This window comes from Streptomyces ficellus (assembly GCF_030406405.1).
GTDB classification, from domain to species: Bacteria; Actinomycetota; Actinomycetes; order Streptomycetales; family Streptomycetaceae; genus Streptomyces; species Streptomyces ficellus_B.
This window is the reverse complement of the sequence record NZ_JAUEPL010000007.1, coordinates 57,672-169,377: the sequence shown is the minus strand read 5'-3', so window position 1 is coordinate 169,377 and position 111,706 is coordinate 57,672. Positions and strand designations below refer to the sequence as shown.

The 111,706-nt window shown below is 72.4% G+C and carries 113 protein-coding genes (1 of these 113 running past the window's edge); 65 read left to right on the top strand and 48 right to left on the bottom strand.

What is annotated here, in order from left to right; all coding sequences use genetic code 11:
• Positions 1-77: 77 nt before the first annotated feature.
• Complete coding sequence (locus QWM81_RS08005) at positions 78-4,664, top strand: cation-translocating P-type ATPase (protein WP_290110972.1); 4,587 nt, start codon at positions 78-80, stop codon at positions 4,662-4,664.
• 243 nt (positions 4,665-4,907) lie between these two features.
• Here the strand turns inward: QWM81_RS08005 and QWM81_RS08000 are convergent, their stop codons facing one another.
• Positions 4,908-5,363, bottom strand: a complete 456-nt coding sequence (locus QWM81_RS08000) for a bacteriocin immunity protein (RefSeq protein ID WP_290110971.1) — start codon at positions 5,361-5,363, stop codon at positions 4,908-4,910.
• Between the two features lie 91 nt (positions 5,364-5,454).
• Between QWM81_RS08000 and pcaDC the strand changes: the two genes are divergently transcribed.
• The 8 genes from pcaDC (at position 5,455) to QWM81_RS07960 (ending at position 12,130) form a co-directional block, all read left to right on the top strand.
• Positions 5,455-6,837 (top strand): bifunctional 3-oxoadipate enol-lactonase/4-carboxymuconolactone decarboxylase PcaDC, encoded by a 1,383-nt coding sequence (gene pcaDC, locus QWM81_RS07995; protein WP_290110970.1) that lies wholly within the window; start codon positions 5,455-5,457, stop codon positions 6,835-6,837.
• A 53-nt stretch (positions 6,838-6,890) separates the two neighbouring features.
• Positions 6,891-7,523 (top strand): MBL fold metallo-hydrolase, encoded by a 633-nt coding sequence (locus tag QWM81_RS07990; protein ID WP_290110969.1) that lies wholly within the window; start codon positions 6,891-6,893, stop codon positions 7,521-7,523.
• 30 nt (positions 7,524-7,553) lie between these two features.
• Positions 7,554-8,333, top strand: coding sequence for an exodeoxyribonuclease III (locus QWM81_RS07985; protein WP_290110968.1), 780 nt, complete (start codon positions 7,554-7,556; stop codon positions 8,331-8,333).
• A gap of 58 nt (positions 8,334-8,391) precedes the next feature.
• Positions 8,392-8,832, top strand: coding sequence for a DUF6278 family protein (locus tag QWM81_RS07980; protein ID WP_290110967.1), 441 nt, complete (start codon positions 8,392-8,394; stop codon positions 8,830-8,832).
• 112 nt (positions 8,833-8,944) lie between these two features.
• On the top strand, positions 8,945-9,688 hold the full coding sequence (locus tag QWM81_RS07975) for an amino acid ABC transporter ATP-binding protein (RefSeq protein WP_290110965.1): 744 nt from the start codon (positions 8,945-8,947) through the stop codon (positions 9,686-9,688).
• 17 nt (positions 9,689-9,705) lie between these two features.
• Positions 9,706-10,611 carry a glutamate ABC transporter substrate-binding protein gene (locus QWM81_RS07970; RefSeq protein WP_290110964.1) on the top strand — a complete coding sequence of 302 codons (906 nt, stop codon included), beginning with the start codon at positions 9,706-9,708 and terminating at the stop codon, positions 10,609-10,611.
• Between the two features lie 8 nt (positions 10,612-10,619).
• Positions 10,620-11,264, top strand: a complete 645-nt coding sequence (locus tag QWM81_RS07965) for an amino acid ABC transporter permease (RefSeq protein ID WP_290110963.1) — start codon at positions 10,620-10,622, stop codon at positions 11,262-11,264.
• On the top strand, positions 11,261-12,130 hold the full coding sequence (locus QWM81_RS07960) for an amino acid ABC transporter permease (RefSeq protein WP_290110962.1): 870 nt from the start codon (positions 11,261-11,263) through the stop codon (positions 12,128-12,130). Before QWM81_RS07965 ends, QWM81_RS07960 begins: the two co-directional genes overlap by 4 nt.
• Before the next feature lie 36 nt (positions 12,131-12,166).
• Here the strand turns inward: QWM81_RS07960 and QWM81_RS07955 are convergent, their stop codons facing one another.
• The 3 genes from QWM81_RS07955 to QWM81_RS07945 all read right to left on the bottom strand — a co-directional run bounded on the left by QWM81_RS07955 (position 12,167) and on the right by QWM81_RS07945 (position 15,905).
• Positions 12,167-13,744: a CocE/NonD family hydrolase gene (locus QWM81_RS07955; protein ID WP_290110961.1), complete on the bottom strand. Its 1,578-nt coding sequence runs from the start codon at positions 13,742-13,744 to the stop codon at positions 12,167-12,169.
• Positions 13,745-13,875: 131 nt separating this feature from the next.
• On the bottom strand, positions 13,876-15,060 hold the full coding sequence (locus QWM81_RS07950; RefSeq protein ID WP_290110960.1) for a L,D-transpeptidase: 1,185 nt from the start codon (positions 15,058-15,060) through the stop codon (positions 13,876-13,878).
• A gap of 65 nt (positions 15,061-15,125) precedes the next feature.
• The gene (locus QWM81_RS07945; RefSeq protein ID WP_290110958.1) at positions 15,126-15,905 is read right to left on the bottom strand and encodes a hypothetical protein; all 780 of its coding nucleotides are present in this window, start codon (positions 15,903-15,905) and stop codon (positions 15,126-15,128) included.
• 104 nt (positions 15,906-16,009) lie between these two features.
• Between QWM81_RS07945 and ggt the strand changes: the two genes are divergently transcribed.
• The gene (gene ggt / locus QWM81_RS07940) at positions 16,010-17,815 is read left to right on the top strand and encodes a gamma-glutamyltransferase (protein ID WP_290110956.1); all 1,806 of its coding nucleotides are present in this window, start codon (positions 16,010-16,012) and stop codon (positions 17,813-17,815) included.
• Between the two features lie 426 nt (positions 17,816-18,241).
• Positions 18,242-19,282, top strand: a complete 1,041-nt coding sequence (locus tag QWM81_RS07935) for a LacI family DNA-binding transcriptional regulator (protein ID WP_290110954.1) — start codon at positions 18,242-18,244, stop codon at positions 19,280-19,282.
• Here QWM81_RS07935 and QWM81_RS07930 read toward each other — a convergent pair.
• From QWM81_RS07930 to QWM81_RS07920, 3 genes are read right to left on the bottom strand one after another with little or no spacing between them, the layout of a single operon-like run.
• A complete protein-coding gene (locus tag QWM81_RS07930; protein ID WP_290110951.1) occupies positions 19,266-19,976 on the bottom strand; it encodes a sulfite exporter TauE/SafE family protein in 711 nt (236 codons plus the stop codon). The two genes, QWM81_RS07935 and QWM81_RS07930, sit on opposite strands and share 17 nt — an antisense overlap.
• Complete coding sequence (locus QWM81_RS07925; protein WP_290110950.1) at positions 19,973-21,361, bottom strand: amidohydrolase family protein; 1,389 nt, start codon at positions 21,359-21,361, stop codon at positions 19,973-19,975. The genes QWM81_RS07930 and QWM81_RS07925 overlap by 4 nt, the downstream gene beginning before the upstream one ends.
• Positions 21,358-22,833 carry a uracil-xanthine permease family protein gene (locus tag QWM81_RS07920; RefSeq protein WP_290110949.1) on the bottom strand — a complete coding sequence of 492 codons (1,476 nt, stop codon included), beginning with the start codon at positions 22,831-22,833 and terminating at the stop codon, positions 21,358-21,360. The genes QWM81_RS07925 and QWM81_RS07920 overlap by 4 nt, the downstream gene beginning before the upstream one ends.
• Positions 22,834-23,066: 233 nt before the next feature.
• On the opposite strand from QWM81_RS07920, the gene QWM81_RS07915 reads away from it, so the two are divergent.
• The 7 genes from QWM81_RS07915 (at position 23,067) to QWM81_RS07885 (ending at position 30,537) form a co-directional block, all read left to right on the top strand.
• Positions 23,067-23,930, top strand: a complete 864-nt coding sequence (locus tag QWM81_RS07915) for a GNAT family N-acetyltransferase (RefSeq protein WP_290110948.1) — start codon at positions 23,067-23,069, stop codon at positions 23,928-23,930.
• A gap of 126 nt (positions 23,931-24,056) precedes the next feature.
• Complete coding sequence (locus QWM81_RS07910) at positions 24,057-24,191, top strand: hypothetical protein (protein ID WP_290110947.1); 135 nt, start codon at positions 24,057-24,059, stop codon at positions 24,189-24,191.
• Between the two features lie 73 nt (positions 24,192-24,264).
• The gene (locus tag QWM81_RS07905; protein WP_290110946.1) at positions 24,265-25,800 is read left to right on the top strand and encodes a hypothetical protein; all 1,536 of its coding nucleotides are present in this window, start codon (positions 24,265-24,267) and stop codon (positions 25,798-25,800) included.
• Between the two features lie 174 nt (positions 25,801-25,974).
• Complete coding sequence (locus tag QWM81_RS07900; RefSeq protein WP_290110945.1) at positions 25,975-26,817, top strand: nitrilase-related carbon-nitrogen hydrolase; 843 nt, start codon at positions 25,975-25,977, stop codon at positions 26,815-26,817.
• Positions 26,817-28,097, top strand: a complete 1,281-nt coding sequence (locus tag QWM81_RS07895) for an aspartate aminotransferase family protein (RefSeq protein ID WP_290110944.1) — start codon at positions 26,817-26,819, stop codon at positions 28,095-28,097. Before QWM81_RS07900 ends, QWM81_RS07895 begins: the two co-directional genes overlap by 1 nt.
• 22 nt (positions 28,098-28,119) lie before the next feature.
• Positions 28,120-29,523, top strand: a complete 1,404-nt coding sequence (hydA, locus tag QWM81_RS07890; protein WP_290110943.1) for a dihydropyrimidinase — start codon at positions 28,120-28,122, stop codon at positions 29,521-29,523.
• 12 nt (positions 29,524-29,535) lie between these two features.
• Positions 29,536-30,537, top strand: a complete 1,002-nt coding sequence (locus QWM81_RS07885; RefSeq protein ID WP_290110942.1) for a TIGR03842 family LLM class F420-dependent oxidoreductase — start codon at positions 29,536-29,538, stop codon at positions 30,535-30,537.
• A gap of 202 nt (positions 30,538-30,739) precedes the next feature.
• Here QWM81_RS07885 and QWM81_RS07880 read toward each other — a convergent pair whose 3' ends face one another.
• A complete protein-coding gene (locus QWM81_RS07880; protein ID WP_290110941.1) occupies positions 30,740-31,309 on the bottom strand; it encodes a DUF6328 family protein in 570 nt (189 codons plus the stop codon).
• A 258-nt stretch (positions 31,310-31,567) separates the two neighbouring features.
• Here QWM81_RS07880 and QWM81_RS07875 point away from each other — a divergent pair, with 258 nt between their 5' ends.
• Together QWM81_RS07875 and QWM81_RS07870 are read left to right on the top strand one after the other, a co-directional pair.
• Positions 31,568-31,759 (top strand): hypothetical protein, encoded by a 192-nt coding sequence (locus tag QWM81_RS07875; protein WP_290110940.1) that lies wholly within the window; start codon positions 31,568-31,570, stop codon positions 31,757-31,759.
• A gap of 28 nt (positions 31,760-31,787) precedes the next feature.
• Positions 31,788-31,958: a hypothetical protein gene (locus QWM81_RS07870; RefSeq protein WP_290110939.1), complete on the top strand. Its 171-nt coding sequence runs from the start codon at positions 31,788-31,790 to the stop codon at positions 31,956-31,958.
• Positions 31,959-32,187: 229 nt separating this feature from the next.
• Here QWM81_RS07870 and QWM81_RS07865 read toward each other — a convergent pair whose 3' ends face one another.
• A complete protein-coding gene (locus QWM81_RS07865; protein WP_290110938.1) occupies positions 32,188-32,799 on the bottom strand; it encodes an alpha/beta hydrolase in 612 nt (203 codons plus the stop codon).
• A 344-nt stretch (positions 32,800-33,143) separates the two neighbouring features.
• Between QWM81_RS07865 and QWM81_RS07860 the strand changes: the two genes are divergently transcribed.
• Entirely contained in the window at positions 33,144-33,557 is a 414-nt protein-coding gene (locus QWM81_RS07860; protein ID WP_290110937.1) for a hypothetical protein, read from the top strand.
• Between the two features lie 339 nt (positions 33,558-33,896).
• Here QWM81_RS07860 and QWM81_RS07855 read toward each other — a convergent pair whose 3' ends face one another.
• Positions 33,897-34,082, bottom strand: a complete 186-nt coding sequence (locus tag QWM81_RS07855; protein ID WP_290110936.1) for a hypothetical protein — start codon at positions 34,080-34,082, stop codon at positions 33,897-33,899.
• A gap of 149 nt (positions 34,083-34,231) precedes the next feature.
• Positions 34,232-34,480, bottom strand: coding sequence for a hypothetical protein (locus tag QWM81_RS07850; protein WP_290110935.1), 249 nt, complete (start codon positions 34,478-34,480; stop codon positions 34,232-34,234).
• 126 nt (positions 34,481-34,606) lie between these two features.
• On the opposite strand from QWM81_RS07850, the gene QWM81_RS07845 reads away from it, so the two are divergent.
• The 4 genes from QWM81_RS07845 to QWM81_RS07830 all read left to right on the top strand — a co-directional run bounded on the left by QWM81_RS07845 (position 34,607) and on the right by QWM81_RS07830 (position 39,179).
• A complete protein-coding gene (locus tag QWM81_RS07845) occupies positions 34,607-35,431 on the top strand; it encodes an inositol monophosphatase family protein (protein WP_290110934.1) in 825 nt (274 codons plus the stop codon).
• A gap of 116 nt (positions 35,432-35,547) precedes the next feature.
• The gene (locus QWM81_RS07840; RefSeq protein WP_290110933.1) at positions 35,548-36,963 is read left to right on the top strand and encodes a phytoene desaturase family protein; all 1,416 of its coding nucleotides are present in this window, start codon (positions 35,548-35,550) and stop codon (positions 36,961-36,963) included.
• Positions 36,964-37,198: 235 nt separating this feature from the next.
• Positions 37,199-38,671, top strand: coding sequence for an AlkA N-terminal domain-containing protein (locus QWM81_RS07835; RefSeq protein ID WP_290110932.1), 1,473 nt, complete (start codon positions 37,199-37,201; stop codon positions 38,669-38,671).
• A gap of 10 nt (positions 38,672-38,681) precedes the next feature.
• The gene (locus QWM81_RS07830; protein ID WP_290110931.1) at positions 38,682-39,179 is read left to right on the top strand and encodes a methylated-DNA--[protein]-cysteine S-methyltransferase; all 498 of its coding nucleotides are present in this window, start codon (positions 38,682-38,684) and stop codon (positions 39,177-39,179) included.
• On the opposite strand, the gene QWM81_RS07825 is transcribed toward QWM81_RS07830, so the two are convergent.
• From QWM81_RS07825 to QWM81_RS07810, 4 genes are all read right to left on the bottom strand, one after another.
• Positions 39,176-39,892: an SIR2 family NAD-dependent protein deacylase gene (locus tag QWM81_RS07825; RefSeq protein ID WP_290110930.1), complete on the bottom strand. Its 717-nt coding sequence runs from the start codon at positions 39,890-39,892 to the stop codon at positions 39,176-39,178. The two genes, QWM81_RS07830 and QWM81_RS07825, sit on opposite strands and share 4 nt — an antisense overlap.
• 193 nt (positions 39,893-40,085) lie before the next feature.
• Positions 40,086-40,589 (bottom strand): NUDIX domain-containing protein, encoded by a 504-nt coding sequence (locus tag QWM81_RS07820; protein WP_290110929.1) that lies wholly within the window; start codon positions 40,587-40,589, stop codon positions 40,086-40,088.
• A gap of 63 nt (positions 40,590-40,652) precedes the next feature.
• Positions 40,653-41,747, bottom strand: coding sequence for an ADP-ribosylglycohydrolase family protein (locus tag QWM81_RS07815; protein WP_290110928.1), 1,095 nt, complete (start codon positions 41,745-41,747; stop codon positions 40,653-40,655).
• A complete protein-coding gene (locus QWM81_RS07810; protein WP_290110927.1) occupies positions 41,744-42,031 on the bottom strand; it encodes a hypothetical protein in 288 nt (95 codons plus the stop codon). The genes QWM81_RS07815 and QWM81_RS07810 overlap by 4 nt, the downstream gene beginning before the upstream one ends.
• Positions 42,032-42,209: 178 nt before the next feature.
• Here QWM81_RS07810 and QWM81_RS07805 point away from each other — a divergent pair, with 178 nt between their 5' ends.
• On the top strand, positions 42,210-43,364 hold the full coding sequence (locus QWM81_RS07805; protein ID WP_290110926.1) for a glycerate kinase: 1,155 nt from the start codon (positions 42,210-42,212) through the stop codon (positions 43,362-43,364).
• A gap of 139 nt (positions 43,365-43,503) precedes the next feature.
• On the opposite strand, the gene QWM81_RS07800 is transcribed toward QWM81_RS07805, so the two are convergent.
• From QWM81_RS07800 to QWM81_RS07755, 10 genes are all read right to left on the bottom strand, one after another.
• Entirely contained in the window at positions 43,504-43,773 is a 270-nt protein-coding gene (locus QWM81_RS07800) for a hypothetical protein (protein WP_290110925.1), read from the bottom strand.
• Positions 43,774-43,958: 185 nt separating this feature from the next.
• Positions 43,959-44,822, bottom strand: a complete 864-nt coding sequence (pssA, locus tag QWM81_RS07795) for a CDP-diacylglycerol--serine O-phosphatidyltransferase (RefSeq protein ID WP_290111036.1) — start codon at positions 44,820-44,822, stop codon at positions 43,959-43,961.
• Positions 44,815-45,471: a phosphatidylserine decarboxylase gene (locus QWM81_RS07790; RefSeq protein ID WP_126884277.1), complete on the bottom strand. Its 657-nt coding sequence runs from the start codon at positions 45,469-45,471 to the stop codon at positions 44,815-44,817. The genes pssA and QWM81_RS07790 overlap by 8 nt, the downstream gene beginning before the upstream one ends.
• A gap of 168 nt (positions 45,472-45,639) precedes the next feature.
• Positions 45,640-46,845 carry an acyl-CoA dehydrogenase family protein gene (locus tag QWM81_RS07785; protein WP_290110924.1) on the bottom strand — a complete coding sequence of 402 codons (1,206 nt, stop codon included), beginning with the start codon at positions 46,843-46,845 and terminating at the stop codon, positions 45,640-45,642.
• Between the two features lie 2 nt (positions 46,846-46,847).
• Positions 46,848-47,360 (bottom strand): MaoC family dehydratase, encoded by a 513-nt coding sequence (locus QWM81_RS07780; RefSeq protein WP_290110923.1) that lies wholly within the window; start codon positions 47,358-47,360, stop codon positions 46,848-46,850.
• A 5-nt stretch (positions 47,361-47,365) separates the two neighbouring features.
• On the bottom strand, positions 47,366-48,331 hold the full coding sequence (locus tag QWM81_RS07775; protein WP_290110922.1) for an HpcH/HpaI aldolase/citrate lyase family protein: 966 nt from the start codon (positions 48,329-48,331) through the stop codon (positions 47,366-47,368).
• Positions 48,328-50,340, bottom strand: a complete 2,013-nt coding sequence (locus QWM81_RS07770) for a protein meaA (protein ID WP_290111035.1) — start codon at positions 50,338-50,340, stop codon at positions 48,328-48,330. The genes QWM81_RS07775 and QWM81_RS07770 overlap by 4 nt, the downstream gene beginning before the upstream one ends.
• Before the next feature lie 14 nt (positions 50,341-50,354).
• Positions 50,355-51,692, bottom strand: a complete 1,338-nt coding sequence (gene ccrA, locus QWM81_RS07765; protein ID WP_290110921.1) for a crotonyl-CoA carboxylase/reductase — start codon at positions 51,690-51,692, stop codon at positions 50,355-50,357.
• A gap of 415 nt (positions 51,693-52,107) precedes the next feature.
• Positions 52,108-52,929 carry a TetR family transcriptional regulator gene (locus QWM81_RS07760; RefSeq protein ID WP_290110920.1) on the bottom strand — a complete coding sequence of 274 codons (822 nt, stop codon included), beginning with the start codon at positions 52,927-52,929 and terminating at the stop codon, positions 52,108-52,110.
• A 91-nt stretch (positions 52,930-53,020) separates the two neighbouring features.
• On the bottom strand, positions 53,021-54,802 hold the full coding sequence (locus QWM81_RS07755; RefSeq protein WP_290110919.1) for a 3-hydroxyacyl-CoA dehydrogenase family protein: 1,782 nt from the start codon (positions 54,800-54,802) through the stop codon (positions 53,021-53,023).
• A 347-nt stretch (positions 54,803-55,149) separates the two neighbouring features.
• Here QWM81_RS07755 and QWM81_RS07750 point away from each other — a divergent pair, with 347 nt between their 5' ends.
• Positions 55,150-55,746, top strand: a complete 597-nt coding sequence (locus QWM81_RS07750; RefSeq protein WP_290110918.1) for an adenylosuccinate lyase — start codon at positions 55,150-55,152, stop codon at positions 55,744-55,746.
• A 33-nt stretch (positions 55,747-55,779) separates the two neighbouring features.
• Here QWM81_RS07750 and QWM81_RS07745 read toward each other — a convergent pair whose 3' ends face one another.
• From QWM81_RS07745 to QWM81_RS07735, 3 genes are all read right to left on the bottom strand, one after another.
• Positions 55,780-55,938, bottom strand: a complete 159-nt coding sequence (locus QWM81_RS07745; protein ID WP_290110917.1) for a hypothetical protein — start codon at positions 55,936-55,938, stop codon at positions 55,780-55,782.
• A 38-nt stretch (positions 55,939-55,976) separates the two neighbouring features.
• Positions 55,977-57,557 (bottom strand): alpha/beta hydrolase, encoded by a 1,581-nt coding sequence (locus QWM81_RS07740; protein WP_290110916.1) that lies wholly within the window; start codon positions 57,555-57,557, stop codon positions 55,977-55,979.
• A 108-nt stretch (positions 57,558-57,665) separates the two neighbouring features.
• On the bottom strand, positions 57,666-58,718 hold the full coding sequence (locus QWM81_RS07735; RefSeq protein WP_290110915.1) for an Rv2578c family radical SAM protein: 1,053 nt from the start codon (positions 58,716-58,718) through the stop codon (positions 57,666-57,668).
• Positions 58,719-58,862: 144 nt separating this feature from the next.
• Between QWM81_RS07735 and QWM81_RS07730 the strand changes: the two genes are divergently transcribed.
• Positions 58,863-59,306: an SRPBCC family protein gene (locus tag QWM81_RS07730; protein WP_290110914.1), complete on the top strand. Its 444-nt coding sequence runs from the start codon at positions 58,863-58,865 to the stop codon at positions 59,304-59,306.
• Between the two features lie 380 nt (positions 59,307-59,686).
• On the opposite strand, the gene QWM81_RS07725 is transcribed toward QWM81_RS07730, so the two are convergent.
• Complete coding sequence (locus tag QWM81_RS07725; protein WP_290110913.1) at positions 59,687-60,250, bottom strand: hemerythrin domain-containing protein; 564 nt, start codon at positions 60,248-60,250, stop codon at positions 59,687-59,689.
• A gap of 233 nt (positions 60,251-60,483) precedes the next feature.
• On the opposite strand from QWM81_RS07725, the gene QWM81_RS07720 reads away from it, so the two are divergent.
• The 6 genes from QWM81_RS07720 to QWM81_RS07695 all read left to right on the top strand — a co-directional run bounded on the left by QWM81_RS07720 (position 60,484) and on the right by QWM81_RS07695 (position 68,318).
• Positions 60,484-61,032, top strand: coding sequence for a hypothetical protein (locus QWM81_RS07720; RefSeq protein WP_290110912.1), 549 nt, complete (start codon positions 60,484-60,486; stop codon positions 61,030-61,032).
• Between the two features lie 198 nt (positions 61,033-61,230).
• Positions 61,231-62,064 (top strand): M55 family metallopeptidase, encoded by an 834-nt coding sequence (locus QWM81_RS07715; RefSeq protein WP_290110911.1) that lies wholly within the window; start codon positions 61,231-61,233, stop codon positions 62,062-62,064.
• Positions 62,057-63,394: a M20/M25/M40 family metallo-hydrolase gene (locus QWM81_RS07710; protein WP_290110910.1), complete on the top strand. Its 1,338-nt coding sequence runs from the start codon at positions 62,057-62,059 to the stop codon at positions 63,392-63,394. Before QWM81_RS07715 ends, QWM81_RS07710 begins: the two co-directional genes overlap by 8 nt.
• A gap of 13 nt (positions 63,395-63,407) precedes the next feature.
• Positions 63,408-65,393, top strand: a complete 1,986-nt coding sequence (locus QWM81_RS07705; RefSeq protein WP_290110909.1) for a S9 family peptidase — start codon at positions 63,408-63,410, stop codon at positions 65,391-65,393.
• Positions 65,390-66,322 carry a S66 peptidase family protein gene (locus QWM81_RS07700; RefSeq protein ID WP_290110908.1) on the top strand — a complete coding sequence of 311 codons (933 nt, stop codon included), beginning with the start codon at positions 65,390-65,392 and terminating at the stop codon, positions 66,320-66,322. The genes QWM81_RS07705 and QWM81_RS07700 overlap by 4 nt, the downstream gene beginning before the upstream one ends.
• Positions 66,323-66,503: 181 nt before the next feature.
• A complete protein-coding gene (locus QWM81_RS07695; RefSeq protein ID WP_290110907.1) occupies positions 66,504-68,318 on the top strand; it encodes an alpha/beta fold hydrolase in 1,815 nt (604 codons plus the stop codon).
• Here QWM81_RS07695 and QWM81_RS07690 read toward each other — a convergent pair.
• Together QWM81_RS07690 and QWM81_RS07685 are read right to left on the bottom strand one after the other, a co-directional pair.
• Positions 68,299-69,408 carry an adenosine deaminase gene (locus tag QWM81_RS07690; protein ID WP_290110905.1) on the bottom strand — a complete coding sequence of 370 codons (1,110 nt, stop codon included), beginning with the start codon at positions 69,406-69,408 and terminating at the stop codon, positions 68,299-68,301. The two genes, QWM81_RS07695 and QWM81_RS07690, sit on opposite strands and share 20 nt — an antisense overlap.
• A gap of 287 nt (positions 69,409-69,695) precedes the next feature.
• On the bottom strand, positions 69,696-70,445 hold the full coding sequence (locus QWM81_RS07685; RefSeq protein WP_290110903.1) for a GntR family transcriptional regulator: 750 nt from the start codon (positions 70,443-70,445) through the stop codon (positions 69,696-69,698).
• 292 nt (positions 70,446-70,737) lie between these two features.
• Here QWM81_RS07685 and QWM81_RS07680 point away from each other — a divergent pair, with 292 nt between their 5' ends.
• Together QWM81_RS07680 and QWM81_RS07675 are read left to right on the top strand one after the other, a co-directional pair.
• Positions 70,738-72,207: an MFS transporter gene (locus tag QWM81_RS07680; protein ID WP_290110902.1), complete on the top strand. Its 1,470-nt coding sequence runs from the start codon at positions 70,738-70,740 to the stop codon at positions 72,205-72,207.
• 207 nt (positions 72,208-72,414) lie between these two features.
• A complete protein-coding gene (locus QWM81_RS07675; RefSeq protein WP_290110901.1) occupies positions 72,415-73,008 on the top strand; it encodes a GNAT family N-acetyltransferase in 594 nt (197 codons plus the stop codon).
• 7 nt (positions 73,009-73,015) lie between these two features.
• Here QWM81_RS07675 and QWM81_RS07670 read toward each other — a convergent pair whose 3' ends face one another.
• The 3 genes from QWM81_RS07670 to QWM81_RS07660 all read right to left on the bottom strand — a co-directional run bounded on the left by QWM81_RS07670 (position 73,016) and on the right by QWM81_RS07660 (position 74,878).
• Positions 73,016-73,372, bottom strand: coding sequence for a VOC family protein (locus tag QWM81_RS07670; RefSeq protein ID WP_290110900.1), 357 nt, complete (start codon positions 73,370-73,372; stop codon positions 73,016-73,018).
• Between the two features lie 49 nt (positions 73,373-73,421).
• Positions 73,422-74,228, bottom strand: coding sequence for a methyltransferase domain-containing protein (locus tag QWM81_RS07665; protein ID WP_290110898.1), 807 nt, complete (start codon positions 74,226-74,228; stop codon positions 73,422-73,424).
• Positions 74,229-74,326: 98 nt separating this feature from the next.
• Positions 74,327-74,878 carry a hemerythrin domain-containing protein gene (locus QWM81_RS07660; protein WP_290110897.1) on the bottom strand — a complete coding sequence of 184 codons (552 nt, stop codon included), beginning with the start codon at positions 74,876-74,878 and terminating at the stop codon, positions 74,327-74,329.
• 325 nt (positions 74,879-75,203) lie between these two features.
• On the opposite strand from QWM81_RS07660, the gene QWM81_RS07655 reads away from it, so the two are divergent.
• From QWM81_RS07655 to QWM81_RS07600, 12 genes are all read left to right on the top strand, one after another.
• A complete protein-coding gene (locus QWM81_RS07655; protein WP_290110896.1) occupies positions 75,204-76,580 on the top strand; it encodes an NAD(P)/FAD-dependent oxidoreductase in 1,377 nt (458 codons plus the stop codon).
• A gap of 1 nt (position 76,581) precedes the next feature.
• Positions 76,582-78,429 carry a transketolase gene (locus tag QWM81_RS07650; RefSeq protein ID WP_290110895.1) on the top strand — a complete coding sequence of 616 codons (1,848 nt, stop codon included), beginning with the start codon at positions 76,582-76,584 and terminating at the stop codon, positions 78,427-78,429.
• Between the two features lie 156 nt (positions 78,430-78,585).
• A complete protein-coding gene (gene ligD / locus QWM81_RS07645) occupies positions 78,586-79,521 on the top strand; it encodes a non-homologous end-joining DNA ligase (protein WP_290110894.1) in 936 nt (311 codons plus the stop codon).
• Between the two features lie 80 nt (positions 79,522-79,601).
• Positions 79,602-79,985, top strand: a complete 384-nt coding sequence (locus QWM81_RS07640; protein WP_290110893.1) for a gas vesicle protein GvpO — start codon at positions 79,602-79,604, stop codon at positions 79,983-79,985.
• Between the two features lie 18 nt (positions 79,986-80,003).
• Positions 80,004-80,381, top strand: coding sequence for a gas vesicle structural protein GvpA (locus QWM81_RS07635; RefSeq protein ID WP_290110892.1), 378 nt, complete (start codon positions 80,004-80,006; stop codon positions 80,379-80,381).
• Positions 80,378-81,103: a GvpL/GvpF family gas vesicle protein gene (locus QWM81_RS07630; protein ID WP_290110890.1), complete on the top strand. Its 726-nt coding sequence runs from the start codon at positions 80,378-80,380 to the stop codon at positions 81,101-81,103. The genes QWM81_RS07635 and QWM81_RS07630 overlap by 4 nt, the downstream gene beginning before the upstream one ends.
• A gap of 12 nt (positions 81,104-81,115) precedes the next feature.
• Positions 81,116-81,352: a gas vesicle protein GvpG gene (locus QWM81_RS07625; protein ID WP_290110888.1), complete on the top strand. Its 237-nt coding sequence runs from the start codon at positions 81,116-81,118 to the stop codon at positions 81,350-81,352.
• Positions 81,349-81,669 (top strand): gas vesicle protein, encoded by a 321-nt coding sequence (locus QWM81_RS07620; RefSeq protein ID WP_290110886.1) that lies wholly within the window; start codon positions 81,349-81,351, stop codon positions 81,667-81,669. The genes QWM81_RS07625 and QWM81_RS07620 overlap by 4 nt, the downstream gene beginning before the upstream one ends.
• The gene (locus QWM81_RS07615) at positions 81,666-82,490 is read left to right on the top strand and encodes a GvpL/GvpF family gas vesicle protein (protein ID WP_290110885.1); all 825 of its coding nucleotides are present in this window, start codon (positions 81,666-81,668) and stop codon (positions 82,488-82,490) included. The genes QWM81_RS07620 and QWM81_RS07615 overlap by 4 nt, the downstream gene beginning before the upstream one ends.
• Positions 82,487-82,702, top strand: a complete 216-nt coding sequence (locus QWM81_RS07610) for a gas vesicle protein (protein ID WP_290110883.1) — start codon at positions 82,487-82,489, stop codon at positions 82,700-82,702. Before QWM81_RS07615 ends, QWM81_RS07610 begins: the two co-directional genes overlap by 4 nt.
• Positions 82,699-82,974 carry a gas vesicle protein K gene (locus tag QWM81_RS07605; RefSeq protein WP_290110882.1) on the top strand — a complete coding sequence of 92 codons (276 nt, stop codon included), beginning with the start codon at positions 82,699-82,701 and terminating at the stop codon, positions 82,972-82,974. Before QWM81_RS07610 ends, QWM81_RS07605 begins: the two co-directional genes overlap by 4 nt.
• Before the next feature lie 168 nt (positions 82,975-83,142).
• On the top strand, positions 83,143-83,919 hold the full coding sequence (locus QWM81_RS07600; protein ID WP_290110881.1) for a L,D-transpeptidase family protein: 777 nt from the start codon (positions 83,143-83,145) through the stop codon (positions 83,917-83,919).
• A gap of 82 nt (positions 83,920-84,001) precedes the next feature.
• Here QWM81_RS07600 and QWM81_RS07595 read toward each other — a convergent pair whose 3' ends face one another.
• Together QWM81_RS07595 and QWM81_RS07590 are read right to left on the bottom strand one after the other, a co-directional pair.
• Complete coding sequence (locus QWM81_RS07595) at positions 84,002-85,507, bottom strand: bifunctional phosphatase PAP2/diacylglycerol kinase family protein (protein WP_290110879.1); 1,506 nt, start codon at positions 85,505-85,507, stop codon at positions 84,002-84,004.
• Positions 85,508-85,574: 67 nt separating this feature from the next.
• Complete coding sequence (locus tag QWM81_RS07590; RefSeq protein WP_290110878.1) at positions 85,575-86,732, bottom strand: baeRF2 domain-containing protein; 1,158 nt, start codon at positions 86,730-86,732, stop codon at positions 85,575-85,577.
• Between the two features lie 145 nt (positions 86,733-86,877).
• Here QWM81_RS07590 and QWM81_RS07585 point away from each other — a divergent pair, with 145 nt between their 5' ends.
• Positions 86,878-87,465 (top strand): TIGR03086 family metal-binding protein, encoded by a 588-nt coding sequence (locus QWM81_RS07585; RefSeq protein ID WP_290110877.1) that lies wholly within the window; start codon positions 86,878-86,880, stop codon positions 87,463-87,465.
• 173 nt (positions 87,466-87,638) lie between these two features.
• Here QWM81_RS07585 and QWM81_RS07580 read toward each other — a convergent pair whose 3' ends face one another.
• From QWM81_RS07580 to QWM81_RS07570, 3 genes are all read right to left on the bottom strand, one after another.
• Positions 87,639-88,184 carry a type 1 glutamine amidotransferase domain-containing protein gene (locus tag QWM81_RS07580; protein WP_290110876.1) on the bottom strand — a complete coding sequence of 182 codons (546 nt, stop codon included), beginning with the start codon at positions 88,182-88,184 and terminating at the stop codon, positions 87,639-87,641.
• A gap of 19 nt (positions 88,185-88,203) precedes the next feature.
• Positions 88,204-88,632, bottom strand: coding sequence for a CBS domain-containing protein (locus QWM81_RS07575; RefSeq protein WP_290110874.1), 429 nt, complete (start codon positions 88,630-88,632; stop codon positions 88,204-88,206).
• Between the two features lie 118 nt (positions 88,633-88,750).
• On the bottom strand, positions 88,751-89,122 hold the full coding sequence (locus QWM81_RS07570; RefSeq protein WP_290110872.1) for a DUF2795 domain-containing protein: 372 nt from the start codon (positions 89,120-89,122) through the stop codon (positions 88,751-88,753).
• 206 nt (positions 89,123-89,328) lie between these two features.
• On the opposite strand from QWM81_RS07570, the gene QWM81_RS07565 reads away from it, so the two are divergent.
• Together QWM81_RS07565 and QWM81_RS07560 are read left to right on the top strand one after the other, a co-directional pair.
• Complete coding sequence (locus tag QWM81_RS07565) at positions 89,329-89,652, top strand: hypothetical protein (protein WP_290110871.1); 324 nt, start codon at positions 89,329-89,331, stop codon at positions 89,650-89,652.
• Between the two features lie 324 nt (positions 89,653-89,976).
• Positions 89,977-90,771: an RNA polymerase sigma factor SigF gene (locus QWM81_RS07560; protein ID WP_290110870.1), complete on the top strand. Its 795-nt coding sequence runs from the start codon at positions 89,977-89,979 to the stop codon at positions 90,769-90,771.
• Here QWM81_RS07560 and QWM81_RS07555 read toward each other — a convergent pair.
• Positions 90,749-91,897 carry a PAS domain-containing protein gene (locus QWM81_RS07555; RefSeq protein ID WP_290110869.1) on the bottom strand — a complete coding sequence of 383 codons (1,149 nt, stop codon included), beginning with the start codon at positions 91,895-91,897 and terminating at the stop codon, positions 90,749-90,751. The two genes, QWM81_RS07560 and QWM81_RS07555, sit on opposite strands and share 23 nt — an antisense overlap.
• A gap of 91 nt (positions 91,898-91,988) precedes the next feature.
• Here QWM81_RS07555 and QWM81_RS07550 point away from each other — a divergent pair, with 91 nt between their 5' ends.
• From QWM81_RS07550 to QWM81_RS07540, 3 genes are all read left to right on the top strand, one after another.
• Positions 91,989-92,696 (top strand): ANTAR domain-containing response regulator, encoded by a 708-nt coding sequence (locus QWM81_RS07550; protein WP_290110868.1) that lies wholly within the window; start codon positions 91,989-91,991, stop codon positions 92,694-92,696.
• 131 nt (positions 92,697-92,827) lie between these two features.
• Complete coding sequence (locus QWM81_RS07545) at positions 92,828-94,054, top strand: aminotransferase class I/II-fold pyridoxal phosphate-dependent enzyme (protein ID WP_290110867.1); 1,227 nt, start codon at positions 92,828-92,830, stop codon at positions 94,052-94,054.
• 12 nt (positions 94,055-94,066) lie between these two features.
• Positions 94,067-95,095 carry an MBL fold metallo-hydrolase gene (locus QWM81_RS07540; RefSeq protein ID WP_290110866.1) on the top strand — a complete coding sequence of 343 codons (1,029 nt, stop codon included), beginning with the start codon at positions 94,067-94,069 and terminating at the stop codon, positions 95,093-95,095.
• A gap of 103 nt (positions 95,096-95,198) precedes the next feature.
• On the opposite strand, the gene QWM81_RS07535 is transcribed toward QWM81_RS07540, so the two are convergent.
• Positions 95,199-95,816, bottom strand: coding sequence for a DedA family protein (locus tag QWM81_RS07535; RefSeq protein WP_290110864.1), 618 nt, complete (start codon positions 95,814-95,816; stop codon positions 95,199-95,201).
• The gene (locus QWM81_RS07530; protein WP_290110862.1) at positions 95,813-96,586 is read right to left on the bottom strand and encodes an MBL fold metallo-hydrolase; all 774 of its coding nucleotides are present in this window, start codon (positions 96,584-96,586) and stop codon (positions 95,813-95,815) included. The genes QWM81_RS07535 and QWM81_RS07530 overlap by 4 nt, the downstream gene beginning before the upstream one ends.
• 101 nt (positions 96,587-96,687) lie before the next feature.
• Here QWM81_RS07530 and QWM81_RS07525 point away from each other — a divergent pair, with 101 nt between their 5' ends.
• The 3 genes from QWM81_RS07525 to QWM81_RS07515 all read left to right on the top strand — a co-directional run bounded on the left by QWM81_RS07525 (position 96,688) and on the right by QWM81_RS07515 (position 100,777).
• A complete protein-coding gene (locus QWM81_RS07525; RefSeq protein ID WP_290110861.1) occupies positions 96,688-97,092 on the top strand; it encodes a recombinase family protein in 405 nt (134 codons plus the stop codon).
• Positions 97,093-97,262: 170 nt separating this feature from the next.
• The gene (locus tag QWM81_RS07520) at positions 97,263-99,362 is read left to right on the top strand and encodes a phage holin family protein (RefSeq protein ID WP_290111034.1); all 2,100 of its coding nucleotides are present in this window, start codon (positions 97,263-97,265) and stop codon (positions 99,360-99,362) included.
• 65 nt (positions 99,363-99,427) lie between these two features.
• A complete protein-coding gene (locus QWM81_RS07515; protein WP_290110860.1) occupies positions 99,428-100,777 on the top strand; it encodes an amino acid permease in 1,350 nt (449 codons plus the stop codon).
• A 13-nt stretch (positions 100,778-100,790) separates the two neighbouring features.
• Here the strand turns inward: QWM81_RS07515 and QWM81_RS07510 are convergent, their stop codons facing one another.
• Genes QWM81_RS07510 through tdh form a run of 3 tightly spaced genes read right to left on the bottom strand, consistent with a single transcriptional unit; the run spans position 100,791 to position 103,954 of the window.
• Positions 100,791-101,705: a LysR family transcriptional regulator gene (locus QWM81_RS07510; protein ID WP_290110859.1), complete on the bottom strand. Its 915-nt coding sequence runs from the start codon at positions 101,703-101,705 to the stop codon at positions 100,791-100,793.
• Positions 101,706-101,715: 10 nt separating this feature from the next.
• Positions 101,716-102,897: a glycine C-acetyltransferase gene (locus QWM81_RS07505; RefSeq protein WP_290110858.1), complete on the bottom strand. Its 1,182-nt coding sequence runs from the start codon at positions 102,895-102,897 to the stop codon at positions 101,716-101,718.
• Positions 102,898-102,925: 28 nt separating this feature from the next.
• Positions 102,926-103,954, bottom strand: a complete 1,029-nt coding sequence (gene tdh, locus QWM81_RS07500; protein ID WP_290110856.1) for an L-threonine 3-dehydrogenase — start codon at positions 103,952-103,954, stop codon at positions 102,926-102,928.
• Positions 103,955-104,093: 139 nt separating this feature from the next.
• Here tdh and QWM81_RS07495 point away from each other — a divergent pair, with 139 nt between their 5' ends.
• The 3 genes from QWM81_RS07495 (at position 104,094) to QWM81_RS07485 (ending at position 106,310) form a co-directional block, all read left to right on the top strand.
• Positions 104,094-104,729: a histone deacetylase gene (locus tag QWM81_RS07495; protein WP_290110855.1), complete on the top strand. Its 636-nt coding sequence runs from the start codon at positions 104,094-104,096 to the stop codon at positions 104,727-104,729.
• Between the two features lie 79 nt (positions 104,730-104,808).
• Positions 104,809-105,747: a hypothetical protein gene (locus tag QWM81_RS07490; protein WP_290110853.1), complete on the top strand. Its 939-nt coding sequence runs from the start codon at positions 104,809-104,811 to the stop codon at positions 105,745-105,747.
• A 146-nt stretch (positions 105,748-105,893) separates the two neighbouring features.
• Complete coding sequence (locus QWM81_RS07485; RefSeq protein WP_290110852.1) at positions 105,894-106,310, top strand: hypothetical protein; 417 nt, start codon at positions 105,894-105,896, stop codon at positions 106,308-106,310.
• A gap of 12 nt (positions 106,311-106,322) precedes the next feature.
• Here the strand turns inward: QWM81_RS07485 and QWM81_RS07480 are convergent, their stop codons facing one another.
• Positions 106,323-107,120, bottom strand: coding sequence for a helix-turn-helix domain-containing protein (locus tag QWM81_RS07480; protein WP_290110851.1), 798 nt, complete (start codon positions 107,118-107,120; stop codon positions 106,323-106,325).
• Between the two features lie 103 nt (positions 107,121-107,223).
• On the opposite strand from QWM81_RS07480, the gene QWM81_RS07475 reads away from it, so the two are divergent.
• On the top strand, positions 107,224-107,529 hold the full coding sequence (locus QWM81_RS07475) for a 4a-hydroxytetrahydrobiopterin dehydratase (protein ID WP_290110850.1): 306 nt from the start codon (positions 107,224-107,226) through the stop codon (positions 107,527-107,529).
• 262 nt (positions 107,530-107,791) lie between these two features.
• Positions 107,792-108,658 (top strand): class I SAM-dependent methyltransferase, encoded by an 867-nt coding sequence (locus tag QWM81_RS07470; protein ID WP_290110848.1) that lies wholly within the window; start codon positions 107,792-107,794, stop codon positions 108,656-108,658.
• Between the two features lie 3 nt (positions 108,659-108,661).
• On the opposite strand, the gene QWM81_RS07465 is transcribed toward QWM81_RS07470, so the two are convergent.
• Positions 108,662-109,453 (bottom strand): TIGR03943 family putative permease subunit, encoded by a 792-nt coding sequence (locus QWM81_RS07465; RefSeq protein WP_290110846.1) that lies wholly within the window; start codon positions 109,451-109,453, stop codon positions 108,662-108,664.
• Positions 109,450-110,436, bottom strand: coding sequence for a permease (locus QWM81_RS07460; RefSeq protein WP_290110844.1), 987 nt, complete (start codon positions 110,434-110,436; stop codon positions 109,450-109,452). Before QWM81_RS07460 ends, QWM81_RS07465 begins: the two co-directional genes overlap by 4 nt.
• 119 nt (positions 110,437-110,555) lie before the next feature.
• Between QWM81_RS07460 and QWM81_RS07455 the strand changes: the two genes are divergently transcribed.
• From QWM81_RS07455 to QWM81_RS07445, 3 genes are all read left to right on the top strand, one after another.
• On the top strand, positions 110,556-110,855 hold the full coding sequence (locus QWM81_RS07455) for a DUF5133 domain-containing protein (RefSeq protein ID WP_290111032.1): 300 nt from the start codon (positions 110,556-110,558) through the stop codon (positions 110,853-110,855).
• 262 nt (positions 110,856-111,117) lie between these two features.
• Complete coding sequence (locus QWM81_RS07450) at positions 111,118-111,675, top strand: hypothetical protein (protein WP_290110843.1); 558 nt, start codon at positions 111,118-111,120, stop codon at positions 111,673-111,675.
• 30 nt (positions 111,676-111,705) lie between these two features.
• On the top strand, position 111,706 holds a 1-nt sliver of the coding sequence (locus QWM81_RS07445) for a hypothetical protein (RefSeq protein WP_290110842.1). The gene runs 497 nt beyond the window's last position; just 1 of its 498 coding nucleotides falls inside the window; the start codon is cut by the window's right edge — 1 of its three bases falls inside, at position 111,706; its stop codon lies beyond the right edge, outside the window.

Genomic DNA, 111,706 nt, shown 5'->3' with positions numbered 1-111,706 from the left:
GAAGCAGCCAGAGCACGGCCGTGTCCGGCGTATCCGGGTGCCCGTGCGCGTCGTACGTCTTTTGGTGAGGGTAGGACATGGTTCTGGGGTTGTTGACCCGCTTGCCTGCGGCCGGCTTGGGAGTGGCTCTGACCGCGCCTGGCCATGTCGTCCGTGGTGCGGGGGTGTGCGCCGCGATGGCCGAAGACGCGGTTGGTCTCGGCTTGCGGGCCGCCGCGGACGGCGCGGCGGCGGTGGCGGACACCGCCGTCCGTGTGGCCCGGGTGGCGCGTAACGCGCTGCCGGGTGGGGTGGAGGAATGGCGGGCCGGTTCCCGGGTGCACCTGGCGTTGCAGCCCTCCTCGCCCGCCCGCGTGCGGCGGGCGGGCGGAGTGGAGGCGGTGGCCAAGAAGGTGGCCGCCGCTCTCGTGGATCACCCGGACGTACTGCTCGCCTATTGGGACGGCGGGCTGGCGCGGCTGGTGGTCACCGCCTCGCGTGAGGCGGCCACCGACCATGTGGTGGAGAAGGCCACTGAGCTGGCCGAGCGGTATGGACTGGCCCAGACGGACGCGCCGTTGAACGACGTCGCGCACCCCGCGGGCATCGCGGCGGTACGGGCCGCCGCCGCCGCGCTGGCGCTCGACGCGGCCGGCGTGGCCGCGGCGGTGACCGGGCGTGTGGTGGGGGCTCCGCGCACCTCCAGGGTGGTGACGGCGGCCGTGACGCTGGTACGGGAGAACCCGCGCGTCCGAGCCCTGCTGAGCAACCGGCTCGGTGCGGCCGGAGCGGATCTGGTGCTCGCCGCGGCGAACGCGGCGGTCCACGGCGCCGGGCAGTCACCCACATCGTTGATCCTGGACGGCATGCTGCGCACCGGACAGCTGGTGGAGAGCGTGGCACGGGCGGCCGCGTTCGACGCCACCCACGACCGGGTGTGCGCCCCGGAACGCTTGAGCGTGACGACGCAGCAGGTCACCCGGCCGCCGCTGCGCCCCACTCCGGCCCAGGAGTACGCGACCAAGGCCGCCACCGGCAGCATGGTGGGTGCCGCCGCGACGCTGCTGTTCAGGCGGAACCTCGACGAGGCGGCGGAGGCGGTGCTCGCCGGTTCCCCGAAGGCCGCCCGCTACGGCCCGGCGGCCTTCGCCACGATGCTGGGCAGCGCCCTGGCCCGCTCAGGGGTGCTGGTCCGTGATCCCGAGCGGCTGAAGCAGCTCCAACTGGTCGACACGGTCGTGCTGCACCCCAGCGCCCTGCGCGGCGGTACACGCACCATCTGCGAGGTGCACCCCAGCGCCGAGGGCTGGGACCGCGACCGGCTGTGGCGGGCCGCCGCTGCCGCCCTGGGGCAACCGGGACACAGCGACCGGGCGCCCGGCAGCGGGCCCGGTGTGGAGCTGCGGCCGGTGCCGGGGGAGCCCGCGGCGGACACGGGCATGATGATCGCGTCGGCCGACGGGCAGGACGTCGGCACGGTGACGGTCGGCTGGGAACTCGACCCGCTGGCCGAGGCCGTACTGGACGCGGCCCGGCAAGCGGACCAGTACACCATCGTGGTGGACGACCCGGCGCTGGACGACTTCGCTGCCATGGCGGACGAAGTCGTCTCGTCCGAGAGCCGGTTGGCGGACCACGTACGGCGCCGTCAGGCCGATGGCCATGTGGTCCTGACCGTCGCACACGTCCCGGCCCCGCCCGCCGCGACCGGCTCGCAGACGCGCGCGGGAGAGGACGAGCTGCTGACCGGGCTGCTGAGCAGTGACGTGGCGGTCGCCCTCACCGACGACGACAGCGCCGTCGTCTGGGACGCGGACGTCCTGGCCTTCGGCGGCCTGGAGGACGTCTGGCGGCTGTTGGTGGCCGTTCCCGCGGCGCGGTCCGTGGGCCGCCAGTCGCAGGTACTGGCCCGGGCGGGCGCGGCGTTGTCCGGCCTGCTGGTGGCCACCGGCTCCCAGCGGCGGGGGCCGGCGGCCTTCCTCGCCGGCTCCCAGCACGGCCCGGTCAACGCCGCGGCCATGGGAGCGCTCGTGGCGGGCTGGCGGGCGGCCCTCGGCGTGGCCGCGGCCACGCCCCCGCGGCCCCGGCCCCGCGTGCCGTGGCACGCCCTGGAACCCGACGAGGCCGTGACCCGGCTGCGGAGCGGCCGCCGTGCCGAACCCACACCGCTGGCCGCCGCGGTGACGGCCACCCGGTCCGCGGTCCGCCAGGCGGCCGGCCTCCCCGTCTTCGCACCGGCCCGGTGGACGGTACGGCTGGCGAAGGCCGTACGAGCCGAGCTGGACGACCCCCTCACCCCCGTTCTCGCGGTCGGCGCGGCGGCCTCCGCCATCCTGGGGTCGGTCGTCGACGCGGCCCTGGTGGTCGGGGCGATGGGCATGAACGCGCTCGTAGGCGGTGTGCAGCGCCAGCGCGCCGAACAGGCCCTGACCTCTCTGGCCAGGGGACAGAAGCAGAAGGCACGCCGCGTCGACGGCCGCGAGAACGGCGCGACCACCACGGTGGACGCGGCCCGGCTGGCGCCCGGGGACCTGATCCAGCTGGATGTGGGTGACGTCGTACCGGCCGACGCGCGCCTGGTGGAGCTGACCGGCCTGGAGGTCGATGAGTCGTCGCTGACCGGCGAGTCCCTTCCCGTCACCAAGCAGATCGCCGCCACCCCGGGAGCCGCGATCGCCGATCGCCTGTGCATGGTCTTCGAGGGCAGCACCGTGGTCGCCGGCCAGGCCACCGCCGTGGTGGTGGACACCGGCGAGCACACCGAGGCCGGCCGGGCGGTCACGCTCGCCTCCCGCACCCCACCGGCCGCCGGCGTCCAGGCACGCCTGCAAGAACTCACGCGCAAGGCACTGCCGCTCACCTTCGCCGGCGGGGCCGCGGTGACCGGGCTCTCCCTGCTTCGGGGCCGCCCTGTCCGCGAGGCTGTCGGCGGAGGGGTGGCCGTCGCGGTCGCCGCCGTCCCCGAAGGACTTCCGCTGGTGGCCACCGTGGGCCAGATGGCAGCCGCCCGCCGCCTGACCCGCCGCGGCATCCTGGTACGTACTCCGCGCGCCCTGGAGGCCCTGGGGCGAGTGGACACGGTGTGCTTCGACAAGACCGGCACGCTGACCGAGAACCGCCTGCGCGTCGTCCGTCTCACCACTGCGGACGGGACCGTGTGCGAGCCGGGGGAGGAGAAGGCCGCCGACATCCTGCGGCTGGCCGGGCGCGCCTGCCCACAGGAGGCCGAGGACACCGCCGGCCGACAGGCACACGCGACCGACGAAGCCGTCCTGGCCGCCGCCCCGGCCGACCCGGAGTGGGCTCCCACGGCCGGGCTGCCCTTCGAGGCCAGCCGCGGCTACTCCGCCGCCACCGGTCGAACCGGAACGGGGAGCGGCCTGCTCGTGGTCAAGGGAGCACCCGAAACCGTCCTGGACGCCTGCCAGAACCTCCCTGCGTCGGCGGCCGAGTGGGGCCAGTCCCTCGCCGGTGAGGGACTGCGCGTCCTGGCCGTGGCCACCCGCTCCCTCACCGGTGACCACGACGCCGACACCCTCGTCAACGAGCCACTGGAGGCACTGGAGTTCGCGGGTTTCGTCGCACTCGCCGACACACCGCGCCCGGGCTCGGCCCCCATGGTCGAAAAACTGCGGGAGGCCGGGGTGAGGCCGGTCATGCTGACCGGTGACCACCCCCATACCGCTCGCGCGATCGCCCTCGCGCTGGGCTGGCCGCAGGACACCGGCGTCGTCACCGGTGACGAGCTCGCCGCCCTGGACCGGGCGGGCCGTGCCCGTCTCCTGCGCGACGCGGGGGTCGTCGCCCGCGTCGCCCCCGAGCAGAAGCTCCAGGTGGTCGAGGCGCTGCGGGCCGCTGGCAGGGTGGTCGCGATGGTCGGGGACGGAGCCAACGACGCCGCGGCCATCCGAGCCGCCCATGTCGGTGTGGGCATCGCCGCCCGAGGCTCGGCCGCCGCCCGCAACGCCGCCGACCTCGTCCTGACCGACCCGGACCTGTCCGTGCTCGTCGACGCCGTCACCGAAGGACGCGCCCTGTGGCGCAGCGTCGCGGACGCCATCAGCATCCTGATCGGAGGCAATGCCGGCGAGGTCGGCTTCACCGTGCTCGGCACGCTCCTCGCCGGAACGTCGCCGCTGTCCACCCGTCAGCTGCTGCTCGTCAACCTGTTGACCGACATGTTCCCGGCGATGGCCGTCGCCGTCACGCCCCCGGACGACCGGAGCGCCGAGGAAACCGCGACGGCGGGCAGCGCGCCGGTCGGTATCAGCGCGCTGGGGGCCCCGCTGCTGCGCCAGATCCGGCAGCGAGGCATCGTCACCGCGCTGGGCGCGGCCACGGCATGGCTGATCGGCCGCTTCACCCCCGGCACCGCACGACGCACCAGCACCATGGCACTGTGCGGCGTCGTCGGCGCGCAGCTCACCCAGACCCTCACCGGCCGTCATCGCAGCCCCCTGCTGTGGGCGACCGCCCTGGGCTCCGCCGCCGCCCTGATCGCCATCGTCCAGACGCCCGGCCTGAGCCACTTCTTCGGCTGCACCCCCCTGGGACCGCTGGCCTGGGCCGGCGTGGCCGCCGCCATCGCGACCGCCGCCGCCGGGCCCCGTCTCCTGCCGCCCGTCGAAGAGCTGCTGACCCGCGTCCAGAGCCGCCTGCCTACGAAAACCCCGGCAACGGCGTAGCGCCGGCACCGCCCGCACACGGAGGGCTCCTGCCGTACACGGTGCCGATGAGGGTCGGCGGCGCGAAGAGGATGGCCGCCCAACTGGAGGTCTTCTTGCTCTCGTTAGCACCTGCATGTCCGCCCAGGGACCAGGGTTGTGCAATGCACGACGAGAGGACCCGAAGCGGCACCGACTTCTACCACCTCGCCTCACCCGGGCCCGCGCCGGACAACAGGCGGCCGGCTGACTCATCCTCGTGGCTCAGAGTGCGATCGGCCGGTACTTCAGGGCCTCGTCGAGGATCTCCTCCGCAGATGCACCTTGGAGGTCGTGCGAGGGATGGAAGACCAGGTCACTGACTCGGGGATGCGACACATTCGCTTCGAGGAGCTGGACGTAGTAGTCGCTCTCCGGGTCAGCCTCGAGGATTCTGCGGACGATTTCGACGAGTTCGTCCCTCGTGATATCCGCAACCCGGGGGCGAGCCGGCCGGGCCGCCTCCCTGGCGAACTCCTCCAGACTCCTGCTTCCGTAGTACGCGGCGAAGTCGAGGGCCACGTAACCGTGGCCGGTGACCGCGTTGAAGGCTCGGATCGCCTCATCGGCGTTCTCGGAACGGTCGGCCACCAGGGCAGCGATCCGATCGATCTCGCAGCTCAACTCATCCAGCCGTTGTCGGCTCACGGGCGGGGGCAACAGCTCAGGTCTCAGCTCCACGGCCCGAATGATGTCCACCGACGCCGACACGCTGGCCGCTGGGTTCGCCCCGGTGATGTGAGGTTTCGTGATACATGAGAGGGTCTGGCGGGTGAGCGAGACATCACCGAACACCCTGCAGTACCGGTCCGACGGACCCGAAGACGCCCCGGTCCTCATCCTGGGCCCGTCACTGGGCACGACGTGGCACATGTGGGACCGGCAGATACCCGAGCTCATCCGGCAGTGGCGGGTCATCCGCTTCGACCTGCCCGGCCACGGCGGCGCACCCGCCCACCCCGCGACCGCCGTCGCCGAGCTCACCGACCGGCTCCTGGCCACCCTCGACGACCTCGGCGTCCACCGCTTCGGCTACGTCGGCTGCTCCATCGGCGGCGCCATCGGCACCGACCTCGCGCTGCGGGCGCCCCACCGCCTCGCCTCGCTGGCCCTGATCGCCTCCTCGCCCCGCTTCGGCACCGCCGACGAGTTCCGCCAGCGCGGCGTGATCGTCCGCACCAACGGCCTCGACCCGATGGCCCGCACCGCGCCGGAGCGCTGGTTCACCCCCGGCTTCGCCGCCGCCCAGCCGGCCATCGTCGAGTGGGCCGTGCAGATGGTCCGCACGACCGACGCCGCCTGCTACGCCGCCGCGTGCGAGGCGCTCGCCGCCTTCGACGTACGCGCCGACCTCGCCCGCGTCGGTGTCCCCACCCTCGTCCTGGTCGGCTCCGATGACCGCGTCACCGGCCCCGCGGAGGCGCGCCACCTGGTCGCCGGGATCCCCGACGCCCGCCTCGCCGTGGTGCCCGGCGCGTCCCACCTCGTGCCCGTCGAGCAGCCCGCGGCCGTCACCGACCTGCTCGTACGGCACTTCTCCACCTCCTGGCAGGCCGTGGCCGACTCCTCGACGGGCATGACCGCGCTCGCGGCGCCGCCCGTCGTCCCGGCCATCGCCGCCCCGGCCGCACCGCACGCCGCCCCGCACGCCGCACCGCCCATCGTGGTGCCGCCCGCGCCGCCCGCCCAGGCCGCCGTCACCCCGCTCGCCGGGCTCACCCCGCCCGTCCCGCCCACCGCACCCGCCGCGCCCGAGCCCGCCGGGGCCGGGCGGCGCGACCCGTACGACGCGGGAATGAAGGTACGGCGCGAAGTCCTCGGCGACGCGCACGTCGACCGGGCCATGGCCGCCGCCGACGACTTCACCGGCGACTTCCAGGAGCTGATCACCCGCTACGCCTGGGGCGAGGTGTGGACCCGAGACGGCCTCGACCGCCGCACCCGCAGCGTCGTCACCCTCACCGCGCTCGTCGCCGGCGGCCACCTGGACGAACTGGCCTTCCACACCCGCGCCGCCCTGCGCAACGGCCTGTCGCCCGCCGAGATCAAGGAGGTGCTCCTGCAGACCGCCATCTACTGCGGCGTCCCGGCCGCCAACTCGGCGTTCAAGGTCGCCCAGCAGGTGATCCGCGAGGAGACCACCCCCGAGGCGTAGCCACGTGTCCGCACCGACGCGCCGGGTAGGAGGATGCCGCTATGAAAGCTCCCATGAGGCTGACCAAGAAGTCCCACGCCTGCGTCCGGCTGGAGAAGGACGGGCGGACCCTCGTCATCGACCCGGGCGGGTTCAGCGAGAGCGACGCGGCGCTGGGCGCGGACGCCGTCCTCGTCACGCACGAGCACCCCGACCACTTCGACGAGGACCGGCTGCGGGCCGGCCTGGAGGCCAACCCGGCCGCCCAGATCTGGACGCTGCGCAGCGTCGCCGAGCAGCTCTCCGCGGCCTTCCCGGGCCGGGTCCACACGGTGGGCCACGGCGACACGTTCACCGCGGCCGGGTTCGACGTCCAGGTGCACGGCGAACTGCACGCGGTGATCCACCCGGACATTCCCCGCATCACCAACATCGGCTTCCTGGTCGACGGCGCCGTCTTCCACCCCGGCGACGCGCTCACCGTCCCCGATCACCCGGTCGACACGCTGATGCTCCCCGTCATGGCGCCCTGGAACAAGATCTCCGAGGTCATCGACTACGTACGCGAGGTCGGGCCCAGGCGCGCCATCGACATCCACGACGCGCTGCTCACCGACCTCGCCCGGCCGATCTACGACCGCCAGATCGGCGCCCTCGGCGGTACCGACCACGGCCGGCTGGCGCCCGGGGACACCAGGGACCTATGACTGTCACACCCCCCGGTTAGGCTTGCCGTCATGCGCATCGCCACCTGGAACGTCAATTCGATCACCGCCCGGCTGCCCCGGCTGCTGACCTGGCTGGAGAGCAGCGGCACGGACGTGCTGTGCGTCCAGGAGACCAAGTGCACCGCGGAGCAGTTCCCCACCGACGAGCTGCGCGAGCTGGGGTACGAGTCGTCGGTGCACGCCAACGGCCGGTGGAACGGCGTGGCCCTGGTCTCCCGGGTCGGCCTGGAGGACGTGGTCCACGGCCTGCCGGGCGGGCCGGAGTACGAGGGCGTGGCCGAGCCGCGCGCCATCTCCGCGACCTGCGGTCCGGCCCGGCTCTGGTCGGTGTACGTCCCCAACGGCCGTGAGGTCGCCCACGACCACTACGCCTACAAGCTGCGCTGGCTGGAGGCGCTGAGGGCGGCGGTCGCCGAGGACGCGGCGGGCCCCCGCCCCTTCGCGGTGCTCGGTGACTTCAACATCGCGCCGACCGACGACGACGTCTTCGACCGGGCGTACTTCGAGGGTTCCACCCACGTCACCGAGCCCGAGCGGGCCGCGCTCGCCGGGCTGCGCGAGACCGGGCTCACCGATGTGGTGCCCCGCCCGCTGAAGTACGAGCACCCGTTCACGTACTGGGACTACCGCCAGCTCTGCTTCCCCAAGAACCGGGGCATGCGCATCGACCTGGTGTACGGCAACAAGCCGTTCGCCGACGCGGTCAAGGACAGCTACGTCGACCGCGAGGAGCGCAAGGGCAAGGGCGCCTCCGACCACGCCCCGGTGGTCGTCGACCTCGACGTGTAGGAGCCCCCCGGGTGTGCCCTGTGGTGCGCCCGGCCCCACCAGTGCGACGCTGGGCGGTATGAACATCCCTTTCCTGGACGCCTGGCGCAAGCGGCACGACGACGAGCGGCCGGCGCAGCCGCCCTCCGCCGACGAGAGCGCCCCGGAGGGCGTGGCCGACATGCTCGCCGAATGCGACCTCCTGCGCTCCCGGGTGCAGGAGTACGGGGTGCAACTCGATGACACCCCGCGGTCCTTGGCGGCCATCGACCAGCTCCCGCCCCGCTGGCGCGACGACCCCGAGGAACTGCCCTGGCTGGGCAACGACGCGGGCCTGTACCTCGGTACGGTCATCGTACGGACGGTGCCGGGCGCGCACTGGTACCTGACCCCGGGCGGCCACCCCGTGGTCCGCCTCGTCTCGGGCCGGGAGATCCATGTCGTCCAGGCCGGTCTGGACTGGGCGATGAACGGTTCGCCGGAACTCTCCCAGGTGTACGCGGAGGCCGCCGAAGGTTAGGTGGTAAATACGGCTTATGCCCCCTTTATGCGTGTCGGGAGGATGAAGTCCCTTTTCGGGCTGGATAGTTTGCGCTGACCTCGACACAGCTGAGAATGGGGCAGGGCAGCGTATGGCCGTCGATCCGTTGATCGAGCTGCGTGACGTCAATAAGTATTACGGCACCTTGCACGTCCTCCAGAACATCACCCTCACCGTCGGCCGCGGGGAGGTGGTGGTGGTCATCGGGCCCTCCGGGTCCGGGAAGTCAACGCTCTGCCGGGCCATCAACAGGCTGGAGATCATCGAGTCCGGCCGGATCATCATCGACGGACAGGAACTCCCCGACGAGGGCAAGGCCCTGGCCGGGCTCCGGGCCGATGTCGGCATGGTCTTCCAGTCGTTCAACCTCTTCGCCCACAAGACCGTGCTGGAGAACGTCTCCCTCGCTCCCGTCAAGGTCCGCAAACGCGTGAAGGGCGACGCCGACCGGCGCTCCCGCGAGCTGCTGGACCGCGTCGGCCTCGCCGACCAGGCGGAGAAGTACCCCGCCCAGCTCTCCGGCGGCCAGCAGCAGCGCGTGGCCATCGCCCGGGCCCTCGCCATGGACCCCAAGGCACTCCTCTTCGACGAGCCGACCTCCGCCCTCGACCCCGACATGATCAACGAGGTCCTGGAGGTCATGCGGCAGCTCGCCCGGGAGGGCATGACCATGGTCGTGGTCACCCATGAGATGGGCTTCGCCCGCTCCGCCGCCAACCGCGTCGTCTTCATGTCCGACGGCCGCATCGTCGAGGACCGCACCCCCGATGACTTCTTCACCGCCCCGCGCAGCGAGCGCGCCAAGGACTTCCTCTCCAAGATCCTCACGCACTGACAGGGGGTGCCGGACCGATGAAGCGTACGAAACGAGCTCTGGCGGCCCTGGTGACGGCCCTCCTCGCCGCTGCCTGCGGCAAGGAGGGCAGCCCGCCCGTCAAGGGCCCGCAGCCGGACCAACTGCCCCGCTACCGGGTGGTCACCGACTTCCGGCTGCCGGACTCCCCGACCTGGAACCGCGCCAAACGGCGCGGCCACCTGCTCGTCGGCGCCAAGGAGGACCAGCCGTACCTGGGGGAGAAGGACCCGGCCACCGGCCGCTACTCCGGCTTCGACATCGAGATCGCCAAGATGACCGCGGCCTCCCTCGGCTTCGACCCGGCCGGTGTCGAGTTCCGGACGATCGCCTCCGCCAACCGTGAGACCGCCCTGCAGAACGGCCAGATCGACTACTACGTCGGCACCTACACCATCAACGACAACCGCAAGAAGCTCGTCGGCTTCGCCGGCCCCTACTACCTGGCCGGCCAGTCCCTCCTGGTCCGCACCGACGAGGACGGCGTGAGCGGCCCGCACGACCTGACCGGCAAGCGCGTCTGCTCGGCCGCCGGCTCCACCCCGTACCAGCGGATCGAGGCCGACTACCCTCAGGCCGACCTCGTCGCGTACGACACGTACTCGATCTGCGTCGACAACCTGCTGACCTACCAGGTGGAAGCCGTCACCACCGACGACACGATCCTGATGGGCTTCGCGGCCAAGGCCCCCGGCGAACTGAAGGTCGTCGGCAGGCCCTTCTCGAAGGAGCCGTACGGCATCGGCGTCCCCCGCCCCGACAACGCCCTGCGCTCGGCCGTCAACGACGCCATCGAGGCCCATGAGAAGAACGGCGACTGGAAGAAGGCGTATGACGCGACGCTGGGCCTGTCCGGCGTACCCGCCCCCGAGCCTCCCGCCATCGACCGCTACCCGGCGAGCTGAGGGAAGCCATGGACGTACTGACAGACAACTGGTCCCTCTACGGCGACGGCTTCCTCGGCACCGTCGAACTCACCGTCTACTCCTCGCTCCTCGCACTGGTCCTCGGCTTCCTCATGGCCTCGTTCCGGGTCGCCCCCGTCGGCTCGCTGCGCGCCTTCGGCACCGCCTGGGTGGCGGTCCTGCGCAACACCCCGCTCACCCTGCTCTTCTTCGCCGTCCTGCTGGGCCTGCCGCGCTTCGGACTCGTCCTGCCCTTCACGGTCTTCGCGGTGATCGCCCTCGGCTGCTACACCTCCGCCTTCATCTGCGAGGCCCTGCGCTCCGGCATCAACACCGTGCCCCGGGGACAGGGCGAGGCGGCCCGCAGCCTCGGCATGACCTTCAGCCAGACCCTGGCCGCCATCGTGCTGCCCCAGGCCTTCCGTACCGTCCTCCCGCCCGTGGGGTCCACGCTCATCGCGCTCGCGAAGAACTCCGCCATCGCCGGGGCCTTCAGCGTCACCGAACTGCTCGGCACCTACCGGACCCTCAACGAGCTGGGCCACAGCATCATCTGGACGTTCGTCTGGATCGCCCTGGGATACCTGATCATCACCCTCACCATCAGCGCGGCCGTCAACGTGCTGGAGAAGCGCTGGGGAGTGCCCCGATGACCACCGCGACCGCGACCGCGACGGCTCTGTACGACATCCCGGGCCCACGCACCCGGCGGCGGCACGTCGCGTACGGCGTGCTGTCGACCCTTCTGATCGTGGCGCTGCTCGGCCGGCTCGTCCACCTCCTCCTCGACACCGGGCAGTTCACCTACGCCAAGTGGAACCCCTTCACCTACGAGGGGATCCAGGAACTGCTGCTGCGGGGCCTGGCCAACACCCTCAAGGCGTTCGCGTACGCCGCGGTGCTCTCGCTCGCGCTCGGCGCCGTCCTCGCCGCAGGGCGGCTGTCGGAGCACCGGGTCCTGCGGTGGGCGGCGACGCTGGTGGTCGAGTTCTTCCGCGCCATGCCCGTGCTGGTGATGGTCTTCTTCATCTTCGTGGCGCTGAGGGTCCACCCGCTGCCCGCCCTGGTGGCGGGGCTGACCCTCTACAACGGCTCGGTGCTCGCCGAGGTTTTCCGCACGGGCGTCAACTCCGTGGAGCGCGGGCAGCGGGAGGCGGCGTACTCCCTGGGCATGCGCAAGACGCAGGTGATGACCCACGTCCTGGTGCCGCAGGGTGTGCGGGCCATGCTGCCCGCCATCATCAGCCAGCTGGTGGTCGCCCTGAAGGACACGTCACTGGGCTTCCTCATCACCTACGAGGAGTTCCTCCACGCGGGCAAGCTGATCGCGTCCAACCTCGACTACGATCTGCCGTTCATCCCCGTGGTGATGGTGATCTCGCCGATCTACATCGGGATGTGCATGCTCCTGTCCTGGCTGGCCACCTGGGTGGCCAGGAGGGAGCGCCGCAGTCCCAAGACACAGGCCGTGGAGGTCCCGCCGGCCGAACCAGGGACGCTGCTGCCTGGGAAGCAGTAGCACGCAGGGCCATGCCCGCCCGGCAGCGGCCGGAGATCACTTCTCGCGCAGCGGGACCGACAGGTACGACGGGTCGGACGGCGGCGAGGAGAAGGTCAGCCGCGCGCCGGACGGGTTGTGCTCGATGTACAGCGGGTCGACGGTGTCGACGACCAGGGCGAGGCGGTGGCCGGCCGGGACGTCGTAGGCGGTGGAGAACAGCTCCAGGTCTACGGGGAACGGCCGGTCGGCCTCCTTGCCGTGGAAGGTGTACGGCGCGCTGCTGACCAGCTTGCCGAGGCCGAGCGGCCCCACGTCGTAGAGGTACGCGACGAGGGTGCCGCTCTCCTTGGTACTGGTGACCGTGGTGTGCAGTTTCGCCGTCCCCCGGACGTGCTGGACCGTGTCGTACCGCTCGGACTGCCAGACGGCGGCGAAGGAGCGCGGGAGGAGGGGGATGGAGGCGGTGGGCGGCAGCTTCAGGAACTGGTCGAGGGCGTTGGACAGCATCACGATCCCGCCGTTGGCGCCCGAGTCGACGTTCGCGTACACCTTCTGGGATTCGGCGAGCGCGATCTTGCGGTCGGTGGCGGCGACCGACTTCCAGTCCGGGTAGCCCTCGTAGCCGCCGGTGGACCGGGACTTCAGCTGGACCGGCTGTTCGCGGTCGATGCCGTTGTCGGCGCCCTTGAGGTGGTGGTCGAACCAGCGGTGGGCGTTGGTCCAGGTGTCGTTGGGCAGGCCGAGCAGGCCGGCGGCTTCGGCGGTGGCGTGGTCGCCGGGACGCAGCTCCAGGCGCTTGGGGCCGGTGAGCTTCTCGTAGAACGAGGCGTACTGGTTGGGCGGGAAGATGGTGTCGCCCCAGGCGTTGCCGAGCATGATGGCCGCGCCGTTGGCGTTGATCCGGTCGAGCTGGAAGGCGGGGGAGCGCTTGGCGCCCCACGCGATCATCTCCTGCTCCTTGTCCAGGTTGGAGGCGAGGAAGTCACCAAGGATCTGCTGGAGTTCGGGGCTCGGGCGGCCGGTGAGGTAGCCGGTACCGCCGAGCATCGCGGCGGCCTGGAGGTGCTGCGTACGGCCGCTGTAGATGGAGTCGATGAGGTCGGCCCAGCCGCTCATCGCGACGACCGCCTTGACGCGCTTGTCGTGGGCGGCGGCCAGCAGGCTGATGCCGGCGCCGTAGCTGACGCCCGCCATGCCGACTCTGCCGGGGTCGGCCGGGGTGTTGGCCAGTGCCCAGTCGATGACCTTGGAGGCGTCGGCGACGTCCGGCGGGCCGGCGACTTCGATGTGGCCGCCGGACTGCCAGAAGCCGCGCGAGTTGTAGCTGACGACCACATAGCCGGCGTCGGCGAGCTTCTTCGCCTGGGCCAGGTACTCGATCTGGGGCATCGACCAGCTGGTCGGCAGCACGATCACCGGGTAACGGCGGCCGTCCTCGGCGCCCGCGGGCGTGACCACGTTGGCCTTCAGTACGGTGCCGCCGTCGCCGGTGATGTCGACGAACCGGATACCGGGCGGACCGGTGGGCGTGGCCGCCGCCGTGGGGGAGAGCCCCAGGGCGGTCCCGGCCACCAGGGCGGCCGAGACGGCACCGGTCGTCGTCGTACGCAGGGCATTACGCGGCTGTCCCACGGTCCACTCCTCAGGCACTTGAAAGGTGAACCGTAGGTAACCACGGGAGTCTTACCGAAGGTAACCGGTCGGTAAGTTACGCCCCGGTAACGATTATGGGGCGTGGGTCATATGCCTGCTCAGTGGCGGTGTCAGCGCAGCGCGCTCTTGGCCTGCCACTCGGCCCAGGACAGGTTCCACTCGCCGTACCCGTTGTTCAGCGCCTGCGTGCCCTTGGCGTCGTCACCCGTCACCTCGAACGGGTCGCCCACCTGCACCTGGTCGTACACCCACCGGGCGTCCGGGGTGTCCATGCCGATGCAGCCGGAGCTCTTGTTGGCGTTGCCCATGTAGGCGGCGTTCCATGGCGCGGCGTGCGCGTACATCCCCGACCAGGTCAGCCGCATCGAGTAGTCGACCATCTTGTCGTACGCGTCACCCAGGCCGACCGTCTCGGAACGCATGTTGATCGTGCCCTCCTTCGACATCAGCACGGTCTTCCCGCGCCAGGACGCCTTGTCGCCGCCCGGCGTGCCGCCCGACATGGGGACGTCCTTGACCTCCGCGCCGTCCCGCAGCAGCTTCAGCCGGTGGTTGTCGAGGTCGACCTTGACCAACTGGTTCTTCCCGATGGTCACCGTGGTCGTGTAGTCGCGCACGAACCAGCCGCCGGCCGCGCCGGAGTCGACACCGTTCAAATCGGCGTTCAGCGTCACCTTGGTGCCCGGCTTCCAGTACGCCTTGGGCCGCCAGTCCACCCGGTCCTTGCCCGACCAGTCCCGCATCCAGCCCCACGAGCCCACGGTGTTGTTGGAGGTGGTCACCTTCAGGTGCTTCTCCACCTCCGCCTTGTTCTTCACCGGGTGGTCGAAGACGACCGACAGCGGGTGGGCTATGCCGACCGTGGTGTTCTTGCCGGGCGCCAGCGTCAGCTTGTTCACCTTGTCCGGCGCGGCCGTCGCGAAGTCCGCCGTGGCGGTGCCGCCGTCCGTGTCGCGCGCCTCGACCGTGTACGCGGTGCCGGGAGCGGCCTTGCGGGCGGAGGTCCAGCTCCTGCCGTCGGCGGCGACGGTGCCGGTGAGGGTGGCGCCCTTGGAGTCGGTGACGGTGACCTGCTGGAGCCTGCCCTCGGCGAGCGTCACCCGGACCGGCTCGCCCGCCTCGGCCTGCTTGCCGGACAGGTTCACCGAGATCCGGGTGTCCGGCTTGGCACCCTTCTCGTCGGCCTTGGCGGCCCCCGAACCGCCCGAGCACGCGGTCAGGGCGGCCGCGGCGAGGACCGCGGTGCCGGCCAGGGCGGCGGTGCGGAAGGGGCTGCGCGGGCAAGTGCGGCTCAACGGGAAAACCTCCGATGGGATGCTGACGTCCCTCGGTGAGAGGGCGAGCGGAGGCCCGGGGTTGCCTATGGGGTGCCGGAAATTTCCGTCCCTGCCGGATTGGCGCGCTGGGTGGCCTCCGGCGCCGGTGACCGTGCGGTACGGGTCACATCCGCGACCAGCTCGACGACATCGGGCCCGTACGCCTGCGAGTTCACGACCTTCAGCAGCAGCACGAAGGAACCATCGGTCCCGTACTTCCGGGCCAGCTTCTCGTGGTGCCGCACCAGGTAGCGGGTGGCCGCCTGGTTGGTGATCGCGCGCTGCCCGCAGAACAGGAACACGGGCCGGGCGCCCTCACCGGCGGTGAGCCGGGCGAGGAGGGCGTACTCGGACATCCCCGCGTCCATCGGATAGCGCTCGGAGCCGATCCGGAATGTGACCCGGTACGCGCCGCGGTCGGGGTCCGGCTCCGTATCCGAGGTGACCTCCACGCCGGGGAGAAGGGACTGTATATGCGCGGCCATGCGGCGATTCGAGTACGGCCCGCCGAGGCAGAACTCGGCGCGCTCGCCGAAGCCCTGCTGCGCCGCGTCGTGCCGCACGATCCGGGCGTGGGCGCCGCAGTCCTTGATGAGCGCGGACAACTCCAGCAGCGCGAACACGTCGAAGCGGTGCACGGCACCCTCACTGCCGGCCTCGCGGTTCACGACGAGCAGGCACTCCGCGTTCCCCGGCAGCCCGAAGAAGACCTGCTTGCGGCGGAGCTTGCGGCGCCACAGCGCGGCGCGGGCGATCCAGCCGAGCGACGCGCTGACCCCGGTCGCGATGACACCGAGCGCGATGTTGAGCAGATCGTCATACATGGGCGCGCATCGTAGCGGGGGAGCGCAACGCTGTTCGAGGTGGTCCTGGCGGGCGGCCGACCGCGAAGTTAGGCTGCGCGGACGGTCGTTGACTGGAGGTACGGATGCGTCGGTCCCACGTACGTAACGTCTCGCTCGCCGCGGTCGCCGCCACGGTTCTCTCGGTCGGGGCCGCGGCGCCGCCGCCCACACCACGTACGACCCCCGTCAAGGAACCGGTGGCGGTCGGCTACGGCGGTGCCGTCGCGAGCGTGGACCCCGACGCCTCGGCCGCCGGGATCGAGGTGCTGCGGCGCGGCGGCAACGCCGTGGACGCGGCGGTGGCGACCGCAGCGGCGCTCGGCGTCACCGAGCCGTACTCGGCGGGCATCGGCGGTGGCGGCTACTTCGTCCACTACAACGCCAAGTCCCGCACCGTGCACACCATCGACGGCCGTGAGACGGCTCCTCGCTCCGCCGACGCGTCGTTGTTCCTGGACCCGAGCGGCAAGCCGCTGCCCTTCGACGAGGCCATGACCAGCGGGCTCAGCGTCGGCACGCCCGGCACCCCGGCGACCTGGGACACCGCCCTCGACGCCTGGGGCACCAAGTCCCTGCGGGACCTGCTCAAGCCCGCCGAGCGACTGGCCCGCGAGGGGTTCACCGTCGACGCCACGTTCCGCGAGCAGACCCGGGCCAACGAGGCGCGGTTCCGCGACTTCCCCGCCTCGGCGGAGCTCTTCCTGCCGGGCGGCCGACTGCCCGTCGTCGGCTCGGTGATGAAGAACCCGGACCTCGCGCGGACGTACGAGAAACTGGGCCGGCACGGCGCGGGAGCGCTGTACCGGGGAGACCTGGCGCGCGACATCGTCCGTACGGTCCAGGACCCGCCGGTACGGGAGGGCGCCACGCGCAACGTCCGCGCCGGTGACCTGACGCAGCGTGACCTCGCGGCGTACGAGACGGTGTGGCGCAAGCCGACGAAGGTCTCCTACCGCGGCCTCGATGTGTACGGCATGGCGCCGTCGTCGTCGGGGGGCACCACCGTGGGCGAAGCGCTGAACATCCTGGAGCGCACCGACCTCTCCGCCGCCTCGCAGGCGCGGTATCTGCACCGGTTCATCGAGGCGAGCCGAATCGCGTTCGCGGACCGGGGGCGGTGGGTCGGCGACCCGGCGTTCGAGGACGTGCCCGTGAAGGGGCTGCTGTCGCAGCGGTTCGCCGACTCGCGCGCCTGCCTGATCCGCGACGACGCCGCCCTCACGAGCCCCCTCGCACCGGGCGACCCGCGCGATCCGCAGCCGTGCGCGGCGGGCGGGACGGCGGCCCCGACGACGTACGAGGGCGAGAACACCACGCACCTGACGACGTCCGACAAGTGGGGCAACGTCGTCGCCTACACGCTGACCATCGAGTCGACGGGCGGCAGCGGCATCACCGTGCCGGGGCGGGGCTTCCTGCTCAACAACGAGCTGACCGACTTCTCCTTCGCCCCGGCCAACCCGGCCGTCCACGACCCGAACCTGCCCGGTCCCGGCAAGCGCCCCCGCTCCTCCATGTCGCCGACGATCGTGCTCGACGACCACGCCCGGCCGGTCCTGGCCGTGGGCTCCCCCGGCGGCGCGACCATCATCACCACCGTCCTCCAGACCCTGACGGGCGTCCTCGACCGTGACCTCCCCCTGGTGGACGCGATCGCCGCGCCCCGCGCGAGCCAGCGCAACCAGGCCACGACGGAACTCGAACCGGCGCTGTACGGGAACAAGCGGCTGCGGGCCGAGCTGGAGGCCCTGGGCCACGGCTTCCGCCAGAACCCCGAGATCGGCGCCGCGACCGGCATCCAGCGCCTCCCGGACGGCCGCTGGCTCGCCGCCGCCGAGAAGACCCGCCGCGGCGGCGGCTCGGCCATGGTGGTCCACCCGGCGCGGTAACGTCCCCGGCGGCGCGGACTCTTGCGGCCCCGGGGTGCCCGGCGGCGAGGGTCCACGGTGGCGCGGGTCCCGGGTGGCGCGCGGGTCCCCGGTGGCGCGGGTCTTCGGCGGTGAGCCTGGCCGGCTGGCTGCCGCCGCCTGTCGGACGCCGCGCTGGCTGCCGCCGGCTGGCTGCCGCCGCCGTCATACGTCGGTGCGTGTGGCGGCGGCGGGGCGCGTCCGGCGGGGGACGGTGACTCCTTGAGCGCGTTTAGGGGGCCTGCATCGGGGCCGGACCGGAATGGCGCCCGCACCGGAATGGGCCCCGCACCACCGGACGTGGCTTCCGGCCGCCGGGACCGGTCGGCGAAGATGAGGCTGTCAGCAGCGCGGCCGGCGCTACCAGCGCGCGGCAGCACGAGCAGTGAGCGAGGAGCGTCCACCCAGATGCCCACTTCCGGTTCCGGAGCCCGGCCGCCGACGATCGCCGACGTCGCCCGGGCCGCCTCGGTGTCGCGGACCACCGTCTCGCACGCCCTGAACGGGATCGGCAAGGTCGACCCCAAAACCCGTGAGCGCATCAAGAAGGTCGCCGCGGAGCTCGGCTACCGGCCCAACCTGCGGGCCCAGCGGCTGCGGCGCGGCGAGGCCAAGGCCATCGCGCTGGCCTCCTCGATGCCCTTCGCCGTGGCCGGCGGCCCTTCCCGGCTCGGGTTCTACATGGAGGTCGCCGCCGCGGCCGCCGAGCGCGCCCTGGTGCACGACTACGCGCTGGTCCTGGTACCGCCGGTGCAGTCCGGGTCGGCGCTGTACTCGGTGGACATCGACGGCGCCATCGTCGTGGAGCCCGACGCGAACGACGTGGCCACCGGGCAACTGCGCGAGCGCGGCCTGCCCTATGTGGCGCTCGGGCGGCCCGGGTCGCCCGAGGACGACGCCCCCTACGTCGACCTGCGCGGCGGCCTCGTCGCCGAACTGCTGCTGGCCCACCTGCGCGAGCAGGGCGCCAGGCGGCCCGCGCTGCTCATCGGCGGCGGCTCGCGCCACTCCGCCGTCGACGCCCGCGCCGCGTACGAGCGCGCGGCCGCCGAGCACGGCTGGGCGCCACTCGTCGCGACCGCCCCGGAGGAGGGCGGCGAACAGGCCGGGTACGACGCGTGCGCCGCCCTGCTGGCCGCCCACCCGGCGACCGACGCCGTGTGCGCGCTCGTGGACGCCTTCGCCGTGGGAGCCGTACGGGCCATCCGCGACAGCGGCCGCCGTATCCCGGACGACGTCATGGTCGTCACCCGCTACGACGGGCTGCGGGCCCGGACCTGCGAGCCCCCGCTGACCGCCGTCGACCTGCACCTGGACCGGGCCGCGTCCGACGCGGTGGAACTCCTCCTGGGCCGGCTGCGCGGCGAGGACACCGCGACGGTGACCGAGGTGCCCGAACCCCGCGTCATCCCCCGGGCCTCCTCGCTGCGCGTCACAGCCCCAGCATGAGCACCGCCCCCGACACGAGCGCGAAGAGCAGCACGAACAGCCGCATCCGGCGCGCGTCGAGCCGGTGGTGCACCAGGCGGCTCAGCCACGCCCCGCCGGCCAGCGCCGGCAGCAGTGCCGCGGCCCACCCCAACTGGGCCGTGCTGCCCTGACCGGTCGCGAACAGCAAGGCCAGCGACGCCACTTCACCGACGAGGAAGCACACGGCGACCGTGGCCCGCAGCTCCGCCGGCGGCCGGTGCTGATACACCAGCGCGAGCGGCGGGCCGCCCACCCCGGTCGCGGTCTCCGTCAGACCGGTCACCACCCCGGCGCCCACATACGCCCCACGGCCCGGCGTGAACGCGGGCGCGGCCAGGCTCACCACCGCCGCCAGTACGGTCGCCACGCCCACGAACAGGCCGAGGCGGCCTTCGGGGATGAGCCAGAGCAGCATCAGCCCGCCCGGCGTGGCCGCCAGCCGCGCCGCCGTGATCCAGCCCGCCCCGCGCAGGTCCAGCGAGCGGCGCTCGCGCCACGCCACGTACAGATTGAGCGGGATCATCGACGCCAGCACGAACACGGGCACCAGGCCCGGTTCGAGCAGTCCGGCCACCGGCGCCACGATCAGGGCGAAGCCCAGACCGCTGGCGCCCTGGACGAACGCCGCGACGGCCACCGTCACCGCGAGGACCGCCACCGTCTCCGTACTCACCGGCGCGTCCGCGCTTCCATGGACGTGGGATGCACACGGGTCACCGGCGCCCGGCGCATCACCTCCTCGGCCAGCCCGACCGCCCGCCGCACCAGCGCCGGACCGTCCCAGTCCACCGGCCACCCGCGCCACAGCCGCAGCCGGCCCGCCACGAACACGGCCGCGATCTGGTCGCGGTTCCCACGCCGTACCAACTCCCAGGGCAGGTCCCACGACAGCGCCGTCTCGGGCCCGGAGACGTCGACGAGCAGGAAGTCGGCGGCCGCACCGGCGGCGATCCTGCCGGTACGGGCCGCGAGCCCCACCGCGTCGGCACCGCCGCCGCTCCCGTGCTCCAGCCAGGTCCATCCGGCGCCGCAGGACGAGTCCCCGGTGGCCAGCCCGTAGGCGAGGCGCTGCGCGAACTCGGCCGCCTCCGCGAGCCGGAACCCGTCGCCCCGGGTGCCGTCCGTCCCCAGACCGAACCGGATGCCGCGCTCCGCCATGGCCGTCGCGGGCGCCACCGCGTTGCCCTTCCAGGCGCTCGCCACCGGGTTGTAGCTGACGGCCGCCCCGCTGTCGGCGAGCAGGGTGAGCTCCCGGGGCGTGAGGAGGGTGGCGTGGGCGGCCAGCAACTGCGGCCCCAGGGCGCCGACTTCGTACAGGTACTCCAGCGGCCGCAGACCGTGCTGGACGAGGGAGCGTTCCACGCCCGCGAGATGCTCGTTGACGTGGATCTGCACGACCGCGCGGGCTTCGGCGGCCAGGCGGGCGGTGCGGCGCAGGGTGCGCTCGCTCGCCGCCTCCGGGACGGAGACGGCGAGCGAGGGGTGGATCAGCTCCTCGGTCCCGTAGCGGGCCAGGTGCTTCTCCGCGCCCGCGAGGGTGCTGTCGGTGTCCCCGTCCACGTCGTTGCAGACCAGGCCGAGTACGCAGCGGATGCCGGCGTCGCGCGTGGCGGCGGCGGTCAGCTCCACGTCCACGGGCGCGCGGCTGCCCGCCTCCGCCACGGTGGTGAACCCGCCGCGCAGCGATTCGAGGGCGGCCAGCTTGGCCGCGACGTACACCGCCTCCTCGTCCAGGGCCCCTTCGAGCGGCACCCACACCCGGCGGAAGATCTCCGACGGCTCCCCGAAGGCGAGCGCGGCGCCGAAGCTCTGGGTGAGGTGGTGGTGGGCGTCGACGAACCCCGGCATCAGGACGTGCCCGGGCAGCCGCACGGCGCTCAGGTGCGGATACTCCCGCTCCAGCCGCTCGGCGGGTCCGACCGCGCGGAAGGTGTCACCGGCGACGACGGCCGCGTAATGGTCCATCAGACCCTCGGGCGTCAGGACCGCGTCGGGCGCCAGGAGGAGTCCGTTGCCGGCGTCGTCGGTACGGAGGCGGTCGGGGGTCAGGTCTCTCATCGGTCGCTTTCGGTACGGGGACGGGGACGGGGACGGGGGCGAGGGCTGGGGCGGGGGAGGCGGACGTGGTGGAAGAGGATGTTGAGGACGGCGGCGACGAAGGCCCCGACCGCGACACCGCTCTCCAGGAGGATCCGGGCGTTCGGCGGGAACCCGCCGTACACACCGGGGATGAGGATGGGCAGCAGCCCGAGCGCGAGGGCGACGGCACAGATGAAGGTGTTGGTGTGGCGGTCCAGCTCCCCGGCCCGTCCGAGCATCTGCACGCCGAGCACCGTGATCACGGCGAAGACCACCATGGCGGTGCCGCCGACGACGGCCGACGGGATGACACTGATCGCGCGCGTGACGGGCGCCAGGAAGCCGATGACGATGAGGACGACGCCGGCGGCGGCGGTCACGAACCGGCTGCGTACGCCCGTGACGCGGACGATGCCGATGTTCTCGCCGCTGGTCACCATCAGCGGCAGGCCGAAGAACCCGCCGAACAGGGAGGTGACCGCGTCGCCCCGGATGGTCTTGGGCACGTCCGCGCGCTTGTCGATGTCCTTGCCCACCGCCTCCGCGTTGATCACGGTCTGGCCGGTGGCCTCCGCCATGGACGCGAGGCTGTACAGCATCAGCGGCAGCGCGGCGAGCAGGTTGAACTCGGGTGAGCCGAACGGCAGCGCCTGCGGGAGGTTCACGAGTCCGCCCTCGGTGACCCGGCCGAAGTCCACGCCACCGAGGAGGAAGGCGAGGACCGTACCGGCGATCAGACCGAGCATGACGGCGAGTTGGCGCAGTACGCCGGTGAACAGGACGTAGAAGGCGACGGTGAAGCCGATCGTCGCCATACCCAGGAGGAGGTTCGCCGGGTCGGCGAAACCGGGTTGCCCCGGGCGGCCGGTGACCAGCACGGCGCCGACCTTCACCAGGTTCACGCCGACGATGACGATCATCGTGCCGATGACGAGGGCGGGGAAGAACGCCAGCAGCCGGGAGAAGACGGGCAGGACGACGAAGTAGAACGCGGCGGTGATGATCACCGCGCCGGTGGCGGTGGGCAGCCCATGCTGTTCGGCGATGGCCAGGAAGAGGATGAGCGGCGCGCCACCGGGCAGCATGACGAACGGCAGCCTCGGCCCGAACTTCCACGGCCCGAGCGACTGGATCAGGGACCCGATCCCGGAGAGCACGAAGGCGGCCGAGAGCAGATCGACGGTCAGGCCGGGACCGAGCCCGAGCGTCGCGCTCATCAGGAAGATCGCGGAGATGGGCGTCGCCGCCATGACGAGCACGTGCTGAATCCCGAACAGCAGGATCTTCCCGAGCGGACGGGACTCGTCCACGGGGTGGGTGGGGGTGGTGGACTGGGCGTCGGCACCGGCGTCGGTGTCGGTGTCGGTGTCGGCGTGGGGGTGTGGCGTCGGCGTGGGGTGGGGCGGCTCGGTCTCTGCGGGGCGGGGGGACGTCGGGCGTGGAGTGGACACGTTCGAGCTCCGTTCGGCTCGCTCCGGGATATGGCCGCGCTCCACCCGAGACGGGGGCGGACCCGGTGGCCAAATCGATTTGGCCGCCAGTATGTGAGCGCGCGGGGGGCGCGTCAAGAGATCTGTACGGCAGCCCCTGCGGCACCATGCCGCGGCCCGATTGCCGCTCGCATGGCGGGCGCGTTCGATGGAAAGGGAGCTTTCGGTGGCGGCCCCGCTGCCGGGAAGGAGACATGATCGTGGCTCTCGTACTGCGCAGGGGAAGGGCCGAGGACGCCCGGGAATGCGGCAGGATCTGCTTCGAGGCCTTCGCCGGGATCGCCCGCGAGCACGGGTTCCCGGCCGACATGCCGGGCCCCGAAGCGCCGACGGGCATGTTCGAGATGATGCTGGACCACCCGGGCTTCTACACCGTGGTCGCCGAACTCGACAGCAGGATCGTGGGCAGCAACGTCCTCGACGAGCGGTCACCCGTGGTCGGCGTCGGTCCGGTCACCGTGGACCAAGGCGTCCAGAACGGCGGGGTCGGGCGCCGGCTCATGCTCGACGTCATGCGGCGGGCGGCCGAGCGGCAGGCGCCCGGCATCCGGCTGCTGCAGAGCGGCTACCACTGCCGGTCGTTCGCCCTCTACGCCGGGCTCGGGTTCGAGTTCCGGGAGACGGTGGCCTGCCTGCAGGGACCGCCGATCGGAGGGAGTGTGCCCGGCTATGAGGTCCGGCCGGCCACCGACGCGGACCTCGCGGCCTGCAACGAAGTGTGCCGCAAAGTCCACGGCGTGGACCGCGGCGGAGAGGTCGCGGACGCGCTCAAGGCGGGCACGGCCCGCGTGACCGAGCATGACGGGCGCATCACCGGGTACGCCACGGACCTGTCCTTCTTCGCACACGCGGTCGGTGAGACGAGCGAGGACATCAGAGCGCTCATCGCCTCGGCCCCCGCCTTCGGTGGACCGGGCATCCTCGTCCCCGCCCGCGACAGCGCCCTCCTGCAGTGGTGCCTGCGCGGCGGGCTCAAGGTGCAGCAGCTCATGAGCCTGATGACCATCGGGCTCTACAACGAGCCGACGGGGGCATACCTGCCGTCCGTCCTCTACTGAACGCCTCTACTGAACGCCTCTACTGCACGTCGATGGACGACCTCGGCTCCCGAGCGCTGCACCTGCCGGGCGGTCTCGCCCGGAGTGAGGTGGGGTGGGCGCCGCTCGGCCGCGTACGGGGCGTGCGTGATCTGCTCCGGGGTTCCCAGCCCTGGCACCTGGCAGTTCTGGCTGGTCCACCTGCCCGCGACGCCGGTACGGCGCGGCAAGCGGCCCCATGTGGGGATCGCCGTCAAGTTCCCGCCCGAAAAGCCCCTGTAGCCCTGCCGTAACACGGCTGCGGTCCAATGCGTGCGGACCGGAAGGTTCCGAACCGCAGTGGGCAGGGGCGTACATGGCGCAGCGACAACTCCCGGAGAGCACAGGCGCGTTCGCGCGCTGGCTGACAGACCTGACGCGACTGCTCGACCAGGGCGGCGGCTGGTACGGCGTCTTCTGGCAGCGCGACGCCGAGGGACTGCGGGCCTGCCTCGCCGGCGCGGAGGTCCCGCCCTGGGACGTGGTGGAGGCGCTGCTCCACGACCTGGCCGCCGTGCGGGGCGCCGCGGCGGCGGAGGCCGAGACGGTACGGGGGCGGCAGCTGCACGCCGCCGCGACCGCCGCCCATGACCGGCGCCCGGGCGGCCGCGAGGCGCTGCGGGAGCGGCTTGAGCTGATGGTGCGGGAGCAGGCGAGCGCGGCGGGGCGCGGCGAGGAACTGGTGGCCATGCTGGGGAGGGTCCCGGAGGGCTCCCCGGCCGCGGAACGGCTGATCCACGACCTGGCCTGGGTGCGCGACGACCATGCCAGGGCCACGGCCCGCATCGAGGAGCTGGGCGCCCGCCTGGCGGCCCTGGACCACGCGGCGCGCGAGGCGCCGGCCCCGCGCCAGTCGCCCGCCCGGGACGCGGTGCCCGGAACGCCCGCCCCGCATGAGACGCCCGCCCGGGACGCCCCGCCCGAAACGCCCGCCCGGGACGCGGTGCCCGGAACGCCCGCCCCGCATGAGACGCCCGCCCGGGACGCCCCGCCCGAAACGCCCGCCCCGCATGAGACGCCCGCCCGGGACGCCCCGCCCGAAACGCCCGCCCCGCCCGCCGCCCCCGACCCCGGCGGCGTCCGGAAGCGGAGCCGTACCGACTCCGCCGGCGGCCGCAGACGCCCCCGAGGCGCGCGATACGCCTGGGTCGAGGACGACGACGCCCTCCTGGACGACGCCCCCGCCCCCGTACCCGACCTGCCCGTCGCCGCCGTCCCGCGTGGCGCCCGGTTCGGTGGGGGCGGCCAGCAGCCGCCGCCACAGCAGCACCCGAAGCCCCAGCTCCAGGAGCAGGCACGCCCCCAGCCGTACGAGGACGAGGACGACACCGCCCGCGAGACCGTCGCCGCGCTGCTGCGCCTTCGCGCCGAGGGCCGGAGCGGTGAGGCGCACGCCCTGCTCTGCGAGGCAGCCGCCCGGCCCGCCGCCCGGCTGCCCCTGCTCGCCGCCGAGCTGCACCGCGCCGGTCTCGCCCCCGACTGGGCCACGCTCCTGTGGGAGGCCGCGTCCCTGCCGCCCGAGCGGCTCCCCGGCCTCGCCGAGGCGCTCACCGAGGCGGGCCGGGAGCAGGACGCCCGGCAACTGCTGCGCCAGGGCGTGGCCCGCCCCACGGGCGAGACGGCCGCCGCCGTGCTCGCGCTCGACGAGGGCGGCCGGGAGGCGCACGCCCGCGCGCTGATATACGCCTTCGTGCAGTCCCGCACCGCCGAGGACGCCGCCCACCTCGCCGCGTACGCCCCGCACCGCCTGGTACCGCACCTGCTGGACGCCGTCCGCGCCGCCGGTATGCCGCCGTCGCACGAGCGCGACCTCATGCACGCGCTGCGCGTCGCGGGCCTGGCCGGAGCCTGACCGGCAACCTGCGGAATCCTGGCCGATATGGACCACTCGGGTACGAAACATGATCGACTCCGGCGGTTAATGGCGGTGGTCTTGCCCAGGGATGTGACGAGGCTTACGTTCGCTTCCTACGCACCCCGTCTACGTGCGTAGAGGCTCTCTGACGCCGTGCCGAAGGAGCAGCTCATGTCCCACATCGTGCGCGCCGCCCTCGTCCAGGCGACCTGGACCGGCGACACCGAGTCCATGATCGCCAAGCATGAGGAGCACGCCCGCGAGGCGGCCCGGCAGGGCGCCAAGATCATCGGTTTTCAGGAGGTGTTCAACGCCCCCTACTTCTGCCAGGTCCAGGAGCCCGAGCACTACCGCTGGGCCGAGCCCGTCCCGGACGGCCCGACCGTCCGCCGCATGCGGGACCTGGCGCGCGAGACCGGCATGGTGATCGTCGTCCCGGTCTTCGAGATCGAGGGCGCGGGCTTCTACTACAACACCGCCGCCGTGATCGACGCCGACGGCTCCTATCTCGGCAAGTACCGCAAGCACCACATCCCGCAGGTCAGGGGCTTCTGGGAGAAGTTCTACTTCCGGCCCGGCAACCTCGGCTGGCCGGTCTTCGACACCGCCGCCGGCAAGGTCGGCGTCTACATCTGCTACGACCGCCACTTCCCCGAGGGCTGGCGCCAACTCGGACTCGCCGGCGCGCAGTTGGTCTACAACCCCTCCGCCACCCACCGCGGGCTCTCCTCCCACCTCTGGCAGCTGGAGCAGCCCGCCGCCGCCGTCGCCAACGAATACTTCATCGCCGCCATCAACCGCGTCGGCCGCGAGGAGTACGGGGACAACGACTTCTACGGCACCAGCTACTTCGTCGACCCGCGCGGCCAGTTCGTCGGCGACCTCGCCTCCGACAAGGAGGAGGAACTGGTCGTCCGCGACCTCGACTTCCGTCTCATCGACGACGTACGGCAGACATGGGCGTTCTACCGGGACCGCCGCCCCGACGCCTACGAGGGGCTGGTGAAGCCGTGATGACCGACCTGTACGCCCGCCACAAGGCCGTCATCCCCGACTGGGTCTCGCTCTACTACCAGGACCCCATCGAGATCACCCACGGCGAGGGCCGGCACGTCTGGGACGCCGACGGCAAGCGCTACCTCGACTTCTTCGGCGGCATCCTCACCACCATGACCGCCCACGCCCTCCCCGAGGTCACCAAGGCCGTCAGCGAGCAGGCCGCGCGGATCATCCACTCCTCCACCCTCTACCTCAACCGCCCCATGGTGGAGCTCGCCGAACGCGTCGCGCACCTCTCCGGCATCCCCGACGCCCGCGTCTTCTTCACCACGTCCGGTACGGAGGCGAATGACACCGCCCTGCTGCTGGCCACCACGTACCGCCGTAGCAACCAGATCCTGGCGATGCGCAACAGCTACCACGGCCGGTCCTTCTCCGCCGTCTCCGTCACCGGCAACCGCGCCTGGACGCCGACCACCCTCTCGCCGCTCCAGACGCTGTACGTGCACGGCGGCGTCCGCACCCGCGGCCCCTACGCCCACCTCACCGACGCCCGGTTCATCGAGGCGTGCGTCGCCGACCTGGAGGACCTGCTCGGTCACACCGGCGAGGTCGCCGCGCTGATCGCCGAACCCATCCAGGGCGTCGGCGGCTTCACCTCCCCGCCCGACGGGCTGTACGCCGCCTTCCGCGACGTACTGAGCCGGCACGGCATCCTGTGGATCGCCGACGAGGTGCAGACCGGGTGGGGCCGCACCGGCGACCACTTCTGGGGCTGGCAGGCGCACGCCGCGAGCGGCCCGCCCGACATCCTCACCTTCGCCAAGGGCATCGGCAACGGCATGTCCATCGGGGGAGTCGTCGCCCGGGCCGAGGTGATGAACTGCCTGACCGCCAACTCCATCTCCACCTTCGGCGGTTCACCCATCACCATGGTCGCGGGCCTCGCCAACCTCTCGTACCTCCTGGAACACGACCTCCAGGGCAACGCCCGCCGCGTCGGCGGCCTGCTCATCGAGCGGCTGCGCGCCATCGGCGCGAGCAGCGACCTCGTACGCGAAGTGCGCGGCCGCGGCCTGATGATCGGCGTCGAACTGGTGAAACCCGGCACGGACGAGGCCCACCCGAAGGCGGCCGCGGCCGTCCTCGAAGCGGCACGTGAGGGCGGCCTGCTCATCGGCAAGGGCGGCGGCCACAACACCAGCGCCCTGCGCATCGCCCCGCCGCTCTCCCTGACCGTCGCCGAGGCCGAGGAGGGCGCCGCCATCCTCGAACGGGCGCTGCGTTCCGTCTGATCCGGCAAGGGGGCCGAAACCCATGAGCAACCGCACCCTCATCTCCGGCGGCCTCGTCGTCACCGCCGCCGACGAGATCCACGCCGACGTCCTGATCGAGGACGGCCGCATCGCCGCGCTCGCCGCCCACGGCACGGCCGCCGCCGAAACCTGGACCGCCGACCGGACGATCGACGCGACCGGCAAGTACGTCATCCCGGGCGGCGTCGACGCCCACACCCACATGGAACTGCCCTTCGGCGGAACCTTCGCCTCCGACGACTTCGACACCGGCACGCGCGCCGCCGCGTGGGGCGGCACCACCACCATCGTGGACTTCGCCGTCCAGTCCATGGGCCACCCGCTGCGCGACGGCCTGGACGCCTGGCACGCCAAGGCCGACGGCAAGTGCGCCATCGACTACGCCTTCCACATGATCCTCTCCGACGTCAACGAGTCCTCCCTCAAGGAGATGGACCTGCTGGTGGAGGAGGGCGTCACGTCCTTCAAGCTCTTCATGGCCTACCCCGGCGTCTTCTACAGCGACGACGGCCAGATCCTGCGCGCCATGCAGCGCGCGTCGGTGAACGGCGGGCTGATCATGATGCACGCCGAGAACGGCATCGCCATCGACGTCCTCGTGGAACAGGCCCTGGCCCGTGGCGAGACCGACCCCCGCTACCACGGCGAGGTACGCAAGGTCCTGCTGGAGGCGGAGGCCACCCACCGCGCCATCCAGCTCGCCCGGGTCGCCGACGCGCCGCTGTACGTGGTGCACGTCTCCGCCGAGGAGGCCGTCGCAGAACTGGCCGCCGCCCGCGACAAGGGCCTCAACGTCTTCGGCGAAACCTGCCCCCAGTACCTCTTCCTCTCCACCGACAACCTCGCCGAGCCCGGCTTCGAAGGCGCCAAGTACGTGTGCAGTACGCCGCTGAGGCCGCGCGAGCACCAGGCGGCCCTGTGGCGCGGGCTGCGCACCAACGACCTCCAGGTCGTCTCCACCGACCACTGCCCGTTCTGCTTCACCGGCCAGAAGGAGCTGGGCCGCGGCGACTTCTCCAAGATCCCCAACGGACTGCCGGGCGTGGAGAACCGGATGGACCTCCTCCACCAGGCCGTCGTGGACGGCCACATCAGCCGCCGCCGCTGGATCGAGATCGCCTGCGCGACCCCGGCCCGGATGTTCGGCCTGTACCCGAAGAAGGGCACCATCGCGCCCGGCGCCGACGCCGACGTCGTCATCTACGACCCGCACGTCCAGCAGACCCTGTCCGTCGAGACCCAGCACATGAACGTCGACTACTCCGCGTACGAGGGGAAGACCGTCACCGGACAGGTCGAGACCGTCCTGTCGCGCGGCCATGTCGTCATCGACCGGCGCACCTTCACCGGCCGGTCCGGACACGGCGTCTACGTCCCGCGCTCCACCTGCCAGTACTTGACCTAGGAGGCGACGAGAGTGGACTTCGGACTCGTCCTGCAGACCGACCCGCCGGCCTCCGCCGTCGTCGGCCTGATGCGGCGCGCGGAGCGCAACGGCTTCCGCTACGGCTGGACCTTCGACTCCGCCGTGCTCTGGCAGGAGCCGTTCGTCATCTACAGCCGCATCCTGGAACACACGACGAAACTGACCATCGGCCCGATGGTCACCAACCCGGGCACCCGCACCTGGGAGGTCACCGCCTCCACCTTCGCCACCCTCAACGACATGTACGGCAACCGCACGGTGTGCGGCATCGGGCGCGGCGACTCCGCGATGCGGGTCGCCGGCCGCAAGCCCGACACCCTCGCCCGGCTCGGCGAGGCGATCGACGTCATCCGCGACCTCGCGGAGGGCCGGGAGGCGCTCGTCGACGGGCAGCGGCTGCGCATCCCCTGGGTACGGAACGGAAAACTGCCCGTGTGGATGGCGGCGTACGGACCCAGGGCGCTGGCCCTGGCCGGGCAGAAGGCGGACGGGTTCATCCTCCAGCTCGCCGACCCCTTCCTGACCGAGTGGATGGTCAAAGCGGTACGGAAAGCGGCCCAGGAGGCCGGCCGCGACCCGTCCTCGGTCACCATCTGCGTCGCCGCGCCCGCGTACGTCGGCGACGACCTCGCCCACGCGCGCGAGCAGTGCCGCTGGTTCGGCGGGATGGTGGGCAACCACGTCGCGGACCTGGTGAGCCGGTACGGCGAGCACTCGGACCTGGTGCCGGAGGCGCTCACCGCGTACATCAAGGCCCGTCAGGGCTACGACTACAGCCACCACGGCCGCGCCGGGAACCCCTCCACCGACTTCGTCCCCGACGAGATCGTCGACCGCTTCTGCCTGCTGGGCCAGCCCGCCGCCCACATCGCGAAGCTGAAGACGCTGCGGGACCTGGGCGTCGACCAGTTCGCGGTGTACGACATGCACGACGCGAAGGAAGCGACGATCGACGCGTACGGCTCTGAGATCATCCCGGCGCTCACCGCATGACAGTCGGCGAATCGCCCACCGCATGACGAGGAGCGGCACGCCCGTGCCGTCGTGAGGCCGGCCTCACAGGCGCCAGGTCGGTAGCGCGCTGATCGGCGCCGGCCGGATCGGCTCCGGGTGACCGGCTGCGCCAGGACCGGCCCAGCGCCTTGGCCGGCTCCCGCTTGACGGGGGCGTGCCCATGTACCGGGCGCCGGGCCCGCTAGGCAACGTCGGCGCGGGAGCGGCGAGCGGCGCGGCGTCGCAGGGCGAGCGGCAGCGCGTACCAGCAGATGCCGAACCACAGCATGACCCCGCCGACGAGCACTTCGGCGAGGACGCCGGGTACCACGATACGGAGGATCAGGAGGAGCGTGCACCCGATGGTCAGCGCGAGGAGCACCATGCCGCACATCATCAAGCGGCTGGCCGCCTCCACGACCTCGTCCTTCATCCGCTGACCTGACAGGAAGCGGTGGATGGAGACGGGAGCTATCAGCGATCCCGTGGCTGCCGCGCCGAGTACCACGGTGGTGACGTAGATGACGCGGTCGAATGTGTCCAACTCCCGGAACAGCGGGGTGAACGCCACACTGAGCAGGAATCCGAACAGGATCTGCACGCCCGTCTGAGCGACCCGCGTCTCCTGCAGGATCTCGTTCCAGCGGCGATTGACCCGCTCACGTGCTGTTTCCGGCGCTTCGACGCCGGGTTCCGGTCTGGCCCTGTGGTGGCGCGGGCAGCAGGCGGTGTCATCCTCCGCCGGCTCGACCGGCTGCTCCGTCATGGTCATGGCATCCTCCGCATCCCAGGGTGACCGGTTGCCCCGTTCAGGCCCCTTTATGCAGGTCCGAGGCGCAGGAGGGGGCCTTGCGCTACGACGACTTCCTTGCCGAAGCCGAACGCCGGGGTCGCGCGCTCAGCTGCGAGCGTGACGCGGCCCGGCGACAGCCCTGTCCGGGCGTAACCTGCACGTTTCATACGGAAGTGTGCGGCTACCCGTGTGATCGGCAAGCGCTTCGGCGAACGCGCGTGGGAAGGAGCAGTGCCGATGTCGAACCCCCAACAGCCCGAGCTGCGGCGCAGTGACAAGGGGGCGGGCACCCCGCAGGACAGCCAGGCCCGCAAGGCGGCACAGCGCACCGAGGGCGGTGGCCACGCCCACGGCACGGACCGCGGAGACAAGGGCGGAGGGAAAGGCGGCGGCACGCCTCCCGAGCAGCAACCCGACCACCCCGTCTGAACCCGCCCCGCACACGCAAGGAGAAGTCGTGACCGTTCCTGAGGAGAACCGCCCCAAGACGACGTCCACCGACGACGTCATCGAGACGCGTGACGAAGGGGCACCCACCGAGCAGGACAAGGGCGCCACCGGGCGCACCCTGCGCGAGGCGATGGAGGAAGCCGGGCTCCGCCCGGACGATGTGCGCGACGAGACCTGACGGGGAAGACGGCCCCCGCCGCCCGGACCACAGCGCCGGGGGCGGGGCCGTCGCGCGCGGCCAAGTCATCGGCCTCGGATTGTGGACCCGCTCGAAGGTCCGCAGCGGATCGCGTGCGAGGTGTCGGCGTCTGTCGGCGCCGGGGCGCTCCACGAGGCCGTCTGCGCAGAGGGCCAAGGTTTCACCGGACGTCGCGGCGGCAGCGGCATCCAGCGGCCCCGGCACTGCCTCATGGGGTGCTCCACCACCGCAAGGCCTCTGCGGCTATGTCGGCGGGCACGTCATGGCCGCCGGGGAACTCCCGATAGGTAACCGGGTAGTCGTCGTCGCGGAGCGTACGGACGATCCGGCGGCTGCACCGTTCGATCGGCAGGACCCGGTCCGCGGTGCCGTGGGAGATGAAGATCCGGGGTCGTCCATGGCGGAGCATCGGGGCCATGAAGCCGGGGGAGAAGGCGAGCACCGTGCCGAAGAGATCGCCGTTGCTCAGTCCCAGGGTGAGGGCGTAGGACGCGCCGTCGGAGAAACCGGCGATCGCCACGCCCGCCGCCTCGACCGGAAACTTCCGGAACACCTCGGCCAGCGCGGCGTCGAGACGGATCACGTCCGGGCCGTATCCGCCGGCGATCAGGTCCCAGGTGGAGCCCGAGGACTGAGGCGCCAGGAGCAGCAGGCCGTTGGCTCCCGGCTGCGGACGCAGCCACGTCAGGGCCTGGTCGGCGGTTGCTCCGGCCCCATGGAGTACGACGGCCAGCCGATACGGCGGCGGGGCCGAGGGCACGCGCAGCAACGCCTGCCCGTCTGTCCGATAGGTGCCCGGCTGCGGCGACTTGGCTTCCACGACACGCGGGCCCGCCGTGAGCCTGCCGTGGCGTGCGCTCCCTCGGACCGACGGATGAGGAACGCCACCTTCGGGTACCGGCATCTCGACCGCCGCCTTCCGTCTCAAGACCCGGCATCGTTTCCGCTAGGAGGCCCGGTGTACCGATGGCGGGATTCCATGGGTGCCGTTTGCCCCGCCGGCTCCCCAGCCCGCAGTACCCGTCAGCCTCCGGGGCACGCACCCTGAGGAAGGCCGACCGCTGTGAACGAGGCGCCGAACGAAGCGGCTTCCTGTGGCGAGCGCTTGACGGGGGCGGCTCGAACCTCCTTCCGCCCACGCAGCGGCCGCGTACTCTCGGTTCCGTGCCCCGCCATCCGAAGAAGCCCCGCCGGCTGGTCGCTGACGGGCGGGCGTATCTGTGGACGCTCCGCCACAGCCACCGCGTGCTGAACAGCGGCCGGTCCGCGGACTGCCGCCAGACCCTCACGCTGTACCCGCAGCCGGCCGGCACCGGAGGCTCGCTGCGCATCGTCTTCACCGAGGGCCCGGGTCGGTACGTTCCGGGCGGGTTCCCCATGGGCTCCGGGGACGTGGGGTACGTCCGGGGCGGCTCCCTGAACCTGCACGAACCGGGCGCCGTCCGCGCCCTGCTCGACGCGGCGTCGACTCACGCGTGGCAGCCGGGGGAGCGGCGGGCGGTGGAGGTCGACGGCTGGCCCCTGCTGGAGGCGGCGGTCGCCGCGCGAGCCCGGGACGCCGGCACCCCGAGCCCGTAGGGGGCGCGACCCTTGAGCGCGCGCCATTGTTCCCGCACGGGGCGGGCGGCGGGTCTGCTTACTGTCCGAAAACCTGCCGCCACGTGTGCCTGCGCAACAGCGTCATCAAGACCTGCGGCCGCCACGACATGCCCAAGCCGCTCCCGGCATACGGGCGGGCGGTAGGGCCGGCCATGTCCATGTGCCATGTCCATGGTGCTGTACGTGGCGCTGATGGCGGCGGCCGACCGTGCTGCGCCCACCGTGACCGCCGCGCGGAGCCGGCCGAGGCCATGATGCGTGCGTGACCGGCGGCCCTGCTCGCCGTCGGTCACGCGCGCGGTCCACGTGGCGCAGCCGTCAGAGCTCGGGCTGCTGCAGTCCCTCCTCCTGCGCGGATTCCGCCTTGCCAGCCTGCTCGGCCTCACGGCCCTGCCGCTCCGTCCGAGGTGCTGTGCGCTCCTCCTCCGGATGCACGTCGTTCTCGCCGGTCACCTGCTCCAGCGGTGACTTGTACCGGTCTTCCTGCCGTCCGGGTTCACCCATGACGCCACTCCTCCCGACTGCCTGGTGCTCTGTCGGTTCGACGAGCGGGGTACGACGAGTTCCCCGTGCGGCACGGTGAAACCGTGCCGGTGGGCGCCGACGTACCGCCGACGGACCGCCGACGTACCAATCCGCGACGTACCGATCGGTCACGCGCCCAGCTCCCCGGCCATGGTCCGCAGGGTCGCCGCCAGCTCCCGCACCTGGTGGTCCTGCGGTGACGCCGTGCCGAGCCTGCCGACGAGGTCGCCGCGGGTCAGCAGCACGGCGGCTCCCCGGTACGCCTCGGAGGCGAGCCGGGGCGGGTCGACCACGTGCGCCCGCCCCTCCATCAGGACGAGCGCGGCGTCGTCGTCGGGCATGGCGAGCAGGTCACGTACATGGCTCTGATCGATCATCTGGGCGTCGCCTTCCTGTGGTCGTGTCGTGCCCGGGTACCCGGATCGCCGCGGTCGATCGGTACGTTGGCCGGAGGGTGGGCTGCCGGAGGGTGGGCTGTCAGTGGTCCGTGCTTAGCTGGACGCATGATCGATGACTTTCTCGACGGTTCCCTGCCCGCGGTCGAGGAGGCGGTGCGCAAAGCGGCCGCCGCCGAGATCATGCCGCGCTGGCGGCAGCTCGCCACGCACGAGATCGTCGAGAAGAGCGGCCCGCACGATCTCGTGACGGTCGCCGACCGGCTGGCCGAGGCCCACCTCACCGTGTCGCTGACCGCGCTGCTGCCCGGCTCGGTGGTGGTGGGCGAGGAGTCCGTCCACGCCGACCCCGCGGTGTACGCGGCGCTGCGGGGCGACGCGCCGGTGTGGATCGTCGATCCCGTCGACGGCACCCGGCAGTTCGTGCGCGGCGAGCCGGGCTTCTGCACGCTGGTCGCGCTCGCGGTGCGCGGCGAGGTGCTGGCGTCGTGGACGTTCGCGCCCGCGCTGGACGAGATGGCCGTCGCGGTGCGCGGGCGCGGCGCGCGGCTGAACGGCACGGCGATACGCGCCGGGTCGCCCGCCCGGGGCGCGGTGCTGAAGGTCGCGATGTCCCACCCCGACTACACGACGCCCGAGGAGAAGGCCGCGCTCCTGTGCCTCGACACCGAGGGCGTCGAGGCCCGCCCCTGCGGCTCGGCCGGCCTGGAGTACCTGGCGGTGGCCCGCGGCGCCCTGGACGCGGTGGCGTTCTCCTGGGAGTACGCCTGGGACCACGCGGCGGGGCTGCTCCTGGTCGAGGAGGCGGGCGGCGCTCACGCCACCCTGGCGGGCGTGCCGTTCCGCGTCACGGGCGCCAACGTCCTGCCCTTCACGGCGGCCCGCGACCAGGCGACGGCCACGCGCATACGGACCCTGCTGACCGCCCCATGACACCGGGGGAGCCGGGCGGCGCGGGGAGCGGCGGGAGAACCGCCCTCGGCCCCGACCCGCCTTCTCCGCCCCATATCCTGTTTCCCTTGGCCATTGGCTGACGAAGGAGTCGCAAGGTGCCGTCGATGCTCGATGCCGTCGTCGTGGGGGCGGGGCCCAACGGGCTGACCGCCGCCGCCGAACTGGCCCGCCGCGGCTTCTCCGTCGCCGTCTTCGAGGCCCTCGACTCCGTCGGCGGCGGTGCCAGGACCGAGGAGCTCACCCTCCCGGGCTTCCGCCACGACCCGTGCTCCGCCGTGCACCCGCTGGGCGCCGGTTCGCCCGCGTTCAGGGCCATGCCCCTGGCCCGGTACGGGCTGGAGTGGCTGCACCCCGACCTGCCGATGGCGCATCCCTTCGACGACGGCACGGCGGCCGTGCTGTCCCGCTCCGTGTCCGAGACCGCCGCGTCCTTCGGGCCCCGGGACGCCGGCACGTACCGTCGCCTCGTCGCGCCGTACCTCGGCAAATGGGACACCCTCGCCCGCGACTTCATGTCCCTGCCCCTCACCGCCCTCCCGCGCGATCCGGTCACCCTCGCCCGCTTCGGCATCGACGGCCTGCCGCCGTCCACCTGGCTGATGCGCCGCTTCCGCGACGACAGGGCCCGCGCCCTGTTCGCGGGACTCGTCGCCCACGTCATCGCCCCGCTCGGCGGCCTGGCCACCAGCGCGATCGGGCTCGTGTTCGCGCTGGCCGCGCACGCCGGCGGCTGGCCGCTCCCGCGCGGCGGCTCGCAGGCCATCTCGGACGCCCTCGCCGCGTACGTACAGGACCTCGGCGGCACCGTGCACACCGGCTACGAGGTCAAGCGCCTCGACGACCTGCCGCCCGCCCGCGCGTACGTCTTCGACACCTCGCCCACCGCCCTCGCCCGTATCGCCGGGTTCGGCCGGTTCTACGACCGCTACCGCTACGGCGCCTCCGTCTACAAGATCGACTACGCGCTGGACGGCCCCGTCCCCTGGACCGCGGCCGAGCCCCGCCGCGCCGGCACGGTCCAAGTCGGCCCGAGCAGCCGGGAGATCGGTACCGCGCTGAACCAGGCATCCAGCGGAACGGCCCCCCGCACCCCGTTCCTGATCACCGCGCAGCCCAGCCTCGTCGACCCGTCCCGCGCCCCCGAGGGCAAGCACGTCTTCTGGGTGTACGGCCACGTCCCGCACGCCTGGCAGGGTGACCTCACGGACGCGATCGAGCGGCAGATCGAGCGCTTCGCCCCCGGCTTCCGCGACCTCGTCCTCGCCCGCGCCACCGCCGGCCCGCCCCAACTCGCCGCGCGCAACGCCAACTACATCGGCGGCGACATCGCCTGCGGCGCCGCCAGCGGCCTCCAGCTGCTCCTGCGCCCCCGGCTGTCCCTCTCCCCGTACAACACGCCGCACCCCGCCGTGTTCCTCTGCTCCTCGGCGACCCCGCCCGGCCCCGGTGTGCACGGCATGTCGGGCCACAACGCGGCGAAGGCGGTCTGGCGCCACCTCCGCAGGAACTGACCGTCCGGGGGCGACGACCTCACCACCGAGTAGGTGTTCACCGACCCGCGCGGGACGCCGGCGTCCGCCGGAAGGGGACGGACGTGCGCGTGCGCGCCCCGCGCGGAAGGGCCGTCGAGACCAAGGTCAGCGGCACCCCGCTCACCACCATGGAGTGGACGCGAGGCCTGGCAGCGCGAGGCTCATGTCGTTTTCTCGCCAGCGTCCGCGCATCGCCGTGGCCGATGCTGGAGCCATGCACACCGACACCGAGCGCTGCGTGAGGGCCGTCCAGTCCAAGGACGCCCGGTTCGACGGCTGGTTCTTCACCGCCGTGCTGACCACCCGCATCTACTGCCGGCCCAGCTGCCCGGTGGTGCCGCCGAAGCCCGAGAACATGGTGTTCTACCCGAGCGCCGCCGCCTGCCAGCAGGCCGGGTACCGCGCCTGCAAGCGGTGCCGCCCCGACACCAGCCCGGGCTCCCCCGAGTGGAACGCCCGCGCCGACACCGTCGCCCGCGCCATGCGCCTCATCCGCGACGGCATCGTCGACCGGGAGGGCGTTCCGGGCCTGGCCTCCCGGCTCGGCTACTCCACCCGGCAGATCGAGCGCCAACTGCTCGCCGAACTCGGCGCCGGGCCGCTCGCCCTGGCCCGCGCCCAGCGCGCCCAGACCGCCCGCGTCCTCATCGAGACCACCGCCCTGCCCATGGCGGACGTCGCGTTCGCGGCCGGCTTCTCCTCCATCCGCACCTTCAACGACACCGTCCGCGAGGTCTTCGCCCTCGCCCCCGGCGAACTCCGCGCCCGCGCCACCCGCCACAAGGCCGCCCCGCCAACCCCCGGTGTCATCGCGCTCCGGCTGCCCTACCGCGCGCCCCTGAACCCCGACAACCTCTTCGGCCACCTCGCCGCGACCGCCGTCCCCGGGGTGGAGGAGTGGCGCGACGGCGCCTACCGGCGCACCCTCGCCCTCCCGCACGGCCACGGCATCGTCGCCCTCGCCCCGCGCCCCGACCACATCGCCTGCCGCCTGTCCCTCACCGACCCGCGCGACCTCACCCTCGCCATCAGCCGCTGCCGCTGGCTGCTCGACCTCGACGCCGACCCCGTCGCGGTGGACGACCGCCTCCGTACGGATCCCCTCCTCGCGCCCCTGGTCGACAAGGCGCCCGGCCGACGCGTCCCGCGTACCGCCGACCCCGCCGAGTTCGCCGTACGCGCGGTGCTCGGCCAGCAGGTCTCCACCGCCGCCGCCCGCACCCACGCGGCCCGCCTGGTCACCGCGCACGGCACCCCCGTCGAGGACCCCGAGGGCGGGCTCACCCACCTCTTCCCCGCACCCGAGGCGCTCGCCGCCCTCGACCCGGAGGCCCTCGCCCTGCCGCGCAGCCGCCGCACCACGCTCACCACCCTGATCGGCGCCCTCGCCGACGGCTCCCTCCGGCTCGGTACGGACAGCGACTGGGAGGAGGCCCGCGCGCGCCTCGGCGTCCTGCCGGGCTTCGGCCCCTGGACGGTCGAGGTGATCGCGATGCGCGGCCTGGGCGACCCCGACGCGTTCCTCCCGGGCGACCTCGGCGTCCGGCGCGCCGCCGCCGCCCTGGGCCTGCCCTCGACGCCCGCCGCGCTGACCGCCCGCGCCGCCGCGTGGCGGCCCTGGCGCGCGTACGCCGTCCAGTACCTCTGGGCGACCGATAACCACCCCATCAACCACCTGCCCATGTGAAGGTACCTTGATGAACCGTCAGCACACCGTCACCGACAGCCCCTACGGCCTCCTGACACTCGTCGCAACCGATGGCGTCCTCAGCGGGCTGTACATGACCGACCACCGTCACCGCCCGCCACAGGAGACCTTCGGCGACCCGGACCCGCGTCCCTTCCGCGAGGTGATCCGCCAGCTCGACGCCTACTACGCGCGCGAACTGACCACCTTCGACCTGCCGTTGCAGCTGGCCGGCACACCGTTCCAGCGCAGAGTCTGGGACGAGTTGCGAAAGATCCCGTACGGCGAGACCCGCTCGTACGGCGAACTCGCCGTGGTCCTCGGCAAACCCGGCGCCTCCCGCGCCGTCGGCCTCGCCAACGGCAAGAACCCGGTCAGCATCATCGTCCCGTGCCACCGCGTCATCGGCGCGAGCGGCAGTCTCACCGGATACGGCGGCGGCCTCGACCGCAAGCAGCGCCTGCTCGCCTTCGAAAGCGGCGCAGCCGCGGAGGAGACCCTTTTCTAAAGCCGTTTGAGGAGCGCGGGCAAGGCGGTCCCGATCGGTTCCCGCACGACCTCGTCGGCCAGTTCGTCGTACGGCGTCGGCTCGGCGTTCACGATGATCAGCCGCGCCCCGTGCTCCGCCGCGATCCCGGCCAGGGACGCGGCGGGCTGCACCTGGAGCGTCGAGCCCACCACGAGGAACACCTCGGCGGCCTTGGCGATCCCCATGGCCTCGCCCAGCACCACCGGGTCCAGCCGCTCGCCGAACATCACGGTCGCCGACTTGAGGATCCCGCCGCACGCCTCGCACGCGGGGTCCTCCTCGCCCGCCTCGACCCGCGCCAGCGCGTCCGCCATCGGGGACCGCGCGTGGCACCCGGTGCACACCACCGCCCGCGCGGTGCCGTGCAGTTCGAGCACCTTGCGCTCCGGCATCCCGGCGAGCTGGTGCAGCCCGTCCACGTTCTGCGTGATCACCCGCACCGCGAACCCGGGCCTCCGCTCCAGCTCGGCGATCGCCCGGTGCGCGGCGTTCGGCTCGGCCCGCAGCGCCCCGGTGTCGCGCCGCATCCGCCAGGACCGGCGCCGGATCTCCGGATCGGCCATGTAGTACGCGTACGTGACGAGCTTCTCCGCCTCCGGATCGCGCCGCCACAGGCCGTTCGGCCCTCGGTAGTCACGGATACCGGAGTCCGTGGAGATACCGGCACCGCTCAGGATCGCGACGAGAGTCATACCGCGAGGCTACGCAGCGGAGGGCGGGCCCCGCGAACGGATTCGGCCGGGGACTGGTGGCCGGGGGCCGTGACCGGACCGGTGACCTGGGCCGGTGCCGGTGCCGGTGACCTGGGCCGGTGGCCGGTGGCCGGTGGCCGGTGACCGGGGGACCAGTGACCGGGACCGGTGACCGGGGCTGGTCGTCCGCCGGTCAGCGCACCGGGCGGCCGTTCACCAGCTCCACCGCGCCCCGGCAGCCGTCCGCCGGCGCGTCCAGCGCGTCCAGCGCGGACATCACGCGGAAGCCCAGCGACCCGAGCAGATACGTCGGCAGCTCCTCGCGCTCCACCAGCTTCCACGAGATCAGCTCCGCCTCCTGGAGCCGGATCGCCCGGAACTGCTCGCCGCTCAGCACCCCGCCGTCGTACACGTACGCCACGATCGGCGGCCGCCCGGGCCCGTGCACCCAGTCCACCGCGAGCAGCGGCCCCAGCTCCACGTCCAGGCCGATCTCCTCCAGCGTCTCCCGCCGCGCGCCCTCGCGCGGGGTCTCGCCCGCGTCGGACTCGATGGTCCCGCCGGGCAGCGCCCAGCCCTCGCGGTAGTTGGGCTCCACGAGCAGGACACGGCCCTCGCCGTCGCGGAACAGGGCGGCGGCACCGGCCAGGACGCGGGGGAGACCGGCGATGTACGCGGCGTAATCGGAGGTGGTCACACCGGTCAGCTTAGTGCCGACTCACGCCGCTTCGGTGGACGCTCAGTTCCCGCTCGGTCCCGCTCAGTTCGCGCTCAGTTCCCGCTCGGTGCCGTCCCCGGGCCCGCTCAGGGCGAGCGTCCGCTCGGCCAGTTCACCGATGCGTACGCCGTCGAAGCCGAACACCGCGCTGCGCACCCGGTCCTCCAGCGGGTCCGTCCAGTGGCGCGGGATGCCCGACGCCCCGCACAGCACGCCCGCGACGGAACCGGCGGTGGCGCCGTTGGAGTCGGTGTCGAGGCCGCCGCGGACCGTGAGCGCGATGGTCCGGCTGAAGTCGCCCGCCCCGTACAGCAGCCCCGCCGTGATGACCGCGGCGTTCGGGAGCGTGTGGATCCAGTGCAGCCCCGACGTCTCCCGCTCCGCCTCCGTGAGCGCGTCCGGCCAGCTCACGCCCGCCTCGTGGAGCGCCACCACGTGCCGGACCACGCGGGCGAGGCGGCTGCTCGCGGGGATGCGCTCCAGCGCCGTTTCGACAGCGGCGCGCGGACCGGCGGCCGTGAACGCCGCCGCGGTCAGGGCGGCCGCCCACATCGCGCCGTACACGCCGTTGCCCGTGTGGGAGAGCACCGCGTCGCGGCGGGCCAGAGCGGCGGCACGGCGCGGGTCGCCGGGGGAGGTCCAGCCGAAGACGTCGGCGCGGATGAGGGCGCCGATCCACTCCTGGTACGGGTTGTCGTACGTCGCGGTCAGCGGCGGTTTCAGGCCGCCCACGAGGTTGCGGTAGGCGGCCCGTTCGGCGGTGAACGTCTGCCGGAAGGGCAGCCGCAGCAGCCACAGCTCGCCGACCTGCTCCGTGGTGAAGGCGAACCCGTGCGTCTCCAGCAGGTGCAGCGCGAGGATCGCGTAGTCCACGTCGTCGTCGCGGCAGCTGCCGTGGACGCGGCCGCGTACGCACTCGCGCCACTCGGGGCGCAGCTCGAAACCGGCTCCGGAGGCGTCCGGCGGCGGCTCGGGGAGGTAGTCGGTCAGGGGCAGGGCGTGTGTCGCGCGCAGGTACCGGTCGATCCGGTCCCGTGTCCAGTGGTCGCCGCGCTCCACCGGTTTGCCCAGCATGTTCCCGGCGATGCGCCCGGACCAGCCGCCGAGGATGCGGTCCGCGAGCGGCGGCCCGTTCACGCCGACGGCACGGAGGACGGTACGACGGCCCCGCCGCCCGCCCGTACGGTCTCCACCACCGCCTCGTGCAGGATCCTGCTGTCCTTCTCGGAGTGGCACGGCACGGGGCTGCCCGTCATGGTGAACCACTCGGACGCCCCGCTGTACTGGACGGCGATCTGCGCCTCGCCGTCCGCCCATGTGGTGTGCACGGTGACGTTGCCCGTGACGATGCCCAGCTCGTCGGTACGAACCCCGCCACGTCCCGTGTACACATCGGTCGTCGTCCACGATGCCCACGTCATGATGGCAGCGTCACACGAATGGCCCACGCCCGCGACCCGGGCGCCGGACCCCGTCCGGACGCTCCCGACTCAGCCCCGCGCCGCGCCCCTGACCAGCGGCGGGGACTGGCCACCGTCAGACCGTACGGATAGGGTCGGCGTCGGCGCGACTGCCTGTTCGAAAGCAAGGGATGCAAGGGTGACGGACGGAGCAGTAACTGAGGCCGCGCGCGTGCTCGTCGCGGCTGACAAGTTCAAGGGTTCGCTCACGGCCGTACAGGTCGCGGAGCGGGTGACGGCCGGGCTCCGGCACGTCGTCCCCGGGATCGAGGTGGAGACCCTGCCCGTCGCGGACGGCGGCGACGGCACGGTCGCGGCCGCGGTGGCGGCCGGGTTCGAGCGGCGTGAGGTACGGGTGACCGGGCCGCTCGGCGAACCGGTGACCGCGGCGTACGCGCTGCGCGGCGCCACGGCCGTGGTGGAGATGGCCGAGGCGTCCGGGCTCCAGCTGCTGCCCGAGGGCGTCTTCGCACCGCTGACGTCCACCACGTACGGCTCCGGTGAGCTGCTGCGCGCCGCGCTCGACGCGGGCGCGCGCACCATCGTCTTCGGCGTGGGCGGCAGCGCCACCACGGACGGCGGCGCCGGCATGCTGGCCGCGCTGGGCGCCCGGTTCCTGGACGCGGACGGCAAGCCCGTCGGCCCGGGGGGCGGCGCCCTGAAGGATCTCGCGACCGCCGACCTGTCCGGCCTCGACGCCCGCTTCCAGGACGTGGACCTGGTGCTCGCCAGCGACGTCGACAACCCGCTGACGGGGCCCAAGGGCGCTCCGGCCGTGTACGGGCCGCAGAAGGGCGCCTCGCCGGAGGACGTGGCCGAGCTGGACGCGGCCCTGGCCCACTTCGCCTCCGTGCTGGCCGACGCGATCGGCTCCCGGGCCACCGAGCTCGCCGAGTCGCCGGGCGCGGGCGCCGCGGGCGGCATCGGCTACGGGGCGCTCGTCGGCCTCGGCGCGAGCTTCCGCCCCGGCATCGACGTCATGCTGGACGTCCTGGGCTTCGCCCCGGCCCTCGCCCGCGCCACGCTGGTCATCACCGGCGAGGGCTCCCTGGACGAGCAGACCCTGCACGGCAAGGCCCCGGCGGGGGTCGCCGCGGCCGCCCGCGCGGCCGGTGTCGAGGTGGTCGCCGTCTGCGGCCGTCTCGCCCTGCCGCCGGAGGCCCTGGGCCGGGCGGGCATCCGCCGCGCCTACGCGCTGACGGAGATCGAACCGGACACCGCCAGGTGCATCGCGGAGGCCGGCCCGCTGCTGGAACGCGTCGCGGCGAACATCGCCCGCGACTTCCTGACGTAGAGCGCAGGGCGCAGAGCGTCAGAGCCCCGAGCCGGACGCCGTGCCGCGCTGTGAACGCCACGGCCCGGCACGGTGGCATGCACCGTGCCGGGCCGGGCCGCCGCCCGCCCCCTGAGCGGCTGCGGCTGCCACTGTGCGGCTAGGCGGCCTCTCTGCGGACTTCCCGGGTGTCGACGACGAGGGTGCCGTCGTGCTGCTCGTAGTGGGACAGAGCGAGCCCGAGGCCGAAGAACGTGGGTGCCCATTGGCCGACGAATATGCCCCACCGGTCGGCGCGGGCGAGTCCTGTGCCGGGCTCCAGCTTGAGGGACCCGGCCCAGCTGGCGATGGAGAGGCCGATGGACGCGAAGGCGGCCATGTACGCGTGCTCGCTGCGCACGCCCATCTCGTGGAACTTCCTGATGACCATGGTGGCTCCTTTCGGTCAGTACTCAGAACCGAGGTGCCCAAAGCGTGATGATCCATGCCAAATAAGACATCGCTGTCATGGCCCGCACGCGAAAGGGCCCGGATGCGGTTCCCCGCACCCGGGCCCTTCCTCACACTTCCCGCCAGGCAGGTCCAAGGCAGACCTACGCCAGACCTACGCCAGGACTACGGCAGCTGCGCCGCCCGCGCCTCCCGGCTCTCGCGCCGGTTGTCGCGGAAGGTGTTCACCCGCCGGGCCGTCGCGAAGAGGGGGATCACGGCGCCCAGCACCACCTGGAGCGCGCAGCCGGTCTGGAGCAGCAGCTGCCCGCCCGGCGCGTCGAACGCCCACGCGGCCAGCAGGCCCATCGCGCCGACGATCCAGCTGAGCATCGCCACCGCGAGAACGCCCCGCGGCTTGGGGTACTCGACCCGGCTCACCATCAGCCACGCCGTACCGATGATCGCCAGCAGCGTCGGGATGAACGGCAGCTCCAGCAGCACGATGGAGACCACCGTCAGCGCCCCGAAGGGGGAGGGCATGCCCTGGAACATGCCGTCCTTCATGGTCACGCAGCTGAACCTGGCCAGGCGTAGCACCACCGCCAGCAGCACCACGATCGCGGCCACCGCGGAGACCCGCTGGTGCGCGTCGTCCGCGACCATCCCGTAGACGAGGACGAAGTACGCCGGGGCCAGACCGAAGCTGATCAGGTCCGACAGGTTGTCCAGCTCGGCGCCCATCGGCGAGCTGCGGAGCTTGCGCGCCACGAGCCCGTCGAACAGGTCGAAGACCGCCGCGCACAGCATCAGGATCACGGCCGTCGCGGCGGAGTGCCGCGCCATGCCGGTCTCGTCGCTGCCCGTGAGGTGCGGGATCAGGATGCCGGTGGTGGTGAAGTACACGGCCATGAAACCGCAGGTCGCGTTACCGAGGGTAAGCGTGTCCGCTATTGAGAGCCGCAGTGACAGCGGCATCTCCTCGGCTTCCTCGGCGGCGTCCGCCTCGGCGTCCGCGACCCAGTTGGCCGGGGTCTCAGGATCAATCACGGTCAATTCGAGTCACCCCCGCGGTCGTGGTCTGACCGACCTCGACAGCGACGTCGACACCTTCCGGAAGGTAGATGTCAACGCGCGATCCGAAGCGGATCAGACCAATACGCTCGCCCTGCTCGACCTTGGTCCCCTGGGGGATGTACGGCACGATGCGACGGGCGACCGCGCCCGCGATCTGCACCATCTCGATGTCACCGAGCTCGGTGTCGAAGTGCCAGACAACGCGCTCGTTGTTCTCGCTCTCCTTGTTGAACGCCGGCACGAAACCGCCGGGCACGTGCTCGACGGACGTCACCGTGCCCGCCAGCGGGGCGCGGTTGACGTGGACGTTCAGCGGGCTCATGAAGATGGCGACCCGGGTACGCCCGTCCTTCCACGGCATGATGCTCTGCACCACGCCGTCGGCGGGCGAGATGACCCGCCCCTGCGCGATCTCGCGCTCGGGGTCGCGGAAGAACCACAGCATGCCCGCCGCCAGAGCGGTGGTGGGCACGGCGATGGCCGCGGCGCGCTTGGAACGGCGCGAGCGGGCAAGGCTGAGTGCGGCGGTGGCGACGGTCGGCAGGAGCCACGGCGATGCTCCGCGAGCGATACGCACGCCAAGGAGGCTGTCGCGAGGTGCAGAGGTTTGGCTGTGGGGCATGGATGACCTTCGTAGCGGATGATGCCGCGCGGTTGCGGGGGACGGCGGCTTTCGGGCGATGCTATCGGTTGCGGGCCGCAACTGGGCAAGCCAGAAGCCGAGTCGGCGGCCGGAAGAGGATGACAGGGTGTGATCTTCTTCGCGGCCAAACCGACCTCAAAGCGGCAATCAACCCTGGAACCGGTACTCCTCGAGCAACCGACGCCCAATGATCATTTTCTGGATCTCGGCGGTACCTTCACCGATGAGCAGCATCGGCGCCTCTCGGTAGAGACGCTCGATTTCGTACTCCTTCGAGAATCCGTAGCCGCCATGGATACGGAAGGCGTCCTCGACGACCTCTTTGCAGTATTCGGAGGCGAGGTACTTCGCCATCCCTGCTTCCAGGTCGTTTCGTTCCCCGGAGTCCTTTTTGCGGGCTGCGTTGACCATCATGGCATGAGCGGCCTCGACCTTGGTAGCCATCTCGGCCAGCTTGAACTGGATCGCCTGGTGCTGAGCGATCGGCTTGCCGAAAGTGTGACGTTGCTGGGCGTACGAGACTCCCAGCTCAAATGCACGCTGCGCGACTCCGCAACCACGCGCCGCGACATTCACCCGGCCGACCTCGACACCGTCCATCATTTGGTAAAACCCTCGGCCGGTGGTCCCACCGAGGACACGATTGGCCGGAATGCGCAGTCCGTCCATGATGAGCTCGGTGGTGTCGACGCCCTTGTAGCCCATCTTGTCGATCTTCCCGGGAATGGTGAGGCCCGGCCGGACCTCTCCGAAGCCCGGCTCCTTCTCCACCAGGAAGGTCGTCATCGACTTGTGGGGCGCGGTGCCCTCGGGGTGTCCTTCGTCACTTCGGACGAGAACGGCGACCAGGGTTGACGTGCCGCCGTTCGTCAGCCACATCTTCTGACCGTTCAGGACGTACTCGTCGCCGTCCTTCACCGCCTTCGATGTGATGGCCGACACATCCGAGCCCAGGGCCGGCTCCGACATCGAGAACGCACCGCGCACCTCGCCCGCCGCCATGCGCGGCAGGAAGGTGTCCTTCTGCTCCTGCGTGCCGTGCTGCTTGAGCATGTACGCGACGATGAAGTGGGTGTTGATGATGCCCGACACGGACATCCAGCCGCGCGCGATCTCCTCCACGCACAGCGCGTACGTGAGCAGGGACTCGCCCAGACCCCCGTACTCCTCCGGGATCATCAGCCCGAAGACGCCCAGCTCCTTCAGCCCGTCGACGATGTCCTGCGGGTACTCGTCACGGTGCTCCAGCTCGGTCGCGACCGGGATGATCTCCTTGTCGACGAAGTCCCGGACGGTGGAGAGGATCTCCTGCTGAACGTCGGTCAGACCGTGCGTCTGCGCGAGTCGGGCCATGACTACTTCTCCTGCTGCTTCGGTTCGGGCCGGCCGGGCTGCTCGCCGCCGCGCTCCTTGATGTACGTCTCGGTGGGGACCATCACCTTGCGGCGGAAGACGCACACGAGCGTGCCGTCCTGCTTGTAGCCCTTGGTCTCCACGTACACGATCCCCCGGTCGGACTTGGACTTCGAGGGCGTCTTGTCGAGGACGGTGGTCTCGCCGTAGATGGTGTCGCCGTGGAAGGTCGGCGCCACATGGCGCAGCGACTCGATCTCCAGGTTGGCGATCGCCTTGCCGGAGACGTCCGGCACGGACATGCCCAGCAGGAGCGAGTAGATGTAATTGCCGACGACGACGTTCCTCCCGAAGTCCGTCGTCTTCTCCGCATAGTTGGTGTCCATGTGGAGGGGGTGGTGGTTCATCGTCAGCAGGCAGAAGAGGTGGTCGTCGTACTCGGTGACCGTCTTCCCGGGCCAGTGCTTGTACACGGCGCCGACTTCGAACTCCTCATAGGTGCGTCCGAACTGCATGGTGCTCAGGCCTCCGGGGCTTCGAACTTCGAGGTACGGGTCATGCCGGCGGCGCGGCCCTTGCCGGAGATGACCAGCGCCATCTTGCGGCTGGCCTCGTCGATCATCTCGTCGCCGAGCATCGCCGAGCCCTTCTTGCCGCCCGCCTCGGACGTGTAGTACTCGTACGCGTCCAGGATCAGCTCGGCGTGGTCGAAGTCCTCCTGGGACGGCGAGAACACCTCGTTGGCCGCGTCGACCTGGCCCGGGTGCAGCACCCACTTGCCGTCGAAGCCGAGCGCGGCGGCGCGGCCGGCCACCGCGCGGAAGCCGTCCACGTTCTTGATCTGGAGGTACGGACCGTCGATCGCCTGGAGGTCGTTGGCGCGGGCCGCCATCAGGATCTTCATCAGGATGTAGTGATACGCGTCGGCCGGGTAGCCGGGCGGCTGCTCGCCGACGACCAGCGACTTCATGTTGATGGACGCCATGAAGTCGGCCGGGCCGAAGATGATCGTCTCGATGCGCGGTGAGGCCTGGGCGATCTCGTTGACGTTGTTCAGGCCGCGCGCGTTCTCGATCTGCGCCTCGATGCCGATCCGGCCGACCTCGAAGCCCATCGTCTTCTCGATCTGCGTCAGCAGCAGGTCCAGCGCCACGACCTGCTCGGCGTTCTGCACCTTCGGCAGCATGATGCAGTCCAGGTTGGGGCCCGCGCCCTCGACGACGGTGACGACGTCGCGGTAGGTCCACTCGGTCGTCCAGTCGTTGACCCGCACGACCCTGGTCTTGCCCGTCCAGTCACCCTCGTTGAGGAACGTGACGATGGTGTGCCGCGCCTCCGGCTTGGCCAGCGGCGCGCACGCGTCCTCCAGGTCCAGGAAGACCTGGTCGGCGGGCAGGCCCTGGGCCTTCTCCAGGAAACGCGGGTTGGAACCGGGGACCGCCAGGCAGGAACGGCGCGGGCGGAGACGGTTCACAGGGCTGGTCATGCGGGGACCTCCAGAGGGTCGAGCTTGTTCGCTTTCCGGATCTCGTCGACGATACGACCGATGATCTCCGTGATCCCGAAGTCCTTCGGGGTGAAGACGGCGGCCACTCCCGCCCGCTTCAGTTCGGCGGCGTCGGCGCTGGGGATGATCCCGCCGACGATGACCGGAATGTCCGAGGCGCCGGCCTCGCGCAGCCTGGCCAGCACGTCGGGCACCAGCTCGGCGTGCGAGCCCGACAGGATCGACAGTCCCACGCAGTGCACGTCCTCCGCGAGAGCCGCGTTCACGATCTGCTCGGGGGTCAGCCGGATGCCCTGGTAGACCACCTCGAAACCGGCGTCACGCGCGCGTACCGCGATCTGCTCGGCCCCGTTGGAATGCCCGTCCAGGCCCGGCTTGCCCACCAGCAGCCGCAACCGCCCGGCGCCCAGCTCCTCGGCCGTGCGCGCCACCTTCCGGCGTACGGCGGCCAGCGGCGTGCCCTCCTCGGCGGCGACCGCGACCGGCGCGGACGACACGCCCGTCGGGGCGCGGTACTCGCCGAACACGTCGCGCAGCGCCCAGGCCCACTCGCCGGTGGTGACGCCCGCGCGGGCGCACTCCAGGGTGGCCGGGAAGAGGTTCGCCTCTCCGGCGGCCGCCGCCTTGAGCTCGGCCAGCGCCTCCTGGGCCCGGGTCTCGTCGCGGTTGTCGCGCCACTCGTGCAGCTTCGCCACCACCCGCGCCTCATTGGCGGGGTCCACCGTCATGATGGCGGTGTCCAGGTCCGCGGTGAGCGGGTTGGGCTCGGTCGACTCGTAGCAGTTGACGCCGACGATCTTCTCCTCGCCGGACTCGATCCGCGCCCGCCGCTCGGCGTGCGAGGACACCAGCTGCGACTTGAGGTAGCCGGACTCGACGGCGGCCATCGCGCCGCCCATCTCCTGGATCCGGTCGATCTCGGCCAGGCACTCGGTGACCAGGGCGTCGACCTTCGCCTCGATGACGTGCGAGCCCTCGAAGATGTCCTCGTACTCCAGCAGGTCACTCTCATGCGCCAGCACCTGCTGGATGCGCAGGCTCCACTGCTGGTCCCAGGGGCGGGGCAGGCCCAGCGCCTCGTTCCACGCGGGGAGTTGCACGGCCCGCGCGCGTGCGTTCTTCGACAGCGTCACGGCCAGCATCTCCAGGACGATGCGCTGGACGTTGTTCTCCGGCTGCGCTTCGGTCAGGCCGAGCGAGTTGACCTGCACGCCGTAGCGGAAGCGGCGGTGCTTGGGGTCCTCGATCCCGTACCGCTCCCGCGTGATCGTGTCCCAGATGCGGCCGAAGGCCCGCATCTTGCACATCTCCTCGATGAACCGGACGCCCGCGTTCACGAAGAAGGAGATACGGGCGACGACCTCGCCCTTGCGCTCCTGCGCCACCTGCCCGGAGGCGAACACCGCGTCGAGGACGGCGATCGCCGTCGACATGGCGTACGAGATCTCCTGGACCGGCGTGGCGCCCGCCTCCTGGAGGTGGTAACTGCAGATGTTGATCGGGTTCCACTTGGGGATGTGGTTCACCGTGTAGGTGATCATGTCGGTGGTCAGGCGCAGCGAGGGACCGGGCGGGAAGACGTGCGTTCCGCGCGACAGGTACTCCTTGACGATGTCGTTCTGCGTCGTCCCCTGGAGCTTGGTGATGTCCGCGCCCTGCTTCTCCGCGACCACCTGGTAGAGCGCCAGCAGCCACATGGCGGTGGCGTTGATGGTCATGGACGTGTTCGTCTGCTCCAGGGGGATGTCCTGGAACAGCCGGCGCATGTCACCGAGGTGCGAGACCGGGACCCCGACCCGGCCCACCTCGCCGCGGGCGAGGATGTGGTCCGGGTCGTAGCCCGTCTGCGTCGGCAGGTCGAAGGCGACGGACAGACCGGTCTGGCCCTTGGCGAGGTTGCGCCGGTACAGCTCGTTGGACGCCTCGGCGGTCGAGTGACCGGCATACGTCCGCATGAGCCAGGGCCGGTCCTTCTTCCGTTCCGTCATCGGACGTTCCGCCATCAGACGTTCCTGAACCGGTTGATGGCGTCGATGTGCTTGTCCCGCAGCTCCTGGTTCTTCACGCCCATGCCCTCCTCGGGGGCGAGGCACAGGACGCCGACCTTGCCCTGGTGGAGGTTGCGGTGGACGTCGTACGCGGCCTGGCCGGTGTCCTCCAGGGAGTACACCTTGGACAGGGTCGGGTGGATCTTGCCCTTGGCGATCAGGCGGTTGGCCTCCCACGCCTCCCGGTAGTTCGCGAAGTGGGAGCCGATGATCCGCTTCAGCGACATCCACAGGTAGCGGTTGTCGTACTCGTGCATGTAGCCCGAGGTCGAGGCGCAGGTGGTGATCGTGCCGCCCTTGCGGGTGACGTAGACGGAGGCGCCGAAGGTCTCGCGGCCGGGGTGCTCGAAGACGATGTCGATGTCCTCGCCGCCGGTGAGCTCACGGATGCGCTTGCCGAAGCGCTTCCACTCCTTGGGGTCCTGGGTCTGCTCGTCCTTCCAGAACTTGTAGCCCTCGGCGTTGCGGTCGATGATCGCCTCGGCGCCCATCGCGCGGCAGATGTCCGCCTTCTGCTCGCTGGAGACCACACAGATCGGGTTGGCGCCACCGGCCAGCGCGAACTGCGTCGCATACGAGCCCAGGCCGCCGCTGGCGCCCCAGATCAGCACGTTGTCGCCCTGCTTCATGCCGGCGCCGTTGCGCGAGACGAGCTGGCGGTACGCGGTGGAGTTCACCAGGCCCGGCGCCGCCGCCTCCTCCCAGCTGAGGTGGTCGGGCTTGGGCATCAGCTGGTTGGACTTCACCAGGGCGATCTCCGCCAGGCCGCCGAAGTTGGTCTCGAACCCCCAGATGCGCTGCTCGGGGTCGAGCATCGTGTCGTTGTGGCCGTCGGAGGACTCCAGCTCGACCGACAGGCAGTGCGCGACGACCTCGTCACCGGGGCGCCAGGCGTTGACGCCCGGGCCGGTGCGCAGGACCACGCCCGCCAGGTCGGAGCCGATGATGTGGTACGGCAGGTCGTGGCGCTTGGTGAGCTCCGAGAGCTTGCCGTACCGCTCCAGGAAGCTGAAGGTCGAGACCGGCTCGAAGATCGAGGTCCACACGGAGTTGTAGTTGACCGAGGACGCCATCACGGCCACCAGCGCCTCACCCGGGCCCAGTTCGGGCAGCGGCACGTCATCGACGTGCAGCGACTTGCGCGGGTCCTTCTCGCGGGTGGTGAGACCGGTGAACATCTCGGTCTCGTCCTTGTGCACGGTCACCGCGCGGTAGGACTCGGGGAGCGGCAGTGCGGCGAAGTCGGCGGAGGTGGTGTCCGGCGACTGAATCGCGTCCAGGATTTCCTTCACGGTGTTGCCTCCGGCGAAGCGTGCGTCTGACGGGAGACGCTGAGGGGAACGTCGGGGAAGTGCTGCTGCTGTGGAGGTATGCCGTCGGTTCGGCGGGGTGGTGCTGCTGGCAGCGCTGGGTGGTGCGCGAAGTTGCCTGTGACGCAGGCGTCCGGGCGCGCGAGGCGCGATGGCCTTGCGGGGACAGCCGGCGTACGAGAGGTCTCTGCACGCCGGCCGCCCGGACAACATCAACGTATGACACCGCGTGCCAGGCCGCAAGACACTGAGTGCCAACAATTTCACTCAGATGCAATCCGCCCATCACAGATGAGCGATGATCGATCGAAGTCTTTCACCACGGGACGCGAAACGCCCGCCGGGCTCGACGGGAGCGTCGAGCCCGGCGGGCGTCAGGTGTGGCGGGCGCCGCTGGTCAGCGGGTTTTCAGGGTGCGCTCGATGGCGCGCATGATCTCGTCCAGCGGCGCGTCCGTACGGGCGACGGTCACCAGGACGTCACCGGTGGTGCTCGTGGCCGCGGCAGGCGGCTTGGCGGGACTCGTCGCACCGGCGGCGCGCCCCGCGCCTATGCCCGTGCCGAACGTGTCCCGGACGATCGCGAACGCGTGGTCGAGCTGGGCCTCCACATCGCCCTGGCCGCCCGACCGCAGCCAGCGGCGCAGCACATGGTTGTGCGCCGTGACGACCGCGGACGCGGCCACCTCCGCCAGCAGCGGGTCGTCGTTGCCGTCGTGGTGGTCACGCTCGTCGAAGTGGCCCAGCAGATAGCGGGTGAACAGCCGCTCGTAGCGGGCCACCGAGGCGATCTCGCGCTCCCGGAGCGTGGGCACCTCGCGGGTGAGGCGGTAGCGCTCGACCGACACGGCGGGGGAGGCCGCGTACATCTTCATGACTTCCTTGATGCCCCGGCAGACCGTGTCGAGCGGGTGCTCGTGCGGCGGTGCGGCGTTCAGCACCGCCTCCGCCCGCACGAGGGTGTCGTCGTGGTCGGGGAAAATCGCTTCTTCCTTGGAGCGGAAGTGGCGGAAGAAGGTACGCCGGGCGACCCCGGCCGCGGCGGCGATCTCGTCGACCGTCGTCGCCTCGTACCCCTTCGTCGCGAACAGTTCCATGGCCGCGGCCGCCAGCTCGCGGCGCATCTTCAGCCGCTGGGCGGCGGCGCGGCTTCCGGCGGCGCTCTCCGGAGCGTCGGACGGCGTGGCGGTGGCACGGGGTGACCTGGCGGGCTGGGACATGACCTGAACGTACTGCATTTGTGCAGGAGAGCGCGCCTGAGGGGCCGGGCCGCCCGCGCCGTCGAGCAGCCCTCCCCACTCCCCGTACGGCTCAGCGGCGGGCATATTCGCGGAAGCCGCGACCCGTCTTGCGGCCGAGGCAGCCCGCCGCCACCAGGTGCTCCAGCAGGGGCGCCGGCGCCAGGCCAGGGTCGCGGAACTCGCGGTGCAGCACCCGCTCGATGGCGAGCGAGACGTCGAGGCCGACCACGTCGAGCAGCTCGAAGGGGCCCATCGGGTAGCCGCCGCCCAGCTTCATCGCGGCGTCGATGTCGTCCAGGGAGGCATAGTGCTGCTCGACCATCTTGATCGCGTTGTTCAGGTACGGGAAGAGCAGCGCGTTCACGATGAAACCGGCCCGGTCGCCGCAGTCCACCGGGTGCTTGCGGATCTTCGTGGTGACCTCGCGGACGGTGGCGTGGACGTCGTCGGCGGTCAGGACCGTACGGACCACCTCTACCAGCTTCATCGCCGGGGCCGGGTTGAAGAAGTGCATCCCGATCACGTCCTGCGGGCGCGAGGTGGCGCGGGCGCAGGCGACGACGGGGAGGGAGGAGGTGGTGGTGGCCAGGACCGCGCCCGGCTTGCACACCTTGTCCAGCGTCGCGAACAGCTGCCGCTTGACCTCCAGGTCCTCGGCGACCGCCTCCACCGCCAGGTCGACCTCGGCGAATGCGTCGAGGGAACCGGCGGGCGTGACGCGCGCCAGGGTCTCGTCGCGGGCGTCGGCGGTCATCCGGCCCTTGTCGACGGAGCGGGCGAGGGACTTCGCGATCCTGGCCTTGGCCGTCTCGGCCTTCTCCGGCGAGCGGGCGGCGAGCACCACGTCGTACCCGGCCTTAGCGAAGACCTCCGCGATGCCGCTCGCCATGGTGCCGGAGCCGGCGACGCCGACGGCGCGGACCTCCCGCCCCTCTCCCGTGGTGGCCGTCTCCAGCGGGGTCAGCGCGTCGCGCACCACGACCGCGCTGCCGGGCGCCTCGTAGGTGTAGAAGCCGCGCCCCGACTTGCGGCCCGTCAGGCCCGCCTCGCTCAGCTGCTTGAGGATCGGCGCGGGGGCGTGCAGCCGGTCGCGGGACTCGGCGTACATGGCCTCCAGCACGGTACGGGCGGTGTCGATGCCGATCAGGTCCAGCAGCGCCAGCGGCCCCATCGGCAGGCCGCAGCCCAGCCTCATCGCGGCGTCGATGTCCTCGCGGGTGGCGTACTTGGCCTCGTACATCGCCGCGGCCTGGTTGAGGTAGCCGAAGAGCAGGCCGTCCGCGACGAAACCGGGCCGGTCACCGACCGCGACCGGCTCCTTGCCCAGCTGGTGGGCGAGGTCGGTGACGGCGGCGACGGCCTGCGGCGCGGTGAGCACCGAGGACACCACCTCGACCAGCTTCATCGCGGGGGCAGGGTTGAAGAAGTGCAGGCCCAGCACCCGCTCGGGGCGGGCGGAGTCGGCGGCGAGACGGGTCACCGACAGCGCGTTGGTGCCGGTGGCGATGATCGCGTCCGGGCGGACGATGGAGTCCAGCGCCCGGAAGACCTGCTGCTTGACCTCGTACGACTCGGGCACCACCTCGATGACGAGGTCCGCGTCCGCGGCGGCCTGGAGGTCGCAGAAGGTACGGAAGCGGGCGAGGATGTCGCGCCGCTCCTCCTCGGTGATCCGCTCGCGGGCCACGGACCGGGCGGTGGCAGCCTCCAGGGCGGCGGCCGCGCGGGCGGCGGCGGCCTCGCTGATGTCGATACCGATGACCTCACGGCCGGCCCGGGCCAGGACCTCGGCTATGCCGGCGCCCATCGTGCCGAGACCGACGACGGCGATGGTGGAGAGAGGGGTGTCCATCACGGGACTCCAGGGATGAGTGACGACTGATGAGGGGCGCGCGCGGGGGTACGACCGGGAGGCGGCGTACGCGGGTGCGAGCGGATCGCGCGCAGGCGTGCTGTCGCGGTGAGGAGAACCGACGGACCCTGTCCCGGAGTCGCGTCGTACAAAAAGTGCCGAACCGACAAGCTCCCCCATAGCCATGCGGCATGGGAGCCCTCAGGCGGCTGCGTCACCAGGCCGCCGTGAGGGTGCGGGTGGTAGCCCGCTCAGTTGAGCTTAACCGGCGGGTAACGAGCGCGCCAGTGCTGGGAAGTGGCCGGAACATGTGATCTGGATCGCGGTGGCGCTGGATACTGACAGCCATGGACGCCACGGATGAGGAGTTCAGGTCGCTCACGCACCGGCTGCGGGAGGAGGCCGGCGGATCCTCCGCGTACGAACGGCTGATCACCGTCGCGGACCCGGAGGAGCTCGCCGAGGTCCTCACCCGCCCGGGACAGCCCCTGTGGGCCCGCGAGATCGCCGCCTTCCGGCTCGGGCTCGCCGGTGACCGCCGCGCCTTCGAGGCGCTGGTCCTGCTCCTCAACCACCGGGACCCGGAGCGCTGCGTCTCCGCCGCCTACGCCCTGGCACGGCTGGGCGACCCCCGCACGCCGAAGGCGGCGGCCGCGCTCGCCACCAATGAGCTGCGCGTCGCCTACGCTCTGGCCCCGGTCCGGCTGCTCGCCCAGCTGCGCGCCCCGGAGTCCGTACCGGCGCTGATCACCGTCCTGGAACGCCGCCTGGCGGCCGGTGACCCGCACTGGCGGGTGGGCGTCGCGTGCGCGGAAGCGCTCGGCGCCCTCGGCGACGCCCGCGCCCGCCCGGTCCTCCAAGCCGCCCGCGCCCACCCCCGCCTGGCCCCCGCCGCCACACAGGCCCTGACACGGCTCGGCCCGGTCACCGCCCCACCGCCCTGACGGAGGCCCGGGCGGGGCGCTGCCCGGCCTGGGTCAGGGGCGCGGGGCCCGGACGTAGCGCCCGTCGTAGGCGAACTGCCAGCCCCGTACCCGGATGTCGGCCACGGCCGCGCAGTCGTCCTCCGCCATCCCCCGCACCCGGACCGGAGCGACTCCGTCAGGGGCGTGCGCGTGAGTGAGGTGTGGGCTCATGGGCCTCATCCTCGCGCACGACACTGACCATCAGCGCGTCAGCTCCGCCGGCCCAGCAGGCCGTGCAGCGCCGCCGCGCCGCTCGCGGGCGTCCCGGCGCGCGCCGGCGTCTTGCCCGGCTCCGGGTCGGGCGCCGCCGCGCAGACCGCGTCCACCGTGCCGTGCCCGCCGCCCTTCGGCAGCTCGCCGGTCTCCAGGTACCGCACCAGGTGCCGGTCCAGGCAGGCGTTGCCGTTCAGCGTGACCGCGTGGTTCCCGCCGCCCTGCTCGACGACCAGCCGGGAGCCGCGCAGCTTCTGACGGACGGACAGCCCGCCCTCGTACGGAGTGGCCGCGTCATCCGTGGCCTGGAACAGCAGCACCGGGGGCAGGGCGTCGTTCGACACGTCCGACGGGGTCATGGACGCGACCGGCCAGAAGGCACAGGGCGCGTTGTACCAGGCGTTGTTCCACGTGGAGAAGGGTGCCTTGGCGTACACGTCCCAGTTGTCCCGGTGCCAGGTGCCCCAGTTCCTCGGCCACCGGGCGTCACTGCACTGCACGGCCGTGTAGACCGAGTAGCCGTTGTCGTCGGACGCGTCGGCCGCCGCCAGGGTGTTGTAGGCCGCGACGAGCGGGGCGGGGTCCTTGTCGTTGACGTACGCCGAGAACGCCTGGGCGAGGGTGGGCCAGTAGCCGTTGTAGTACCCGCCCGGCAGGAACGTGTCCTCCAGCTCGGCCGGGCCCACCGTGCGGCCCGCCGGGTTCTTGCGCACCTCCTCCCGCATGGCGTACCAGCGCGCCTCGACCTTCGCCGGGTCGGTGCCCAGCCGGTACACCTGGTGGTGCTTGGCCACCCACGCCATGAACGACTTGTGGCGGGCGTCGAACGCCAGGTCCTGGGCGATGTTCGCGTCGTACCAGACCCCTTGCGGGTCGACGACCGAGTCCAGGACCGCCCGCCGTACCCGCTGCGGGAACAGCTTGGCGTAGACGGTGCCGAGGTACGTGCCGTACGAGTACCCGAAGTAGTTGATCTTCTCCGCGCCGAGCGCCTGCCGGATGACATCGAGGTCCCTGGCCGTGCTCACCGTGTTCATGTGCCGCAGCAGCCCGCCGTACTTGTCGCCGCACGCCCTGGCGAACGACGCGGCCCTGGCCAGGTTGGCCCGTTCGTCCCGCTGGTCGCGCGGTACGGAGTCGGGCCGTACGGGCGTGAAGTAGCCCGGCTTGCAGTCGAGCGCCGGCTTGCTCGCGCCGACGCCCCGCGGGTCGAAGCCGACCACGTCGTACTGCGCCGCGACGCTCGCCGGCAGCGACGCCGCCACATACCCGGCCATCGTCAGCCCGCTGGCTCCCGGGCCGCCCGGATTGACGAGCAGGGGGCCCTGCGAGGTCTCCGCGGTGTGCGGGATCCGGGAGAGCGCGAGGGTGATCTGCTCGCCGTGCGGCGCGGCGTGGTCCAGCGGCACCCGCACCGTGGCGCACTGCAGCCGGGGGTACTGCTTGGTGGCGCATCCCTTCCAGGTCAGACCACCGCGCGGCTCGTCGGCCGCCGGCTCCGCGGCCGACGGCGCGGCGCTGACCGCTCCCGCCATCAGCGCCCCCGCGGCGATCAGCACTCCTGCGCGTTTTTGCATATGGCCTCCCGGGCTGGGCGGAACGATGGCTGCGAGGGCATACGGCCCTCGGCGGATCGTCCCCGCAATCCGGCCCGGAAGGGCGGGTTCCGGTCAGACTTGACCCGATCAGAGGAGGGTGAGTTGCGTGGGCCCCGGCGGCTGGGCGGGCTGCCGTTCCGGAAGGACCGGGGCGATGCGGCGGGCGGTACCCCGCCGCGCCGGGCCTATGCCGAACTCGTCGGCCAGCTCGTGCACCTGACGGGTGATCCGGCGCTGGTACCACTTGGGGGCGTACGCCCCCTCCGCGTACAACCGCTCGTACCGCCGTACCAGGTGCGGGTGGTGCGCACGCAGCCACGTCATGAACCACTCCCGCGCCCCGGGGCGCAGGTGAAGGACGAGCGGGGTCACCGACGTCGCGCCGGACTCCGCGATCGCCCGCACGGTGGCGCGCAGCTGGTCGGGGTGGTCGCCCAGGAACGGGATGACGGGCGCCATCAGCACCCCGCACCCGATGCCGTGGTCGGTCAGGGTCCGTACGACGTCGAGCCGGCGCTCGGGGGCGGGCGTGCCGGGCTCGACGGTGCGCCACAGCTCCCGGTCGGTGAAGCCCACGGAGACGGAGATGCCCACATCGGTCACCTCGGCGGCCTGGAGCAGCAGGTCCAGATCACGCAGGATCAGCGTCCCCTTGGTGAGGATCGAGAACGGGTTCGCGTGGTCGCGCAGCGCGGCGATGATGCCGGGCATCAGCTGGTAGCGCCCCTCCGCGCGCTGGTAGCAGTCGACGTTGGTGCCCATGGCGATGTGCGCGCCCTGCCACCGGGGCGAGGCGAGCTGCCGGCGCAGCAGCTCCGGCGCGTTGATCTTGACCACGATCTGGGAGTCGAAGCCGATCCCCGTGTCGAGGTCGAGATAGCTGTGCGTCTTGCGGGCGAAGCAGTACACGCACGCGTGTGCGCAGCCCCGGTAGGGGTTGACGGTCCACTCGAACGGCATGCGGGAGGCGCCCGGCACCCGGTTCACGAGGGAACGGGCCCGCACCTCGTGGAAGGTGATCCCACGGAACTCGGGCGTGTCGAACGTACGCGTGGTCACGGCGTCCGTACCGAACAGCGCGGTGTCCCCGGTGGGGCCGGTGTCCCCAGGGGGGTGGTCGCTCAGATTGTCCCAGCGCATGGACGCCTCCTCAGTAGCACTGGGCCACACAATAGAACATACGTTCCCATGATCGCCTCTGCTGGTGCCCCCAGGATTTGGGCGCCCACGGCGCAGGTGGTTGGCTTGTGCCTCCCCTTAGGAACGAGTGCTGGAGGACATGGCATGGCGCAGGTCGAGGCCACGACGGAGCGGGTCATCGCGGCGGACGCGGAGACGGTGTTCGACGCGCTGGCCGACTACAAGGAGACCCGCGAGAAGCTGCTGCCCGAGCACTTCAGCGAGTACGAGGTACGCGAGGGCGGCGACGGCGAGGGCACCCTGGTCCACTGGAAGCTCCAGGCCACCAGCAAGCGCATCCGCGACTGCCTGCTGGAGGTCAGCGAGCCCTCGGACGGCCGGCTCGTCGAGAAGGACCGCAACTCCTCCATGGTCACCACCTGGACCGTCACCCCGGCCGGCGAGGGCCGCTCGAAGGTCGTCGTCACCACCGTGTGGAACGGCGCGGGCGGCATCGGCGGGTTCTTCGAGAGGACGTTCGCCCCCAAGGGGCTGGGTCGCATCTATGACGTGGTGCTCGAAAAGCTCGCCGCCGAGGTCGAGAAGTAGCCCCTCGCCTCCACCCCGCACGCGTCGCTTGAGGGTCACCGTTTCGAGTGGTCGTTCCCTCGGCGCTCCGGCGTCCCGGCGCGTGCTGTGAAGGACGGGCTTCCGGCAGCCACGGAGAGCCCCTGATGAGCGCCGGGCGGCTCGATGCGCCCGGCGCTCGCCGCTGCCGCGCGCGCCCGTACCGGCTGCTGCCGCCGGGCGCGCAATGCGAAAAACCCCGCGCGGGCGCGGGGTCGGGGGAGCGGGTCTCGTGGGCCGGGGCACGCAGACGGGCGGGGCACGCAGACGGGCGGGGCACGCCGGCGCGCCCGGCGCAAACGGCGCGAGGGTGTGGGCCGGGGCGTGGGGGGACGCCGCCGGCCCAGGACGTGGCGGGGCGGTCAGGATTCCTTGCCGCGGCCGGTCATCGCGTCGCGCAGCCGGTCGACCAGGCCGGCGCCCGGCGCGAGGAGCTTGTTGGCCGGCGGCTTGTCCGGGGCGGACGGGTGGGGGCGGGTCGGGGCCATCTTCTTGGCCTGCCGGACCTTGTCGCCGAGCTCATTGAGGGCCTCGGCCGAGCACGCCGCGCGCAGGCGCGGGAAGAGGTTGTTCTCCTCGTCCATGACGTGCGCGCGGATCTCGGTCATCAGCTTCATCATGAGCATGTCGAACTGCGGATCGTCGGCCTCGCAGCGCTCCAGGTCCTTCATGGTGCGCTCGGCCGCCGCGTGGTCGGCAAGCTCCTTCTCGGCGAGCTCGTTCCCGCCCGTCACGTGCTCGCGTACCGCGGGGTAGAGGTAGGTCTCCTCCGCGACCGCGTGCCGGATCAGCTCCATGGTGACCTGGTCGGCGTAGTGCTTGCGCCGGCTGTCGCCGGACGGCAGCTCCTCGATATTGGTGAAGATTTCCTCCACCTCTTCGTGGTCGGTGGTCAATTCGGCGATTACGTCTCCGCCGTGTGCCATGTCGTCGCTCCTCTGCGCGGGGGCATTCCGGATTTCCTCAATGAAACGCGCCCGCCGTCATCCGCGGCGTATTGGTGCTCTCTCAGCGTGTCGTGTCCCCACCGCCCCTCACCATCGCCGCGCCGCTGTGGTCGAGAACACTGCCCCGTCCGTGAGCTGGACCATTTCCACCCGGGATATCCGGAGGTAGCGTTTGGGGCCACCCCGCTCCCGTAAATCCGGATGGATCGGCCGTGCCCGCAGATTTCTCGCTCTCCCCGCTCATAGCGGCGACCGCGCAATGGCTGACGCGCGCCTATCCGACGGGCCCAGGCGCACTGGACCGTGCCCTGGCCGAGGTACAGGCGCGGCAGGCCGTCACGGCGGCGGCGTGGCTGCGCTACCCGACCGAGATGGACGCCGCTCTCGTGGCCGTGGCGGGCCCCGGAGGCTCGGCCCGGCTGGACTGGATCACCGGCACGGACGGCACCGGGCCCGACGAAGCCCGGCACGGCGCCGAGGAGCGCCACGCGTGGCGTACGTGGGTGGACGAGGTGGTCGCGAGCTGGGCGGCGTCCCTGCTCAGCAGGCCCGAGCTCGCCGCGGCGGCGATGGACGCCCTCGCGGGCAGCGCGCACATGGGTGACGCGCCGGTGGACTTCCGGCGTCTGGTGCGGCCCGATGAACACGACCGGCGGGCCGCCGCGCTCCTGCGCCACCCCGACCTGCTGGCCCCCATAGCCGAGCTGCACCACGCCCAGCTCCTCGACCGGCTGAACCGGGGGCCCGCGCTCACCGGCTGATCCATCGGCGGAGTGCGGAGTGCGGAGTGCGGCCTGCGGAGCGCGGCGTGCGCGGTGGCCTGCGGCCCATGCCGGCCGGTGCGCGGTGGCGGCCCGCGGCCGATGCCGGCCGGTGCGTGGTGACGGGTGCCGGCGACACCGCCGACAGTTATCCACAGGCCTGGGCAGGCGCGGCCGGACCGCGTACGGTTTCGAGGCATGAAGATCCTTGTCAGCGCCGACATGGAAGGCGCCACCGGTGTGACCTGGCCGGCCGATGTGCTGCCCGGGACCCCGCAGTGGGAGCGCTGCCGCGCCATGTTCACCTCGGATGTGAACGCGGCCGTTCTCGGATTCTTCGACGGCGGCGCCGACGAGGTACTCATCAATGAAGCGCACTGGACCATGCGCAATCTGCTGCTGGAAAGACTCGACGAGCGCGCCGAGATGCTCACCGGCCGCCATAAGCCGCTGTCCATGGTCGAAGGCGTTCAATACGGCGATGTGGACGGCGTCGCCTTCGTCGGCTACCACACGGGCGCGGGCACCGAAGGGGTCCTCGCCCACACCTATCTCGCCAACTCCATCACCGGCGTCTGGCTCAATGGCGTACGAGCGAGTGAGGGCCTGCTCAACGCCCATGTCGTCGCCGAGTTCGGCGTCCCCGTCATCCTGGTCACCGGAGACGACCTGACCTGCGAGGACGCCCTCGCATACGCCCCGGAGGCCCGCAAGGTCGCCGTCAAGGACCACGTCTCGCGGTACGCCGCCGTGTGCCGCACGCCCACCCGGACGGCCGCCGACATCCGCGCCGCAGCCAAGGACGCCACCGCTCTCGCCGTACGGTACGAACCGGTGCGCGGCGGGCCGTTCACCGTGGAGCTGGAGTTCGACGCGGAGCACCTCCCGGCCGCAGCCACCCTCGTACCGGGCGTGGCGGCCAGTGGTGAACGGAGCGTGGCGTACACCGGCGAGACGATGTACGAGGCCATTCGCGCCTTCAAGGCGGTCACCACGATCGTCTCGGCAGCGGTGGAGGAGCAGTATGGCTGACGTGACACCGTTCGACACGGACTCGCAGGCGCTCGACGAGGTGGTCACCTTCACCTCCGAGCTCATCCGCATCGACACCACCAACCGCGGCAGCGGCGACTGCAGGGAGCGCCCCGCCGCCGAGTACGTGGCCGAGAAGCTCGCCGAGGCCGGTCTCGAACCGCTCCTCCTGGAGCGCACACCCGGCCGGACCAATGTGGTGGCGAGGATCGAGGGCACCGACCCGTCCGCCGACGCGCTCCTCGTCCACGGCCATCTGGACGTGGTGCCCGCCGAGCCCGACGACTGGGACGTGCACCCCTTCTCCGGGGAGGTCCGCGACGGTGTGGTGTGGGGGCGCGGCGCCGTCGACATGAAGGACATGGACGCGATGGTCCTGGCGGTCGTCCGCGAGTGGGCGCGCCACGGCATCCGCCCGCGGCGCGACATCGTCATCGCGTACACGGCCGACGAGGAGGCCAGCGCCGTGGACGGCGCGGCCTATCTCGCCCGTCACCACGCGGGGCTCTTCGAGGGCTGCACCGAAGGCATCAGCGAGACCGGCGGGTTCACCTTCCACGCCGGCCCGGATCTGGCGATCTACCCGATCGGGGCGGGGGAGCGCGGCACCGGATGGCTCAAGCTCACCGCGGAGGGCAGGGCGGGCCACGGCTCCAAGGTGAACCGGGAGAACGCCGTCAGCCGGATCGCCGAGGCCGTCGCCCGTATCGGCCGGCACGAGTGGTCGGTCCGGCTCACCCCGACCGTGCGGTACGCCCTCACCGAACTCGCCGCGCTGTACGGGGTGGAGCCCCTTCTCGACGACCCCGGCTTCGACGCGGACGCGCTGCTGGAAAAGCTCGGCCACGCGGCCGCGCTCGTCGAGCCGGCCATCCGCAACAGCTCCAACCCGACCATGCTGCACGCCGGCTACAAGGTCAACGTGATCCCGGGGATCGCCACCGCCCATGTCGACGGCCGGTTCGTACCGGGCGGCGAGGAGGAGTTCATCGCCACCATGGACCGGCTCACCGGACCGGACGTCCACTGGGAGTTCCAGCACCGGGAGATCGCCCTGGAAGCACCGGTCGACTCGCCGACGTACGCCAAACTGCGCGCCGCCCTGGAGCACTTCGACCCGGACGCGCACGTCGTGCCGTTCTGCATGTCCGGCGGCACGGACGCCAAGCACTTCGCGCGGCTCGGCATCGTCGGCTACGGCTTCTCACCGCTCCGGCTGCCCATCGGCTTCGACTACCCGGCGCTCTTCCACGGCGTCGACGAGCGCGTCCCGGTCGAGGCGCTGCACTTCGGCATCCGGGTGCTCGACCACTACCTGCAGTCCGCATAGGGGGGAAACGCACATGGTGCCCACGGGGGCTTACGGAACCTGGCCGTCACCGATCGACGCGAGGAGGGCCGCCGTGTACGACGGCCTTCCCGAGTACGTCGGCGTGGTCGGCGACGAAGTGTGGTGGACCGAGCCGCGCCCCGCCGAGGGCGGCAGACGCACCCTGGTGCGCAGGCGCGCGGACGGTACCGAGGAGACGGTGCTGCCGGCCCCCTGGAACGTGCGCAGCAGGGTCATCGAGTACGGCGGCCGGCCGTGGGCCGGAGCGGACCGCGGTCAGGGAGCCGGGGGGCTCCTCGTCGTCTTCAGCCACTACCCGGACCAGCGGCTGTACGTGTACGACCCGGACGGCGACCAGGAGCCGGCGCCGCTCACCCCGGTGTCCGGTGTGGGTGGCGGACTGCGCTGGGTGGACCCCGTCGTCCGCCTGGACAGGGGCGAAGTGTGGTGTGTGCTGGAGGAGTTCACCGGAGACGGGCCCGGGGACGTGCGACGGGTCATCGCGGCCGTGCCGCTCGACGGGTCGGCCGCCGGGGACCGGGGTGCCGTGCGTGAGCTCACCGACGACCGGCACCGGTTCGTCACCGGGCCACGGCTCTCACCCGACGGCCGGCGCGCCGCGTGGATCGCCTGGGACCACCCCCGCATGCCGTGGGACGGCACGGCCGTGATGACCGGTGAGGTCACGGACGGCGGGCCGTTCACGGAGGTGCGGCAGGTGGCGGGCAGCACCGACGAGTCGGTCTGCCAGGTGGAGTGGGCTCCGGACGGCTCACTGCTGTACGTCTCGGACAGCGGCGGCTGGTGGGAGTTGCAGCGGATCAGGCCGGGCTCGCGGGCGGCCGCCCTCTGCGCGGGGCGCGCGGAGGAGTTCGGCGGACCGCTGTGGAAGATCGGTCTCACGTGGTTCCAGCCGCTGGACGACGGGATGATCGCCACCATCCACGGCAGGGGCGCCACCGGCCTCGGGATACTGGACCCCGAGACCGGCGAGCTCGTCGACGCCCCCGGGCCCTGGACCGAATGGGCGTCCACGCTCGCCGCCCACGGCTCCCGCGTCTTCGGTGTCGCGGCCAGCCCGCGCAGTGGATACGAGGTCGTGGAACTCGACACCAGCACCGGCCGCACCCGGGTCATCGGCGCCGCCCACGAAGACCCCGTGGACCCGGCGTACTACCCCGAGCCGCAGATCCGCACCTTCACCGGTCCCGACAACCGCGAGATCCACGCTCACATCTACCCGCCGCACAACCCCGACCGGATCGCCCCCGACGACGAACTGCCGCCCTACGTGGTGTGGGCGCACGGCGGCCCCACCGGCCGCGCCCCGCTCGTACTCGACCTGGCCATCGCCTACTTCACCTCGCGCGGCATCGGCGTGGCCGAGGTCAACTACGGCGGCTCGACGGGATACGGGCGTGGGTACCGCGACCGGCTGCGCGAGCAGTGGGGCGTCGTCGACGTCGAGGACTGCGCGGCCGTCGCCGAGGCGCTGGCCGCCGAGGGCACCGCCGACCCCGCCCGGCTGGCCATCCGGGGCGCCAGCGCGGGCGGCTGGACCGCCGCCGCTTCGCTGGCCCTCACCGGGGTCTACGCCTGCGGCACCTTGCTCTACCCGGTCCTGGACCTGGACGGGTGGGCCGAGGAGACCCATGATTTCGAGTCGCGGTACCTGGAGTCGCTGATCGGGCCGCCGGCCGAGGTGCCGGGGCGGTACCCGGAACGCTCGCCGCTCAGCCTCGCCGAGCAGATCAGCGCGCCGTTCCTGCTGCTCCAGGGGCTCGACGACGTGGTGTGCCCACCCGCGCAGAGCGAACGGTTCCTGGCGCGGATGGCGGGACGCGGCATACCGCACGCGTTCATCGCCTTCGAGGGCGAAGGGCACGGCTTCCGCCGCGCCGACACCATGTCCAGGGCCCTCGAAGCCGAACTGGCCCTCTACGTCCAGACCTTCGGGATCACCCGCCAGGACGTCCCCCTCCTGGAGCTGCGGAAGTGACGGCCACGCCCCTCACCAGGCCCGCGCGGCTCGGACCGGGCGACCGGGTCGCCATCGTCGCGCCCGGCGGCCCCGTCCCCGAGGACCGGCTCCGGGCCGGGCTGGACATCCTGCGCGAGTGGGGCCTCGACCCCGTGGTGATGCCGCATGTGCTCGATGTCCACCCGGAGTTGCCGTACCTCGCCGGAGCCGACGCCGCCCGCGCCCGGGACCTGACGGACGCGTGGTGCGACCCCACCGTCTCCGCCGTCCTGTGCGCACGCGGCGGCTACGGCACGCAGCGCATGGCCGACCTCCTCGACTGGACGGCGGTACGGGCCGCCGGCCCCAAGGTGTTCGTCGGCTACAGCGATGTGACGGGACTGCACGAGGCGTTCGCCGTACGGATGGGGCTCGCCACCCTGCACGGCGCGATGGTCGGGACGGTCACGTTCCTCAAGGACGCCCGCACCCAGGAGTCGCTTCGGGCCGCGCTCTTCGAGCCCGAGTCGGTACGCACCCTGGGGCTGGAGAGCGCGCGGGCCATGGTGCCCGGCCGGGCGCGCGGCGTCACCCTGGGCGGCTGCCTGTGCATGCTCGCCGCCGACCTGGGCACCCCGCACGCCCGCCCGTCCGCGCGGGGCGGGCTGGTGCTGCTGGAGGACACCGGTGAGGAGCCGTACCGGCTGGACCGTATGCTCACGCAGCTGCTGCGCTCCGGCTGGCTGGACGGGGCGGCGGGGATCGCGCTCGGCTCGTGGGAGGAGTGCGGGCCCTACGAGGCGGTGCGGGCGACCCTGCGCGACCGGCTCGGCGGGCTCGGCGTGCCCGTGGCCGAACAACTGGGCTTCGGTCACGGCCCGACCGCGCTGACGATACCCCTGGGTGCGGCCGCGACGCTGGACGCGGAGGCGGGGACGCTGACGCTGGACGAACCCGCTCTGCGCTGACGCCCGCAGGGCGCTGGGGTGCGCCCCGCGCTCGCGCCTGGAACGCGAGGCGGAGTCGGCCCCGCGTTCGCGTTAGCCCTGCGCTCGGTCGAAAACCTTGCGCACGCACCGTTGACGTGGATCTGACAGGTGCCACACCATGGGCGCGCCCGGTACTTACCGGTCGGTATGTTTCCTCGTGGTGGAGGTCCCCGTGTCGTCGCGTCGTCGTGCCCTGCCCCGACTCCGTACGTCCCTGGTTCTCGTGGCCGGCGCCGCGCTCGCCGCACCGGTCGCCGTCGCCGATCCGGCGGCGGGCGCCCCGGCGGTGCCGGCGACCGAGGGACAATTCACCGTTACGGCACTGAAGTTCACCGTGGACGCGGGTGGGCGGAGCTGCACCGTGGACGCCGACCTGTACCGGCCCGCCGGGGTGGACGCCGCGCACCGGGCGCCTGCCGTGCTCACCACCAACGGGTTCGGCGGGAGCAAGACGGACGGGTCGACCGCCGCCATCGGCAAGGCGTTCGCCGCCCGCGGCTATGTCACGCTGGTGTACTCGGGGCTCGGATTCGGCAAGTCCGGGTGCCTGATATCGCTCGACGATCCGCGCATCGACGGCAAGGCGGCCTCCGGGCTCATCGACTTCCTCGGGGGCAAGCGAGCCGCCGACGACGGCACCAAGGCCGACTTCGTCACGGCCGACCGGCCCGGCGACCCGCGCGTGGGCATGATCGGAGGCTCGTACGGCGGTGCCATCCAGCTGGCGACCGCGGCTGTGGACCGGCGCGTGGACGCCCTCGTACCGATGATCACCTGGCACGACCTGGCGTACTCGCTGGACCCCAACAACGCCGCACGGGACGTGCCGGGTGCCTTCAAATGGCAGTGGGCCAACGGCTTCTACCTGATAGGGGAGGGACAGCCGCTCCTCGTACCGAGCCTGGACCCGTCCCGGATCAATAAGCTGGGCTGTCTGCACTTCGTCACGCGGGCCTGCGAGACGGTCCGGCTCCTCAACTCCGGCCGCTACCCGGTCGGCGAAACACAGGAGATGCTCGACTTCGCGCGCAGTGTGTCCCCGGTCTCCTACCTGGACCGGGTAAAGGCGCCGACGCTCCTCATCCAGGGGCAGGCCGACAGCCTCTTCAACCTCAACGAGGCGCAGGCCAGCTACGAACAGCTCAAGGCACAGGGCACCGAGACCAAGATGATCTGGCAGTCCTGGGGCCACAGCGGCGGGCTCACCGATCCGGTGAGCGGCGAACTCAACCTGGGGGAGGGCAACCTCGACACGAGTTACGTCGGGCGGCGCATCCTCGCCTGGTTCGACCGCTACCTGCACGGCAGGACGACCACGGACACCGGCCCCGCCTTCGCGTACTACCGCGACTGGCAACCGGGCTACGGCACGGCCGCCGCCGTACCGCCGCTGTCGCAGAAGCTGTACCTGTCCGGCGACGGCAAGCTCGTCGACAACCGCGCCAAGGTGGTGCGCGGCGCCCGTGAGTACCGCAACGCGCTGGTGGCGACCAGCCACTCGGAGTCGTCCCTGGCCGGCCTCATCGGGCTCCCGGACCCCGCGCCGTACGACACGCCCGGCACCTACCTCGGCTGGACCAGCGCCCCGCTGAAAACCCCGGTCGACGTCGTCGGCGCCCCGAAGGCCACCCTCAAGGTCGTCTCACCGAGGACCGAGCGGGTGCAGCACTCCGGGGACGCCGCCGACAAGCTGGTCCTCTTCGCCAAGGTCTACGACGTCGCCCCCGACGGTACGCAGACGCTGGTCAACCGGCTGGTCGCGCCGGTGCGCGTGCCGGACGTGACCCGGCCGTTCACCGTGGAGCTGCCCGGCATCGTGCACCGGTACGAGGCGGGCCACCGGCTGCGGTTCGTGATCGCCGCCAGTGACTCGGCGTACTTCGGCAACCGTGGCGTCAAGCCCGTGACCGTCACCAGTGCCCCGCAGGACACCGGCGCCCTTGAGCTGCCCGTCGTCAGCGGGACGCCGCGATAGCCGCGTAACCCGGCCGGATCACCTCGTCGATGAGGCGGCGGCGCTCCGGCAGCGGCAGGAACGCGGCCTCCACGGCGGCGACCGTGAACTCCTCGAAGACCTCGGGGCCGTACCCGAAGGCGTCCGCCATGTGCTGGAACTCCTGGCTCATGGTGGTGCCGGAGACGAGCCGGTTGTCGGTGTTCAGCGTGATGCGGAAGCCGGCGCGGCGCAGCCCGTCGATGGGGTGCGTGGCGTAGTCCTTGGCGGCACCGGTCTGGAGGTTGGAGGTCGGGCAGACCTCCAGGGCGATGCGGTTGTCGCGGACGTACGCGGCGAGGTGGCCGAGCGTGCCGTCCTCGGCGATGTCGTCGGTGATCCGCACGCCATGGCCGATCCGCTCGGCGCCGCAGACCTGCACCGCCTCGTGGATCGACTCGGCGCCGACTGCCTCGCCCGCGTGGATGGTGAAGTGGCAGTTGTGCCGCTTGAGGTGCTGGAAGGCGGGCAGGTGGCGGGCCGGCGGGTTGCCGATCTCGCCGCCCGCGATGTCGAACCCGGCCACGCCGCGCTCACGGTGCGCCACGGTCAGCTCGGCTATCTCCAGCGAGCGGTCCGTGTGGCGCATACCGGTCAGCAGCGTGCCCACGGTGATCCGCCCGCCCGTGCGGCGCTCGCCCTCGCGGAAGCCGTCGTTGACCGCCTCGACCACCTCGTCGAGCGTCAGGCCGGCCGTCAGGTGCTGCTCGGGGGCGTAGCGCACCTCCGCGTAGACGACGCCGTCCGCCGCCAGGTCCTCGGCGCACTCGGCCGCGACGCGGAACAGCGCCTCGCGGGTCTGCATCACCGCACAGGTGTGGGCGAACGTCTCCAGGTAGCGCTCCAGCGAACCCGAGTCGGCGGCGTCCCGGAACCAGACCGCGAGCGCGGCCGGGTCCTCGGTCGGCAGGCCGGTGTAGCCGCACTCGCGGGCCAGCTCGATGATCGTGGCGGGGCGCAGGCCGCCGTCCAGGTGGTCGTGGAGGACGGCCTTGGGAGCGCGCCGGATCCAGTCGGCGGGGGCGGCGGTGGCGGCGGGAGCGTCGGCGGAGACGTTGTCAGACAAGTGCATGGGGCGCGAGTGTACGGCACGCCCGCGCCGCGTGCCGTGACGCAGCCGACAGGCGGGGGAGGGGCGGGAACGCAGCCCGCGTGAAAGGCGGGCGGACACCACTCGGCGTCGCGGAGACGCGCGGCCCGGCGCCGCAGCAACGCGGGCCCGGGGTGTGGTGGCCCGGCGCCTGTAGCAGGGTGCGGCTCCTGCGCCGAAGCAGGGGAGACCGGGGCGAGCCGGACGAACGCGGGGGGCCGGCCCGGCGCCGCAGCAACGCGCCCCCCGCGCGGGCGTGGCCCGGCGTGTCAGGTCGACTGGAGCACCGGCAGGGCCGCCGCGCCCGTGGGGAGCATGTGCTTGGCGGCCAGGATCGGGGTGTCCCCGGCCCGTACCACCTGGGTGATCAGTACGGCGGGGGTGTCGGCGGGCCGGCCCAGCTGGGCCCCGCGCCGCTGCCCGACCAGCGTGGCCGTCACGCTGCTGTGCGCGGCCAGCGGCACGCCACGGGACGCCCCGGTCAGCACGGCGAGCATCGAGGTGCGGTCGGGCGCGGGCTCCGCGGCGAGCGCCCGCGCGAAGGCCGGGTGGGCGCGCTCCAGGACGTTCTCGGCGGCCGCCCACTCCTGGCTGAGCGCCGCCGCCGTACCGTCCGCGGCCAGCAGCGACTCCCAGAACCGCAGCTCGGCGCGGGCGGGCGCGAGCAGGTGCTGGGTGGTGAAGTCGGTCGGCTCCTCGACGGTGCGCAGCAGCCCCCGTACGCGGACGGCGGCGCCCGCGCCGATCAGCTCCTCCAGCGGCTGGATGTGCTCGAAGCCGCGCCGGGGCGGGCGGTCGTTGACGGTCCGGCCGACCCCGCGGCGTACCGACAGCAGGCCGTCCTCCTGGAGCAGCAGCAGGGCCTCGCGGAGGGCCGGGCGGCTCACGCCCAGCTCGGTGGCGAGCTTGGGCTCGGAGGGAAGGGTGGAGCCGGGCGGGTAGGTGCCGGCGTGGATCGCGTCCACGATCCGCTCGTACAGCACCACCACCGGTCTCCGCTGCTGCGCGCTGACCACCATTGCCCCTCCTCGGCCGACTTGTCAGCAAGTTATGCCGACTCCGGGCGGCCGGGCAACGGCGGCGCGGTCTCGATCGAGCTGCGGATGAGCTGCGAATGAGCTGCGGATGAGCGGGGCGTGAGGCGTGGGAACGGGGAAATCCGCAGGGCGCTGAAAATCACAGGCGGACAGGTCTTGACGTTTACGCGCGTAGATCTCAGGCTGTCTCAGCGGCGCTTGTCTGACAAGCCATCCGCGCACCGTCGCACCGTTCGCTTTCCCACGACATGACATCCAAGGCAAAGGGGCCGACATGTCCATCACGCTCGGCCGGACACGTTCCGGAGCCGAATCCGACCTGGCGGGCCGCGGCCCCATGCTGCTGGCGATGGTCCTGGCCGTACTCGGCTACCAGATCAACGCCACGATGCTCAGCCCCGCACTGCCCGATGTCATCGAACGGCTCGGCACCACCACGGCGGCCGCGGGTCTGTCCCAGACCCTGTTCTTCCTGATGGCGGCCATCGGGCAGGTCACGCTCGCCCGCCTCAGCGACCAGCGCGGCCGCAAGCCCATGATGATCCTCTGCGCGATCGTCCTGATCTTCGGCAATCTGCTCTGCGTCTTCGCGCCGAACATCGAGATCTTCATCGCGGGCCGCGTCCTGCAGGGCATCTCCGCCGCGATGTTCACCCTGGCCTTCCTCACCCTGAACCAGCTGCTCACCCCGGCCGGCTTCGGCAAGGCCGCCGGCATCATCACCGCCGTCAACGGCGGCCTGGCGGGCGTCGACGCCATCGCGGGCGGCCAGATCGCCGACACCATCGGCTTCCGCGGCATCTTCGTCTGCTCCACCCTGATCGCCGTCGCCGGCCTGATCGGCGTACGCCGGTACGTCCCCGACGTCCCGCCCACCACCACCGCCGACGCGCGCTTCGACTCCCGCGGTATCTCCGCCCTCGCCCTGGGCCTCACCGGCATCCTGGTCGGCCTCGCCCAGGGCGCGGCCTGGGGCTGGACCTCGGCCCTGACCCTCGGCTTCCTCCTCGGCGGCCTGGCCTCCCTCATCTTCTTCGTCGTCTCGCAGAAGAGCGCCCCCAATCCGGTCATCGACCTCGACGTCCTCGCCTCCCGCCGCGCCTGGCCGCTGCTGCTCACCACGGTCTGCACCCTCGGCGGAGCCTTCGGCGCGATCGCGCTGACCATCCCGCTCTTCTCCCAGGACGCCCGCGTCGGCCTCGGCCTGTCGGCCGTCACCGCCGCCATCCTCTTCCTCACCCCGATCCAGCTGATCGGCGTGGTCTCGGCGCCGCTGACCGGCCGCCTCGGCCCGAAGGTCGGCTGGCGCACGGTCGTGGTCACCGGCGCGGTCGCCAACTTCGTGATCTTCGTCTTCGCCACGCTGTTCCTGCACAGCGAGTGGATACTCGTCGCCGCGCTGGCCGCGCTCGGCGTGACGTACGGCGGCTTCATGCTCACCGGCCTCAACGGTCTCGCCGTCACCACCGCCCCCAAGGACAAGCCCGGCTCGCTCTCCGGCCTCAACGGTGCCTGTTTCGGCATCGGGGCCTCGCTCGGCATCGCCCTCGCCTCTGCCATGATCACCGCGGGCAGCGACGCCCAGGGCGTCACCGAGGCCGGCTACCAGAACGCCATGTACACGGCGCTCGCCCTGCTCGCGGTCGGTGTCGTCACCGCGCTGCTCATCCAGCGTCCGGACCCCGCCGACGCTGCCGACGCCGCCGGGGACGATGAGCCGCAGCTGGTCGTCACCCACCACTGACCGGCGGCCCTTCACCCGTACGGCTCGTTTCACCGCCCCCGGGCCGCCAGGATCCGCACATCCTGGTGCCGGGGGCGGTGCCGTACTGCGAGTGCCGTACTGGGAGTGCCGTACCCGGGTGCCGTACCCGGCCCGCCGCGGCCACTCCCCAGGAGGCGACAGTGTACCGTGCGGCCACCGCGATCACGGCCTCGCTATCCTGACCCGATGTCCGCGAACGACAGCCCCTACCTCGCCGAAGGCCCACGCGTGGGCATCCGGCACCTCGCCTACGAGGACGCCGGCGAGTTCACCGCGCGGGTCCGCGAGAGCAGGGACCTGCACCGGCCGTGGCTCTTCCCGCCGGACACCGCCGAGGTCTACGACCGCTACGCCCGTGCCCGCATCGAACACGCGGACGTCGAATCCTTCCTGGTCTGCGAGCGGGAGGCGGGCGGCGCGATCGCCGGCTTCATCACCATCAACAACATCGTCCGGGCCGCCTTCCTCAACGGCACCCTCGGCTACGGCGCCTTCGCCCACGCGGTGGGCCGGGGCCTGATGAGCGAAGGGCTCGGGCTGGTCCTCGCGTACGCCTTCGGCCCACTCGGCCTGCACCGGCTGGAAGCCAACATCCAGCCGCTCAACGAGGCGTCCCTGGCGCTCGTACGCCGCGCCGGATTCCGGCTGGAGGGCTACTCCCCGGCGATGCTCTTCATCGACGGCGCCTGGCGCGACCACGAACGCTGGGCCATCACCTCGGACATGCGTACCGGCGGCCACCCCACGCGGTACGACTTCCGCAAGGAACCCGGTCGCTGACGGAACGTCAGCGCTTGCGGTCGGCGTACTCGAAGACCGAACCGTCCGGATGCACGGCGATCAGATTGCGCCCCACCGGGGTCGGCACCGGGCCCGCCAGGACCTGCCCGCCGACCTCGGTGAGCCGGGCGTGCGCAGCCTCCACGTCCTCCACCGCGATCGTGGCCGTCACCTTGCGCAGCACCTCCAGCTCCGATTCGGGGCCGCTCATCAGCAGGAAGCAGCCCACGGCCGCCACCGAGACGCCGCCGCGCTCGAAGCGCAGCGCGCGGCTTCCGGTGAGCCGTTCGTAGAAGAACACCGACCTGTCCAGGCTCTCCTGGTCGTCGAGGCAGATGCGCAGAGTGGCGCCGAGGATCTCCATAGGGGCGAGGGTAGTTGGCCGCGCCGCGGGATGAGATCCATTCCTCGGGTCACACCCGGCAGAGCATCTCGCCGTGCGGCACCATGAACCATCCGTCGTCCCGGCGCGCCCACTCCCGCCAGCCCCCGGCGATCGCCGCCAGCTGCTCGGCGGTGGCGTGCCCGCCGTCCACCGCGAGTTCGGCGTACACCGAGGCGGTCGTACGGTCCGCCCACAGCCCGCTCCACCAGGCGCGCTCGCCGGGTGTGGTGAAACACCACGCGGAGGCGGTGGCCGTGATGTCGGTGAAGCCCGCCCGGCGGGCCCAGGACACCAGCCGGCGGCCCGCGTCCGGTTCGCCGCCGTTGGCGCGGGCCACCCGCCGGTACAGCTCCTGCCACTCGGCCAGTACGGGCGGTTCGGGGAACCAGGCGAAGGCCGCGTAGTCGCTGTCGCGCGCCGCGACGACGCCGCCCGGGCGGCACACCCGCCGCATCTCCCGCAGCGCCCGCACGGGGTCGCCCACGTGCTGGAGCACCTGGTGGGCGTGGACGACGTCGAAGGAGTCGTCGGGGAAGTCCAGCGCGTGGACGTCGGCGACCGCGAAGCGGACGTTGTCCAGGCCGCGTTCACGGACGGCCGCGCGGGCCTGTTCCAGTACCTCGCCGGAGGCGTCCACGCCGGTCACCCGGCCGCCCGGTGCGACGAGCGCGGCCAGGTCGGCCGTGATGGTGCCCGGGCCGCAGCCCACGTCCAGCACGTCCAGCCCCGGCCGCAGCTCGCCCACCAGATACGCCGCGGAGTTGGCGGCGGTACGCCACCGGTGTGAGCGCAGCACCGACTCATGGTGCCCATGCGTGTAGACAGCGTCGGCCATGGCCGTACCCCCTGTGGTCCGTGTCGGATGCCAGGACGGCCACGGTACGCCGAGGTGCCGTATGGTGAGACCCGCGTCTCAGAGTATGGACGGCGCGCTTAGTGGTGCATGGCCTTGCGCATGGCGTCGCGCGTACGGTCCACGACCGCCGCGATCGGCCCCACGGCCAGGTTCTTCAGCGCCGAGTCCGTCCCCGGGTGCGGGCGGGTCGGGGCCACCGCCTCCGCCGCCTGCACGGCCCTCGCCAGGTTCCCCAGCGTGTCGCGGTCCGTGACGGCCCGCAGGTGGGCGAACTCGTACCGCTCCTCGGCCTCGGCGTGCGCCAGCACGTCCTGCCGCAGTGCCGCGAACCGGTCGAGGAACTCGGGGGAGTCGACGTCCATGTCCTGCAGCGCGCTCAGCGCCCGCTTGGCGCCTTCCTCCTCCTCGATGCGGTCCTCCACCACCTGCTCACCGCCCGCAATGTTCTTGCGCGCGAACGGGTGGACGACCTCCTCCTCGGCGGTCTCGTGCACCGCCAGCAGACGGACCAACTCGTGGAAGCACGCCTGGCGTTCCTCCCCCCGGGTGGCCACGACCTCGTCGAAGAGACGACGGATCCTCTCGTGCTGACCCTTCAGCAGTTCCACCACGTCAGGCTTCTGCGTCATGCCGTCATTCCTCCTTCGGTGATCCGGCGCTACCGGCCGGACCGCCCGGGTACCCGCCGCCCCACGGGTGCGAACCTGCCGCAGCGGAGGGCGGTCGTGAGGGCCGGCGTGGGCGCAGGCGTCGGCGTCCGGCGCGCGCGAGCCGCGTTTGGGGTGCAGGCTCGGGGGCACCGGGAAGGTCGGTCCGCGCACGCGGAGGGCACATCACGCGGAACGCGGAACACGAACAGACGCGCGAAACCACACGCGCGAAACACGCGGAAACAGACACGCGAAACCACACACGCGGAAACAGACATCACGCAGAGACGACGCTGGAGGCCCTGTGACCCCGTCCGTCAGCCCGTCCGGCCCGTCCGACGGCTCTCGCGCCCTGCCGCGCGTGGTGATCGTCGGGGCCGGGTTCGCCGGGTACCAGACCGCCCGCAACCTCTCCCGCACCCTGCGCGGCCGCGCCGAGATCGTACTGCTGAACCCCACCGACTACTTCCTGTACCTGCCGCTGCTGCCCCAGGTCTCCGCCGGTGTCCTGGAGCCGCGCCGGGTCACCGTGTCCCTGCCCGGCACCCTCCGCCACGTACGGCTGGTGCTCGGCCAGGCGGACCACGTCGACCTCGACGGGCGCACCGTGCACTACACCGACCCGGAAGGCACCGAGGGCCAGCTGACCTACGACCGGCTCGTCCTCGCCGTGGGCAGCGTCAGCAAGCTCCTGCCGATCCCGGGCGTCGCCGAGCACGCGACCGGCTTCCGCGGCCTGCCCGAGGCGCTCTACCTGCGCGACCACATCACCCGCCAGATCGAGCTGGCCTCGGCCGCCGGCAACCCCGCCGAGTGCACCTCACGCTGCACGTTCGTGGTCGTGGGCGCCGGTTACACCGGTACGGAGCTCGCCGCGCACGGCAAGATGTTCACCGACGCGCTCGTCCGCAAACAGCCCGCCTGGCCCTCGGCCGTACGGCCCCGCTGGATGCTCCTCGACGTCGCGGACCGCGTCCTGCCCGGGCTGGACGAGAAGCTCGCCCGCACCGCCGACGAGGTGCTGCGCTCCCGGGGCGTCGACGTGCGCACCAAGACGTCGGTCAAGGAGTCCACGCGCGAAGGCGTGCTGCTGGACGACGGAGAGTTCGTCGAGACGCGCACCCTCATCTGGTGCGTCGGAGTCCGCCCCGACCCGCTCGTCTCCGAGCTGAACCTCCCCGTGGAGCGCGGCCGCCTCGTCGTGACCCCGCAGCTCGGCGTGCCCGGCCGCCCGGAGGTCTTCGCGTGCGGTGACGCCGCCGCCGTGCCGGACCTGACCCGCCCCGGCGAGTTCACGCCCATGACGGCGCAGCACGCGTCGCGGCAGGGCAAGGTCGCCGCCCGCAATGTCGCCGCGTCCCTCGGGTACGGCGACGCCGTCCCGTACAAGCACAGCGACCTGGGCTTCGCCGTGGACCTCGGCGGGGTCAAGGCGGCCGCCAACCCGATGGGCGTGAAGCTCTCCGGGCCGGTCGCGGGCGCCGTCACGCGCGGCTACCACCTGGCGGCCATGCCCGGCAACCGAGTGCGGGTGGCCGCGGACTGGCTGCTGGACGCCGTGCTGCCACGGCAGGCCGTCCAGCTGGGGCTGCTGCGCTCGTGGCAGGTGCCCCTCGACACGGCCTCGCCCGAACTGGCCCGCATCCCGGCCGGGCCCGGGACCGGACCCGGCAAGGAGTGACATGCACTACGAACAACTGGCCTCACTCGGACAGCAGCTGAGGGTCGACGCGGTACGCGCCGCCGACGCCGCCGGCTCGGGGCATCCCACCTCCTCGATGTCGGCGGCCGACATCGCGGCCGTGCTCCTCTCCCACCACCTGCGCTTCGACTTCGACCACCCCGAGCACCCCGGCAACGACCGGTTCGTGCTGTCCAAGGGGCACGCCTCGCCGCTGCTGTACGCCATGTACAAAGCCGCCGGGGCCGTGGACGACGACGAGCTGCTCACCTTCCGCAAGCTCGGCAGCCGCCTCGAAGGGCACCCCACGCCCCGGCTGCCCTGGGTGGACGTCGCCACCGGCTCCCTCGGACAGGGCCTGCCCGTCGGCGTCGGGATCGCCCTCGCGGGCAAGCGGCTCGATGAGATCCCGTACCGCGTCTACGTCCTGTCCGGCGACAGCGAGATGGCGGAGGGCTCGGTCTGGGAGGCCGTCGAGCACGCCGCGTACAACCACCTCGACAACCTCACCCTCATCGTGGACGTCAACCGGCTCGGCCAGCGCGGGCCGACCCGGCACGAGCACGACCTCGACGCGTACGCGCGGCGGCTGCACGCCTTCGGCTGGCACACCATCGAGGTCGACGGACACGACGTCGAAGCCGTCGACCGGGCGTTCGCCGAGGCCCGCTCCACGATCCGGCAGCCGACCGCGATCCTCGCCGCCACCCGCAAGGGACGCGGTGTCGCCGCCGTCGAGGACCGGGAGGGCTTCCACGGCAAGCCCGTCAAGGACGCGGAGGCCGCCATCGCCGAGCTGGGCGGGCCCCGTTCCCTCCACGTCGAGGTCCAGCGGCCACCGGAGGCCTCCGGGCGGAAGACCGCCCGGAACGGAGCGCCCGAGCTGCCGCGCTTCGACATCGGCGACACGGTCGCCACCCGCACCGCGTACGGGCACGCGCTGGAGGCGCTGGGCTCGGCGCGCGGCGATGTGGTCGCGCTGGACGCGGAGGTCAGCGACTCGACGCGGACGGAGTTCTTCGCCAAGGCCCATCCGGAACGGTACTTCGAGTGCTACATCGCCGAGCAGCAGCTCGTCGCGGCGGCCGTCGGGCTCCAGACGCGCGGCTACGTGCCGTACGCCTCGACATTCGCGGCGTTCCTCACCCGGGCGTACGACTTCGTACGCATGGCGGCCGTCAGCCGCGCCGGCATCAACCTGGTCGGCTCGCACGCGGGCGTCGCCATCGGCCAGGACGGGCCCTCCCAGATGGGCCTGGAGGACCTGGCGATGTTCCGGTCCGTCCACGGCAGCACCGTGCTCCACCCGTGCGACGCCAACCAGACCGCGAAGCTGGTGGCGGCGATGGCCGACCTGGAGGGCGTGCGCTACCTGCGCACCTCGCGCGGGGACATGCCGGTGCTCTACGGGCCGGACGAGCCGTTCCCCGTGGGCGGCAGCAAGGTGCTGCGCAGCCACGGCGACGACGACAAGGCGACGATCGTCGCCGCCGGCGTCACGGTCCACGAGGCCCTGAAGGCCGCCGACCTGCTGGCCGAGTACGGCATCCCGGTGCGCGTGATCGACCTGTACTCGGTCAAGCCCGTGGACACCGAGACGCTCAACGACGCGGCGGGCGCCACGGGTTGCCTGCTCACCGTGGAGGACCACCATCCGGAGGGCGGCCTGGGCGACGCGGTGGCGGACGCCTTCTCCGACGGCCGGCCGGCCCCGCGCATGGCCCGCCTCGCGGTACGGAACATGCCGGCGTCGGCGACCCCGGAGGAGCAACTCCACGAGGCGGGCATCGACGCGGAGGCGATCGCCGCGGCGGTGAGGCTGCTGGTGGAGCGGGTCATCGCGCCCTGACCCCGCGGATCGGCGCTCGCGGGCCCGCACGCCTCCCCGGCGTACGGGCCCGACCGCTTGCCCCCGCGTGAACTCCGCGCCCGCGCCGTCCCGGGTGCGCCGCCCGGCGACGCGATGGGGGCGCGTGAGCGGGCGGCGTCCGGGTACGCGCGGATGATGAGTACCAGCAGTACCCACGCCGTACGAGCCGGCCGCCGGACCGTCGAGATCCACCGGCCGGACAAGGTCCTCTTCCCCGACGACGGGATCAGCAAGGCCGACCTCGCCGACTACTACCGGTCCGTCGCGCCGTTCATGCTGCCGCACCTGCGCGGCCGGCCCCTGATGCTCGAACGGCACCCCGACGGCATCGACGGCCCCCGCTTCATGCAGAAGGACACGCCCGACAGCTACCCCGACTGGATCCACCGCGTCGAGGTGGCCAAGGAGGGCGGCACCGTCACCCACACCGTGTGCGACGACATCGCCACCCTCCTCCACCTCGCCGACCAGGCGTGCGTCACCCTGCACCGCTGGCAGTCCAGAGTCGGCCGCCTGGAGTGGCCCGACCGCATGGTGTTCGACCTGGACCCTCCCGAAGGCACTCCCGAAGGCGCTCCCGGGGACGACTTCGACGCCGTACGCCGTGCGGCGCACCTCCTCGGCGAACTCCTCGACGCGCTGAACCTGCCCTCCACGCTGATGACGACCGGCTCCAAGGGCCTGCACATCATCGTCCCGCTCGACGGGCACAGCCCGTTCGACGACGTACGCGCCTTCGCCAGGGACGTCGCGCAGACCCTGGCCGCGGCCCACCCCGGCGAACTCACCACCGCCGCGCGCAAACAGGCCCGCGGTGACCGCCTCTATCTGGACGTCCAGCGCAACGGCTACGCGCAGACCGCCGTCGCGCCCTACTCGGTACGCGCCCGGCCGGGCGCCCCCGTCGCCACCCCGATCCGCTGGGACCAGCTGGACGACCCCGCGACGCACTCCCGCCGCTGGACCATCCGCACCGCACTCGAACAGGCGCGCACCGCCCCCTGGGACGGCCCGGCGCCCCGCCCCCGCGCCCTGGGACCGGCGCGCCGCCGGCTCGATGCCCTGCGCTGAGACGCACACCCGGTCGGCACCAAGCCGAGGCCAAGGGTTTGCGCACCCGTGTCACGGAAACCCGCACGAACGAGGCAGTCATGGCTGATACGCCCGAGAACACCCAGAAGAACGAGAACACTCAGAAGACGACGTCTACGAGCAATTCAGGAGCCCGGGCGAAGAGCGCCCGGGCACAACAACAGCCCAAGGAACCGTCGCCCCAGCAGCCGGGCCCCATGCAGGTGTTGCGCAACGCATGCGCCCAGCTCGCCGAACTGACCGGCAGGGAAGCCGAGTCGGTGTCGTCCTTCGAACGTACCGAGGACGGCTGGAGCGTGACCGTCGAGGTGCTCGAACTGGCCCGTGTCCCCGACACGATGAGCCTGCTCGCCTCCTACGACGTCGCGCTGGACCCCAACGGCGAGCTCACCGGCTACCGGCGCGTACGCCGCTACGAACGCGGCAGGGCCGACCGTTCCTAGGCAAGGAGGCACCCGACCATGACCGTTGTCCCGGCACAACAAGGCGGAGGCGGCGCACGCGGCACCAGCGGCCTGTACGACGTCCTCGAACTCGTCCTGGACCGTGGGCTCGTGATCGACGCGTTCGTCCGCGTGTCCCTCGTCGGCATCGAGATCCTGAAGATCGACGTCCGGGTCGTCGTCGCCAGCGTCGACACCTATCTCCGCTTCGCCGAGGCGTGCAACCGCCTCGACCTGGAGGCGGGCCCCCGCAAGGACCCCGGACTGCCCGACCTGGTCGGTGAGATGACCGAGTCCGGCGCCCGCGGCAAGTCCAAGGGCGCGATCTCCGGAGCCGCCGAGAGCATCTCCGACGCGTTCAACCGCTCGTCCCGCAAGAAGGAGGAACAGGAGTGAGCACGTACGTCTACGGGATCGCCCGCAGCTCACACCCCGGCCTCCCGGAGAAGATGGGCGGCATCGGTGACCCGCCGCAGCCCGTCCGCGTCCTGACCCACGGCGCGCTCGCCGCGCTTGTCAGCGACGCGCCCGAGGACCTCAGGCCCAAGCGGCGCGACCTGCTCGCGCACCAGAACGTCCTGTCCGAAGCCGGCGCGGGCGGCGCGATCCTGCCCATGCGGTTCGGCGGCATCTCACCGGACGACGACGCGGTCGTCGCCGTGCTCAGCGACCGCGAGGAGCACTACCTGGAGCGGCTGCGGGCCCTCGACAACAAGGTCGAGTACAACGTGAAGGCCAGCCACGACGAGGAAGCCGTCCTGCACCAGGTTCTCGCCGACGACCCCGAACTGCGGGCCATGAGCGAGGCCAACCGGGCGGCCGGCGGCGGCACCTACGACCAGAAGCTGGCCCTCGGCGAACGCGTCGTGGCCGCCGTCAAGCAGCGCGAGGCACGTGACGCGGTCCTCGTCCAGCAGGCCCTGGAGGACCACGCCACCGATGTGTGCCCCGGGCCTGAGAACGGCGCCTGGCTGGCCAACATCTCGTTCCTGGTGGACCGGGACCGCGCCGCCGCCTTCGTCGCCGCCGTCGACGACCTCAAGCGCGCCAACTCCCACCTCGTCCTCCAGGTGAACGGCCCACTGCCGCCGTACAGCTTCGTGGAATCGGCGGAGTGAGAGGAGCGGACGATGGGCCTGCTGGGAGAACTGCTGCTCCTGCCGGCAGCCCCGCTGCGCGGCACCGCCTGGGTGTTGCGCCAAGTGGTGGCGGAGGCCGAGCGGCAGTACTACGACCCCGCCACCGTACAGCGCGAACTCGCCCACCTCGCCGACCGGCTGGAGGCGGGCGAGATCGACGAGGCGGAATTCGACCGCCGGGAGGACGAGCTCCTCGACCGCCTGGAGAAGGGCACGAGACACCCATGACCACCCCACGCCCCGGCCATCTGCCCAGCCCGTACGCATCGGACGGCAGCAGCGCCAACCTCGCCGACATCCTCGAACGCGTCCTCGACAAGGGCGTCGTCATCGCCGGCGACATCCGCATCAACCTGCTGGACATCGAGCTGCTGACCATCAAGCTGCGCCTCGTCGTCGCGTCCGTCGACCGCGCCAAGGAGATGGGCATCGACTGGTGGGAGAGCGACCCGGCGCTCTCCTCCCGCGCCCGCCACAGCGAACTGGCCAGCGAGAACGCCGAGTTGCAGCGCCGCATCGCCGAACTGGAGGAGCGCACCGCATGAGCGCCGACCGACTGCGGTATGTGTACGCCGTCACGCGCCCCTTCGACGGCGTCCTGCCCGAGGGCGTACAGGGCATCGACGGCGAACCACCCCGGCTGCTGCGCCACGGCGACCTGATCGCCGTGACGGGCGCCGTCCCCGCCGAGGACTTCGACGAGGCGCCGCTGCGCGCGCGGCTGGAGGACCTGGACTGGCTGGCCGCCACCGCCCGCGCCCATGACGCGGTGGTCGCCGCCCTGTCCACGGTCACCTGCCCGCTCCCGCTGCGGCTGGCGACCGTCTGCCGGGACGACAGCGGCGTGCGGCGCCTGCTGGAGGAGGGGCACGAGCGTTTCGTACGGGCACTTCAGCGGCTGGACGGGCGGGTCGAATGGGGCGTGAAGGTGTACGCGGAGCCCGGCGCCGGCGCCGGAGCCGAGGACGCGCCACCGGCGGCCCCCGGAGCCGGCGGGAGCGGCCGGGACTATCTGCGCCGCCGGCTGGAGGCACGCCGCAGCCGGGAGGGCGACTGGGAGCGCGCGGACGCCCTGTGCCGCCGGCTGCACGCCGAACTGTCCGGGCTGGCGGAGGCCGCCACCGTCCACCGCCCCCAGGACGCCCGCCTCTCGGGCGCGGCCGGGGTCAATGTGCTCAACGCCGCCTACCTGGTGGACCGCACACGCAGCCAGGGGTTCGTCGAACTGGTCGAGGCGGTGTCCGAGCCCGGCGTACGGGTGGAGCTGACCGGGCCCTGGGCCCCGTACTCCTTCGCCGGCATCGCGGAGGAAGGCCCTGTGGAGAGTGACGCCGTGGCGGCCGGAACGCGGGAGGCGGGCCGATGACCATTCCGGCACCGCCACCGGCACCGGCGCCTCTCGCCGAGCGGCGCATCGCACTCGTCGACCTGCTGGACCGTCTGCTCGCGGGCGGTGTGGTCCTCAGCGGAGACCTGACCCTCCGGATCGCCGACGTCGATCTCGTACGCGTCGACCTCAAGGCCCTGATCAGCTCGGTCGGCGAGAACGTCGGCTCGCCCTGGGAGGGGGAGACGTGAGCGGACCGCGCCGCAAGGTGGAACTGGACCCGGACACCGTCGAACGCGACCTGGCCCGGCTCGTCCTGACCGTCATCGAACTGCTGCGCCAGCTCATGGAGCGTCAGGCGCTGCGGCGGGTCGAGGGCGGGGACCTCACCGAGGAACAGGAGGAGCGGATCGGTCTGACGCTGATGCTGCTGGAGGACCGCATGGAGCAGCTCCGTACGCGGTTCGGGCTCAGGCCGGAGGACCTCAATATCGACCTGGGGCCGCTCGGGCCGCTGCTGTGACTCCCCTGCTCCACGGAGCGCCGGCGGGTCGGCGGCGCTACGTGGACCGGGGGAATTCGTGCGCGTCGGCCGGCCCCCGCCGCGCGCGGGGGGCCGGATCACCTGATCATCGTTCCGTGGTCGCAGTCCACGCCGAACGGCCGCCGGCGATGAACGAAAGGCTCCGACATGCCCGTCGTCAACAGCGCAGGACGTCTGGTGCTCGCCGCGGCAGTGTGCGGCGGACTCCTCCTCACGGGCTGCGCGGCGCCACGGACGGCCCCGGGCGCGGCCCACGGCACGCACGCCGAGAGGACGGCAACGGCCTCCCCGGCGGCCGGCGCCGCCGCGCAGCGGGCGCCCGCCGTACGACCGGCCGAGCTCCCCGGTCTCGGGCCCGCCACCCGCTCCCGCGTACCCGCGACCAGCGCGCAGGCGCTCGTCGTCACGGGCGACGGCCCGCACTCCCACCAGTCCACCGCCGTGCTGTACGAACGCGACCGGGTCACCGGGTGGAAGGCGGTCAGCCAGCCCTGGCCCGCCAACAACGCGCTGCGCGGCTGGACGGCCAACCACCGCGCCGGGGACCTGCGTACGCCCATCGGGGTGTTCTCGCTGGGCGACGCGGGCGGGCTGCTGCCCGACCCGGGCACGCGGCTGCCCTACGACCAGAGCGAGGAGTTCAACCTGTCCGGCACCGGCTTCCTGGGCGAACCGCTGGAGGGCTCCTTCGACCACGTCGTCGCCATCGACTACAACCGGATCTCCGGCACCTCACCGCTGAACAAGGTCCGCCCCCTCGGCCTTCCCAAGGGCGGTGGCGTCTGGATCCACGTCGACCACGGCGGTCCCACCCGCGCCTGCATCTCCCTGCGGCGCGAGCACATGCGGACGCTGATGCGCGCCCTGGACCCGGCCAAGAACCCGGTGATCGTCATGGGTGACGTGGTGACGCTCGCCCGCTGAGGACGGCCGCTGAGGAGGGCCGCTGAGGACGGCCGCTGAGAACGGTCCGAGGGCGGGCTTCGAGGACGGGTGCCGAGGACGGCTACTGAAGCGCCTGCGGACGGTAGACCGTCAGCGCCTCGTCGTCCTTGTCCACGGTCAACTCCGGCGGTGCCTCGGTCACTTCGCCGTCGTACGCCAGGGGCGTCCCCGGCGCCAGCCCCTCGATCCGCAGCCGCCGCAGCTGCTCCGCCGCGTGTACGGGCGAGCGGCTCAGCGGGCCGGCGAGCGCGGCCGCCAGCAGCCGCAGGCCCGGCAGCCGCCCGGCGTGCACCACCCGGACGTCCAGCAGACCGTCCGCCAGGTCGTAGCGGCGCCCGGGGGTCGGGCCCATCCGCCGGTAGACGCAGTTCCCGGCGAACAGCAGCCACAGCGCGCGCCGCCGCCCGCGCACCTCCGCCTCCAGTGGATGCTCACCGCGCAGTACCTTCAGCGCCGCCAGCACACCGGCCGGCCAGCCGCCGATCCGCGGCGACCAGCGCTCCCGCAGCCGGACCAGCTCCGGATAGACGCCCAGGCTGAACGTGTTGAGGAAGTACCCGCACGGCGTGCCGTCCGGGCCCGGTGTGAACCGCCCCAGGTCCACCCGTACCGCGTCGCCCGCGGCCAGCGCTCGGCAGGTGTCGTGGACCGACTCGATGCCCAGGTCGTACGCGAAGTGGTTGAGGGTGCCGCCGGGGAACACCGCGAGCGGCAGCTCGTGGCGGGCGGCGACCGCGGCCGCGCTGTTGACCGTGCCGTCGCCGCCGAGGACGCCCAGCGCACGGCACCGCCCCTGCGACGCGGCCTTCTCCAGCGCGTCCGCCACCTCGTCCGGCTCGCACTCCACCACCTCGGCGAGCGGCAGCGCGTCCCGCACGAGGGCGGCGCCGCCACCGGAACCCGAGCCGCGGTTGGCGACGACCACCAGATCGGCGCCGCCGGGCAGGGCGGGCGCGGTGGCGTGCGGCCGGCCGGGGGCGGGCAGCTGCGACCGGGTCGGGACCAGGCCCCGCACCGCGAACGCGGCGCCCACCCCGAGCGCCGCTCCGACCAGCACGTCGCTCGGATAGTGGGCGCCCGTGTAGACGCGGGACAGCGCCACGGCCGCGGCGACCGGCGCGACGGCCGCGCCCCAGCCCTTCGACTCCAGCGCGACGCCCGTCGCGAAGGCCGCGGCGGACGCCGAGTGCCCGGACGGGAACGACGTGGTGAACGGCTGCCGCTTCAGCCGCCGTACCGCCGGCACCGCGTCCAGCACCGGCCGGGCGCGGCGCACCGACCGCTTGCCCACCGTGTTGATGGCGGCCGACGCCAGCGCCAGCGACGCCACGCCGCGCACCGCGGCCCGCCGCGAGCGCGCCCCGCGCCCGAGGACGGCGATGCCGGCCGCCGTACCGAACCACAGCAACCCATGGTTGGCCCCGTGGCTCAGCCGGGGCAGCACCCGGTCGCCGCCCGGCCAGTGCCGGGCCGCGACCCGGTGGAAGACGTCCCGGTCCCAGGCACTGAGCAGGGCGGTGACACGGGCACGAACGGGGTCGGCCGACTGCGCGGCATACGCGGACATGGCCCCCGCCTACCCACCGCCACCGGCAGCCACGCGTCGTCAGGGCCGGGGCGCCCGGCCTGACGCGTCAGGCCGGTTCCGGCTCGCGTTCCTTTTCGGTGTACGGCCAGCGCAGCAGGGCTCCCAGGCCACCCACCGGCACGTCCTCGGCGATGTCCGGGCGCACCCGGACCACTTCCGCGCCCGTCATCACCGCCGAGCGCAGCAGCGCGTCGTCGGCGCGGGCCGGCAGGGGTTCGCGTTCGCCGAGGTAGTACGTCTCGCTGCGGCGTACCGCGATCTGGTCGGGGTCGGCGCCCACCCACACCTGGCGGTGCGCGTCGGGGCCCTCCGGCCGGATGAGCAGCTCGGCGATCCGGTGCTCGCGGGCCGCCTCGACCAGCGCGGGCACGCCCTCCGCCGCGGCCGGCGGCCTGCCCTCGGCGCCCGACCGGGCGGCCCGGAACCGCTCGACCTCCTGCTCGGTGATCCGCCGCAGGTGCTCCTGGCGGGCAGCCTCCACGTCCTCGTCCAGCAGCCGTACGCCGGAACCGGCGGCGCGGCCGCCGTGTTCGCTCTCCACGGCCAGCGGGCGGACCTCGGCGGGCAGCCGCTCGTGCACGGAGTGACGCTCGCGGACATCCCCGGCGAGCACGATCAGGTCCGCCTTGGTCTCCTCCTCGCACTCCGCGAGGGCCTCGGCGATCCGTGCCGCGTTCTCGTCCCAGGTGTTCTCCACGCTCAGCTGGAAATGACGCTCGGACCAGTCCGCCGAAGCGGTCCGGTGCAGGGGCCAGTCACGCCCCTCCACATGGCCGGCCGGACTGCCCCCGAGGGGACTGCGCAGCTCCAGGTCGGCGCCGGTGCGGTCGATGTAGGCGACCAGGCAGACCGGCTCCTGCGCCGCCAGGTCCAGCAGCGGGCTCAGCCGGGGCAGCGCCGCCCAGGTGACGTCGGACGGCGCGAGGGGGCGGCGCGTCAGCGGCGGGTCGAGGACGACCTCGCCGTGCGTCGCGAACACCGCACGCCCGACCTCGCCCGGCGGCCGCGGCCAGTCGGTCAGCGCCTCGTACACAGCCCGCTCGGTGGCCGGGTCGCAGCCTTGGGCGGCCAGCGAACGGCAGGCGTCCCTGGCCTGTAGCTCCAGTCGCTCCTGGGTGGACTCGTCGATCCGGGACGTATCCAGATACACGCTGGCCCACGGCCCGGGGCGGTCGAAGAGGCTGGTGAGAAAGGCGAGTTGCATAGCTCCCTCCCGGAGGCCGGAATACGCGTCGGTGACGGGTACCCGGCAGATCCTCGGCCACACAGGTCACTCACCTGGCGCCCGGCGCCGGGGCGGGGAAGAGTGGGCCGGGTGGCATCAGTGGATCCAAGGAGGTCAGCCGCCTATGCCCAACCCCCATGTGCCCACCCAACTGCTCGCCCGGCACGGCGAGGCGCTCGACCTGTTCGGCGAGCGGGTGCACGCGATCCGTCCCGACCAGTGGGACGCCCCGACGCCCTGTACGGAATGGTCGGTACGCGATCTCGTCAGCCACCTCACCGGCGAGCAGCTGTGGGTGGTGCCGCTGGTACGGGAGAGGCGCACCGTCGCTGACGTGGGCGACGCCTTCGACGGTGACGTCCTGGGCGAGGACCCGGTCGGCGTCTGGGACCGGGCCGCGGCGGCCGCCCGTGAGGCGTTCCTGGAGAAGGGCGCCCTGAACCGCACGGTTCACCTCTCCTACGGGCCGACACCGGCCACCGCGTACTGCTCGCAGATGGTGGCGGACCTGGTGGTGCACGCCTGGGACCTGTCCCGGGCGATCGGCGCGGACGAGCGGCTGCCGCCGGACCTGGTCCGGTTCGCCCTTGAGGAGGTGTCCCCGTACGCGGAGTCGCTCGCCGGGAGCGGCCTGTTCGCCCCGGCCAGGAAGCCGCCGCCGGACGCCGACGAGCAGACGAGGCTGCTGGCCCTGGTGGGCCGCAGGCCCTGAGCGTGACGAGGCTCCTCGTCCGCCGCGCGGGACGAGGAGCCGGCCTTTCGCGGACGCCCATACGCCTGCACGCGTGTCAGGTGTGCAGGCGTACGAGCGTCCGTGCGCACGAGGCGTCCGGGCGTCCGTGGGCACGAAGCGTACGGACGCCCGGGCGTCCGGCGTACGAGAGCTCAGCCGCCCGAGGCCTTGGCGAACTCCGCCGTGAACGCCTCGCAGAACGCCTTCAGGTCGTCCGGCTTGCGGCTGGTGATGAACGTGCTGGGTCCGCCCTCGCAGACCTTGACCTGCTCGTCCACCCACTCACCTCCGGCGTTGCGGATGTCCGTCCTCAGGCTCGGCCAGGACGTGAGGGTCCGGCCGCGCACCACACCGGCCTCCACCAGCGTCCACGGCCCGTGGCAGATCGACGCGACCGGCTTGCCCGCCTCGACGAACCCCCGGACGAACGCCACGGCCTTCTCGTCCATCCGCAGGAAGTCGGGGTTGGCGACGCCGCCGGGCAGCACCAGCGCGCCGAACTCCTCGACCGAGGCGTCGGCGACGGTCCGGTCCACAGGGAAGGTGTCCGCCTTGTCCAGGTGGTTGAACGCCTGGATCTCGCCCGGCGCGGTGGAGACCAGGACGGGCGTGTCACCGTTGTCGGTCACCGCCTGCCAGGGGTCGGTGAGTTCAACCTGCTCGACGCCTTCGGGCGCCACGAGAAACGCGATCTGCACAGTGGTTCCTTTCTTGCTGTCAGCTCGGCTCGGTGTTCGGCTCCGCCCGGCTGATGTCGGCGAGCGCGGAGTGCGGGTCCCGCGCCACGGCCAGATCCCCGATGCTGACCATGCCGAGGGGACGGCCGTCCTCCACCACGGGCAGCCGGCGCACCGCGTAGCGCCGCATCAGGTCCACGGCGGCCGTGACCTCGTCGTCGGGAGCGACGCACACCGGGTCGGGAGTGCACACCGACTGGGCGTTGACGGTGAGCGGATCGGCCCCGTCGGCCACGGCGCGCAGCGCGATGTCGCGGTCGGTGACCACGCCCACGAGCCGGTCGCCGTCCGCCACCAGCACATCGCCGATGTCCTGGGCACGCATCAGCTGGGCCGCCTCGACCAGCGACGCGTCGGGCCGTACGGCCGCCACGCCGGGCGTCATCACTTCCCTGACGAGCTGTGCCATGGCTGTCCGCCTTTCCCGCCGCCGCTCGGCTCGGTCTTCCGCTCCGTCTTGCGCTGGGTCTTCCCCTCACGTGCCGCCGCCCGGGGTACCCGTGCCCGAGCCCTTCATGCCCGCCGGGTTACGCCGGGTGCGGCCGCTGCAGGGCCACGGCCACGTCCTGAACGCTGCGGTAGGTGCGGTCGCCGGGCAGCGCCGCCACCCGTTCCATGAGCGGGTCGGGCGCGTGCCGCTCCCGCAGGATGCGCAGCAGGTCGCCGCGGTGCGCCGGGAACGGCGTACGGGCCAGATGCCGGCCCAGTTCCAGGCGCAGCGTCTCGAACGGGTCGGTGTGGACCCGGGGCGGTGCCAGTTCGGGGTCGTCCTCGGCGACCGGCTCCGGGTCGTGCCACTCCTCGGTCCTGGTGGGGTGACCGGACCTCAGCAACCCCTTGAGCTGGTGTTTCATTTCATCGTCACGGCGGCGGCTGAGCCGGTCGCTGCCTCGCTGCATGGCGCCCTCCACGATCTTCCGTGTGCGGTCGCCCGGCGGGTACCCGGCGGGGCCCGGGCAAACCCGGCTGAGGCGAAGCAGGGTCCGGCCCCCGCGCGGCCGCCGCCCCGCCCGCCCCGCTTGCCCCAGGGGTCCCGGCTTCCGTCACCGGGGGTTTGTCTTCGGTCACAAGGGAGACCCGGCCATGAAACGGAAGGACCGGGTCAATGGGACTGCTCTCCATACTGGTTTCCGTGCTGCTGCCGCCCGCGATGCTCGGCGTCGTGCTGGCGATGGGCCGCTACGAGGAACTCATCCTGCCGGAGCCCGAGGCGTACGACCCCGCCACGACCTCCCGCCCGGCCGAAACCGCCGCACCCCCCGCATCGCCCGCGCCCCCCGCAACCGCACCCGCCTCCGCCTCCGCGCGACGACGACCGAAGCCGCGGCCGCGCCACGCCCGCCGCCGCCCCGCCCCGAGGCCACGGCGGCAGGCCCCCGTCGCCGCCGGGTCGCCCGTGACCGGATCAGCGATCCACCCCGGCCGGTGAGCCCGGAGAGAGACCGGCACCCTCCCCCCTTCACCCGGACGGCCCAACGCGGGCCGCGACCGGCGGCCGCCCGCACTCAGCCCTCCCGGCAGGGCCGTGAACACCCGCCGCCCAGCGCCCCGAAGAGCGGAATCCGGGAAAGGCGGCCAGCATGGAATCAGGAGTTTGCCGGGTTCGGCCCCGGGCATGCGCACCTCGTGCTTCGGACCGGAGGCACGTCCGTGGGAGCGGCAGGCCGCTCCGGGCGTGCCCGTGCCCGGACAAGGGAGCTCTCCCCGGGGTGACAGCCAACCGTCAGCACCGTTCAGGGAGCTGAAAAGCAAAATGCCTACCCTCGCTCACACGAAGCATCCTCACGACGACGCCCCCGACACCGCCGAGGCCTTCCAGCGCCTCGCCAGCCTCCCCGAGGGCGAGGAACGGGAAGCCGTCCGGCAGGACATCGTCCGCGCCTGGCTCCCCATGGCGGACCGGCTGGCCGGCCGGTTCCGCAACCGCGGCGAGTCCCTGGAGGACCTCAAGCAGGTCGCCGCCCTCGGCCTGGTCAAGGCCGTCGACCGGTACGACCCCGAACGCGGCGCCGCCTTCGAGAGCTTCGCCGTGCCCACCATCACCGGCGAGATCAAACGCCACTTCCGTGACCACATGTGGACCCTCCACGTGCCGCGCCGCGTCCAGGACCTGCGGGGCCGGGTACGCGCCGCCTACCAGGAGCTCTCGCACTCGGTCGGAGGCCGCGCTCCGACCGTGTCCGAGATCGCCAAGAAGGCCGGTATGACCGAGGAGGAAGCGGTGGCCGGGCTGGAGGCCCTGGACAGCTTCACCGCCCTCTCCCTGGACGCGGAGCTCCCCGGCACCGAGGACGGCTACACCCTCGTCGACGCGCTCGGCGGCCCCGACCCGGCGCTCGACGTCGTCATCGACCGCGAATCGGTCAAACCGCGGCTGCGCAACCTGCCCGAACGCGAGCAGAAAATCCTCTACATGCGCTTCTTCCGCGACATGACCCAGAGCCGCATCGCCGAGGACCTCGGCATCTCCCAGATGCACGTGTCCCGGCTGATCAGCCGCTGCTGCAGCCAGATGCGGGAGGACATCATGCGGGACGTCGCCGCATAGCCAGCGCCACATGGCGGGACATCACATCGGCGGCCTGCCCCTCGGCCATCGAGAACGCCCGTCTGGCGCCCGTACGGAACAACGTCAGCACCCCCAGCACACCGCCGTCCTCGCGCAGCAGCGGCAGGCACAGCAGTGAGCTGACCTCGGCCCGCACCAGCACCGCCCCGCCCGAGGCGTCCTCGCCGAACGCGAGGGTGTCCTCGGGCCGCACCTGGAGGGAGGCCGACCCGCCCCGGGCCGCCTCCACCACCAGGGGGCAGTCGGCCGGATCCTGCGCCGTGACCGCCTTCACCAGCGGTGCGTACGCCTCGTCGGCGGGGCCCAGCACCACGGCCCGGCACAGCGGCCGCGCCCCGCCCGCGTCGGCCACCACCCAGTCCGCGAACCGGCCGTGCAGCACCTCGGCGGCCGCCCGCAGCACCGCCTCCGCGTCACCCGGCGGGCAGGCCAGCAGCGCGGACGCCATGGCGTCGACCAGGTCCATCATCGCGGCGCGCCGGCTCGTCTCGGCCAGGTCCGGCGGCAGCAGCCGGCGCCCCGCCGCGGCAGCCGCCGCCGGTTCCGCGGTCCCCGAGACGCCCGGCTGGAGCACCACGAGCACGGTGGGCTGCGGCTCCCCCGGCAGCGGCAGCGCCACCAGGGACGCCCGCACCGGCTCCTGCGGCCGCTGCTGGAGCCGTACGGTCAGACTGCGGGCGCCCTCACCGCGTGCCGTGGCCGCCGCCTGCGTACGGAAGGGGCCCCGGTCGCCGGAGGCCAGCAGCGCGGCCAGCGGACGGCCCGTGGCGTAGCCGGCGCGGACGCCGGTCAGGCCCGTGGCGGCGAAGTTCATCCGGCGGACGACCGTATCGCGGTCGACCAGGGCCACCGGCAGCGGCAGCCGCTGGAACAGCGTCTTCAGCAGCTGCCGCTCCTGCCGGTCGGCGGACGTGCCGTCCGGCGCACGCGCCGCGAGCCGCTCGTAGCGCGGCCAGAGCGTCTCTGCCGCATGCTGGAGTTCGAAGAGCGCCGCGTCCAGTACGCCCTGCTGCTCGCCGGGCGGCAGGGCGCGGGCCGAGCGGAGCTCCCCCACCCGCCGTACGAAATCCGCCAGCTCCTCACCGAACTCGTCCGTCTGCGTCATAGGAGCACCGTAACGGCACCAATGGGTCGGCGCGTACGGCCGTTTCACACCGCGGGCGTGGGGCAGCCGGAGCGAGAGAGGAGGTTCGCCGATGCTGCCCGACCAGGAGTACGAAGGTCCCGAGCCGGCCTCCACCGTACGGACACTGCAACGGCTCGCCGAGACCTGCGTACGGACCGTACCCGCCTGCTGCGGGGCCGTCACCACCCTCAGCGACGGGGAGGACGAACGCCGGGCCAGCGCCACGCACCCCGACCTGGCGGCCCTCGTGGCCGTCCAGCTCGACTCCGGTGACGGCCCCATCCAGACCGCCATCGACAGCGGGGCACCGGTCGACGCGGAGGACCTCCTGACGGACGAACGCTGGCCCGACTACCGGGCGATGGCGCTCGGCTCCGGCGTACGGGCCAGCGTCACGCTCCCCTTCCACCGGGCCGGCATCGACATCACCCTCAATCTGTACGGCTTCCGGGCCGGCTCCCTGGAACACGCCGTGCACGGCTGCGCCGCCGTCATCGGCGAGGAGACCACCGCGAGCCTGGTGCGCGACCGGCGCTACCGCGCCGCCCTCACCGAGGTCGGCCAGCTCGCCACGGCCCTGCGCTCCCGCCCGGTGATCGACCAGGCGGGCGGCATCGTGATGTGCGTCCTGGGCTGCGACGCCGAGGAGGCGTACGGCGTGCTGCGGCAGGTCTCGCAGGTCAGCAACCGCAAGCTCGCCGACGTCGCGGCGGGAGTCGTGCGCACCAAGGGGCGCGGCCTGGAGAGGGCACTGGCCCGGCTCGCACCAGGCCGGTGAGACCCGGTGGGCAAGGAGGGGCAGAGGATCCGGAGCGGCGACTTGTGAGGAACCTCCGTATAAAGGGCCATGGGGATGGGCAGAGCTCCCCGGACCACCAGCGGGGGAGCGTCAGCGGCGGAGGTGAGCGCATGCGGCGGACGGCCACCGAAGGGCGCGGCCCCGTACGCTACGGACCGCACGCGCCGGAGCCCGGCCTGCCCGTCCTGCCCGAGCTGGCCGCCGTCCTGGGGGCCGCCGCCGACCGCACCGAGCCCGAACCGCCCGGCGGCGGGCCGCTGCTGCGCGACGCCGCCTGCGGCTACTGGTGGCGGCGCGGCCTGCGCTGCCACCCCGAAGACCTCGCCGCCGCCCCCGGCGCCCAGCCGCTGCTGTCCGCGCTGATGGCCGCCCACGGCGGCGACGTCCTCATGCCCAGGCCCTGCCCCGCCTGGTGGGCCCCGCAGGCCCGGCTCCTGGGGAGGCCCGCCTACCACGTGCCGACGCCCGCCGAATGCGGTGGCGTACCCGACTCGTACGCGCTGCTGGAGACCGTACGGCGCGTCCGTGTCGAAGGCGGCCGCCCCGCGCTCCTGCTGCTCTCCGTGGCCGACGACCCCACCGCCACCGTCGCCCCGCCCGAAGTGGTGCGCGAGGCGTGCGAGGCGGCCGTCGCCGAGGGTCTGCACATCGTCAGTGACGAGACCTGGCGCGACACCCTGCACGACCCGCACGACACCGTGCTCGTCAGCCCTGCCGAGATGTGCCCCGACGACGTCACCGTCCTGTGCGACCTGGCCGGCTCGCTCACCCCGGCCGCCTGGCCCGCCGCGATCGCCCGCTTCCCGCCGACCGGGCGCGGCTCCGACCGCCGGGCCCGCACCCTGGACCGGCTCACCGCCCTCGGCGCCCAGATCGCGGCCCCCGTCGCCGCGGCCGCCGCACACGCGCTCGGCGAGCCCGAGCCGGTCACCACCCGCGCGGCGGCCACCGCCGCCCTGCACGCGCGCGTGGCCGCCGCCGCGCACCACGCGGTCCTCGCGGCGGGCGGGCTCGCCCTGCCGCCCCGGGCGGGCCGGCACCTGTACGCCGACCTCGGCCCGCTGCGCGGCCGCCTCGCCGAACGCGGCGTGAGCGACTCCATGGAACTGGAGGAGTACCTGACGGACCGCCTCGGGACGCCCGTACCCGGCGGGCACCGGTTCGGCGACGAGCTGGGCGCGCTGCGCGTGCGCCTGGCGACCGGGCCCCTGCTGGGAGCAACCCCCGAGGAGCGCATGGAGTCCCTCACGGCGGCGAGACCGCTGGAACTGCCGCATGTGGCCCACGCGTTGAACAAGTTCGGTTCTGCTTTCGCAGAACTCCAAGAACCACGGTGAACGGAGCTGGCGATGACGGAACAGACGGCATCCACCGAGCACACGGCACCCGCCGAACCCACCCCGGCGGACCCCACCGAGACCGGCCCACGCCCCCTCGGCCAGGTCCGCGACTGGCCGAGATCGTTCGCCGACCGGCTCACCGCACCCCTCCCCGGCGTACGAGCCATGGCCAGGCTCGCGCGCGAGGGAGCGGTACGACCGAGCGCCGAAGGGCTCCGGGACATCCCCCGGCTGCCGTTCGACCCCGAGCCCCTGCCCGCCGTGGACCCCGCCACCGTCGCCGTCACCTGGGCGGGGCACGCCAGCTGGATCGTCCGCATCGGCGGGCTGACCGTCCTCACCGACCCCGTCTGGTCCCGGCGCATCCTGGGCACCCCAGCCCGGATCACGCCCGTCGGCGTGCGCTGGGAGGACCTGCCGCCCGTCGACGCCGTCGTCATCAGCCACAACCACTACGACCACCTCGACGCGCCCACCATCAGGCGGCTGCCCCGCGACACCCCCGTCTTCGTGCCCGCCGGACTCGGCCGCTGGTTCCGCCGCCGCCGCTTCACCCGCGTCACCGAACTCGACTGGTGGGAGGCCGCCGAACTGCGCGGCGTACGCTTCGACTTCGTACCGTCCCACCACTGGTCCAAGCGCACGCTCACCGACACGTGCCGCTCCCTGTGGGGCGGCTGGGTGCTCACCGACACCCACGGGCAGCGCGTGTACTTCGCGGGCGACACCGGCTACGGGCACTGGTTCAAGGAGATCGGCCGCCGCCACCCCGGCATCGACCTCGCCCTGCTGCCCATCGGCGCCTACGCCCCCCGCTGGTGGCTACGTGACGTCCACACCGACCCCGAGGAAGCCGTCCAGGCCTTCCAGGACCTCGGCGCCCGGATCATGGCCCCCATGCACTGGGCGACCTTCGTCCTCTCCTCCGAACCGGTCCTCGAACCCCTCACCCGCCTCCTAGCCGCCTGGCAGCAGGCCGGCCTGCCCCGCGACCACCTCTGGGACCTCCCGATCGGCAGCTCACGGCTGCTGGATTGAGGGCCCGGTTGCCTCCGGGGGAGCACTCGCCAGGTCGCGGGGGGAGCCGAAGGGCACCGCCACCGGGGGGCCACCCGGTACCGCCCCGGGGCCAAGCCGGCCGTCAGGCGTGGCGGGCGCGTAGGCGTCGCCACGCCGAGGGGATGGCGCTGAGCAGGATCGTCAGGGCCACCGCCGCCACGACGCCCTCCCAGGGGCGGGCGAACAGGGAGCCGCTCAGGACACCGATCAGCTGGTACGTCGCCGCCCACGCCAGGCACGCCAGGACGTTGCCGCGTACGAAGCGGCGCAGCGGCATCCCGGCCAGCAGGCACGCCAGCATCACCGGTATCCGCCCCGCCGGTACCAGCCGGGACAGCACCAGCACCGAGATCCGGTGCGTGCGCAGCTTGGCCTGGGCCTGCTCCAGCCGGTCAGGGTCGGCTCGCCCCCGCAGCGCCTCCAGCCGGCGCGAACCGTTCCTCGATAGCACCCCGCGCCGCCCCAGCCAGTACAGCGCCACGTCCCCGGCGAACGCCGCGGCCGACGCCAGCACGAACACGATGAGCAGCCCCACCGGCGACGTCTGATGGAACGCCACCACCGTCGCCGAACTGACGATCGCCCCCGTGGGCACCACCGGCACCAGCGCGCCCAGCGCGACCAGCAGGAACAGCGACGGGTAACCGACCGCCTGCTGTGTCGACTCGGGCGGCAGCTGACCCAGCAGGCCCTCGATCACCCGGACACCTCCGGCCGTACGCTCTCGCCGTGCCCCAGCAGGTGCACCGCCACCCCGGGCGCGAGGCGCGCCGCGTGCCGGACGAACTCGTCGCCCGGCGCGTGGAACTCGTGCGGGCGCACCCCGTCGAGCCCTATCGGCCAGTACGTACCGAAGTGCACCGGAACCGCCGCGCGCGGCGCCAGCGAGGCCAGCGCCTGCGCCGCCCGGCGCGCGTTGAGGTGCCCGGGCCCCAGGAACGGCCCCCAGCCGCCGACCGGCAGCAACGCCACGTCCACCTGCCCCACGGCCGCCGCCATCCCGTCGAACAGCCCCGTGTCACCGGCGAAGTACGTCCGGGCCGCACCGCGGATGACATACCCGAGCGCGGGGGAGAGGTGCGGCCCCACCGGCAGCCGGCGCCCGTCGTGGCGCGCCGGCACCGCCCGTACGACCAGCTCCTCCACCCGCACCTCGTCACCGGGAGCCACCTCGGTGATCCGCAGCCCGGTCAGCCGCCGCAGCCCCGGCACCGCGCGGGTAGCGCCACGCGGCACGATCAGGCGGGTGCCGGGCGCGAGCCGGGCCAGCGACGGCAGGTGCAGGTGGTCGGAGTGGAGGTGCGAGACCAGCGCCGCCTCCGCCCGCGCGGCCGCCGGCGGCGGCAGCTCACCGCGCCGCCGCCGCAGATGGGCGAGCCGGCGCGCGAACAGCGGATCGGTGAGCACCCGCACCCCCGAGTCCTGGACCGTACAGGTGGCATGACCCCACCAGGTGACCTCCACCGGCACGCCCGCCCTCCTCGCTCCCGCGTCGCTCCGCTCCCGCGCTGCTCCTCCGAGCGTAAACGCGCGCCTCCTCGCCCGGAGGCGATCGGAGTAGGGTCGGCGGCATGGACGACGTACGCGTGGCGGCGATCGCCAGCCTGACGCCGCTGGAGGAGCTCGACAGCGACCCCTTCCTGGTCGACACGCGCAGCCAGCACGCCATGTGCGAACGCTGGGCGGCCGACAAGGGCTATGTCGTCATACGTCAGCTGCTGTTCTACGGGATGCGGCCCGACCACCAGGTCCTGTGGGCGGACATCGAGGCGGGCGCGGTCGACCTGTTCGTCGTGCCCAACGAACGTGTCCTGGACCGGGCGCTGACGTCCGCGCGGGACTTCACGGCGGAGTGCGAGCGCCGGGGCGTACGGCTGGAGACGGCGGGGCTGGACGAACCGGCGTACGACGCGGAGATGAAGGCCCACGTCCACCGCCGGCTCTCCATGCCGACCGCGGGCTACGACGGCTGCTGAGAAAGGGCGAGTGAGGAAGGGTGGCCGGGTATCCCCCGGACGGGCCGGGGCACTTTCCGGACGGGCCGGTGAGTGATCCGGAGGCGCGCGCGGCCCGCGGCGGACGCAACCGGCGCCCCGCAGGACGACCGAGCCTCACACGAGCCTCCCGTACGGCGGGCGTTGCCCTGCTGCGGGTCATCGTGGTGTGGGCGGTGTCGACCCTCACCATGCTGGCGCTCGCCGGGCTGATGCCCGACTTCCAGCTCCAGTCCGACGACGGTGACAGCGTCACCCGCACCGCCGTCACCGCCGCCTGGGGCGCCGGGGCGTTCGGTCTGCTGAGCGCGCTGGTGTGGCCGGTTGTCGTACGGGCGCTGCTGCTCGTTCCCGCGCTCGTCCTCGGGCTGCTGGTGTTCTTCCTCAACGGTTCTCTGCTGCTGGTCGCGCTCTGGCTCATCCCGGACGGGCGCGGCGAGGCCGAACCGGACAACGCCGTCGTGGTGGCCGCCGTGATGTCCGCCGTCGCCTCCGCCACCTCCACCGCCCTCGCGGTACGTGACGACAACGCCTACCGGCGACGCCTGTACCGGCTGGCCGGACGGCGCCGCACCGCCCCCGGTCCCGGCAGCCCGCCGGGCACGGTGTTCCTCCAGCTCGACGGGGTCGGGCACCAGGTGCTGCGGGACGCCGCCGACGACGGGATCATGCCGACCGTCGCGGCCTGGATGGGCACCACCCACCGCCTCACGCCCTGGCAGACCGACTGGTCCAGCCAGACCGGCGCCAGCCAGCTCGGCATCCTGCACGGCTCCAACCACGACGTGCCCGCCTTCCGCTGGTACGAGAAGGACACCGGCCGGCTGATGGTCAGCAACCGGCCCGCCAGCGCCGCCGAACTGCAGCGCCGCGCCATCCGGCGCACCGGCGACGGCGGGCTGCTCACCCTGGACGGCGCGAGCCGCGGCAACCTGTTCAGCGGCGGCGCCGACCAGCTCGCCCTGGTGCTGTCGGTCTCCGCGCGCCGTGGCCGCCGCAACCGTTCCCGCGCCGGGTACTTCGCCTACTTCCGCGACCCGGCCAACGCCGTCCGTACCGCCATCTCCTACGTCGCCGAGGTGTGCCGCGAGATCGGCCAGTCCACCCGCGCCCGCCTCAGGGACGACAGGCCCAGGGTGGGCCGCGGCGGTCTGTACCCGTTCATCCGCGCCTTCGCGACCGTCATCGAGCGGGACGTGGTCGTCGCCGCCGTCATGGGCGACATGCTGGCCGGCCGTACCGCCGTGTACGCCGACCTCGTCGCGTACGACGAAGTGGCCCACCACTCGGGGCCGCACAGCCGCGACGCGGCGAAGGTGCTGGAGCGGCTCGACCGGTCGATCGCCCTGATCGCCAAGGCCGCCGAGCACGCGCCGCGCCCGTACCGGATCGTGCTCCTCTCCGACCACGGCCAGAGCCCCGGCGAGCCCTTCGAGTCGGCGTACGGGCTGACGCTGCGCGACCTGGTGCGGGCGGGCTGCGGGCTGCCCGTACCGCGCCGCGCCCAGCACACCCCGAGCGGCGCCGAGGCGCGGGGCGCGCTGCGCACCGCCGTGCACCTGCCGGTGGAGGAGGGCCGCGAGGAACGCCCGGCCCGCACGTCCGACCCGATCGTGCTGGCCTCGGGCAACCTGGGCCTGATCTCCTTTCCGGACGTGCCCCACCGCATGTCCCGCGAGGAGATCGAGCGCCGCCATCCGGCCCTGCTGCGGACGCTGGCCAGCCACCCCGGCATCGGATTCGTGCTCGTACGCAGTGAGGAGCACGGTTCGGTGGTGCTCGGCCCGGCCGGGGCCGAGGTACCGGTCGGCGAGCTCACCGACGCGGGCCCGCTCGCGGTGTTCGGCCCGGGCGCGGCCGACGCGGTGCGGCGCACCGACTCCTTCCCGCACGTCGCGGACATCATGGTCAACTCCATGTACGACCCGGCGACCGGCACGGTGCACGCCTTCGAGGAGCAGATCGGCTCGCACGGCGGGCTGGGCGGCGAGCAGTCGCACGCTTTCCTGCTCTGGCCGCGGAGTCTGTCCGCGCCGGTGGCGGACGGTGGCCGGCTGGTGGGCGCCGAGCGGGTGCACCGGGTGCTGCGGCGCTGGCTGCGGGAGAGCCAGGGACCGCAAGTGCCCCTCGGGCCGGTGCGGGAACCGGCAAGGGAAACGGTGAGGGAAACGGTGCAGGAATCACCGTCACGGCCACCAGGGGAAGAAGCATTTCCGGTCGCCGAGGGCATCGCGCCGGACAAACACGGCTGATTTGGTGCAGCGTCCGTCCTACCCGACCATGTTCAGGTTTGTACGGCGAAAGGCGCACCACCCTCATGATCACCGATCCCACCCCGGACGAGCGCAGCAAGCACGCGCGGACCTTCGGACTGCCGATCGCCACCGCGCTCGTGGTGGGCAACATCATCGGTGGCGGGATCTTCCTGCTGCCCGCCTCCGTCGCGCCCTACGGCACGATCAGCCTGGTCGCCTTCGCCGTCCTCACCGCGGGCGCGATCGCCCTCGCCCTCGTCTTCGGCCGGCTCGCCCAGCGGCTCCCGCGGACCGGCGGCCCGTATGTGTACGCCCGCGAGGCGTTCGGCGACTTCGCCGGATTCCTCGCCGCCTGGTCGTACTGGATCACCACCTGGGTGTCCAACGCGGCGCTCGCCGTCGCCGCCGTCGGCTACCTCGACGTCCTCATACCCGTGCACGGCTCCACAGCGGCGACGATCACGGCGGCGCTGGCCCTCCAGTGGCTGCCCGCCCTCGCCAACCTGGCCGGCACGCGGTACGTCGGCGCCGTCCAGCTCGTCTCCACGGTGCTCAAGTTCGTCCCGCTGCTGCTGGTCGCCGTCGGCGGGCTGTTCTTCTTCGACGCGGACAACCTCGGCCCCTTCCAGGCCAGTGACTCCGGTGCCATGGGCGCGATCTCGGCGTCCGCCGCCATCCTGCTCTTCAGCTACCTGGGCGTGGAGTCCGCTGCCGTCAGCGCCGGCGAGGTCCGCGACCCGCAGCGCAACGTCGGCCGCGCCACCATCCTCGGCACGCTCGGCGCGGCCGCCATCTACCTGCTCGGCACCCTCTCCGTCTTCGGCCTGGTCGCCCACGACCGGCTCATCGGCTCCAGCGCGCCCTTCTCCGACGCCGTCAACACCATGTTCGGCGGCTCGTGGGGCGGCACGGCGGTCGCCTGCATGGCCCTCGTCTCGATGGTCGGCGCCCTCAACGGCTGGACGCTGCTGAGCGCCCAGACGCCGTACGCGGCGGCGAAGGACGGGCTCTTCCCGGCGATGTTCACCCACAAACGGCGCGGTGTTCCCACCTACGGCGTCCTGGTCACCGTCGTCCTGGCCTCCCTGCTGACCGTCTACAACTACACGGCAGGGCCGGAGGGTGTCTTCGAGATCCTCGTCCTGGTGACCACCTTCACCGCCACCGTGCCCTACCTGCTCTCGACGGCCGCGCAGATCCACTTCCTCGCCTCCGGCCGGTCCGAGCGGGTCCACCGGCCCCGCCTCGTCCGCGACGCGGTCCTCGCCGTGACCGCCTTCGCCTTCTCCATGTGGCTGGTGGCCGGCTCCGGGTACGCGGCGGTCTACCAGGGCGTGATGTTCCTCTTCGCGGGCGTGCTGGTGTACGCCTGGATGTCGGCCCGCGTACGCCGGCGGCAGCCGGCCGCCTGACGCGGCCGGGGGCTCACACGCCCCGGAGGTGAACCGAGCCCCCGAGAAGCGCGTCCAGGACCGGGCGGATCAGCGGGTGGTCCTCCGCCCCGCGCCGCACCGCCGCGAAGACGCGCCGGAACGCGGCCGGGCCCGCCACGGGGCGGACCACCACGTCCTTGAGCTCGATGCCCCGCAGCGCGGAACGCGGCACCAGGGCCACCCCGGCGCCCGCGCCCGCCAGGGCCACCACCGCGCGGAAGTCGTCGGAGGAGTGCACCAGGCGCGGATCGAAGCCGGCCAGCTCGCAGGCGAGGAGCACCATGTCGTGGCACGGGTTGCCGGGATAGGGCCCGATCCAGTCGGCGTCCGCCAGCTCGGCCAGCGCCACTTCGGGCGACTGCCCCAGCGGGTGCGCCGCGTGCAGGACCGCGTCGAACGGCTCGGCGTACAGGGACACGCGCGCGAGGCGCCGGTCGCCCTCGCGTGGCGCGCCCCGGTACTCCACCGCCAGCGCCACGTCCGCCTCACCGTCCAGGACCATCGGCAGCGACGCGTCGCCCTCCGCGTCCCGGACCCGGACGCGGATGCCCGGGCGCGTGTCGGCGAGCCGCCCGATCGCCGGCGCCAGCACCTCGGCGATCCCCGTCGCGAACGCGGCCACCGTCACCTCGCCGGCCGCGCCGCCCGCGTACGCCGCGAGCTCCGCCTCCGCCCGCTCCAGCTGCGCCAGCACCTCGTTGGCGTGCTCCAGCAGGATCTCGCCGGCCGCCGTGAGCCGTACGCCCTTGCCGCTGCGGGTCAGCAGCGTGTGCCCGGTCTCCTGCTCCAGCGCGGCGAGCTGCTGCGAGACGGCGGAGGGGGTCAGGTACAGCGCTGCGGCCGCGGCGGTCACCGTACGGTGGTCCGCCGCGGCCCGCAGAACGCGCAGGCGCCGGGGGTCGATCACCCCGCCATTGTCACCCAGCCATCGCCGCCCGGGCGTCGGTGAACGCCGCCACCGCCCGCTCCACGTCCGCCGTCGAGTGCGCCGCCGACAGCTGCACCCGGATACGGGCCTGGCCCATCGGCACGACGGGGTACGAGAAGCCGATCACGTACACGCCGCGCTCCAGCAGCAGTTCGGCCATCCGCGCGGCCTTGGCCGCATCGCCGATCATCACCGGGGCGATCGCGTGGTCACCGGGCAGGGTCTCGAAACCCGCCTCCGTCATCTTCGTACGGAACAGCTTGGTGTTGGCGTCCAGCTTCTCCCGCAGGTCCCCCGCCGACTCCAGCAGGTCCAGCACCGTGAGCGAGGCGGCGGCGATCACCGGGGCGAGGGAGTTGGAGAAGAGGTAGGGGCGCGAACGCTGGCGCAGCAGCGCGACGATCTCCGCGCGCGCCGCCACGTAGCCGCCGGACGCGCCGCCCAGCGCCTTGCCCAGCGTGCCGGTGAGGATGTCGACCCGGTCCATCACGCCGTGCAGCTCGGGCGTGCCGCGCCCGCCGGGCCCGACGAACCCGACCGCGTGGGAGTCGTCGACCATCACCATCGCGTCGTACCGGTCGGCGAGGTCGCAGATCTCCGGCAGCGGCGCCACGTACCCGTCCATCGAGAACACGCCGTCGGTGACGATGAGCCGCCGCCGCGCGTCCTGCGTCTCCTTGAGCTGCTTCTCCAGGTCGGCCATGTCGCGGTTGGCGTACCGGTGGCGGCGGGCCTTGGACAGCCGGATGCCGTCGATGATGGAGGCGTGGTTGAGGGCGTCGGAGATGACCGCGTCCTCGGGGCCGAGGAGCGTTTCGAAGACTCCGCCGTTGGCGTCGAAGCAGGACGAGTACAGGATCGTGTCCTCCTGCCCCAGGAACGTGGACAGGCGCCGCTCCAGCTCCTTGTGGATCTCCTGCGTACCGCAGATGAAGCGGACGGACGCCATGCCGTAGCCCCAGCGGTCCAGCGCCTCCTTGGCGGCGGCGATGACCTCCGGGTGGTCGGCCAGGCCCAGGTAGTTGTTGGCGCAGAAGTTCAGTACGTCACCGGAGGCGACGGACACGGTGGCGCTCTGCGGGGTGGCGATGACCCGCTCGGGCTTGTGGAGACCGGCGTCGCGGATCTCGTCGAGGGTGGCGCGCAGCTCGTCGCGGACGGACGCGTACATGGATGTGGCTCCTAAAAAAGGGGGTGGGTCAGACGGTCCAGTCGAGGATGATCTTGCCGCTGCGGGCGGTGGCGGCCTCGTCGAAGGCCGCGTCGAAGTCGCGGTAGGAGTAGCTGCCGGTGATCACGGGGCTGAGGTCGAGCCCGCCTTCCAGCAGCACGGTCATCGCGTACCAGGTCTCGAACATCTCGCGGCCGTAGATGCCCTTGATGGTGATCATCGAGGTGACGATCTTCGACCAGTCGACGGCGAACTCCTCGGCGGGCAGGCCGAGCATCGCGATCCGGCCACCGTGCGTCATATTGGCGACCATGTCCCGCATGGCCTCGGGCCGTCCGGACATCTCCAGCCCGATGTCGAAGCCCTCCCGCAGCCCCAGTTCCCGCTGAGCCGCCTCGACGCTGCTCTCGGCGACATTGACCGCGAGCGTCGCGCCGGCCTTGCGGGCGAGCTCCAGCCGCGGCTCGCTCACGTCGGTGATCACCACATTGCGCGCACCGGCGTGCCGGGCCACCGCCGCGGCCATGATCCCGATCGGTCCGGCGCCGGTGATGAGGACGTCCTCGCCGACGAGCGGGAAGGACAGCGCGGTGTGCACGGCGTTGCCGAACGGGTCGAAGATCGCCGCCACATCCAGGTCCACCTTCGTCCGGTGCACCCACACGTTGGACGCGGGCAGCGCGACGTACTCGGCGAACGCCCCGTCCCGCCCGACCCCCAGCCCGACCGTGGCCCGGCACAGATGCCGCCGCCCCGCCAGGCAGTTGCGGCACTTGCCGCACACCAGGTGCCCTTCGCCGCTGACCAGGTCACCGACCGCGACGTCCCGCACGTCCGCGCCGACGCGCGCCACCTCGCCGACGAACTCGTGCCCCAGCACCAGCGGTGTGCGCACCGCCTGCCGCGCCCAGCCGTCCCAGGAGCGGATGTGCAGATCCGTACCGCAGATCCCGGTGCGCAGCACCCGGATCAGCACGTCCCCCGGCCCCGTATCGGGCTCCGGCACATCCATGAGCCACAGACCGGGCTCGGCCTTGTGCTTGACGAGTGCCTTCATCAGTGCGGCTCCAGGGGCCAGGGGGAAGAGATCGCCGAACGCGCACCAATCTGCCCAGCCGCGTCCGCCGCGTCCATCGAGGATTTCTTAAGCGGGCCAACAGCGCAGCTTCACGCGCCGCACCGGTTACGTTCGAGGCATGACGACGCAGGTCTGGTACGCGGCCTACGGCTCGAACACGCACGTCGACCGTCTGGCGTACTACCTCCTGGGCGGCCGGCCCCCCGACGCCGCCAGGACCTACCCCGGATGCCGCGACCGGCGCCTGCCGGCGGCCTCCGTCCCGGTGGAGCTGCAAGGCGCCCTGTACTTCGCCACCGAGTCACCCGTCTGGACCGGCGGCAGGGCGTTCTACGACCCCCGCGCCCGGGGCCACGTCCTGGCCCGGGCCCACCGCCTCACCGCCCGGCAGTTCTCCGACATCGCCGCCCAGGAGATGTACCGCGACCCGGGCCCGGACACCGACCTGGACCTGACGCAGGTCGTGCGCCACGGCACCGCCACGCTCGGCGGCGGCCGCTACGAGACCCTCGTCCACGCCGGAACCCTCGACGGCCTGCCCCTGCTCACCCTCACGGCCCCCTGGCGGATGGGCGACATCGAGTGGAACACCCCCTCCGCCGGCTACCTGCGCCACCTGGCCGCCGGCCTCCTGGCCACGGGCGCCTGGGACGCGCCCGCCATCGCGGCCTACCTGGCCGCCTGCCCGGGCGCGGCGGGCCACTGGACCGAACACCGGCTCAGGGACCTCATCGGCGGCTGGTCGGACCAATAAGCGAACCAATAAGCGAACCAGTGACGTGGAACTAGGATTCACGTCCCGACCCGCGCGGATGACAGGGGGATACGCGACGGTGGGCCACTCCTCTCGCTCGAAAAGTCCGTACGGGCCCTACTTCGAACGACGCCGCTCCGAACCGACGACATGGACGCGGCTGACCGGCCTGGTGACACTTCTGGCCGCGTTCGCCGCGATGATCGTGGGCGTGCTGCCGCTGGCGCCGGATGTGGATGTACGGAACCTGCGACTCGGCCTGGTCGGCTGCACCGCGGTCGGTGCGGTGCTGTGGACGGTGGCCTCGATCCGCTCACGGCGCCCGGAAGTGACCATCCTCGACAAGCCCGCGCGGAAGGAACGCGATCCGTCCAGGTTCCTGCCCGTCGTCCTCAGCTTGGCCCTCCCGCTGGCCAGCGCCGCGGCGCTGGCGCAGGCGATAGGCCTGGACGGCGCGGAAGGCCGCTGGGAGGCGCAGGTGTACGCGGCGGGCGGAGGCAGCTACGAAGTCACCGTCGACGCGCTGCTCGACGAGCCCGGGACGACCGGCGTGAACATCAACGACGTGGACCAGTACGCCACGGACGTCGCGGTGACCCTCCGGTTCCACGACGGCACCCGTACCGTCACCGTCCACGACGCGACGACCGTCGGCCGCCCCGAGGTGGACGACACCGTGAGGGTCATGTACGCCCCGGGCAGCCCGGGGCTCGGTGTGCGCAACGATGGCACCCGGTTCTTCAGCAGCGGTCTTCTCTACTTGTGGCTCTGGGCACTGGCCCTGTTCGCGTGGGCCTTCGGCTCCGCCGCCTTCGGCATGATGCGCGACGGGATTCACACCGCGCGCAGGTTCCGCGCCGACGTGCACGTCCCTGCGGCACTGATCCTGCTCACCGGCGTGTGTTTGCTGCTGCCCGGGGCCTTCTTCCACACCTCCACCTGGGCGGGGTGGCTGCTGGCCCTCGCCGCCGCGACGACGCCCTGGCTCGCACTGGCCTGGATGCTGAAGCGCGGGTGAGCGACCAGGCCGGGCCCGCATTACCCCTGCGGTAATCGACCTCTTTTCCGGCGTCCGGCATGGTTGCGGTACCGGAACCCGGGCGGTCTCGCACTCCGGCCGGGCTCCGGGCCCATGACAACCCTGACGATGGAGGCTGATCCGCCATGTCCCAGGCCCTGCTCGCCGGTATCTCCCGCACCACCGAGCCGCAGACCATGCTGCGGCGCTTCCTCGCCCTGGACGCCGTCGTCACGGGGGCCAACGGCCTGGCGTACGTCTTGGCGTCCGGGCCTCTCGGCCGGCTCCTCGGGGTCGACGCGACGCTCCTGTTCGAACTCGGCCTGTTCCTCACCGCGTTCGCCGCCGGCGTGGGCTACCTCGCCTCCCGGCCGCAGCCGGCCGCCACGGCCGTCAAGCTGGTCGTCGACGTCAACGTGATCTGGGCGGTCCTGAGCGTCGTCGCGCTCGTCGCCTGGCTGTCGCCCAGCACCGCCGGCGCTCTGTGGATCCCGATGCAGGCCGCGACCGTGGCCGGATTCGCCGCCCTCCAGTGGTCCGCCCTGCGGGCGGTGAGCCGCTGAGGTCCCGGGTTGCTAGAGGGACTGGAGGTACTTGACCGTCGCCGGGTCGGCCGGGAGGAGCGTCTCGATGGCCAGCTCGGCGACCGTCACGTCCATCGGGGTGTTGAAGGTCGAGATGGACGACACGAAGGACAGCACATGGCCGTCGTGCTCGATCCGCAGCGGCAGCGCGAAGTACGGGGCCGGTGCCTCGGGGCCCGTGACGGCGCCGGCGCGTTCCGGTACGGGATAGGCGGCGACCTCGTCGTACAGCGCACGCAGCGTCGCGGAACGGGCAAGGGCGATCTGGCGCTCCATCTGGGCCAGCAGATGCCCGCGCCACTCGGGCAGGTTGAGGATCCTCGGCGCCAGGCCCTCCGGGTGCAGGGTGATCCGCATGGAGTTCAGCGGCGGCGCCAGCAGATGCTCGGGCAGCCCGGCCAGCAGCATCGTGATGCCCCGGTTCGCGGCCACCACCGTGTACGAGCCGTCCACGACGATCGCGGGATACGGGTCGTACCCGGCCAGCAGCTGTTCGATGCCCTCGCGCAGGGTGCCGAGCGACGGGTCGTCCAGGGGCGTCTGGGTGTACCGGGGGGCGTAACCGGCCGCGAGGAGTAGGGCGTTGCGCTCCCGTACCGGCACCTCCAGGTGCTCGGCCAGGCGCAGCACCATCTCCTCACTGGGGCGGGCCCGGCCCGTCTCGATGAACGAGATGTGACGGGCCGACGAGTCGGCGCGCAGCGCCAGCTCCAGCTGGCTCAGCCGCCGCCGCTCGCGCCAGCCGCGCAGCAGCGGCCCTACTTCCTTACCGGAAACGACACTTGTCATACCGCAGACGGTAGCCCACGTGTTGACCGCGGGCCGGAGCCGTCGGACCGTATCGTCACGGTCACCCGTACCGACACGCACCGACCCGGAGGGAGCACGGGACATGCCCACGGAACCGCTGTCGCAGAAGGAGATCGAGGACCGCCTGCGCGAACTGCCCGGCTGGTCCCAGGAGGGCGACCGTATCGCCCGCACCTACCGCCTCGGCACCCACTTCGCGGCGACCGCGATGGTGGTCCACATCGCCCAGATCCAGGAGGAACTGAACCACCACTCCGACCTGACCCTCGGCTACAACACGGTCGGCCTCACCGTGAACACCCACGACGCGGGCGGTGCGATCACCGAGCGGGACTTCGACCTCGCGGCCCGCGTCGAGAAGATCGCACCGTCCCACGGCGCCAACTGACGCGCCACGTACACGCGGTGGCGGGCGGCGAGTCCGCCACGTCGCGTCGTGACCGGCGCTCCGGCGCGAGGACGTGCCGTGCCCGCATGTCCCGTCCCTGCGCCCTGCGGCGGCAGCTCCCACACGCCGCCGCGTGTCCCGTGCGACGTGATCCGGCCGACCGGCGCCCGCCGCGCGGGCCGCCGCCGACGCGGAGGCTCATGGCGTTGCCGAACCGGCAACAATGCTTGCCGTCATCGCCGCACCGGCGCACCCTGTCCGCATGAGCCGACACCAGCACGAACACGACCACACCCACCTGGACTGGACCGAGATGCTGCCGCTGCTGGAGCACGGCGCGGAGCTCCAGGCCCCCCTCTACCGGCAGGCCGCGGCCTGGCTCGGCGAACTGCTGCCGGCGCCAGGCGTCCGCCGCATCCTGGACATCGGCAGCGGACCGGGCGTGATCTCATGCCTGCTCGCGGAGGCGTTCCCGTACGCGGAGGTCGTCGCCGTGGACTCCACGCCCGAGCTCCTGGAGCGCACCCGCGCCCGTGCCGCGTCCCTCGGCGGCCGGGTCACCACGCACCACGCCGAACTCCCGGGCGGCATCGCCGAGCTGGGCCGCGCCGACCTGATCTGGGCGGCCGACTCCCTGCACCACCTGGGCGATCAGCGCGGCGCCCTCGCGGGCCTGGCGGGGCAGCTGCGCCCCGGCGGCCTGCTGGCCGTCGTCGAGGGCGGGCTGCCGACGCGGCGCCTTCCGCACAGCTTCGGCATCGGGCGGCCGGGTCTGGAGGCCCGGATCGACGTGGCGCACGCCGACTGGTTCGCCGAGATGCGGGCGGGGCTGCCCGGCGCCAAGGCGGACGTCGACGACTGGCGGACGCTGCTGGCCGACGCGGGGCTCGTACCGAGCGGCACGCGCTCGTTCCTCCACGACGTGCCGGCCCCGGTCACCGACGCCGTACGCCAGCAGGTCGTCGCTGCCTTCACCCGGCAGCGTGACGCCCTCGGCGACCGGCTCGCGCCCGAGGACCGGGCCACCCTGGACCGCCTGGTGGACCCGGCGGACCCGCAGGGCCTGCACCACCGCCCGGACGTGTTCCTGCTGACCGCCCGCACGGTGCACACGGCACGCCGCGGCTGACCGTCAGCGCGGCAGGGGCGCGGTGTCCTGGTACGGGCTGACCGGCTGGGGCACGCGCCGCACCGTCCGGGCGTCGATCGCCACCGCGGCCGCCGCCGTCCCGAGCGCACCGCCACCGGGGTGCCACGTGCCCGTCACGGTCACCCAGGTGTCGGCGGGGGGCGCGGGCTTGCCGTGGACGCGGACGCGCAGCGACCGGGAGTCGGCCGCGCAGCAGCTGACGACCAGCCGGCTGAGGTACCAGGTCCCGGCGCCGGTGCCGGTGCCGTCCTTCGCGGGCGGGCCCGCGGGCGTGACGAACCCGGTCATCAGGACCGTGCGGCCGGCCAGGCCCCGGTCGCGGTCCTGCTGGACCCGGGCGATGAACCCGGACAGGGAGAGCGGCACCGGGCCGGCGTCCGGCAACGGGCCGAACTCCGGCACCCGGGCGACGGCGTTGCCGGTCTCGCGCGCCGCCGTGTACGAGCCGAGCGCGGGCGGGGCGTGCAGAAGCAGGGCGAGGACCGGCAGGAAGAGCACCCAGGCGACGCGCGGCCCGTCCCGGTGGCCGTGGCCGTGGCCGTCGTCCACGCCCTCGTCGTCCACGCTCTCGTCGTCCCCTCGGCGCGAGGGGAACGGGAACCCGTCCCGTACGGCGCTGACCAGGCCCAGCACGAGCAGCAGCGCGGCGGAGGCGATGAGGAAAGGCCGCAGGCCCTCCTTCACGTACCGCAGATAGACCTGGCTCAGCAGGGAGATGTGCAGCAGGGCGGAGCCGGTGAGCAGCAGCAGGGCCGCCTGGATCTGGCGTCTCACAGCAGCCACCACCCGGTCAGGCAGGCACACGCCACGGCCACCACCGTGGTCGCGGCCGAGAAGCGCACCGCGAAGCCCCGCCCGAACGTCCCCGCCTGGAGGGCGATCAGCTTCACGTCCACCATGGGGCCCACCACCATGAACGTCAGCCGGGCGGTGGAGGAGAAGCCGGTGAGCGACGCGGCGACGAAGGCGTCGGCCTCCGAGCAGACGGCGAGCACGATGGCGAGCGCGGCGAGGAACAGCACCGACAGCCAGGGGGAGCCGGCGAACACGTCCAGTACGGAGCGCGGTACGAGCACGTTGAAGGTGGCCGCCGCCATCGCGCCGACCACGAGGAAGCCGCCCGCGTGCAGGAAGTCGTGCTGGAACCCGACCCGGAACTCCTCCCAGCGGCTGTGTCCCGTCCGGTGGCCGGTGTGCCGCGCGGGCATCTTCAGCCACTCGGCCCGGCCCCACTTCAGCCACAGCCAGCCCATGGTGGCCGCCGTCGCGAGTGACGCGACGAACCGGGCGGCGACCATGTGGGGCTGCCCGGGGAAGGCGACGGCGGTCGAGACCAGCACGACGGGGTTGACCGCGGGGGCGGAGAGCAGGAACGCGAACGCCGCGGCCGGGGTGACCCCGCGCCTGATCAGGCTGCCGGCGACGGGCACGGAGGCGCACTCACAGCCGGGCAGCACCACACCGGCGGCGCCGGCAACCGGCACGGCCAGCGCGGGCCTGCGGGGCAGCACCCTGCTGAACACCCGGGCCGGGACGAAGGCGTTGACGGCCCCGGAGACGACGGTGCCGAACAGCAGGAAAGGCAGCGCCTGCACGGTGAGCGCCACGTACACGGTCTGCCAGGCCCGGAAGCCGGGGTGGTTCGGCGCGGACAGCGCGAGGGCGGTGATCACCAGCAGTGATACGGCTCCGGCGGCGGCGACGGACAGCGGTATCGCGCCGCGCGGGCGCTCCCGCGCGGGTGCGGCTCGGGTCATGGGGCCACACCTTAGCGGCGGCGACGAGACGACGATCATTTCAGCGGACCGGAAGGCATGCCCGCGGCGAAACGGGGCAGGCGCACCCCAATGCTGAAAAGGGAGGGGCCGCCGTGCCAATGCTCAACCCGCGTGAACTGAGGACGCTTCTCGCCCGTTATGCGGACCTGAAGATCACCCTTGCCCGCAGGAGCGATCCCGGTCTGCTCCGCGCGCTGGACGACGTCAGCTACACCCTGTGCGTCATGACGGGCACGCGCTCCATCTCCGATGCGCTCGCCGCCGCCGATGAGCTGCTGGCCCGGCACACCCCCGCGACCGCGCACACGGCCGCGACCGCGCACACGGCCGCGACCGCTCCCACGCCTCCGGCCGCTCCCACGGCCGACGCCGGGACGGACGCCGCCCTGGCGGCCTGAGCCCGCCGCCCACGCATCGCCACGGACAGCGCGATGGCGGCGATCACCAGCAGTGATACGGCTCCGTCGGCGGTGACGACGGACGGCGGTATCGCACCTGGCCCCCTGACCGAGCCGCGCCCGCGCGGCGGGTCAGGGGCCACGCTGTATCCGCCGCGGGGAATGTCCAATTTCACCCTGCTCGGCCCCGGCCGTTCCGGTGGCCTGGTGCGAGCGATACCCTAAATGGGGCATATCGGACACTAGTGAGGGGGTCGGCCCCATGTCGACAGGGACCCTCCTGGCCATCGTCATTCCCGTCGCGGTGATCCTGGCCGCCCTGGCCGTCGTCGCCTTCCTCGGCTTCCGCAGGCGCCGCCTGCGCGAGCGGTTCGGACCGGAGTACGAACGGACGGTCGACGACACCGGAAGCCGGCTCGCCGCCGAGCGCGATCTGAGCGCACGCGAGAAACGCCATGACGAACTGGACATCAGGCCTCTGCCGGACGAGGTCAGGGACCGGTACACCCGGGACTGGGCCGACGTCCAGGGAGAGTTCGTGGACCGCCCGGAGGACGCCGTGCAGGACGCGGACCTCCTGGTGACCTCCCTGATGCGGGAGCGCGGCTACCCGACCGAGGATCTCGACCAGCGGCTGAAGGACCTCTCCGTCGAGCACGGCCGCACGATCGAGCACTACCGCGCCGCCCACGAGATCAACCGGCTGAGTATGAAACACCAGGCCACGACCGAGCAGCTGCGTGGAGCGATGGTGCACTACCGCGCCCTCTTCGACGACCTGCTCTCCGACGGGGGCCAGTCCCACCGCGCCCCCGCCTGACCCGGCACAGGCCACGGTGGAGGAGGAGAGA

Bases quoted from the DNA above. Each gene is read 5' to 3' on its own strand.
- QWM81_RS08005 (WP_290110972.1), top strand. From the start codon at position 78: ATGGTTCTGGGGTTGTTGACCCGCTTGCCTGCGGCCGGCTTGGGAGTG.
- QWM81_RS07990 (WP_290110969.1), top strand. From the start codon at position 6,891: ATGAGGCTGACCAAGAAGTCCCACGCCTGCGTCCGGCTGGAGAAGGAC.
- QWM81_RS07985 (WP_290110968.1), top strand. From the start codon at position 7,554: ATGCGCATCGCCACCTGGAACGTCAATTCGATCACCGCCCGGCTGCCC.
- QWM81_RS07980 (WP_290110967.1), top strand. From the start codon at position 8,392: ATGAACATCCCTTTCCTGGACGCCTGGCGCAAGCGGCACGACGACGAG.
- QWM81_RS07975 (WP_290110965.1), top strand. From the start codon at position 8,945: ATGGCCGTCGATCCGTTGATCGAGCTGCGTGACGTCAATAAGTATTAC.
- QWM81_RS07970 (WP_290110964.1), top strand. From the start codon at position 9,706: ATGAAGCGTACGAAACGAGCTCTGGCGGCCCTGGTGACGGCCCTCCTC.
- QWM81_RS07965 (WP_290110963.1), top strand. From the start codon at position 10,620: ATGGACGTACTGACAGACAACTGGTCCCTCTACGGCGACGGCTTCCTC.
- QWM81_RS07960 (WP_290110962.1), top strand. From the start codon at position 11,261: ATGACCACCGCGACCGCGACCGCGACGGCTCTGTACGACATCCCGGGC.
- QWM81_RS07945 (WP_290110958.1), bottom strand. From the start codon at position 15,905: ATGTATGACGATCTGCTCAACATCGCGCTCGGTGTCATCGCGACCGGG.
- ggt (WP_290110956.1), top strand. From the start codon at position 16,010: ATGCGTCGGTCCCACGTACGTAACGTCTCGCTCGCCGCGGTCGCCGCC.
- QWM81_RS07935 (WP_290110954.1), top strand. From the start codon at position 18,242: ATGCCCACTTCCGGTTCCGGAGCCCGGCCGCCGACGATCGCCGACGTC.
- QWM81_RS07925 (WP_290110950.1), bottom strand. From the start codon at position 21,361: ATGAGAGACCTGACCCCCGACCGCCTCCGTACCGACGACGCCGGCAAC.
- QWM81_RS07915 (WP_290110948.1), top strand. From the start codon at position 23,067: ATGATCGTGGCTCTCGTACTGCGCAGGGGAAGGGCCGAGGACGCCCGG.
- QWM81_RS07905 (WP_290110946.1), top strand. From the start codon at position 24,265: ATGGCGCAGCGACAACTCCCGGAGAGCACAGGCGCGTTCGCGCGCTGG.
- QWM81_RS07900 (WP_290110945.1), top strand. From the start codon at position 25,975: ATGTCCCACATCGTGCGCGCCGCCCTCGTCCAGGCGACCTGGACCGGC.
- QWM81_RS07895 (WP_290110944.1), top strand. From the start codon at position 26,817: ATGACCGACCTGTACGCCCGCCACAAGGCCGTCATCCCCGACTGGGTC.
- hydA (WP_290110943.1), top strand. From the start codon at position 28,120: ATGAGCAACCGCACCCTCATCTCCGGCGGCCTCGTCGTCACCGCCGCC.
- QWM81_RS07880 (WP_290110941.1), bottom strand. From the start codon at position 31,309: ATGACCATGACGGAGCAGCCGGTCGAGCCGGCGGAGGATGACACCGCC.
- QWM81_RS07875 (WP_290110940.1), top strand. From the start codon at position 31,568: ATGTCGAACCCCCAACAGCCCGAGCTGCGGCGCAGTGACAAGGGGGCG.
- QWM81_RS07855 (WP_290110936.1), bottom strand. From the start codon at position 34,082: ATGGGTGAACCCGGACGGCAGGAAGACCGGTACAAGTCACCGCTGGAG.
- QWM81_RS07850 (WP_290110935.1), bottom strand. From the start codon at position 34,480: ATGATCGATCAGAGCCATGTACGTGACCTGCTCGCCATGCCCGACGAC.
- QWM81_RS07845 (WP_290110934.1), top strand. From the start codon at position 34,607: ATGATCGATGACTTTCTCGACGGTTCCCTGCCCGCGGTCGAGGAGGCG.
- QWM81_RS07835 (WP_290110932.1), top strand. From the start codon at position 37,199: ATGCACACCGACACCGAGCGCTGCGTGAGGGCCGTCCAGTCCAAGGAC.
- QWM81_RS07830 (WP_290110931.1), top strand. From the start codon at position 38,682: ATGAACCGTCAGCACACCGTCACCGACAGCCCCTACGGCCTCCTGACA.
- QWM81_RS07825 (WP_290110930.1), bottom strand. From the start codon at position 39,892: ATGACTCTCGTCGCGATCCTGAGCGGTGCCGGTATCTCCACGGACTCC.
- QWM81_RS07810 (WP_290110927.1), bottom strand. From the start codon at position 42,031: ATGACGTGGGCATCGTGGACGACGACCGATGTGTACACGGGACGTGGC.
- QWM81_RS07800 (WP_290110925.1), bottom strand. From the start codon at position 43,773: ATGGTCATCAGGAAGTTCCACGAGATGGGCGTGCGCAGCGAGCACGCG.
- QWM81_RS07790 (WP_126884277.1), bottom strand. From the start codon at position 45,471: ATGCCCCACAGCCAAACCTCTGCACCTCGCGACAGCCTCCTTGGCGTG.
- QWM81_RS07785 (WP_290110924.1), bottom strand. From the start codon at position 46,845: ATGGCCCGACTCGCGCAGACGCACGGTCTGACCGACGTTCAGCAGGAG.
- QWM81_RS07780 (WP_290110923.1), bottom strand. From the start codon at position 47,360: ATGCAGTTCGGACGCACCTATGAGGAGTTCGAAGTCGGCGCCGTGTAC.
- QWM81_RS07775 (WP_290110922.1), bottom strand. From the start codon at position 48,331: ATGACCAGCCCTGTGAACCGTCTCCGCCCGCGCCGTTCCTGCCTGGCG.
- QWM81_RS07770 (WP_290111035.1), bottom strand. From the start codon at position 50,340: ATGACGGAACGGAAGAAGGACCGGCCCTGGCTCATGCGGACGTATGCC.
- QWM81_RS07760 (WP_290110920.1), bottom strand. From the start codon at position 52,929: ATGTCCCAGCCCGCCAGGTCACCCCGTGCCACCGCCACGCCGTCCGAC.
- QWM81_RS07755 (WP_290110919.1), bottom strand. From the start codon at position 54,802: ATGGACACCCCTCTCTCCACCATCGCCGTCGTCGGTCTCGGCACGATG.
- QWM81_RS07750 (WP_290110918.1), top strand. From the start codon at position 55,150: ATGGACGCCACGGATGAGGAGTTCAGGTCGCTCACGCACCGGCTGCGG.
- QWM81_RS07745 (WP_290110917.1), bottom strand. From the start codon at position 55,938: ATGAGCCCACACCTCACTCACGCGCACGCCCCTGACGGAGTCGCTCCG.
- QWM81_RS07740 (WP_290110916.1), bottom strand. From the start codon at position 57,557: ATGCAAAAACGCGCAGGAGTGCTGATCGCCGCGGGGGCGCTGATGGCG.
- QWM81_RS07735 (WP_290110915.1), bottom strand. From the start codon at position 58,718: ATGCGCTGGGACAATCTGAGCGACCACCCCCCTGGGGACACCGGCCCC.
- QWM81_RS07730 (WP_290110914.1), top strand. From the start codon at position 58,863: ATGGCGCAGGTCGAGGCCACGACGGAGCGGGTCATCGCGGCGGACGCG.
- QWM81_RS07725 (WP_290110913.1), bottom strand. From the start codon at position 60,250: ATGGCACACGGCGGAGACGTAATCGCCGAATTGACCACCGACCACGAA.
- QWM81_RS07715 (WP_290110911.1), top strand. From the start codon at position 61,231: ATGAAGATCCTTGTCAGCGCCGACATGGAAGGCGCCACCGGTGTGACC.
- QWM81_RS07710 (WP_290110910.1), top strand. From the start codon at position 62,057: ATGGCTGACGTGACACCGTTCGACACGGACTCGCAGGCGCTCGACGAG.
- QWM81_RS07705 (WP_290110909.1), top strand. From the start codon at position 63,408: ATGGTGCCCACGGGGGCTTACGGAACCTGGCCGTCACCGATCGACGCG.
- QWM81_RS07690 (WP_290110905.1), bottom strand. From the start codon at position 69,408: ATGCACTTGTCTGACAACGTCTCCGCCGACGCTCCCGCCGCCACCGCC.
- QWM81_RS07685 (WP_290110903.1), bottom strand. From the start codon at position 70,445: ATGGTGGTCAGCGCGCAGCAGCGGAGACCGGTGGTGGTGCTGTACGAG.
- QWM81_RS07680 (WP_290110902.1), top strand. From the start codon at position 70,738: ATGTCCATCACGCTCGGCCGGACACGTTCCGGAGCCGAATCCGACCTG.
- QWM81_RS07675 (WP_290110901.1), top strand. From the start codon at position 72,415: ATGTCCGCGAACGACAGCCCCTACCTCGCCGAAGGCCCACGCGTGGGC.
- QWM81_RS07670 (WP_290110900.1), bottom strand. From the start codon at position 73,372: ATGGAGATCCTCGGCGCCACTCTGCGCATCTGCCTCGACGACCAGGAG.
- QWM81_RS07665 (WP_290110898.1), bottom strand. From the start codon at position 74,228: ATGGCCGACGCTGTCTACACGCATGGGCACCATGAGTCGGTGCTGCGC.
- QWM81_RS07660 (WP_290110897.1), bottom strand. From the start codon at position 74,878: ATGACGCAGAAGCCTGACGTGGTGGAACTGCTGAAGGGTCAGCACGAG.
- QWM81_RS07650 (WP_290110895.1), top strand. From the start codon at position 76,582: ATGCACTACGAACAACTGGCCTCACTCGGACAGCAGCTGAGGGTCGAC.
- ligD (WP_290110894.1), top strand. From the start codon at position 78,586: ATGAGTACCAGCAGTACCCACGCCGTACGAGCCGGCCGCCGGACCGTC.
- QWM81_RS07640 (WP_290110893.1), top strand. From the start codon at position 79,602: ATGGCTGATACGCCCGAGAACACCCAGAAGAACGAGAACACTCAGAAG.
- QWM81_RS07635 (WP_290110892.1), top strand. From the start codon at position 80,004: ATGACCGTTGTCCCGGCACAACAAGGCGGAGGCGGCGCACGCGGCACC.
- QWM81_RS07625 (WP_290110888.1), top strand. From the start codon at position 81,116: ATGGGCCTGCTGGGAGAACTGCTGCTCCTGCCGGCAGCCCCGCTGCGC.
- QWM81_RS07620 (WP_290110886.1), top strand. From the start codon at position 81,349: ATGACCACCCCACGCCCCGGCCATCTGCCCAGCCCGTACGCATCGGAC.
- QWM81_RS07615 (WP_290110885.1), top strand. From the start codon at position 81,666: ATGAGCGCCGACCGACTGCGGTATGTGTACGCCGTCACGCGCCCCTTC.
- QWM81_RS07610 (WP_290110883.1), top strand. From the start codon at position 82,487: ATGACCATTCCGGCACCGCCACCGGCACCGGCGCCTCTCGCCGAGCGG.
- QWM81_RS07600 (WP_290110881.1), top strand. From the start codon at position 83,143: ATGCCCGTCGTCAACAGCGCAGGACGTCTGGTGCTCGCCGCGGCAGTG.
- QWM81_RS07595 (WP_290110879.1), bottom strand. From the start codon at position 85,507: ATGTCCGCGTATGCCGCGCAGTCGGCCGACCCCGTTCGTGCCCGTGTC.
- QWM81_RS07590 (WP_290110878.1), bottom strand. From the start codon at position 86,732: ATGCAACTCGCCTTTCTCACCAGCCTCTTCGACCGCCCCGGGCCGTGG.
- QWM81_RS07585 (WP_290110877.1), top strand. From the start codon at position 86,878: ATGCCCAACCCCCATGTGCCCACCCAACTGCTCGCCCGGCACGGCGAG.
- QWM81_RS07575 (WP_290110874.1), bottom strand. From the start codon at position 88,632: ATGGCACAGCTCGTCAGGGAAGTGATGACGCCCGGCGTGGCGGCCGTA.
- QWM81_RS07570 (WP_290110872.1), bottom strand. From the start codon at position 89,122: ATGCAGCGAGGCAGCGACCGGCTCAGCCGCCGCCGTGACGATGAAATG.
- QWM81_RS07565 (WP_290110871.1), top strand. From the start codon at position 89,329: ATGGGACTGCTCTCCATACTGGTTTCCGTGCTGCTGCCGCCCGCGATG.
- QWM81_RS07560 (WP_290110870.1), top strand. From the start codon at position 89,977: ATGCCTACCCTCGCTCACACGAAGCATCCTCACGACGACGCCCCCGAC.
- QWM81_RS07555 (WP_290110869.1), bottom strand. From the start codon at position 91,897: ATGACGCAGACGGACGAGTTCGGTGAGGAGCTGGCGGATTTCGTACGG.
- QWM81_RS07550 (WP_290110868.1), top strand. From the start codon at position 91,989: ATGCTGCCCGACCAGGAGTACGAAGGTCCCGAGCCGGCCTCCACCGTA.
- QWM81_RS07545 (WP_290110867.1), top strand. From the start codon at position 92,828: ATGCGGCGGACGGCCACCGAAGGGCGCGGCCCCGTACGCTACGGACCG.
- QWM81_RS07540 (WP_290110866.1), top strand. From the start codon at position 94,067: ATGACGGAACAGACGGCATCCACCGAGCACACGGCACCCGCCGAACCC.
- QWM81_RS07525 (WP_290110861.1), top strand. From the start codon at position 96,688: ATGGACGACGTACGCGTGGCGGCGATCGCCAGCCTGACGCCGCTGGAG.
- QWM81_RS07515 (WP_290110860.1), top strand. From the start codon at position 99,428: ATGATCACCGATCCCACCCCGGACGAGCGCAGCAAGCACGCGCGGACC.
- QWM81_RS07505 (WP_290110858.1), bottom strand. From the start codon at position 102,897: ATGTACGCGTCCGTCCGCGACGAGCTGCGCGCCACCCTCGACGAGATC.
- tdh (WP_290110856.1), bottom strand. From the start codon at position 103,954: ATGAAGGCACTCGTCAAGCACAAGGCCGAGCCCGGTCTGTGGCTCATG.
- QWM81_RS07495 (WP_290110855.1), top strand. From the start codon at position 104,094: ATGACGACGCAGGTCTGGTACGCGGCCTACGGCTCGAACACGCACGTC.
- QWM81_RS07485 (WP_290110852.1), top strand. From the start codon at position 105,894: ATGTCCCAGGCCCTGCTCGCCGGTATCTCCCGCACCACCGAGCCGCAG.
- QWM81_RS07480 (WP_290110851.1), bottom strand. From the start codon at position 107,120: ATGACAAGTGTCGTTTCCGGTAAGGAAGTAGGGCCGCTGCTGCGCGGC.
- QWM81_RS07475 (WP_290110850.1), top strand. From the start codon at position 107,224: ATGCCCACGGAACCGCTGTCGCAGAAGGAGATCGAGGACCGCCTGCGC.
- QWM81_RS07470 (WP_290110848.1), top strand. From the start codon at position 107,792: ATGAGCCGACACCAGCACGAACACGACCACACCCACCTGGACTGGACC.
- QWM81_RS07460 (WP_290110844.1), bottom strand. From the start codon at position 110,436: ATGACCCGAGCCGCACCCGCGCGGGAGCGCCCGCGCGGCGCGATACCG.
- QWM81_RS07455 (WP_290111032.1), top strand. From the start codon at position 110,556: ATGCTCAACCCGCGTGAACTGAGGACGCTTCTCGCCCGTTATGCGGAC.
- QWM81_RS07450 (WP_290110843.1), top strand. From the start codon at position 111,118: ATGTCGACAGGGACCCTCCTGGCCATCGTCATTCCCGTCGCGGTGATC.